General features: G+C 65.2%; 79 protein-coding genes, 2 tRNA genes and 1 pseudogene (1 of these 82 running past the window's edge). 42 read left to right on the forward strand and 40 right to left on the reverse strand.

Annotation, left to right across the window (positions count from 1 at the left end; all coding sequences use genetic code 11):
- Positions 1-46: the beginning of a DUF1993 domain-containing protein gene (locus CEK29_RS03180; protein WP_094857273.1), read on the reverse strand. Its footprint begins 473 nt before the window's first position; 46 of the gene's 519 nt are visible here — the first part of the coding sequence; it begins with the start codon at positions 44-46; its stop codon lies beyond the left edge, outside the window.
- Between the two features lie 240 nt (positions 47-286).
- Here CEK29_RS03180 and CEK29_RS03185 point away from each other — a divergent pair, with 240 nt between their 5' ends.
- Positions 287-1,018, forward strand: coding sequence for a GntR family transcriptional regulator (locus CEK29_RS03185; RefSeq protein WP_094857274.1), 732 nt, complete (start codon positions 287-289; stop codon positions 1,016-1,018).
- 62 nt (positions 1,019-1,080) lie between these two features.
- Entirely contained in the window at positions 1,081-2,001 is a 921-nt protein-coding gene (locus CEK29_RS03190) for a tripartite tricarboxylate transporter substrate binding protein (protein ID WP_170948553.1), read from the forward strand.
- A 75-nt stretch (positions 2,002-2,076) separates the two neighbouring features.
- On the opposite strand, the gene CEK29_RS03195 is transcribed toward CEK29_RS03190, so the two are convergent.
- Positions 2,077-2,613 carry a cysteine dioxygenase family protein gene (locus CEK29_RS03195; protein ID WP_255176050.1) on the reverse strand — a complete coding sequence of 179 codons (537 nt, stop codon included), beginning with the start codon at positions 2,611-2,613 and terminating at the stop codon, positions 2,077-2,079.
- 141 nt (positions 2,614-2,754) lie between these two features.
- Here CEK29_RS03195 and CEK29_RS03200 point away from each other — a divergent pair, with 141 nt between their 5' ends.
- From CEK29_RS03200 to CEK29_RS03215, 4 genes are all read left to right on the forward strand, one after another.
- Positions 2,755-3,534 carry an SDR family oxidoreductase gene (locus CEK29_RS03200; protein WP_094803177.1) on the forward strand — a complete coding sequence of 260 codons (780 nt, stop codon included), beginning with the start codon at positions 2,755-2,757 and terminating at the stop codon, positions 3,532-3,534.
- Positions 3,535-3,548: 14 nt separating this feature from the next.
- The gene (locus tag CEK29_RS03205) at positions 3,549-4,817 is read left to right on the forward strand and encodes a D-amino acid dehydrogenase (protein WP_094857276.1); all 1,269 of its coding nucleotides are present in this window, start codon (positions 3,549-3,551) and stop codon (positions 4,815-4,817) included.
- Between the two features lie 39 nt (positions 4,818-4,856).
- Entirely contained in the window at positions 4,857-5,315 is a 459-nt protein-coding gene (locus CEK29_RS03210) for an Lrp/AsnC family transcriptional regulator (RefSeq protein WP_094803173.1), read from the forward strand.
- A 182-nt stretch (positions 5,316-5,497) separates the two neighbouring features.
- Positions 5,498-6,196, forward strand: a complete 699-nt coding sequence (locus CEK29_RS03215; RefSeq protein WP_094857277.1) for a gamma-glutamylcyclotransferase — start codon at positions 5,498-5,500, stop codon at positions 6,194-6,196.
- Positions 6,197-6,273: 77 nt separating this feature from the next.
- Here the strand turns inward: CEK29_RS03215 and pagP (CEK29_RS03220) are convergent, their stop codons facing one another.
- The 5 genes from pagP (CEK29_RS03220) to CEK29_RS03240 form a co-directional block, all read right to left on the reverse strand.
- Positions 6,274-6,816 (reverse strand): lipid IV(A) palmitoyltransferase PagP, encoded by a 543-nt coding sequence (gene pagP, locus CEK29_RS03220; RefSeq protein ID WP_094803169.1) that lies wholly within the window; start codon positions 6,814-6,816, stop codon positions 6,274-6,276.
- A 258-nt stretch (positions 6,817-7,074) separates the two neighbouring features.
- Positions 7,075-7,605 (reverse strand): lipid IV(A) palmitoyltransferase PagP, encoded by a 531-nt coding sequence (gene pagP, locus CEK29_RS03225; protein ID WP_094803330.1) that lies wholly within the window; start codon positions 7,603-7,605, stop codon positions 7,075-7,077.
- Positions 7,606-7,993: 388 nt separating this feature from the next.
- Positions 7,994-9,466 carry a magnesium transporter gene (gene mgtE, locus CEK29_RS03230; protein ID WP_094857278.1) on the reverse strand — a complete coding sequence of 491 codons (1,473 nt, stop codon included), beginning with the start codon at positions 9,464-9,466 and terminating at the stop codon, positions 7,994-7,996.
- A gap of 8 nt (positions 9,467-9,474) precedes the next feature.
- Positions 9,475-9,882: an acyl-CoA thioesterase gene (locus CEK29_RS03235; protein ID WP_094857279.1), complete on the reverse strand. Its 408-nt coding sequence runs from the start codon at positions 9,880-9,882 to the stop codon at positions 9,475-9,477.
- An 84-nt stretch (positions 9,883-9,966) separates the two neighbouring features.
- Positions 9,967-11,019 carry a YeiH family protein gene (locus CEK29_RS03240; RefSeq protein WP_094857280.1) on the reverse strand — a complete coding sequence of 351 codons (1,053 nt, stop codon included), beginning with the start codon at positions 11,017-11,019 and terminating at the stop codon, positions 9,967-9,969.
- Positions 11,020-11,128: 109 nt separating this feature from the next.
- On the opposite strand from CEK29_RS03240, the gene CEK29_RS03245 reads away from it, so the two are divergent.
- Complete coding sequence (locus CEK29_RS03245; protein ID WP_094803161.1) at positions 11,129-12,016, forward strand: LysR family transcriptional regulator; 888 nt, start codon at positions 11,129-11,131, stop codon at positions 12,014-12,016.
- Between the two features lie 10 nt (positions 12,017-12,026).
- Here the strand turns inward: CEK29_RS03245 and CEK29_RS03250 are convergent, their stop codons facing one another.
- Positions 12,027-12,812, reverse strand: a complete 786-nt coding sequence (locus CEK29_RS03250; protein ID WP_094857281.1) for an AraC family transcriptional regulator — start codon at positions 12,810-12,812, stop codon at positions 12,027-12,029.
- Positions 12,813-12,940: 128 nt separating this feature from the next.
- On the opposite strand from CEK29_RS03250, the gene CEK29_RS03255 reads away from it, so the two are divergent.
- A complete protein-coding gene (locus CEK29_RS03255; RefSeq protein ID WP_094803157.1) occupies positions 12,941-14,170 on the forward strand; it encodes an MFS transporter in 1,230 nt (409 codons plus the stop codon).
- An 87-nt stretch (positions 14,171-14,257) separates the two neighbouring features.
- Here the strand turns inward: CEK29_RS03255 and CEK29_RS03260 are convergent, their stop codons facing one another.
- On the reverse strand, positions 14,258-15,454 hold the full coding sequence (locus CEK29_RS03260; protein ID WP_094857282.1) for a M20 aminoacylase family protein: 1,197 nt from the start codon (positions 15,452-15,454) through the stop codon (positions 14,258-14,260).
- A gap of 77 nt (positions 15,455-15,531) precedes the next feature.
- Between CEK29_RS03260 and CEK29_RS03265 the strand changes: the two genes are divergently transcribed.
- Entirely contained in the window at positions 15,532-17,253 is a 1,722-nt protein-coding gene (locus CEK29_RS03265; RefSeq protein ID WP_094857283.1) for an AMP-binding protein, read from the forward strand.
- Between the two features lie 95 nt (positions 17,254-17,348).
- Here the strand turns inward: CEK29_RS03265 and CEK29_RS03270 are convergent, their stop codons facing one another.
- Complete coding sequence (locus CEK29_RS03270) at positions 17,349-18,218, reverse strand: inositol monophosphatase family protein (protein WP_094803151.1); 870 nt, start codon at positions 18,216-18,218, stop codon at positions 17,349-17,351.
- A gap of 212 nt (positions 18,219-18,430) precedes the next feature.
- Here CEK29_RS03270 and mnmC point away from each other — a divergent pair, with 212 nt between their 5' ends.
- The 10 genes from mnmC (at position 18,431) to CEK29_RS03320 (ending at position 29,238) form a co-directional block, all read left to right on the forward strand.
- On the forward strand, positions 18,431-20,287 hold the full coding sequence (gene mnmC / locus CEK29_RS03275) for an FAD-dependent 5-carboxymethylaminomethyl-2-thiouridine(34) oxidoreductase MnmC (protein ID WP_094857284.1): 1,857 nt from the start codon (positions 18,431-18,433) through the stop codon (positions 20,285-20,287).
- A 283-nt stretch (positions 20,288-20,570) separates the two neighbouring features.
- Entirely contained in the window at positions 20,571-22,796 is a 2,226-nt protein-coding gene (locus CEK29_RS03280; protein WP_094857285.1) for a glycoside hydrolase family 31 protein, read from the forward strand.
- A 202-nt stretch (positions 22,797-22,998) separates the two neighbouring features.
- The gene (locus tag CEK29_RS03285) at positions 22,999-24,087 is read left to right on the forward strand and encodes a methionine ABC transporter ATP-binding protein (protein WP_094803145.1); all 1,089 of its coding nucleotides are present in this window, start codon (positions 22,999-23,001) and stop codon (positions 24,085-24,087) included.
- The gene (locus CEK29_RS03290; protein WP_094803143.1) at positions 24,044-24,697 is read left to right on the forward strand and encodes a methionine ABC transporter permease; all 654 of its coding nucleotides are present in this window, start codon (positions 24,044-24,046) and stop codon (positions 24,695-24,697) included. Before CEK29_RS03285 ends, CEK29_RS03290 begins: the two co-directional genes overlap by 44 nt.
- Positions 24,698-24,752: 55 nt before the next feature.
- A complete protein-coding gene (locus tag CEK29_RS03295; protein ID WP_094803141.1) occupies positions 24,753-25,550 on the forward strand; it encodes a MetQ/NlpA family ABC transporter substrate-binding protein in 798 nt (265 codons plus the stop codon).
- Between the two features lie 142 nt (positions 25,551-25,692).
- Positions 25,693-25,768: transfer RNA gene (locus CEK29_RS03300), tRNA-Lys, on the forward strand.
- Positions 25,769-26,529: 761 nt separating this feature from the next.
- A complete protein-coding gene (locus tag CEK29_RS03305) occupies positions 26,530-26,769 on the forward strand; it encodes a type II toxin-antitoxin system Phd/YefM family antitoxin (protein WP_094857341.1) in 240 nt (79 codons plus the stop codon).
- Complete coding sequence (locus CEK29_RS03310; RefSeq protein ID WP_094857342.1) at positions 26,766-27,161, forward strand: type II toxin-antitoxin system VapC family toxin; 396 nt, start codon at positions 26,766-26,768, stop codon at positions 27,159-27,161. The genes CEK29_RS03305 and CEK29_RS03310 overlap by 4 nt, the downstream gene beginning before the upstream one ends.
- A 1,005-nt stretch (positions 27,162-28,166) precedes the next feature.
- Positions 28,167-28,460: a hypothetical protein gene (locus CEK29_RS03315; protein WP_094857286.1), complete on the forward strand. Its 294-nt coding sequence runs from the start codon at positions 28,167-28,169 to the stop codon at positions 28,458-28,460.
- A complete protein-coding gene (locus CEK29_RS03320; protein WP_094857287.1) occupies positions 28,450-29,238 on the forward strand; it encodes a hypothetical protein in 789 nt (262 codons plus the stop codon). Before CEK29_RS03315 ends, CEK29_RS03320 begins: the two co-directional genes overlap by 11 nt.
- A gap of 298 nt (positions 29,239-29,536) precedes the next feature.
- On the opposite strand, the gene CEK29_RS23395 is transcribed toward CEK29_RS03320, so the two are convergent.
- The 6 genes and pseudogenes from CEK29_RS23395 to CEK29_RS03340 all read right to left on the reverse strand — a co-directional run bounded on the left by CEK29_RS23395 (position 29,537) and on the right by CEK29_RS03340 (position 36,186).
- The gene (locus tag CEK29_RS23395; protein ID WP_141218292.1) at positions 29,537-30,007 is read right to left on the reverse strand and encodes a hypothetical protein; all 471 of its coding nucleotides are present in this window, start codon (positions 30,005-30,007) and stop codon (positions 29,537-29,539) included.
- Between the two features lie 228 nt (positions 30,008-30,235).
- Entirely contained in the window at positions 30,236-31,474 is a 1,239-nt protein-coding gene (locus CEK29_RS03325; RefSeq protein ID WP_094857288.1) for an NYN domain-containing protein, read from the reverse strand.
- 200 nt (positions 31,475-31,674) lie between these two features.
- On the reverse strand, positions 31,675-32,511 hold the full coding sequence (locus tag CEK29_RS03330) for a ubiquinol-cytochrome C chaperone family protein (protein WP_094857289.1): 837 nt from the start codon (positions 32,509-32,511) through the stop codon (positions 31,675-31,677).
- A 25-nt stretch (positions 32,512-32,536) separates the two neighbouring features.
- The gene (locus CEK29_RS03335) at positions 32,537-33,160 is read right to left on the reverse strand and encodes a helix-turn-helix domain-containing protein (protein WP_094857290.1); all 624 of its coding nucleotides are present in this window, start codon (positions 33,158-33,160) and stop codon (positions 32,537-32,539) included.
- 601 nt (positions 33,161-33,761) lie between these two features.
- Complete coding sequence (locus tag CEK29_RS24170; RefSeq protein ID WP_369597727.1) at positions 33,762-34,121, reverse strand: hypothetical protein; 360 nt, start codon at positions 34,119-34,121, stop codon at positions 33,762-33,764.
- A gap of 731 nt (positions 34,122-34,852) precedes the next feature.
- A pseudogene (locus CEK29_RS03340) lies at positions 34,853-36,186 on the reverse strand (AAA family ATPase).
- 168 nt (positions 36,187-36,354) lie between these two features.
- On the opposite strand from CEK29_RS03340, the gene CEK29_RS03350 reads away from it, so the two are divergent.
- Together CEK29_RS03350 and CEK29_RS03355 are read left to right on the forward strand one after the other, a co-directional pair.
- On the forward strand, positions 36,355-37,365 hold the full coding sequence (locus CEK29_RS03350; protein WP_255176052.1) for a glycosyltransferase family 9 protein: 1,011 nt from the start codon (positions 36,355-36,357) through the stop codon (positions 37,363-37,365).
- A gap of 47 nt (positions 37,366-37,412) precedes the next feature.
- Positions 37,413-38,021 (forward strand): FecR domain-containing protein, encoded by a 609-nt coding sequence (locus CEK29_RS03355; RefSeq protein WP_094803094.1) that lies wholly within the window; start codon positions 37,413-37,415, stop codon positions 38,019-38,021.
- A gap of 507 nt (positions 38,022-38,528) precedes the next feature.
- Here CEK29_RS03355 and CEK29_RS03370 read toward each other — a convergent pair.
- Positions 38,529-38,978 carry a RidA family protein gene (locus tag CEK29_RS03370; protein ID WP_094803092.1) on the reverse strand — a complete coding sequence of 150 codons (450 nt, stop codon included), beginning with the start codon at positions 38,976-38,978 and terminating at the stop codon, positions 38,529-38,531.
- Positions 38,979-39,072: 94 nt separating this feature from the next.
- Here CEK29_RS03370 and soxR point away from each other — a divergent pair, with 94 nt between their 5' ends.
- Positions 39,073-39,606 carry a redox-sensitive transcriptional activator SoxR gene (gene soxR, locus CEK29_RS03375; protein ID WP_094857293.1) on the forward strand — a complete coding sequence of 178 codons (534 nt, stop codon included), beginning with the start codon at positions 39,073-39,075 and terminating at the stop codon, positions 39,604-39,606.
- Here the strand turns inward: soxR and CEK29_RS03380 are convergent.
- A complete protein-coding gene (locus tag CEK29_RS03380) occupies positions 39,588-40,055 on the reverse strand; it encodes a YkgJ family cysteine cluster protein (RefSeq protein WP_094857294.1) in 468 nt (155 codons plus the stop codon). The genes soxR and CEK29_RS03380 overlap by 19 nt on opposite strands.
- A 206-nt stretch (positions 40,056-40,261) precedes the next feature.
- Between CEK29_RS03380 and CEK29_RS03385 the strand changes: the two genes are divergently transcribed.
- From CEK29_RS03385 to CEK29_RS03415, 9 genes are all read left to right on the forward strand, one after another.
- Complete coding sequence (locus tag CEK29_RS03385) at positions 40,262-40,873, forward strand: DNA-3-methyladenine glycosylase I (protein WP_094857295.1); 612 nt, start codon at positions 40,262-40,264, stop codon at positions 40,871-40,873.
- Between the two features lie 256 nt (positions 40,874-41,129).
- Entirely contained in the window at positions 41,130-43,568 is a 2,439-nt protein-coding gene (locus CEK29_RS03390; protein ID WP_094857296.1) for an AsmA family protein, read from the forward strand.
- 431 nt (positions 43,569-43,999) lie between these two features.
- Positions 44,000-44,075, forward strand: a tRNA-Lys gene (locus CEK29_RS03395).
- Between the two features lie 168 nt (positions 44,076-44,243).
- Positions 44,244-44,582: a hypothetical protein gene (locus tag CEK29_RS24035; protein WP_255176053.1), complete on the forward strand. Its 339-nt coding sequence runs from the start codon at positions 44,244-44,246 to the stop codon at positions 44,580-44,582.
- A 91-nt stretch (positions 44,583-44,673) separates the two neighbouring features.
- Entirely contained in the window at positions 44,674-45,072 is a 399-nt protein-coding gene (locus tag CEK29_RS24040; RefSeq protein WP_255176054.1) for a hypothetical protein, read from the forward strand.
- Positions 45,073-45,093: 21 nt separating this feature from the next.
- The gene (locus CEK29_RS24045) at positions 45,094-45,324 is read left to right on the forward strand and encodes a tyrosine-type recombinase/integrase (protein ID WP_255176055.1); all 231 of its coding nucleotides are present in this window, start codon (positions 45,094-45,096) and stop codon (positions 45,322-45,324) included.
- Positions 45,325-45,379: 55 nt separating this feature from the next.
- Positions 45,380-45,673: an antitoxin of toxin-antitoxin stability system gene (locus tag CEK29_RS03405; RefSeq protein ID WP_217903855.1), complete on the forward strand. Its 294-nt coding sequence runs from the start codon at positions 45,380-45,382 to the stop codon at positions 45,671-45,673.
- Positions 45,670-45,963, forward strand: coding sequence for a type II toxin-antitoxin system RelE/ParE family toxin (locus tag CEK29_RS03410; protein WP_094857297.1), 294 nt, complete (start codon positions 45,670-45,672; stop codon positions 45,961-45,963). The genes CEK29_RS03405 and CEK29_RS03410 overlap by 4 nt, the downstream gene beginning before the upstream one ends.
- A 306-nt stretch (positions 45,964-46,269) precedes the next feature.
- Positions 46,270-46,953: a metallophosphoesterase gene (locus tag CEK29_RS03415; RefSeq protein WP_094857298.1), complete on the forward strand. Its 684-nt coding sequence runs from the start codon at positions 46,270-46,272 to the stop codon at positions 46,951-46,953.
- A gap of 42 nt (positions 46,954-46,995) precedes the next feature.
- On the opposite strand, the gene CEK29_RS23405 is transcribed toward CEK29_RS03415, so the two are convergent.
- Entirely contained in the window at positions 46,996-47,451 is a 456-nt protein-coding gene (locus CEK29_RS23405) for a hypothetical protein (RefSeq protein WP_141218293.1), read from the reverse strand.
- 53 nt (positions 47,452-47,504) lie between these two features.
- On the opposite strand from CEK29_RS23405, the gene CEK29_RS23410 reads away from it, so the two are divergent.
- Positions 47,505-47,822: a hypothetical protein gene (locus CEK29_RS23410; protein ID WP_141218294.1), complete on the forward strand. Its 318-nt coding sequence runs from the start codon at positions 47,505-47,507 to the stop codon at positions 47,820-47,822.
- 669 nt (positions 47,823-48,491) lie between these two features.
- Here the strand turns inward: CEK29_RS23410 and CEK29_RS03420 are convergent.
- The 5 genes from CEK29_RS03420 to CEK29_RS03440 all read right to left on the reverse strand — a co-directional run bounded on the left by CEK29_RS03420 (position 48,492) and on the right by CEK29_RS03440 (position 56,535).
- Positions 48,492-49,592 (reverse strand): hypothetical protein, encoded by a 1,101-nt coding sequence (locus tag CEK29_RS03420; protein ID WP_217903856.1) that lies wholly within the window; start codon positions 49,590-49,592, stop codon positions 48,492-48,494.
- A gap of 121 nt (positions 49,593-49,713) precedes the next feature.
- Positions 49,714-51,537 carry an ATP-binding protein gene (locus CEK29_RS03425; RefSeq protein ID WP_094857299.1) on the reverse strand — a complete coding sequence of 608 codons (1,824 nt, stop codon included), beginning with the start codon at positions 51,535-51,537 and terminating at the stop codon, positions 49,714-49,716.
- A gap of 835 nt (positions 51,538-52,372) precedes the next feature.
- Positions 52,373-54,466 (reverse strand): methyl-accepting chemotaxis protein, encoded by a 2,094-nt coding sequence (locus CEK29_RS03430; RefSeq protein ID WP_094857346.1) that lies wholly within the window; start codon positions 54,464-54,466, stop codon positions 52,373-52,375.
- A gap of 528 nt (positions 54,467-54,994) precedes the next feature.
- Entirely contained in the window at positions 54,995-55,348 is a 354-nt protein-coding gene (locus tag CEK29_RS03435) for a VOC family protein (RefSeq protein ID WP_094857300.1), read from the reverse strand.
- A 137-nt stretch (positions 55,349-55,485) separates the two neighbouring features.
- The gene (locus tag CEK29_RS03440) at positions 55,486-56,535 is read right to left on the reverse strand and encodes an NADP(H)-dependent aldo-keto reductase (RefSeq protein WP_094803052.1); all 1,050 of its coding nucleotides are present in this window, start codon (positions 56,533-56,535) and stop codon (positions 55,486-55,488) included.
- Positions 56,536-56,788: 253 nt separating this feature from the next.
- On the opposite strand from CEK29_RS03440, the gene CEK29_RS03445 reads away from it, so the two are divergent.
- The gene (locus CEK29_RS03445; protein ID WP_094803050.1) at positions 56,789-57,448 is read left to right on the forward strand and encodes an OmpA family protein; all 660 of its coding nucleotides are present in this window, start codon (positions 56,789-56,791) and stop codon (positions 57,446-57,448) included.
- Between the two features lie 64 nt (positions 57,449-57,512).
- Positions 57,513-57,839 (forward strand): 4a-hydroxytetrahydrobiopterin dehydratase, encoded by a 327-nt coding sequence (locus tag CEK29_RS03450; protein ID WP_094857301.1) that lies wholly within the window; start codon positions 57,513-57,515, stop codon positions 57,837-57,839.
- A 70-nt stretch (positions 57,840-57,909) separates the two neighbouring features.
- Here CEK29_RS03450 and CEK29_RS03455 read toward each other — a convergent pair whose 3' ends face one another.
- From CEK29_RS03455 to CEK29_RS03465, 3 genes are all read right to left on the reverse strand, one after another.
- Entirely contained in the window at positions 57,910-58,608 is a 699-nt protein-coding gene (locus tag CEK29_RS03455) for a DUF6776 family protein (protein ID WP_170948550.1), read from the reverse strand.
- Positions 58,609-58,822: 214 nt separating this feature from the next.
- Complete coding sequence (gene murU / locus CEK29_RS03460) at positions 58,823-59,515, reverse strand: N-acetylmuramate alpha-1-phosphate uridylyltransferase MurU (RefSeq protein WP_094857302.1); 693 nt, start codon at positions 59,513-59,515, stop codon at positions 58,823-58,825.
- 10 nt (positions 59,516-59,525) lie between these two features.
- A complete protein-coding gene (locus tag CEK29_RS03465; RefSeq protein ID WP_255176056.1) occupies positions 59,526-60,566 on the reverse strand; it encodes an aminoglycoside phosphotransferase family protein in 1,041 nt (346 codons plus the stop codon).
- A 153-nt stretch (positions 60,567-60,719) separates the two neighbouring features.
- Between CEK29_RS03465 and CEK29_RS03470 the strand changes: the two genes are divergently transcribed.
- Genes CEK29_RS03470 through rsmA form a run of 3 tightly spaced genes read left to right on the forward strand, consistent with a single transcriptional unit; the run spans position 60,720 to position 65,478 of the window.
- Entirely contained in the window at positions 60,720-63,101 is a 2,382-nt protein-coding gene (locus CEK29_RS03470; protein ID WP_094803040.1) for an LPS-assembly protein LptD, read from the forward strand.
- Complete coding sequence (locus CEK29_RS03475) at positions 63,098-64,675, forward strand: peptidylprolyl isomerase (RefSeq protein WP_094803038.1); 1,578 nt, start codon at positions 63,098-63,100, stop codon at positions 64,673-64,675. Before CEK29_RS03470 ends, CEK29_RS03475 begins: the two co-directional genes overlap by 4 nt.
- A 14-nt stretch (positions 64,676-64,689) precedes the next feature.
- Positions 64,690-65,478 (forward strand): 16S rRNA (adenine(1518)-N(6)/adenine(1519)-N(6))-dimethyltransferase RsmA, encoded by a 789-nt coding sequence (gene rsmA, locus CEK29_RS03480; protein ID WP_094803036.1) that lies wholly within the window; start codon positions 64,690-64,692, stop codon positions 65,476-65,478.
- A 64-nt stretch (positions 65,479-65,542) separates the two neighbouring features.
- Here rsmA and CEK29_RS03485 read toward each other — a convergent pair whose 3' ends face one another.
- Positions 65,543-66,685 (reverse strand): glycerate kinase, encoded by a 1,143-nt coding sequence (locus tag CEK29_RS03485; RefSeq protein ID WP_094803034.1) that lies wholly within the window; start codon positions 66,683-66,685, stop codon positions 65,543-65,545.
- Positions 66,686-66,798: 113 nt separating this feature from the next.
- Between CEK29_RS03485 and pyk the strand changes: the two genes are divergently transcribed.
- The gene (gene pyk / locus CEK29_RS03490) at positions 66,799-68,241 is read left to right on the forward strand and encodes a pyruvate kinase (RefSeq protein ID WP_094803032.1); all 1,443 of its coding nucleotides are present in this window, start codon (positions 66,799-66,801) and stop codon (positions 68,239-68,241) included.
- A 64-nt stretch (positions 68,242-68,305) separates the two neighbouring features.
- On the opposite strand, the gene CEK29_RS03495 is transcribed toward pyk, so the two are convergent.
- A complete protein-coding gene (locus CEK29_RS03495; RefSeq protein WP_094857304.1) occupies positions 68,306-69,535 on the reverse strand; it encodes a nucleoside recognition domain-containing protein in 1,230 nt (409 codons plus the stop codon).
- 153 nt (positions 69,536-69,688) lie between these two features.
- Between CEK29_RS03495 and CEK29_RS03500 the strand changes: the two genes are divergently transcribed.
- Entirely contained in the window at positions 69,689-71,953 is a 2,265-nt protein-coding gene (locus tag CEK29_RS03500; protein WP_094857305.1) for an acyl-CoA dehydrogenase, read from the forward strand.
- On the opposite strand, the gene def is transcribed toward CEK29_RS03500, so the two are convergent.
- The 11 genes from def to glyQ all read right to left on the reverse strand — a co-directional run bounded on the left by def (position 71,907) and on the right by glyQ (position 82,964).
- Positions 71,907-72,440 (reverse strand): peptide deformylase, encoded by a 534-nt coding sequence (def, locus tag CEK29_RS03505; protein WP_094803026.1) that lies wholly within the window; start codon positions 72,438-72,440, stop codon positions 71,907-71,909. The two genes, CEK29_RS03500 and def, sit on opposite strands and share 47 nt — an antisense overlap.
- 15 nt (positions 72,441-72,455) lie before the next feature.
- Positions 72,456-72,851, reverse strand: coding sequence for a lactoylglutathione lyase (gene gloA, locus CEK29_RS03510; protein WP_094803024.1), 396 nt, complete (start codon positions 72,849-72,851; stop codon positions 72,456-72,458).
- An 89-nt stretch (positions 72,852-72,940) separates the two neighbouring features.
- On the reverse strand, positions 72,941-73,936 hold the full coding sequence (locus tag CEK29_RS03515) for a Bug family tripartite tricarboxylate transporter substrate binding protein (protein ID WP_255176057.1): 996 nt from the start codon (positions 73,934-73,936) through the stop codon (positions 72,941-72,943).
- Positions 73,937-74,010: 74 nt separating this feature from the next.
- Complete coding sequence (gene tcuB / locus CEK29_RS03520) at positions 74,011-75,222, reverse strand: tricarballylate utilization 4Fe-4S protein TcuB (RefSeq protein WP_094857307.1); 1,212 nt, start codon at positions 75,220-75,222, stop codon at positions 74,011-74,013.
- Positions 75,209-76,624 (reverse strand): FAD-dependent tricarballylate dehydrogenase TcuA, encoded by a 1,416-nt coding sequence (gene tcuA, locus CEK29_RS03525; RefSeq protein WP_094857347.1) that lies wholly within the window; start codon positions 76,622-76,624, stop codon positions 75,209-75,211. Before tcuA ends, tcuB begins: the two co-directional genes overlap by 14 nt.
- Before the next feature lie 76 nt (positions 76,625-76,700).
- A complete protein-coding gene (locus tag CEK29_RS03530; protein WP_094857308.1) occupies positions 76,701-77,627 on the reverse strand; it encodes a LysR family transcriptional regulator in 927 nt (308 codons plus the stop codon).
- Positions 77,628-77,640: 13 nt separating this feature from the next.
- The gene (locus CEK29_RS03535) at positions 77,641-78,657 is read right to left on the reverse strand and encodes a M48 family metallopeptidase (protein ID WP_255176058.1); all 1,017 of its coding nucleotides are present in this window, start codon (positions 78,655-78,657) and stop codon (positions 77,641-77,643) included.
- Complete coding sequence (locus CEK29_RS03540; RefSeq protein WP_094803016.1) at positions 78,644-79,372, reverse strand: lysophospholipid acyltransferase family protein; 729 nt, start codon at positions 79,370-79,372, stop codon at positions 78,644-78,646. The genes CEK29_RS03535 and CEK29_RS03540 overlap by 14 nt, the downstream gene beginning before the upstream one ends.
- Positions 79,373-79,376: 4 nt before the next feature.
- The gene (gene gmhB, locus CEK29_RS03545; protein WP_094803014.1) at positions 79,377-79,916 is read right to left on the reverse strand and encodes a D-glycero-beta-D-manno-heptose 1,7-bisphosphate 7-phosphatase; all 540 of its coding nucleotides are present in this window, start codon (positions 79,914-79,916) and stop codon (positions 79,377-79,379) included.
- A complete protein-coding gene (gene glyS / locus CEK29_RS03550) occupies positions 79,913-82,051 on the reverse strand; it encodes a glycine--tRNA ligase subunit beta (protein ID WP_094857309.1) in 2,139 nt (712 codons plus the stop codon). The genes gmhB and glyS overlap by 4 nt, the downstream gene beginning before the upstream one ends.
- 1 nt (position 82,052) lies before the next feature.
- Positions 82,053-82,964 (reverse strand): glycine--tRNA ligase subunit alpha, encoded by a 912-nt coding sequence (gene glyQ, locus CEK29_RS03555; RefSeq protein ID WP_094803010.1) that lies wholly within the window; start codon positions 82,962-82,964, stop codon positions 82,053-82,055.
- A 395-nt stretch (positions 82,965-83,359) separates the two neighbouring features.
- Here glyQ and CEK29_RS03560 point away from each other — a divergent pair, with 395 nt between their 5' ends.
- The 3 genes from CEK29_RS03560 (at position 83,360) to CEK29_RS03570 (ending at position 87,306) form a co-directional block, all read left to right on the forward strand.
- Entirely contained in the window at positions 83,360-84,127 is a 768-nt protein-coding gene (locus CEK29_RS03560) for a crotonase/enoyl-CoA hydratase family protein (RefSeq protein ID WP_094857310.1), read from the forward strand.
- A gap of 229 nt (positions 84,128-84,356) precedes the next feature.
- Complete coding sequence (locus CEK29_RS03565; protein WP_094803006.1) at positions 84,357-85,880, forward strand: fumarate hydratase; 1,524 nt, start codon at positions 84,357-84,359, stop codon at positions 85,878-85,880.
- Positions 85,881-85,960: 80 nt separating this feature from the next.
- Positions 85,961-87,306, forward strand: a protein-coding gene (locus tag CEK29_RS03570; RefSeq protein ID WP_255176043.1) for an IS3 family transposase whose coding sequence is annotated in 2 segments (ribosomal slippage) — positions 85,961-86,405 and positions 86,405-87,306 — 1,347 coding nt in all. Because the reading frame shifts where the segments join, the coding sequence is not laid out codon by codon here.
- The last annotated feature ends 33 nt before the right edge of the window (positions 87,307-87,339 follow it).

The following is an 87,339-nucleotide window of genomic DNA, read 5'->3' on the forward strand; positions in this document are numbered from 1 at the left end:
CGCGCACGAATACGGGGATGGAAGCTTGTTCGATGGAAATCGGCATGGGCGGGCTCCGAAGCGAGGCGGGCCGGCGCGCCCTATGCGGCGGGCCCGTACGCCATGTTAGGGGCGCTCGGCCCACGAATCGCTGACAACCCTCTCGCGGACGCGGTCGATCAGGCTACGTATCGAGCTAATCTGTTACGATTCGTATAAACCCGGGTTGTCCCGTAAATGCATGCACTTTAGTATGCATTCCCCCGCACCCCGCTCTGTCCCTCTCGACGTCCTCGCTCCCGCTCTCATGGCCCTGATCCGACCCGCCGCCCGTACCGCCGCCGGGATGAACGACCTCTACGACACCGTCAAGGCGATGGCGGTGCGTTTCGATTTCAAGCCGGGCGAGCGCCTGAACGAGCTGGATCTCGCGCGGCAGTTGGGCGTGAGCCGCACGCCGTTGCGAGAGGTGCTCAATCAGTTGATGGTCGAGGGCTTCCTGACCCGGGCCGTCAACCGCGGCTTTATCGCGCGCCCGCTCGATGCCCAGCAGGTGCATGCGCTGTACGAGTACCGTTCGGTGCTCGAAGCCGGCATCGCCCGGATCGCGTGCGACCGCGCCACGGACGATGAATTGCAGACGCTGCGGGAGTTTGTGGAACGGTCGCGCGATCAGCCCGACGATGCCGACGCGGCGCGCCTGCTGGCATTGGACGAGGCCTTTCATCTGCGGCTGGCGCGCCTGACCCGCAACGAGGAGTTCGTGCGCAGCCTCGAGGGCGTGAACGCGCGCATCCATTTCGTGCGCTGGATCGACATGCAGCAGGGTCGCCGCGTGCATACGCAGGGCGAGCATCTGCGTATTGTCGACGCCATGCAGCGTCGTGACCAGAATGCTCTGGCAGAATTAACGAGTCTGCATATCGGGCGCAGGCTGGATCAGATCGTGGAAGTCATACGAACCGGCTTTTCCACCATTTATATGCGCGAGCAGTTAGCCTGTACGCATGAACCCGACTCTTTGAAGGAAACCGCATGAAATCCCGGATGTTCAAACACGTTCTTGGCAGTGTGCTGACCGTGACCGCCCTTGCGGGCGGCATGATCGCGCCGGTCCAGGCCGCCCAGGATCGCCCGCTGGTCCTCGTCGTGCCTTACCCGCCCGGCGGCAGCACCGACATCCTGGCGCGCATCATGCAGCCGAAGCTGTCCGCCGAGCTCGGCGGCCGTCCGGTGGTGGTGGAAAACCGCGCTGGCGCCGCCAGCCAGATCGCGTCGGCCCACGTGGCCCGCGCTGAACCCGATGGCAACACCCTGCTGGTGAGCTTCGATAATCACGCCATCAACCCGGCCGTGAAGCCCAAGCTGCCCTACGACACGTTCAAGGATTTCGTGTCGATCAGCCAGACCGTGCGCTTCCCGCTCGTGATCGGCGCGAATCCGAAGGTGCCCGGCAAGAATCTCGCCGAGTTCCTGGCGGTTGCGGCGAAAGAGCCCGCCAACAAGTTCAACTACGCGTCCACCGGTGTCGGTTCGCTCAACCATCTTGCGCCTGAAGAGCTCAAGCAACGCTCCAAGGTCGAGCTGCTGCACGTGCCCTACGGCGGCGGTGGTCCGGCCATTCAGGCCGTGGTGGGCGGGCAGGCCGACATGACCTGGCTCAGCTACGCCGCGCTGCGTGGCCAGATCCAGGCCGGCAAGATCAAGCCGCTGGCGGTCGCCGGCGAAAAGCGTCTGGCCGAGATGCCCGACGTGCCCACGGTGGCCGAATCCGGCTTCCCCGGTCTCGAGGCGTATTCGTGGAGCGGCATGTTCGCACCCGCCGGTACGCCGCCCGAGGTCGTCAAGAAACTGACCGCGGCCTTCCAGGCCACGCTCAAGGACCCGGAAGTGGCCCGCAAGATCACCGAAGCCGGCTTCGAGATCGTCGCGTCCGACGGCCCCGCGCTCGATGCCTACGTGCAGAAGGAATTCAAGCGCTGGGACAGCTTCGTGAAGACCAACAACATTCCGCTGGAATGATGTGAGCTTGCGACGCCTGAGATGACGATGGGCCGCGACGATGTCGCGGCCCATTTTTGTTGCGTGACCCGGCGCTCAGTGGGCGGTGTGGGCTTCGCGCACGAGCAGATTGACGCCGGTCGCGATGTCGGCGCGCGCCACGCCATAGATGTGCAGCGATATCGCGGGAGCATCGCCGGCATTGCCGAGGCGGTGGATCTGGCCCAGCCCCGGCGTGGCGGTGATGATGTCGCCCGCGCGGCGCAGCACGCGGCCATGCTCGTGCGCGTGCTCGTGGCTGGCGTCGTAGCGATAGTGCGTTTCGGTGAGCTCGCCTTGCAGCACCCGATAGGCGCACCAGGTCTTGTGGCCATGGATCGGGCTGTACTGGCCGGGACGCCACACCAGGTAGGCCACCGTGTAGCGGCCGTGAGGGTCGGCATAGGCGATGTGACGCGTGTAGGTGTCCGCATTGCCGCTGCGCGCGGCCTCGGGCAGGTCGGCCAGCGGATCGCCCGCGCGGGCCACGCCCTGCGCCAGCTCGCGCAGCAGGCCGTGCAAGGCGTCGTGCTGTGCGCGATCGACGGCATGACAGATGTCTTGAAGACCGGGGCTTTGGAGTTCGAGGTGCATGGGCATGGACGGGAAAGCAGAGTCTCCCTATCCTATGGAACCCATGCCGGAATGACTTTGCCAAATCGGGCGACGCCGGCGCGTGTTTTGAAAATTTATTCCCGTTCCGGCATGCCGGGGGGCGATTCGGAGAGGTTCCGCATGGATCTGGGTATCGAGGGCAAGTCGGCGCTGGTGTTCGGCGGCAGCCGCGGCATGGGGCGCGCCTGCGCCCGTCAACTGGCGCTGGAAGGCGTCAAGGTCACGCTGGCCGCCCGCACGCCGGCCACGCTCGAACAGGCGGCCGACGAGATCGCGCGCGAAGCGGGCATCGGCGTGGGCTGGGTCGCCGCCGACCTGACGCGCGAGGAGGGCCGCGTGGCGGCACTGGCCGCCTGCCCCGCGCCCGATATCCTCATCAACAACGCCGACGGTCCGCTGCCTGGCGACTTCCACGACTGGAGCCGCCAGGACTGGATCGACGCACTCGACTCGATGATGCTGGGGCCGATCGACATGATCCGCCGCACGATCGACGGCATGATCGAGCGCCGCTTCGGCCGCATCGTCAACATCGTGTCGCGCAGCGTCAAGGCGCCGCACGCCGAGCTCGGTCTGTCCAACGGCGCGCGCGCCGGTCTGGTGGGTTTCGTGGCCGGCCTCGCGCGCCAGTCCGTCAAACACAACGTCACGATCAACAACCTGCTGCCGGGCGCGTTCGCGACCGATGCACAGATCCGTCATATCCAGGGCATGGTCGAGCAGAGCGGTAAATCGTTCGACACGCTCTGGGACGAGCGCGGCCGTGCCAGTCCGGCGGGCCGCTACGGCCAGCCCGAGGAGCTGGGTGCGCTGTGCGCCTATGTGTGTTCGGCGCATGCGGGCTACATGACCGGCCAGAGCCTGCTGCTGGATGGCGGCGGCTATCCCGGCACCTTCTAAGGCGCGGAGGCGGCATGAAAGTCGTGGTGTTGGGGGCGGGCGTGGCCGGGGTGACGGCGGCGTATTACCTGCATCGGGATGGGCACGAGGTCACCGTGATCGAGCGCGAGGCCGGCGCGGCTGCGGCCACCAGCTTCGGCAACGCGGGTGGCCTGTGCCCCAGCTTTGCCGGGCCCTGGGCGGCGCCCGGCATGATCGCCAAGGTGCTGAAGATGTCGTTGCAGCGCCAGGCGGCGATCCGCTTTTCGCTGGCGCCGTCGCCGCGCCGCCTGGCGTGGCTGGCGCGCTGGATCGGGCAATGCAATGCCGAGCGGTTTCGCGTCAACAAGTTGCGGATGCAACGGGTGGCGCACTACAGCCATGCCTGCCTGAAAGACATCATCGCCAGCAGCATACCGGTGTCGTTCGACTACCACCAGGACGGCACGCTGCAGCTCTTCCAGCACGAGACGGACCTCAAGGCCGTGCCCAACATCACGCGGGCGCTGGACGCGTTCGAGGTGCCGTGGCGCTTCCTCGAGGGCGATGCGATCGTGCGTCAGGAGCCTTCGCTGGCCGGCTCTCGTGCGCCCATGGCCGGGGCGCTCTTTCTGCCGGCCGATGCCTCGGGGGATTGCCATGCCTTCACGACCGGCCTGGCCGCGCATCTGGCGGGGCAGGGCGTGGTGTTCAGGTATGGCGCGCGCGTGCAGGCCCTGCGGACCGAGGCGGGCGCCGTGTCGGGCGTGCAGCTCGACGACGGCCTGGTGCGGGCGGATGCGTATGTCGTGGCGCTGGGCAACCAGGCGCCCGCGCTGTTGCGGCCGTTGGGCATTGCGCTGCCGGTCTATCCGGTCAAGGGCTATTCGATCACCGCCACGATCACGGAGCCCGAGCGGGCGCCGCGCGCGGCGCTGATGGACGAATACAACAAGGTCATGATTTCGCGGCTCGGCGACCGCATTCGCGCGGCCGGCATGGCGGAGCTCAAAGGCTATGCGCTCGATGTCGATCCGGGCCGTGTGGCGTTCATCAAGCAGGTGGTGTCGCAGTGGCTGCCGCAAGGCGTGGACGTGGCGGGGGCGCGGGCCTGGGCCGGGCTGCGGCCCATGACGCCTGACGGTCCCGCCGTGCTGGGGCCGACGCGCTACGGCAACCTGTACCTGAACTGCGGGCACGGCTCGAATGGATGGACGCAGGCCTGCGGAACGGGCAAGATTGTGGCCGATGTCGTGGCGGGCCGCCGCCCCGACATCGATCTCGAAGGGTTGACCGCCGAGCGCTTCCAGGGCGCACGCAAATAAGAACAGGGCCAGGGGCCCAAAGCGCACAAGGGGCGATGCGTGGACCACACCGATCTGAAGATTCTCAGCCTGCTGCAACAGGACGCCACGCGTTCGGTGGCGGACATCGCCGAACAGGTCAACCTGTCGGTCACGCCCTGTTGGCGCCGCATCCAGAAGCTCAAGGACGACGGCGTGATCGCCCGCACGGCGGTGCTGCTCGATCCCAAGGCGCTGGGCCTGAACCTCACCGTGTTCGTCACCATCAAGACCAGCCAGCACAATGCCAAGTGGACGCAGGCGCTGATCGGCGCCGTGACGGCCCTGCCCAACGTGGTGGAGTTTCATCGCATGGCGGGCGACATCGATTACCTGCTGAAAGTCGTGGTCGAAGACATGGCCGCCTACGACCGCTTCTACCGCCGGCTGATCGAGGCGGTCGATCTGCTGGACGTGAGCGCGAGCTTCTCGATGGAAGTGATCAAGAGCACCACCGAGCTGCCGCTCGGCGGGGCCTGAAACCCCGCGCCACCGCCCCCGGCATCGCGCCGGAGAAAAAAATTTCCGCGGCGGCGCGCGCGCGAGTCGCGATTTGCCAACACTGCCCGGCGTCAGCCCTCAACGCGCAATGCTTTTGCTCGGGGGCAGGCGTAGCATGAACGCCATTCTGCATTCCGCATTTGCGCGCGTTCGGACACCCCATGACGTTCAGTGTAGGCGGCCCTGCCCAGGCGCAGCGGCCGAAGTTACGCCAGCCCAAATCGATCGATTGCCTGCTGCAAGGCTGGAACGGCACCGATGATCTCTGGGTCTTCGCGTACGGATCGCTGATCTGGCGGCCCGGCTTCACCTGGCAGGAACGCCGTCTCGCCACGGTGCGGGGATATCACCGTTCGCTCTGCCTGTGGTCGCGCGATCATCGGGGCTCGCCCGAGGCGCCGGGCCTGGTGTTCGGCCTGGACCGCGGCGGTTGCTGCCGCGGCGTGGCCTATCGCGTGGCCGGGCGGGATGTGCGCGACACCTTCCAGATGCTCTGGCAGCGCGAGATGACCTACGCGGCCTACACCCCGCGCTGGCTCTCCTGCCACACCGAGTCCGGCGGACGGGACGCGTGCGCCGACTCGGCGGCGCATGCCGCCCCGGATGCGGTCCGCGCAGGCGGGTCCGCACCGGTGCGCAGCCTGGTGTTTCTGCTCAATCGTGGTTGCGGCGACTACGCCGGCGCCCTGGCCGAAGAACGGCTGCTGGCCACCGTGCGCGGCGCGCGCGGCCAATCGGGGCTTTGCCTGGATTACGTGGTCGAGACCGAGCGCGCCCTGCGTACGCACGGGATTCACGACTGCCGGCTGGCCGACCTGGTGAAGCGCCTGTCGGGCCCGGCGGAGACCTGCGCGGGCTGATGGCGCGCCTGGCCGGCCGCGTCTTGCCGACCGCGCCTAGCCGGCCGCGTCTCGCCGACCGCGCGCGCGCCTGGCGCTCAGAACTGCCAGCGGCCGAACATGAACAGCACGTTGCCGGCGCCGCGTCCGCCCGGGATGTAGGTGGCGTAAAGCATGGCGTCCTTGTAGCCGGCGCCCACGAGCGGAAGCACGCCGGGAAACGGCACATAGCTCATGATGTCGTGGCGCGCGGTCAGGAACACCGTGTAGCCCGCGCCCAGCCGGAAGTCCGGGCTCACCCGCGCGATCTTCAGGAACCCATAGCCTGCGATCGGCTCGACCTTGCGGTGCGAGTCGAGAAACGCCATGGCGTAGAGGCCCTGCCAGTCGCCGTCCTCGTCGTACAGGCTGCGACCCAGACCGCCACCCCAGGCCAGCTCGTTGAAGCTGCGGATCTTGCTGGCGCTGTACATGGCGCGGTTGTGCCAGGCATAGCCCGACACGTACACGTCGTTGTTGCCCTCGCTCCAGATCTGGTCGAGCCGCTGGCAGGCGGACTGCGCCCAGGACGGCACGTTGTCACAGGCCTGAGCGGCCAGCGGCGCGGCCGCGAGCAGACAGGCGGCCGCGAGGCGGCGCATCAGGGGAGCAGGACGAACGGTGGGATGACAGGGCGCGGACGAGAGAAGAGGGCGGAGCACGGGCAGAGACCAGGACCGTACAAACGCGGTATCGGCGAAGCGAGCCCGAAACGGTCCTGCAAAAAAGTGGATTGCTCTCCAGCATAACGGCGCAAGCTGTCAAAGACTTGTCAATCGTCTGAAACGTGGCCGCAGGTGGACCGTATCGCGGCTGGCGCGCGATTGGGGCTGACGGCCCCGACCGCGCTCCGGCCATCGTCAGAACTGCCAGCGGCCGAAGACGAATGCCACGTTGCCTTCGTCGCGCACGCGCGGCACGTAGGTCGCGTAGAGCATGGCGTTCTTGTAGCCCGCGCCGACCAGCGGCAGCACGCCCGGGAACGGCATGTAGTTGCGGAACTCGCTGCGGGCGGTGATGAAGGCGGTGTAACCCGCGCCCACGCGCACGTTGTCGCTGAGCTTGGCGATCTTGAGGAAGGCGTAGCCCGCGACGGGCTGGAACTTGCGGTAGGAGTCCTTCCAGCCCATGGCGTACAGCCCCTGCCAGTCGCCGTCCTCGTCGTAGATGCTCTTGCCGAGGCCGCCGCCCCAGGTGATCTCGTTGAACTTGTCGATGCGCTCGGCGCTGTACTTCGAGCGGTTGTGCCAGGCGTAGCCTGTGACATAGAGGTCGGTGCCGCCTTCGGTCCAGATCTGGCCGAGACGATTGCACGCGGATTGGGCAAGAGAGAACAGGCTATCGCAGGCCTGGGCGGAGAAGGTGGCGGACGTCAGCAGGGCGGCGATCAGGGTGCGACGGGCGTGGCAACGCCAGGCATGGCCGCGACGGCGGGCATGCGAAACAGCGGAAAGAATGGGCACGGGACAGAGAGGCGCGCCGCAGGCTCTAGAAGATGCGTGTTGGCTTGCGACGTGGGATGAACAGCCGGATGGTTGATTGAAGGAGGCCGCAGCTTACCGTGCGAGCGTGGCGATTCCGTTGCAAACATCTGCAAACTTGTGGCTAACTTCTTTTAAAACCGCGAATATGGCCAAGTATTTTTAGTAACATTGCTGCGATTGCGGTTTGTTTCCGGATATTCGGCGCGGCGCGAATGTTGTGCGGGGGTAGTGTTGCCTGTCAGCCACGGTGCGCCCGGGCGGTCCCCCGAGCGGGTGACCTGTAGCCGGGCGCCGGTCAGACCAGGAACAGCGTGGCCAGGCCGAGGAAGATGAAGAACCCGAGCGAGTCGGTGGCGAAGGTGAGCAGCACCGACGATCCCATGGCGGGATCCTTGCCGAAGCGGGCGCGCAGCATGGGCACCATCACACCGAAGGACGCGCCCACGAGCATGTTGCACACCATGGCGGCCATCATGACCAGCGCGATCGAGATCGAGTCGGAGATGCCCCAGGCGAACAAGGCCGCCACCACGCTGCCGCACAGGCCGACCATCAGCGTCACCAGCATCTCGCGTTTGACCAGCTGCCAGATGTTGCGGCCCGTGATGCGGCCGACGGCGAGCGCGCGGATGATCATGGTCATGGTCTGGTTGCCGGAGTTGCCGCCGATACCGGCCACGATCGACATCAGGAACGCCAGGATCACGATGTGGCTCACCGTGTCTTCGAAGCGCGAGGCGACGAACGACGCGGTGGCCGCCGTACAGAGATTGAACAGCAGCCAGGGCGCGCGGTTGCGCAAGGCGGAGGCCACCGGCGCGAAGATGTCTTCTTCCTGGAGACCGGCGCGCGACAGCGCCTGCTCTTGCGAGTCTTCGCGGATCACGTCCACCACATCGGCGATGGTGACGCGGCCGATCAGCCGGCCCTGATCGTCGGTGACCGGCGCCGACACCAGGTCGTAGCGTTCGAAGGCGCTCGCCGCGTCGGCATCGGAGTCGAGCGGATTGAGCGCGAGGTAATCGGTGTTCATCACCGGCCGCACTTCGGATTCGGGCTCGCTCACCAGCAAGGTCGAGATGGGCAGCACGCCCTGGAGCTTGTCCTGCCGATCGACGACGAAGATCTGATCGGTGTGGTCGGGCAGCTCGTGCAGGCGGCGCAGGTAGCGCAGCACGACTTCGAGCGTGACGTCTTCGCGCACCCGGACCATCTCGAAGTCCATGATGGCGCCTACGCTGTCTTCGGGGTAGCCCATCGCCTCGAGCAACTGCGCGCGCTCTTCGTCGGTCAGGCCCTTCTGCACTTCGGCCACCACGTCGGGCGGCAGGTCGGGCGCGAGATCCGCGATCTCGTCGGCATCCATGTTGCCGGTGGCCGCGACCAGATCCTGGCGGTCCATCGCCTCGATCAGCGATTCGCGCACCCAGTCTTCGACCTCGAGCAGCACATCGGCGTCGTGGGTCGGGTCGACCAGGCGCCACACGGTCTGGCGCTGGGCCTTCGGCAGCGACTCGAGAATGAACGCGATGTCGGCCGGATGCAGGTTGTTGACCAGCGTGGTGAGCTCGACCTCGTGCTGACGATGCACGAGGTCTTCGACCAGGCGGCCTTTGGTGTCGCTCTGCTCCTGGCGATGCACCAGGTCTTCGACCAGCTGCTGGCGGCGCAGACACTCCTGCACCTCTTCGAGGGCGCGCTGGGCGTCTTCGGGATCGAGGCGGCGGGGCGTGGGCAGGACTTTTTCGGGTGCGTCGGACTGCGTCATGCCAGCACTCAGAGCGTGGGAAGCGGGCGGCTGCGACGGGCCTCGTCGGTGGCGACGTAGGTGAGCGTGGCCTCGGTCACCTTGACCACCTCGGCATCGAGGCGCTGGCGCTCGGCATAGACCTCGACATCGACCGTGACCGACGTGGCGCCGGTTTTGGTGATGCGGGCGTACAGGCTCAGCAGGTCGCCGACGAAGACCGGCTGTTTGAACTGGAAGGCGTTGACGGCCACGGTGGCCACGCGGCCGGCGGCCCGGCGCGCCGCGGGGATCGATCCGGCGATATCCACCTGCGACATGATCCAGCCGCCAAACACATCGCCATGGATGTTGGCGTCGGCCGGCATGGGCATCACACGCAGTACGGGTTCGCGGCCAGCGGGCAGTTGAGTGAAGGTATTCTTGGGCGCTGTCATGGCCGGCTCCTGGTATCGAACCGACCGATTATGCAGGAAAAATGCGACACCGGCGCGCGACCGCGCCGGCACTCACGCAAGGGTTCAGGCCACCGCCATGACCAGGCCGTAGCCGCCCAGCAGCAGCCACACATACAGCACCAGACCCAGCGCCAGCACGCGCGGTCCGGCCTTGCGGATCTGGGCGAAGCGGGTTTCGATGCCGAGGGCCGTCATGGCCATCGTGAGCGCGAACACATCGAGGCGGCGGATGGCGTTCACGAGATCGGCCGGCAGCACCTGCAGAGAGTTGATGATGGCGAAGACCAGGAAGCCCACGGCGAACCACGGCACGGGCAGACGGTTCGCGCCCTGATCGGTTTCGCCCGAGCGGCGCGCCGCGCTGCGCAGCCACAGGCCCAACACCAGCAGGACCGGCACCAGCAGGGCCACGCGCGTCATCTTCACGATGGTGGCGACCTCGGTGGTGGCGGGGTCGATGTTGCTGGCCGCGCCCACGACCTGCGCCACCTCGTGGATGGTGCCGCCGATGTAGATGCCGAGCGCCTGCGTGTCGAAGGGCAGCCAGCCCGCGTGATACAGAACCGGGTAGAGGAACATCGACACGGTGCCGAACAGCACGACCGTGGCCACCGCGACCGCGCTCTTGTGAGGCGCCGCGCGCAGGGTGGGCTCGAACGCGAGCACCGCGGCCGCGCCGCAGATCGCGCTGCCGGCCGAGGTGAGCAAGGCGGTGTCGCGATCCAGCCCGAGCAGACGCTGGCCGATGACGGCGCCGATCACCAGGGTGCCGACCACCACGGCGACGGACACGGCCAGGCCGGGCAGCCCGACGGCCACGATCTGCTGGATGCTGATATTCAAGCCATAGAAAGCGACGGCGATGCGCAGCAAGCGGCGCGCGGTGAAGTTCACGCCGGCACCCCAGTCGGCCGGCATGGTGCCGCGCAGGAAGTTGCCGTAGAGCATGCCGCACACGATGCCGACCACCAGCGGGGAGAGGCCCATGGAACGGATGGCGGGCAGATCGGCGAGCTGCACGACCGCGCCGGCCATGAGCGCCACGAAGAGTACGCCGTTGAGTTTGTCGCGCCAGGGAGTGGGGGCGGGAAGGGCGGCGGCGGGTACGGAGCTCATGCTTAAAAGGGATATTTAAATAACTGGGAGAAATATTAAAACCGGCTCCGTTATATGAAAAATCTTTATTTACAATAATGACCATCAGGATTTCCGATATCGACGGCCCATGACGCCCGATCAACTGCTCAGCTTCGCCACCGTGGCCGACACGGGCAACATCAGCCGCGCCGCTGCGCTGCTGCACCTGTCGCAGCCGGCGCTGTCCGGCCAACTGCGGGCCCTGCAGACCTGGTTCGGCGAGCCGCTCTACCGGCGCAGCGGTCATGGCATCGTGCTCACCGACGCCGGCGAGCGCCTGGCGATGCAGGCGCGCGCGCTGCGGCAGGTGTATGCGCAGGCCCGCGCGGTGCGCGACGCCGCCCGCGGCCTGGAAACGGGCTCGTTGCGGCTGGGGGCGAGCACCACGCCCGCCAGCTACTTGCTGCCCGCGCTCGTGGCCGACTTTCGCAAGCGTCATCCGGCGATCGCGCTGCATCTTTCCGACGGCAATACCCGCGAGATCGTCGACCGCCTGTCGGGCCTGGATCTGGCGTTCATCGAGGGCGAAGTGCCCGGTGGCCTGCCCACGGACACGGCGGTGCACGATTGGCGCCACGATGAGGTGGTGGCCATCGTGCGCGCCGACCATGCGCTCGCGGGCCGGCGTTCGGCCGCGCTGCCCGAGTTGTCGCAGTGGCCGCTGGTCATGCGCGAGCCCGGCTCTGGCGTGCGCCGCCTGGTGGAACGGGCCTACGACCAGGCGGGCCTGACGCCCGCGATCGGGCTGGAGCTGGCCGGCGTGGAGGGCGTGAAGCAGGCGGTGCGCGCGGGGTTGGGCGTGGGATTCGTCTCGATCATGTCGATGCAGCACGAAGACGGCACGCTGGCGGTCTTGCGCCTGCTGCCCGAACCGCTCACCCGCACGCTCAGCATCCTGGTCCCGCATGCGCAGGCCAGCACGCGCGCGGCGCAGCGCTTTCTCGAGGCCTGCCTGGCCTTGCCCGAGCCGGACTGAGGCGCGACGCTCAACGCCATTGGCGGGGCGCGCTGCCCAGCTGCCGATGAAACATCGCCGAGAACGCGCTGGGGCTCTGATAGCCCAGGTCGAGCGCCACGGTGGTGACCGGCACGCCTTCGGCGAGCCGCCGTACCGCTTCGAGCAGACGCGCCTGCTGCGCCCAGCGGGTGTAGCTAAGACCGGTCTCGTCCAGAAAGCGGCGGTAGAGCGTGCGCGCGCTTACGCCCAGCCGGGCCGCGGCCTGCCGGGGCGCATCGGCCAGGCTCAGATCCTGCAGCAGCGATTCGCAGAGCGCGCGCAGATCGGCGCTGCGCGGCAGCGGCAGGTCGAAGGCGCGCGCCTCCAGACGGCCGAGCTCGGCCACCAGCAGCGCGCTCAGCAGCTCGTGGTCGGCGTTGGCCAGGTGCGGCGGGTCGCCCTGCGCCAGCGTGGTCGTGATGCGCACGACGAGTTCGCGCATCAACGGGGTTACCTCGAGCACCGCGCAGTCGGCCGGCATGGCCTGTACCAGCGCCGCGTCGATGTAGAGCGAGCGCATATCGACCGCGCTGGTCATGCGGATCTCGTGCACCACCTGCGCCGGGATCCAGAGCGCTCGCGTGGGCGGCACGATCCACAGCCGCCGCGGCGTCGTCACGCGCATGACGCCGTGCGAGCAACACAGCAGCTGCGCGCGTTCATGCCAATGCGGTTCGACGTGAAAGTCGGCTGCCAGCTGGCGCCGGCGCGTGACCACGCCCGGGGCGTCCGGGTAGGTGACGCTCACGATCGGGGCGGTGGGCTGCGTGTCCATATCTCGATAGTTTTGTACAAAAGCTCGAAGGACAGAATAACCGGTCGACGGCAAACTGCGCCTTCCCGCATCGCATCCGGCCACGGCGTGGCAAACGGATCGGTGAGTTTTTCCTTTACGTGCGCACCATGACTTCTTCTTCCGACCCTGCTTCCGTTCAGCCGTTTGCCCGCCCGGTCACGCTGCTGCTCAACATCGCTCATGCCATCGACCACATGTTCCTGCTGATCTTCGCAGCGGCAGTGGGCACGATCGCGGCCGATTTCGGTTTCGCGCACTGGGAAGATCTGATGCCGTATGGCGTGGCGGCGTTCTTTCTATTCGGCATCGGTTCGTGGCCGGCGGGACGCCTGGGCGATCTGTGGGGGCGGCGGCGCATGATGCTGCTGTTCTTCTTCGGCATCGGTGCGGCGGCCATGCTGTGCGCGCTGGCTCAGAACGCCTGGCAACTGGCCGGTGCGCTGGCACTGGTGGGGCTGTTCGCCGCGATCTATCACCCCGTGGGGATTCCGATGATCGTGCAGCACGCGCCCAATCCGGGCGCGGTGATCGGCATCAACGGCCTGGCCGGCAATCTCGGCGTGGCGGTGGCCGCGCTCGTGACGGGCCTGCTGGTGCAGGCGCTGGGCTGGCGCGCCGCCTTCGCGGTGCCCGGGGCCTTCGCGCTGCTGTGCGGTGTCGTGTTCATGCGCATCTGCCCGCACGAAGCCGAGCCGCCGTCGCGGCGCAAGAGCCGCGCCGCGGTGACGCTGGCACCGCGCGCGCTGGCGCGGGCCTTCGCCGTGATGACGGCGGCCGCCGTGACCGGCAGCCTGCTTTTCAACTTCACCACCAATGGCAACGCCCAGCTGCTCGACGAACGGCTGAGCGGTGTCGTGCAGGATCCGGTGCTGTTGGGCGCGCTGCTGGCGGGTATCTATGTGGTGTCGTCGCTCACGCAGGTGATCGTGGGCCGGCTGCTCGACCGCGTCGCGCTCAAGCCCTTGTACCTGAGCATCGCGGTGGCGCAGATTCCCCTGCTGCTTTGGGCGGCCTGGGCTCAGGGCTGGGCACTCTATGTCGCGCTGCTGGGGGCGATGATCTTCATCTTCGGCGCCATTCCGTTCACCGACGCCATGATCGTGCGGTATGTGGACGACCGCAGCCGCTCGCGCGTGGCCGGCATGCGCCTGACCGTGTCGTTCGGGGTGAGCTCGCTGGCGGTGTGGCTGCTGGGGCCGATGGTCAAGCAGGCCGGGTTCACGACGCTGCTGCTGGTGATGACCGTGATCGCCGCGTGCACCGCGGCCATGGTGACCCTGCTGCCCAGCGAACACGCCGCCGACGCCGCGCCGGCGCTGGAGCCGGACGCGTCCTGACGCGTTCGATGAGTCAAACGCTCGATGTATGAATCGTGCGCTGAATGAAAGCGGGCCCGTTTTTACGGGCCCGTGTGCTTGATGGGATTACGGCCGCGCCAGCCACTTGAGCGCGAGCTGGACCCAGTAGGTGGCGCCCAGCGGCAGCAGATCGTCGTTGAAGTCGTAGCTGCCGTTGTGCAGCGTGCAGGGACCCGCGCCGTGACCGATGTCGCGGTGGTCGCCGGTGCCATTGCCGATCCAGACGTAGGCGCCGGGCTTCTCTTGCAGCATGAACGCGAAGTCTTCGGCGCCCATCGTGGGCTGCACGTGGTCGTTGACGTTGTCGGGTCCGACGATGTCACGCATCACGTCGGCGCAGAAGGCGGCTTCGGCGGAGTGGTTGATCGTGGGCGGATAGTTGCGCTGGAACGCGACCTCGACCTTGCAGTCGAGCGCTTCGCACGTGTGCCGCGCGATGTCGTTCATGCGGCGCTCGATCAGATCGAGGGTCTCGAGCGTGAAGGTGCGCACGGTGCCACGCATGATGGCTTCGTTGGGTACGACGTTGTCGGCGCTGCCGGTGTGGATCTGCGTGATGCTCAGCACGGCGGCGTCGAGCGGGTTGCGGTTGCGCGTGATGATGGTCTGCAGGCTCTGCGCGAGCTGCACGGCGGTCATGACGGGGTCGACGCCCAGATGCGGCATGCCGGCGTGCGTGCCCTTGCCGCGGATCGTGATCGCGAATTCGTTGGACGAGGCCATGATCGGCCCGGCCGTCAGGCCGAACTGGCCGACTTTCATGCCAGGCCAGTTGTGCATGCCGAACACTGCATCCATCGGGAAGCGCGTGAACAGGCCATCGTCGATCATGCGCTTGGCGCCGCCACCGCCTTCTTCGGCGGGCTGGAAGATCACGTAGACGGTGCCGGCGAAGTCCCGATGCTGCGAGAGATAGCGCGCCGCGCCGAGCAGCATGGCGGTGTGGCCATCGTGGCCGCACGCGTGCATCTTGCCCTCGTGCTTGCTGGCATGCGGGAAGGTGTTGACCTCCTGCATCGGCAGCGCGTCGAGGTCGGCGCGCAGGCCCAGCGTGCGGGCGCTCTCGCGCGAACCGCGGATGATGCCCACGACGCCGGTGCCGCCCAGGCCGCGGTCGATCTCGATGCCCCAATCCTGCAGCTGCTTCGCGACGAGGTCCGCAGTGCGGAACTCTTCGAAGGCGAGTTCGGGATGGGCATGGATGTCGCGGCGCAATGCGGCGATTTCTTCGCGCCAGGTCACGATAGGTTCGAGCAGATTCATACGAGGTTTGAAGTGCTTTGGAAACAATAGATCAAGGGTATCATCAAACAAAATACGAAATAAGGGAGACAAACACCATGCTTCGTCCCTGGCTCGCGAGCTATCCCCAAGGTGTACCGGCCGAGATCTCCACCGCCGATTACACCTCGCTCACCGATCTGCTCGACCGTGCGGTCAAGCGCCATGCCGATCGTATCGCCTGCACCTCGCTGGGCTCCGACATCACCTACGCCACGCTCGATGCGCACGCCCGCGCCTTTGCCGCCTATCTGCAAAGCACCGGCCTGCCCAAGGGCGCGCGCGTGGCGCTGATGATGCCCAACGTGCCGGCCTATCTGGTGGCGCTGCTGGGCACCTTCCGCGCGGGCATGGTGGTAGTCAACGTCAATCCCCTTTACAAGAGCGAAGAGCTCGAGCGCCAGCTGCTCGACAGCGGCGCCCAGGTGATCGTGATCCTGGAAAATTTCGCCAAGACCCTGCAAGACGTGCGCGACAAGGGCGATCTGCGTCATGTGGTCGTGGTGGCGCCCGGCGATCTGCTCGGCGGGCTCAAAGCGCCGATCGTCAATTTCGTGGCGCGTCACATCAAGAAGCTCGTGCCCGACTGGCAGATCGACGAGGCCCGCCTGCTTCCCGAGGTGCTCAAGGCGGGCGCGAGCGCGCCGTTCACGCCCCCCGCGCTCGCGATGAACGACCTCGCGGTGTTGCAGTACACCGGCGGCACGACCGGCACGCCCAAGGGCGCCATGCTGTCGCACGGCAATCTCGTGGCCAACGTGCTCCAGACCGAAGCCGTGGCGCAGCCCGCGGTCGAGGGGCATCAGGGTCAGCTCACCATCATCAGCGCGCTCCCGCTCTATCACGTGTTCGCGCTCACGACCTGCGGCCTGTTCGGCATGCATGCCGGCATGCGCAACCTGATGATCATCAATCCGCGCGATCAGCCCGCGCTGATCGCCGCCTGGAAAAAAACACCGGTCAATCTGTTCCCCGGCGTCAACACCCTGTTCAACGCGCTGGCCAACAACGCCGAATTCGCGAAGCTCGATTTCTCGGCGCTGCGCCTCACGCTCGGCGGCGGCATGGCCGTGCAGCAGGTGGTGGCCGAGCGCTGGCTCAAGCTCACGGGCAAGCCGCTGATCGAAGGCTACGGGCTGTCCGAGACCTCGCCGGTCGCCACGGTCAATCCCACCAACGCCACCGAATACTCGGGCGCGATCGGCCTGCCGCTGCCGTCCACCGACGTGGCCATCCTCGATGATGCCGGCCACGAAGTCCCGTACGGCGAGCGCGGCGAAGTCTCGATCCGCGGTCCGCAGGTGATGCTGGGCTACTGGAACAAGCCCGACGAAACGCGCCAGGTAATGACCGCCGACGGCTTCTTCCGGTCGGGTGACATCGGCATCATGGACGAGCGCGGCTATGTGCGCATCGTCGATCGCAAGAAAGACATGATCGCGGTGTCGGGGTTCAAGGTCTATCCGAACGAGGTCGAGGGCATCATCGCCGCGCATCCCAAGATTCTGGAGTGTGCCGTGGTGGGCGTGACCGACCCGCACTCGGGCGAGGCGGTGCGCGCCTACGTCGTGCCCAAGGACCCCAGCCTCACGGTGGCCGAGGTCGAGGCCTGGTGCCGCGAGAAGCTCACCGGCTACAAGCGGCCGCGCCAGATCGAGCTGCGCCAGGAATTGCCCAAGAGCAACGTCGGCAAGATCCTGCGTCGCGAACTGCGCGACGAGGCGCAGGCCGAGGCCGACAGCGAAGGAGCCGGGGCGGCGCAACGCCCCACCGGCACCTGACAATCATCGGCGCGCCCCCCGACGGCGCACCGGGGCATGCTCAAAAAAAAAGCGGGCGCGGCCATGAGGCCGCGCTCGCTTTCTTGTTGGCGTGTTCAGCCGCGTGCCTTCAGATGCGGCGCGATCATGCGGGCCAGCGCTTCGGCCACTTGCGGGTTGCCGGACACCACGCGGCCGCCCACCGGCCAGGGCTCGTCGCCGTGCATGTCGTGGCACACGCCGCCGGCTTCGCGCAGGATCAGGGTGCCCGCGGCCACGTCCCAGGGGGCCAGGCCCATTTCCCAATAGCCGTCGTAGCGGCCGGCGGCCGTCCACGCCAGATCGAGCGCGGCCGCGCCCATGCGGCGCACACCGCGCGCGGTGCAGATCGCGTCGCGCAGCATCGGCATGTATTGGTCGGCGAACGAGAAGTCGCGGAACGGGAAGCCGGTGGCCAGCACCGACTCTTCGAGGGTGGCGGTGCGCGAGCAGGTGATGCGGCGGCCGTTGAGCCAGGCGCCCACGCCGTGCACGCCGGTGAAGAGTTCTTCGCGGTTGGGGTCGTACACGACACCGATCACCGGCGTGTCGATGTCGAGCGGCGCGCCCGGGCCCACTTGCGTGCCGGCCTTGGCGACCAGCGCGATCGACACGCAGTAGTGCGGGATGCCGTGCAGGAAGTTGGTCGTGCCATCCAGCGGATCGATGTACCAGGTGGCGGCGCCTTGCGCCTCGCCACCGGTTTCTTCGGCCACGATGCCGTACTGCGGCGTGCGTTCGCGCAGCACCTCGAGCACGGCGGCCTCGGCTTCGCGGTCGGCCTGCGAGACCAGGTCGTTGTGCGCCTTGTGGTCGATCACGAGATCGTCGCGACGGTGCGCATAGGATTGCAGGATCGCGGCGCCCGCGTGAGCGGCCGACACGGCGGTGTCGATGGCGGCGCCGAGATCCAGCGCGGCCTTGGGGGAGGAGGAGGGCGTTTGCATGACTCCAGTGTAAGCCTGCGTGTGCGACGTTTTGACGAAACCCCGGCCACGCGTGCCTGCCGGGCCGGTTTGGCGTGGCGCAAGGCCAACGAAGACGGGGCGTCGCTCGCGGGCGGTGCGCACCAGCGCGCGCTGGTCTTGTCATCGCGCAGGGGCGCCGCGCGGTCTTGGCGTTAGACTCGCGGCGCAATGTCTTTAGGCACAATAACCCCATGTCCTCGTCCTATCTCCCTCTCACGCCGGCCGCGGTAGCGCTCGATGCCCAGGGCCGGCTCGTGAGCCCGCTCTATGGCGACGTCTATAACTCGCCGGCGGATGCCTACGGACAGACGCAAACGGTCTTCCTGCAGGGCAATGGCCTGCCGGGGCGCTGGCAGGGCAGGGCCCGCTTCACGGTGTGCGAAACGGGCTTCGGCCTCGGCACCAACTTTCTGGCGTTGTGGCAGGCGTGGCGCGCCGATCCGGCGCGTTGCGCGCGCTTGCACATGGTGTCGATCGAGGGTCATCCGTTCGATCGCGAGACCCTGCAGGCGCTACGCGATACGCACGTGCCCGAGCCTTTGCGCGAACTGGCCGATGCGCTCATCGCGCAATGGCCGCCGCTGTTGCCGGGATTGCATCGGCTCGAGTTCGACGACGGGGCCGTGACGCTCACGCTCGCATTCGGACCCGCCGATCGCATGGCGGCGCAGCTGCGTGCACGCGTCGACGCCTATTTTCTGGATGGCTTCTCGCCCCGGCTCAATCCGCAGATGTGGGATGAAGGGGTGCTGCGGCGTCTGGGCCGGCTCGCGGCGCCGGATGCCACGCTGGCCACCTGGAGTGCCGCGGCCTCTGTGCGTGACGCGCTGCGGCGGGCGGGCTTCGACGTCGCCCGTCAGCCCGGCGAGGCGGGTAAATGGCATATCACCGTGGGTCGACGTACGGCGTGGGCCGCCGCGCAGACGCCCGTGGTGCCCGAGGCTGTGGCGTTGCGGCAGGCCGTGCTGGTCGTGGGGGCCGGGCTGGCCGGCGCCGGCGTGGCGCACGCGCTTGCGCGCCGCGGGTGCGATGTCGTGGTGCTCGCCCCGGAGTCTGCTGCGCATGGCGATCACCTCGCCGCCGCGCTGACGCCGGTGATCGCCCGCGACGACAACGCGCGGGCTCGCCTGTCGCGCGCTGGAAGCCGCATGGCGCAACTGCGCTGGGCGCACCTCTCCGCCGATATCGTGCGGCGTACCGGCACCTTGCAACTCGAGCGCGACGACACGCGGCCCCTCCTGCAAGACGCCCTCGCCGCGCTCGCTTTCCCCGACTCGTGGGCGCGCCCCGTCACGCGCGAGGAGGCCAGTGCGCTGGCCGGCATGGCGCTCGCGCGCGGTGGCGTGTTCCTGGCCGATGGCATGCAGGTGCGGCCGCAAGCCCTCATCGACGCCTTGCTCGATCACCCGCGGATCACGCGCCGGGTGGGGCGGGTGGAGCGGCTGACATCCGAGGGCGAGGCCTGGGCCGCCGTCGCCGCCGACGGGGGCGTGCTCGCCCGCGCGGACGTCGTGGTGCTGGCCAATGCCGTGGGCGCGCGCGCGGTGCTGGCGCAGAGCGGCTTGCTCGAGGCGTTGCCGCGCCTGGCGCAGATGCACGCGCTGGCGGGCGAGGTCACGCAGATTCCGGCATCCGCCCTGGGCGGCGGGCCGCGCTGCGTGGTCGCCGGCGAGGGCTATCTCCTGCCCGAAGTCGACGGCTGGTGCGTGGCGGGCGGCACCTATGTGCACGGCGCCGAGCATTCGGCGGTGTCCGAGGCCGGGCAGCTGACGAACCTCGGCAAGGCCGCGGGCCTGCTGGCGGCCGCGGAATCCTCACTGCCGGCCGCCGGCACCCTGCCGGGCTGGGCCGGCTGGCGGGCGGTGCAGCCGGGGCGGCTGCCGGCCGTGGGCGCGCTGGCGCATGGGCCCGGCGTATGGCTGGCCACCGGCTACGCGTCGCGGGGCCTGTCCTGGTCGGCACTGATGGGCGAGGTGATCGCGGCTGCGCTGCATGCCGAGCCGGCGCCCCTGGAAGCGGACCTGCTCTCAGCCGTCGCGCCGCGCTGAGGCTGGGGCGTGCCTGGCCGCCTCGAACGGCAGGGTTACCCTAGGGCTGCGTTCTATACGTGCGATGTTGCCGATTTACTGCCAGAATGGGCGAAATTCGGACCTTTATTGCGGGGCTGGCGCCACTTTCTGCCGGGCCGGCCGGCGCGTGCGCGGAGCCCCCGCCATGCCCCCTGGCGGCGGCGGTTGGCCCCTAAAACAGGGACCGAGTTTATTTCAAGGGCCAAATCCGTCAAAATAACGACTTTTATTGGTTTTTTTGGCTAAAGCCGGGGGATGCTCTGTGCCGCCGAAGTACGACTTTGATCATACTAATCAGCTCGATACCGTCGAGCTGCTGACCTCGCGTCCCAGTCGCAATGATTTCGACGCGGGTGATGGCCTGCGGCTGGTCATCGAGGCGCACGCGCCCGGCGTTTTTCGCCTGCGTTGTGCGCTGACACCGCATTTCAACGAAGACAAGCCCAGTGCCCGCGCGCGTGCACTGAGCGAGATGCTGCTCGCCCGCGAAGAAGCCGTGGGAGAGGCAACGCTTGCCCCGCGCGACGACGCGAGCGGCTGGCGCATCACCCAGGGCGATGTGTCGCTCGAGATCCTCACCAACCCGGTTCGTGTCGTGCTCTGGCGCGGCGAGACCCAGGTCCTGACCTCGGAAGTGTCGGCGCATACGCCGGCCTTCGGCCATAACGCGCTCGACGAAGACGCGCACGCCGCCTGGCATGTGGGCTTCGCCCTCACCACGGGCGAGCGCGTCTACGGCCTGGGCGAAACCCCGGGCGATCTCAATCGCCGCGACGAGTCCGTCGTGTCCGACGATCCCGAGCACCGGGCCCTGCCGCTGGCCTGGAGCCCCAAGGGCTGGGGGGTCTATGCCAACACCTTGCGCCGCGTCGAGCACGCGGTGGGTGTGGCGCCGGCCGACACCGCCTATATCCTGGCCGTCGACGACCCCGTACTGGATCTGTTCCTGTTCGCGGGTGAGCCTGCCGAGATCCTCAATCAGTACAGCGCCCTCACCGGCCGGGCCGGTCAGCCCGTGCTGTGGGCACTGGGCGCCTGGCTGACCCAGGCCGAAGGCGAGATGCCGACCCAGACCGTGGCCCTGGTGGAGCAGTTCCGCGCCAACCAGATCCCGCTCGACGTCGTCTCGCTGGCCACGCCGGCCGCCTGGCATTTCGCCGCGGACAAGTCGGTCTTCGAGTGGGACGCCCAGCGTTTCCCGGATGCGAAGCAGGTGCTGGCGCTGTTCCACAAGTTCAACGTTCATGTCTCGGGTACCGGCTTTCCTGGCGTGCTCAAGCAAAGCCCGCTCTTCGAAGAACTCGAAGATCGCGGCTGGCTGCTCACGAAGGACGACGGCAGCGCGCAGGTGTTCGATGGCGTGCCCGCCACGCAGGGCCAGCCTTACGGCCTGCTCGACCTGACGTACCGCGACGCCTACGCCTTGTGGGTGGAACGGCATCGCCAGCTGGTGGACGACGGTCTGGATGCGCCGGCCTGCGACGCGCAGATCGCGATTCCCGATGGCGTGTCCGCCCGCAATGGCGAATCGGGTCCGTCGCTGCGCACGCTCTATCCGCTGCTGGCGCGCCGTGCCCTGTTCGACGCCGTGGCCGGCCACAAGGTGCCGCCCGAAGGCGTGGTCCCGAGCACCGATTTGTTTCCGGCCGCGCAACGCCTGCCCTGGCAGGCCGGCCCGAAGGTCAGCAACGACTGGGACGGCCTGCAGCACACGCTGCGCACCGCGCTATCGATCGGCGCGAGCGGTCTGCCCGTCCAGGTGCATGCGCTCGGATCGGCGCAGTCCAGCCTTGCGGGCATGAGCCCCGAGCTGTACCTGCGCTGGCTGCAGGCGGCCGTGTTCTCGGCCAACTTCAGCTTCCAGGGCGTGGGCGGGCTGCTGCCGTGGGCGTTCGGCGACGACACGCTCAATCAGGCTCGCACCTGGCTGCAGTGGCGCTATCGCCTGATTCCGTACGTGCTGGGCGCCATCGAAGATGCCGCGCGCACCGGTTTGCCGGTGCAGCGTTCGATGGCCATGTCGTTCCCGAACGACCCCGATGCGCACGACCACGATCTGCAATACCTGCTGGGCCCGGCCCTGCTGGTGGCGCCCGTCGTGGCCCCGGGCAATTCGGTGCGTGTCTATCTGCCCAAGGGCGAAGCCTGGTGGGATCTGAACACCGGTCACCGTTACGAGGGCGGCACCACCTGGACGCTCGAGTGCGGCACGGATCAGTTCCCGGTGTTCGGCCGCGAAGGGCACATGCTCTGTCTCGGGCCGGTGGCACAGCACACGGGCGAGTTCAACTCGGCGCGCATCCTCGACGAAGTCTGGATGTTCGGCATGCCCGTGCATAACCCGGTGGTGATGCGCAATAAAATCCGGGTGATGCAGATGCAGGGCTCGAGCTACATCAAGGGCCTCGAAGGCTTGCGCATCCTGCCCTCCGAAGGCCTGGAAGTGAAGCGCCGCGGCGCCGAAGTCCGCATTTCGCGGGCGCGCTGACGCGGTACGGTCCGGTGCCTTGGCGCCGGACCGCTCCCGGACCGGCCCGCAGCCGTCTCCGTCTCGCCTATTCCATTGACCCGTTCGTGCATGCCGTGCGCATGCGTGGCCGGGTCATAGCCGTTTTATATTACTCCTAGTTATTAAAAGAGGATAAATCAGTCGTTCTCTTTAGAAAGCTGGCAATAGAAAATTACATGCCATGATTCATATTCAAAACCTATCCAAGACGTACGCCACGCCGCGCGGCCGTTTCGAGGCCTTGCGGGGGATCAATCTGCGCATCGAGCAGGGCGAGATCTTCGGCATCATCGGTCCCAGCGGGGCCGGTAAAAGTACGCTGGTTCAGTGCATCAACCTGCTCGAACGGCCCGATCAGGGCACGATCACCATCGGCGATCAGGTGCTCACCGGTTTGTCCGAGGCGCAGCTGCGCGCCCAGCGCCGCCGCATCGGCATGGTGTTCCAGGGTTTCAATCTGCTCGCGCGCCGCACGGTGTACGGCAACGTCGCGCTCCCGCTGGAGATCGCGGGCGTGCCCAAGGCCGAGATCCCGGCTCGCGTCGAACGTCTGCTCGCCCTCGTGGGGCTGGAGCACCTGCGCGACCGTTATCCCAGCCAGATCAGCGGCGGCCAGAAGCAACGCGTAGGGATCGCGCGCGCCCTGGCCAACGACCCCGACGTGCTGCTGAGCGACGAGGCGACCTCGGCGCTCGATCCCGAAACCACCCACAACATCCTGGCCCTACTGCGCGACATCAATCGCAAGACCGGCGTCACCGTGGTCATGATCACGCACCAGATGGAAGTGGTGCGCGAAGTGTGCGATCGCGTGGCGGTGCTGTCGCAGGGCGAAGTCATCGAAGTGGGCCGCACGCAGGACGTCTTTGCCCAGCCGCGCCACGACGTGACGCGCGGCATGGTGTCGGCCGCCACCGCGTCCGACCTGACCGACGGCACGCTGACGGCGGTGCAGGCCCGCATCGCCGATCTCGCCGCCGCGCGTCCGGACCAGGCCGTGCGTTTGTGGCGCCTGAAGCTGTCGGGCAGCGATGCCACCGGCGCGGTGCTTTCCGACCTGTCGCGTCAGTACGCGCTCGACGTCAGCCTGGTGCAGGCCCGCATCGAAGACATCAAAGGCGTTGCCGTAGGCACGCTGTTCGTATTGGCGCAAGGCGCGCCGCAGGCGGTCAAGGACGCGCATGCCGCGCTGACCGCCCGAGATATCACCGTGGAAGAAATTGCTCATGAGCCCGCAACTGATCGACCTGCTTATCACGTCGCTGCTTGAAACCCTGCTGATGGTCGGCGTGGCCGGCGGGGTCGCGGTGCTGGTGGGTATTCCGCTGGGCGTGATCCTGATCGTGACCGCGCGCGGCGCGATGCTCGAGAACCTGGCCGTCAATAGCGTGCTCGGCGTGATCGTCAACGCCACCCGCTCGGTGCCGTTCGTGATCCTGATGGTCGCCATCATTCCGTTCACGCGCTGGATCGCGCAGACCTCGATCGGCACCACGGCCGCGATCGTGCCGCTGGCGGTGGCCGCGATTCCGTTCATGGCGCGCATCGCCGAGAACGCGATGCGCGAGATCGACCCCGGCCTCATCACCGCCGCCCGCGCCATGGGCGCCTCGCCGATGCAGATCATCGCCAAGGTGCTGTTGCCCGAAGCGCTGCCCGGTCTGGTGGCCGCCACCATCGTCACCATCGTGAGCTTGATCGGCTACTCGGCCATGGCCGGCGCGATCGGCGGCGGCGGTCTGGGCGACCTGGGCATCCGCTACGGCTATCAGCGCTTCCTGCCCGAAGTGATGCTGGCCGTGGTGGTCGTGCTGATCGCGCTGGTCCAGGCCGTGCAGAGTTTTGGCGACTGGCTCGTGCGCCGCATGTCGCATCGTTGATACCCGAATTTTTTACCGCAACACCCCTTCCTCCTTTGTCGGAACACACCGCATCATGAGCACCAAGTTTCTGAAGTCGCTGGCCGCGTTCGCCCTGGGCGCCGCCGTTTTCGCCCAGCCGGCCCTGGCGCAGGACAAGCCGCTGAAGATCGGCGTGACGGCCGGCCCGCACGCCCAAATCTTCGAAGTGGTCAAGCAGGAAGCAGCCAAGCAGGGCCTGAACCTGCAGGTCATCGAGTTCTCCGACTACGTTCAGCCCAACGTGGCGCTGGCCGCCGGCGACCTCGACCTGAACAGCTACCAGCACCAGCCCTACCTCGACAACGCCAACGCCGACCGCGGCTACAAGCTGGTCAGCGTGGGCAAGACCGTGATCTTCCCGATCGGCATCTACAGCAAGAAGGTCAAGAGCCTGGACGACCTGAAGAGCGGTGCGCGCATCGGTATCCCCAATGACCCGACCAACGGCGGCCGCGCGCTACTGCTGCTGCAAAGCAAGGGCCTGATCAAGCTGCGTCCGGAAGCCGGCCTGAAGGCGACGCCGATCGACGTGGTCGAGAACCCCAAGAAGCTGCGCTTCATCGAGCTGGACGCCGCCCAACTGCCGCGTTCGCTGGACGACACCGACGCATCGGCCGTGAACACCAACTTCGCGCTCGAAGCGGGCCTCGATCCCAAGAAGGACGCCATCACCCAGGAAGCGCCGGATTCGCCCTACGCGAACGTGCTGGTCGTGCGCGCCAAGGACAAGGATCGTGCCGACATCCAGAAGCTCGTGTCGGTCTATCACAGCGCGCCGGTGAAGGAATTCATCGCCACGAAGTACAAGGGCGCCGTGCTCGCCGCCTGGTAATCCAGCGCGACTGCGTTTTGCCTGAAGCTGAGGCCGTCCTTCGGGACGGCCTTTTTCTTGGCCGGTTCGGTGTCGCGAACCGGATGCGTGCCGGTCGCCTTGACCCGACCGGCATATTGAGCCATAATGTTTGGCTTAGGTTGGGTTGTTAGCTCAGTCGGTAGAGCAGCGGACTTTTAATCCGTTGGTCGCGAGTTCGAGTCTCGCACAACCCACCAAATCGAATGCGAAAAATCGCCGCTCCTTGTGAGCGGCGATTTTTTTTGCGCTGGCGTAGCAGGCGCGCCTCACAGGTAACGTCCGCGCGTCACGCGTAACGTCCACGCGTCACGCGTCACGCGTCACGCGTAACACGCGCGCGTCACGCGTAGCGTTCGCCCGCCACGATTTTTTCACGGCTCGGCCCCTTTCATCGCTGCTCGATGGAGCAGGGCGGGATGCTGGATTCGCTTGAACCGACATGCTCCCGATTCGTGCTTGTCGTCCAGGGAATCTATGTGCTGGACCATATCAATGGTCTCCCACCCGCTGCGAAGGCAATAGAGAGAACTACTCACTCTCACGCATTCCTGTTGCCGCCGCGCCGACAGTTGCGTCGCGCATCCACTCCAAGCGCATTGCCCATGTCAGTCCCATGATCGCGCCCGGAGGCTCCCGTCGCACGCGGACATCCGGCTCGACGGAGGCAGTCGATGCCGAGAAGGGCAAACCGCTTCTGGCGATGAAGAAGGGCCAGGCGGCCAGCGCAGCCTAGCAACTGCTGGAGGGTTCGGGGTGGGTGCGGGATTTGATGCGCGGCCGTCCCCTGCCACCAGCGCCCCGGGTCAACAGTGACGGCGAAGGGGGCAATAGTTCGAGGATGCCAGCCGGGTGCCCAACCCTTGGACAGGGGCGGTCTAGCAGGAAAGGAAAATGACCATTTTATATGGTCATTTTTTATGATAGAGTGACTATACGAATGACCAGTGAAGGGGCAGCGATGCAGAGCCGGCACGTTTCGAAAACCGAGTTCAAGGCGCGCGCGCTTGAGCTATTCCGCCAGGTCGAAGCAACGGGGGAGTCCATTGTGGTGACCGACCATGGCAAGCCTGCGCTCGAAATCCGGCCCTATCGGGAGGCGGCGAAGCGTAATCCGCTCGATGTGCTGCGCGGCTCTGTCCTCCGCTTCGATGATCCCCTGTCGCCGGTGGGCGACGATGCATGGGAGGCAGCGCAGTGATCGCGTTGGACACGCATGTGCTGGTGTGGTGGGCGGCAGGTGACGAGCAATTGAGTCGTGCCGCGCGCGAAGCCATCGAGGCTGAGCTGCACGATGGAGAAATTCTGGTTTCGGCCATCAGCGCCTGGGAGATTGCCATGCTGGCCAAAACTGGCCGCTTGGCGTTGACAATGGATGCCCAAGCCTGGTTGGACACCGTTGCCGAAGTCCCGGCGATTCGCTTTGTGCCGGTAGATGTGCGCACCTCCGTCCATTCTGTTGACCTGCCTGGAGAGTTTCACAAGGACCCGGCTGATCGCCTCATCGTGGCCGTGGCACGGCATCATTCGGTGCCGTTAGTCTCTGCCGACATGAAGATTCGCGATTACCCCCACGTACAGACCATCTGGTGATGTGACCCATCCTGCCAAAGCAAAGGGCCACCCTGTCGGGTGGCCTTTGCTTTAGTGTCGGCGGCGGCCTAATGCGGCGGGCGAATCGCGCCGGCTGCGCCGGCGGGGCCGTCGTTTGGACGTTGTGAGCGTCCGCCCGGACGCTCACCGGGTGCCCTCAAGCCCCGGCCGCGTACCCGCGCCCGTTCCGTTGAAGCCCCCACACGGGACGCATCCTTTGGGTGCGGTCATCTCCCTGATTTTTTGGTTTTTCCTTGCGGAGGGCGGTTTTCTTTTGTCTGACAACGAAAAGCGCTCCAAAACAGAAGCTCGCGTAAGTGCGGGCTTGTGCTGGCATCCTCGCTGTATACAAACGTCGGATTTTACGGACATTTGCGCTGCGACTGCCCGGCTTGTGACGGCTGGCTTACCCGTTGTGACGCCTGGTCTACACGTTGTCTATGCAACGTGACAGCTCGTCGACAAGCATATGGACTTCGCTCGTACATGAACTCTCGTCGCACCAGGATACGTGACATTTCAGGCAGCCGTCCGGTCGAGCCAAATGTGTAGCCGCGACCTCATCCGCAGTAGCGGCGGTGCCCCCCATCCGCGTGAGAAATTTCTCGCCGTCCTACGCCCGACGGCAAACTTCAGAGGCAAGGGCTTGTGTGGTAGACGAAGGCTGCTCATTAGTCCGTGCTCGAACCAACCGCCAGCAGCTTGGCACTGACGCGCCTCCACGTGTCGCGTCTCGTGAAAAAGCGGGTGTCTTATCCTGGCCGAGCCGCGACTTCGTGCGGCAGATTTCGACCCAATGCAGTCGTTCGAGCAGCTCCTAGCAGTTTCTGCTGTGAAGTGACTGCTCCATCGCTTTTGCAAGCCGAGGTCACACTAACTCGCTCGGTGCGGTATTTTGGTTTCGCTATTCTTATGATGGTATAAACGGTGCACTTCATCGGCTCAGGGTGTGTCTGCTGTGTCGCAATTTACCTGCGCCCGTACGGACCAATGGGAGGATTCGCTATGACATTTATGAAAGGCCTGGACGATCTGCAGAGAACTTTAGCGGATGCGCAGAAAGCGCTTGAGACAGTAAGCGGCGAGCTCGGAACTTTGTCCTTTAACCCAGAGGATCCAGAGAGCGTCGAGGCGGCGATTGCTAAGTCCGAACGGTTGGTTGATGAACGACTGGGCGAATACGCGAACAACTCGATCGTCGGTCCGCTGATAGTTCAGATGAAGGATTCGTTCAGGACTGCCGTGATCGAGAAGGCAGCCGAGGCGCGGCTGAAGGGAGAAGCGTCAGATGGCGAATAGAGAGGTCCTGTTTAAACGGATCAACAATGCCCTGTTCGATATGCAAGCGGCGACGTCGCAGACCTTTGGACAGCATTTCCTGACCTTTGCCCGACTTCTTGCGGATTCGTCACTACAGGACTTCAATCAAAAGCTGACAGTCAATCTGGATGTGGAACGTTTCTTGGAAGCCAGTTCTAGGTCACAAGGCAGCATGGTGGGTTCCGCTCGTCTCGCATGGCCTGAAAGCGCGGACGATGTGCTGGGGCTGCAGTGGCTACTGGTTCAAAAGTTCGCGCGTGAACCGGGAGGGTTGTTAGATTTTGCGCACACATACTACACTGTGGGGCGCAACCTCACTGGTGAGCTGCATAGCCTCACACGTCAGTTACTTATCCCGTTTGCCCGCGACTACAAGGACTACGTGATGGCCATGGAGCAATCGCATGTGGCAGCTTCCGTGAGCAGCACCGGAGACAGCATCGGAAGCGCCCCAGCACAAATCACTTACCACATCAATGGAAATAACGTTCGCGTCAACAATCACTCAGTCGACAAATCGACGAATATCATAAACGTCGGCGCTGACTTTCGCGAATACATCGACGGCCTACGCCAAGTCATTCAGAGCCTGACTGATGCCCAACAAAAGCAGGGAGCGATGGAAATTGTCAATGCTGTAGAAGCGCAGCTTGCATCGCCGAAGCCCAGCAAGACGGTGGTATCAACTTTGTTGAATGCATTGCCTCACGTGGCAAGCATTGCCACGCTAGCATCCGCGATTATCTCAGGACTCTAATCGATGTCCAGAACAATGGTGCCAGACTACCTTTTCGCTGTTCGCTGAGCCTCCCACGCAGCCGCATAGCACAGGAAAGGCAGTCTGACACCAATTCTTCCACAGTATGCCAGGCGCAACTTACCCGGGTCGTCGAGTACGATTGCGACGCTCGGTTGTGCCCGCGTACCAGTCGGCTTTCTCCTGACGCTGCCGCCACTTAGGTGTTACGCTCGTTTCCTGCTTAAGGGACACGCCACAAGTAAGTTTGCTCGCCACCTAGTAGCACCGGCTGTGTTTAATCGCGAAACTGCAGCGCTTAGACTTCACACTCTGCCCGGGTATGGAGAACTTCTTGTCTTGATTCATCGGAGGGCGGCTGCAGTAGTTTCCAATTGTCTTCATGAGACCGTACCCGCGAGTTCATGGCCTTCTGACTCATCGTTAGAGTTCGCTTGCCGCCGGACCTCTTCTCATTTGAAGCGGAAAGGAGCGCATCAAGCTCCGCGTGCTCGAAGACAAAAAATCGGCTTCGCGGATTTTTCCTATCGAGCAGCACGACAATAAGGTAGTCGAAGCCCCCTGAGAAATTCCCGTTAACTGCTTGTTGTTTCGGCCAATCGATGGTTTTGACTTGAACACGCCTTGTGCTTTCGTTCGTGACGATCACCACATCCCAGCCCTTCTGCGTTTCGCCGTGCGCTAAATAAGCTTCAATGTTCCTTTTCAGAAGTTCGCCAAGAACGAGGTGTTCACCAATGGCGGCGGAGATCGAGCGGTTACTATTCATTGGGCTAAGAGGTTAAGGCAGAAATGCGCTGCGTCATGAAGATCAGTCAACAACTTCGCAGCGTCTGGGTGGACGGCCGCTCCTAGGAGCTCTGTTTGACGAGGCGACGGACCGCTGTCGACCCAGAGCGGACGCTGGGCGCCACTCGCAAAAGCGGTTATTGAGCGGAAGAGGCATTAACAAGTGATGCTTCCGGCCTATAGCTGTCGTTCGTGCCGAGCGGCTGCTTCAGGCCGCAGCTGTATCCGCTCCCAGTTCGATTGGCGCCGCTATGCGCAGATCGTAGATGCGCACCATTTTTCCGACAATTTCGTGCCGCAACACTCGTTCTTCCTTGATCGCAGACTTTTCAGGAAACTCTGCAAACCGATCATTGCTGAGAATAAACGTGGAAGGATCCTCACCAGCAACGTCCAAGATAAGTTCATCGGCTTTGCGCTTGCTTGCAACGGTGTGCACCCGGGTAGCCTCCGGAAAGGCAGCAACAATATCTTTGTCGTTTAACTTCAGCTTGCGGCGGATGCTGGCATCAAAAATGAGCGTCACCGTGTAATCTTCGGCGAGAATGGGGATGATCGCTTTTAGCGGGGCCAGACCAACGAGCTCCTTCCCCTCGTAGCACAGGTTGCTGCCGTCGATGACGATGTTCCGAACATCTCGGCTGGCGATTTTGACAAGTTCGGCTATCCGAGCGCGAAGCTTCTCAATGTTGGCATCAACACGACGTAGGGCTTTGCGGCTCTCCTGCATGACTGCCCCTGGACTCTCGTCTCCCAATGAACTGCCGCATTCTAAATGTATCTGCCGCTTTTCATAGCCGTTCGAGGCTTTGTTGAGTTTTCTATCGAAGATCTCCGCGAGATCGATCCGGGTCAGCAGCCGGGCGCGCTGCGCGTCTTCGTCGTACAACCTTAGCTGTGGCTCCTTTAGTGTCTTGTCCAATTTTTCGCTGCGATGACGTAAGGCGGTCAACTGAGGGGCAATCCGATCCAAGGTTGCTTGAAGCGCGGCGATTGCCGACTGCGCAAGCAAGGGGTCGAAGATGCGCGCCCTTTCAATCTCATCTTGGATCGCGCGGCCGTCTTCGACTGCCTGCGAGATGACCGTTTCCAAACGCGCAGCCGACTTCTGCCCTTCGGCCAGCTTTTGTTGCATGGAGGCGAGTTGCCTCTTTGCGACGGCACGTTGCGATGAGAACCAGTGGCGCGGGTCGATTCCCATGCCTGCCTCTGCCTCCAGGCGGTGCACCGATGTCTCCAGGTCGCCAATGTCTTGGCGCATGAGTCCGAGGCGCGCTTGGCTTTCTTCTTTCATTCGTTGGGCGCGCATAAGCTCGCTACTGGCACATTCGAGGTCGACGCCCGTGAACCAAGAGAGCTCTGTCTTCCAGCGACCCAATTCGTCCCTGGCTGCCTCATAGTTACGCTCTAGCGCTACGATTTCTGCGATAAATGGATTGCTATTCATTATTTTCTAAAGATTCTAGTGGGGAATGTGCCGCCGTATATCGGTACTTCAGGCTGAGACGTCCGCGTCGTTAGTTACTGACGTTCTGATCTTCAAAACTCTGGTGTGCCAGCAAAGCACCTATTGCCATTGCAATCGCGTAGGAAGCAAAAACGCGCAGAGGTGTAGAGACGATGATCAACATGATGTGCGTTCCTGTCTCAGTTTTCTTGAGTGAGGGCCAGGTGCTGTTGGGTGAGGGGGCTGCCACATTCGCCGCAGAACTTCTTGCCGATTTGGACAGTTGCCGAGCAGGTCGGACAACTGCGATATGCGTCCTTTTGGCGCATGTAGGCGATTTGAACAACGCAGGGCACCGTCACGCGGTAAGCCGGGCTGCCAAGATCGAACAAGGTCCAGATCGCGGTGATCGCCCAGCCGATCGGCCCGGCGAATACGCTGATACCGCGCATTAACCCGGCTGTGGCACCGAAGGCTAACCCTCGTCCTAGAATGGCCTTGGCAATGGCGTTGGCCACCACTGCTGCAAGCTTGAAGGCGCCGAAGCCGGAGGCCTTGATCGCAGCCTGTAGTGCCGCCATCACTGCTGGGCCGGCGCCTGGGACGTAGGTGCCACCGAATTCGGCGAACAGACGCTCTTTGTCCTGTTCGCTCATTTTGTCCAGCGACTGCTCCAGTATTGCCTCCAGGATGGCGATTTCAATCTGTGCGCAATCACTCTTGGACGAGTACCGGGCCCCGACATGACTCGCCACGTCGCAGAGCACTTCCTTGTAAGGTACGCCAGCGCCGCCTCGCATCAGATTAAAAAGCGAGTTGCCGCCAAAACGCTGTAGTTCTTCAGCTATTAAGGCTCGGCAAGCGTCGTCCACGTGTCCTGCCGATTTCGCGTCGACGAGCTTCTTGCTCGCTGCCGATGACAGCGAGATACGTCCTTCACCCTTGTCTGTAATGTGATCAATCAGTACGGCGAGGTCGTCGACGTCGGCGCCGTCCAGCACCTGCGCGAGATCTGGATCGGATATTAGGGAAGTCATAAGAGAGGTCCGAATTGTCTAGGAGTTAAGTTGACTCGCTGGGATTGAACGGCGTCATTTCGTTGGCCAGAGCTGCCGACAGCGCAGTCAGGTCAGCAAACTGTCGACGATCTCCTCGCGCTGCCGGCTGGGCGAGCGCGGCCATCACAAGGCCGGTTCTGCGCCGCCGCTCGTTGCGGGCGTCGAGGCGCTGAATTTCCTGGGCGTCATAGGCCGCGCCAAGAGGAGGGTATTCAGGATGGACCTTGCAGCGTTTCAGAACCGATTCCGCCAACGCCGGCCCGCCGAGAGAGTCGGTTACTAGGCCGTGCGCAGCGGTCCGGTAGTCCGACAGGGCAGCAATGGCCTTTATCAGATCGCGCCAATCGTCAGGTGTCATCAGAAGGAACGCCAGTGGCACTCCCATCGTCTCTGCCAGCTTTTGGAGAGTCGACAGGTCCGGGTTACGTTGGATCGAATCGGTCATATCAAGGAGCGGTTTGAGTGTGGTCCGTGACATACCCGTGCGACGCATGACATCGATCTGACGAAGCTTGCTCGGCTTGCCATCACGATCAGGCCCGGCGACGCGGAGCGCCGCCGTAACGCTGAGAGCGAGTTGTTGCTTCGGTGTGTATTTCAGACCATCGAATGGCGGAGGTGCGGTCATATTGGTTGGTTACGTAATGTGACCGGCACAGATTATCGTCATTCGGGGGGCGCAGAGCGGATAAAACGATCGTGAACAGTCGCTTATTTGAAGAATTGGATCGTCTTCGATATGTTTCTGAGGAGTGCGCGCGAGCCTCGTACGGAAGGGTGCTAACTTTTAGGACAATCACCTACGCGCCAGAATGGGCCCACTCTCATGGAGAGTACGAACGAGTGCTTCTGGCCGCACTCCTACCGATGAGATGGTAATACCCCCAACCTCGGCACGCGGCTTACGTCATTTCGCGGGCACATTTACTTCATAGCTTTAAGCTAGCAAACTGTTGCGCCAACGTGCGTCGCCGGAACCCATCCGCCTATCGCACGCTTGATAGAACCGGAGAATCCGACCGTATCTGCGATCGAAGGCACTGTTGGTGCACCCCATTTGATATTGGAATAGCACGTTCGAGTAATTTCGAGTTTTCTTTATCGCCCTCGATCACCACCAGCTTGTCCTCACGTTGCACGCGACGAAAGCGGGCATTGTTCAGGTGCGATGAGATGGCTGGTGGCCACGGAAGGTCTGCGCTCATTGCATGAACAGCATCGACTGCGAACTAGTCGATTACACAGCATATACCTGTTGCGATGCCATCCCCCTGGAATCCCGCATAGAAAACAAGATAGTCGCCACGATTCAGGGTTAATAGTTGGGAGCGCTTTGGATGACTAGGCTCCCCATAGCTGTAGGTGACAAACTCCGGATCATGGTGAGCCGGCGCATCCAGGCCAATGGCTTGCGGGAGGAGGCCTCCCCGGCGCGATGGAATGTCGCCGAATCTAAGGGCATTGTGTACTGGCGCCCTTTCTGGAATGTGTACGTACTCAAAGCTGAGATCGCTTTCAAGGGGCGATAGCCGACCGCCGCATCCACGGTCGATTCCTACGCGCAGGAAGAGAATTTTCGCTTCTGGCATTTTGTTGAGAGGCGCTTTGGAGCACAATTAAACTGCTTCGTCTCGATTTTTCCTTTACCAAGCGCCGGCGAAGGGGGCGCGTCATGCGCAAGATGCAGGATAGCCATTAGTTCCGCATACAAATCTTCGAACACGCTGTCAGATGTGATGATGCGTCGATGTTTCAAGCATATGCCTATACAGCAAAGGGTAGTTCAACTGAAGCAAGGGGCCGCGCTCGTTGAGCAGAATGAAATGCTCAAAAGCCCATATCGCGTGACCATTGCGAATGGCGCCGTACGCTTTCCTGCCTATCCCAATCCAATTCACTTTCTTCGCTATTCCTTCGTCGCCAGGCAAAGTGCTTGCTCCTCCAATACCAATTACGTGGTTGAAGTTCCAGTCTCGTACCGATCCCATGCAGTTATTGCATCCAAAGAGGCCACTTTCGTTGGGATCACCCGTATGGGTTCTTTTGTAAATGAGAATTCTTGGTCTACTCTCGGGCATCGCTTTGTCTCAATAGAGTGTCGCAGCGGCCATCACGTAAATCGCCGCAATCGTGGAAATCAGGGTACGTGCCAGATTGTCGCCAATCGGGGCTTGTCGGTCCAACGACCACTTCTGGCCGGAAGCGGTAGCCCATCGCTGGCCTAGGTCGCCTACGGACTAGCCTGCAATGGCCGAGCCAGCGAACATCCTCCTCGATGGCCTTTGTGAACCGGATTTCCACTAACTCCGACTCGTGCGTCCTACGTTGTGGAGATTTCCATGGCAGCTGGCGCCTTTTGAGAACGCCACGGGCGGCTGGCTTCCAATCCGATGTCCAAGGCCGCAGTTTTTTCTTCGAGCCGATCTACAACGCCCGCCAACTCAGTGGCGTCGTTCGTGAAGATCTCCGTCTGGTGACGGGCGCGAGAGATCGCCACGTAGTAGACGTCCCGCTGCGTGGTCCGGCTGAAGCTCTCCGCGTTGATGAGTGCGCGATCGCACGTGAGCCCTTGGGCGCTATGACTGGTCGTGGCATATGCGCGATCCAGGTGTAGCGGGCCAGTGGCAGCGTCCAGCGTGAGCCGGCGGCCGCCGCCACCGATGGTGACGGTCGTGGGGGCTACCTCCAGCACCTCGAATCGGCCACCGTTGACCAGGTCCAGCTTGGCGTTGTTCCGGGTCACTCGCACCCAGTCGCCTGCAGACAGCTCCGCCGGGACTGGCTCGTATACGGAAAGCTTGGCAGCACGTGCAGGATTGAACTGTGTGCGTTCCCCGGTTACGACGTGTTCCACGACCAGATCATTGGGCTTATCGGGCGCTGTGCCGATGACGCGGTACATCTCGGTCTGGCGTAGTTTGCCGGTCTTGTAGTCGCGCTCGGGTTGGAGGATGTCGCCGGCGCTGTAGTACTTCGCGACCCGCCGTTCCGCCTGTGTCGTGTCGCGACGGGTAAGCAGACTGAAGTCGAATCCACGGCCGGACAGGCCCAGCGCCTGGTGCGTTGCTTCGTTCAGTGCCTTGCGCGAATCGTTCGTGCCGGTGACGTTCAGCGTTTCACGCCTCTCATCCGCTTCGAGGTTGGCGTACTTGGAAGCGATGGCGTCGTAGCGGGCGCCGTTGTCGTCGATGGAGTGGACGGCCTTGAGCTTTCCATCCAGCAAGGCGAGAAATGCGGATGCGTGGCCCGCCGCGGCAAGTTCTACGGCAGCTTTCAGTTCTGGCGACTTCTGACGGATGATGTCTCCCATAAGCGAGGTCTCCATGCCGGCTGCCTGCAACTGGTGAAAGGTTCGGCCCGCTTCAATCGCCTTGGTCTGGCCCCTGTCGCCGAGCACCACACGGGCACCGTCCACCTCGGCCATTTTCATCAGGCGTTCCATGATCCGGGCAGGGACCACGCCGCCTCGTCGATGACGAGAACCGTCTTCTCGTCCAACTTGAAGCGGTTCTTCTGGCGCGCTTCGAGGACGGAGGGCGCTGCACGAGCCTCCATGTTCAGCTCTCGTAGCGCCTCGATCTGCTTGCCATACGACGCGACCGCCTGAACGCGATAACCGGCCGCCTCTGCCGCCTCCTTGACCTGCGCCAGCATGTGAGACTTCCCACTGCAGGCCAATCTCTGGACGCCGACAAAGCGATGCGCGCGTCACGATTTTTTCACGGCTTGGTCCCTATCATCGCTGCTCGATGGAGCAGGGCGGAATAGTGGATTCGCTTGAACCGACATGCTCCGGATTCGTGCGTGTCGTCCAGGGAGTCTATGTCGAAGTCCATCACCGGCGGGTTCGTGGCCCGCAATCCGGCCATTTACCTATCCGGCGGCATCGGGGATGGCGTGCTCAATATGGTGTTTGCCCGGGCGCTGGCCGAGCAGGCCGGGGCGCCCGTCACGCTGCTCATGACGCAGGGCGAATCGGCCCTGGATCTGTTTCGATCGCAGCCTTACGTGAAGCGCGTGGTTTCGCTGCAGGAACTCGAACGCACGCGCGGCTGGCAGCGCATCAGGCGTCTGCGTGATGCGCTGCGCGCCGAGGCTTTCGACGCGCTGTTTCTTTTTACCTTCCGACCTTATGTGGCGCTGGCCGCAAGCCTGGCGGGCATTCCGTGCCGGGCGGGTTTCGTGCGCCAGCATCAGCCGCACTTCGCGCCGCTCTTCACACATCGAGCCTGGGTGCGGCGCAAGGGCACGCCGCATCCGGACACGCACGCGTGGCTTCCGCGCGTGCTTGACGAGGCGGGTTGCCGGTTCGAGCCGCGCTACCCGTCCATGGAGATATCCGCCCCGGCCCGCGCGGCCGCGGCCGACCTGAGCGCCGCGTTGCCGCGCATGGTCGGGTTCGGTCTGAACGCGTCGGCGCCCCGGCGCCGTTACAGCGCGCAGGCCTACGCGGAGGTGGCGCGGCAATTGCATGCGCGCGATCCAGGGCTGGGGTTTCTGCTTTGCGGCGGGGCCGATGTGCGGCACATCGGGCAGGAGATCCGCGCGACATTGCCCGCCGGGATTCCGGTGCTGGATACGACCGAGCTGGACACCGCCATCTGCGTCAGCCAGGCACTGATCGCGCGTTGCCTGGCCTTCGCCTCCAACGACAGCATGGGGCTGCACATCGCGGTGGCCCACGGTGTGCCCACCATCGGGCTGTTCGGCAGCAGCCCGCCCATGCATTACGCGCCGTGCCTGCACGCGCTGGCGCCGGCGCAGGGGGCGGGGATGGACGCCATCGCGCCGGCCGATGTGGCGAACGCGGTATGGAGCCGCCTGCCGGGATAGGGCTCCTATAGAATGGGGTACATCCCGACGCACTGGCTGATGCCCCCATGCCGCCCACCGAACCGGACCGTTCCAATGTCGTGAACCTCGACCGCCGCGCGCGCAAGAAGCGGCGACCGGTGCCGGCGATCGTGGTGGCCGGGGTGGTGCTGGTGGTCATCGTGCTGACCTTCCTGGTGGTCGACACCCTGCGCGAGACCACGCCGCAATGGCGCGAGCGCGTCAGCACGGCGTCGAATCAGCACAGCACGGTGTACCTGCCCGATGGATCGTTCATGGCTGTCAATGGCAACACGGAGCTGCTGGCCGAGGTGTTTCCGCGCAGACGCGAGATCGCGCTCACGCGCGGCGAGGTCTGGCTGCAGGTGAGCTACCAGTATTTGTCCACGTTCAGCGTCAAGACCGGCACTGAAGGCGTCGACATCGTGCCCGCCTCGGATTCCACGCCGGACCTCGCCTTCAACGTGCGCTACGTGCCGGGCACCGAGCTCGCCGTGCAGGTCGAGCGTGGGCCGGTGCGCGTGCGCACCCGCACCGCCGGCACGCGCGACTTCATCGAACTCAAGACCGGCGAGGCCATCAAGGTCGATCTCGAGATGCGCCGCCACAGCATCGGGCCCGTCGATCCCGACCACGTCGGAGCGTGGCGCGGCTAGGGTGATGCGCGGTCGCGATGGTGAAGACGACCAGGCGGACGAGTAAGCGCAGACGCGCACAATCGACCGGCGGCCGAGCGACCGGCGACCAGCGACCAGCGGCCAGCGACCAGCGGCCAGCGACCATCGACCAGCGACCAGCGACCGCCGACCGGCGACCATCGACCATCGACCATCGACCGGCGACCAGCGACCATCGACCAGCGACCAGCGACCAGCGACCATCGACCGGCGACCGGCGACCGGCGACCGGCGTCCGGCGACCGGCGACCAGCGACCAGCGATCAGCGACCGGCGACCATCGACCGGCGACCGGCGACCATCGACCGGCGACCGGCGACCATCGACCGGCGACCGGCGATCAGCGACCGGCGACCAGCGATCAGCGACCGGCGACCATCGACCATCGACCAGCGACCAGCGACTAGCGACTAGCGACTAGCGGCCAGCGACCAGCGACCGAGGGACCAGCGACCGAGCGATCGAACGCCCTAGACGGCCGCTGTCTCAGCGCGGCAGCGGCAGCACTGCCGTGGCTTCGATCTCGACCAGCATGCCATCGAGCGCGAGGCGCGGCACCGGGATCAGCGTGCAGGCCGGGGCCAGGCGCTTCTCGCCCCAGCGCCGTGCGATCTCCGCGCTGTAGTGCGCCAGCTTGGTTTCGTCGTGGTCGACGATGAGTAGTTGCAGCCGCACGATGTCGCCCAGCCCCGCATGCACGCCGCGCAGGGCCGTCTCGACGTTGTCGAGCGCCTGCCGCAACTGGCTGGGGAAGTCGCCGGCGAGTTCGCCGCGCTCGTTTTCGCCGCCCTGACCCGAGGCCAGCACGAGCCGTGCGGGCGTGTCGGCCACCGCCACGTGGGAATAGCCGTTGGCGCGCGGGTCGTACAGGCCCGGAGGATTGAAGAACACCGGGCCGGGATGGCTGGCGGGCAAGGGGAGGGAAGTGACGGCCATGAAGCGTCTCCGTGCGGCGAGCATGCAGGATCTCCGACATGCGAGGTTCTGAGGAGCTGCTAGTATCAGACCTCAACTTAACTTGAGGTCAAGCATGCCGGCCGGAAAATCTCGAGCACCCGCGAAGATCACGCGCGACCGCCCGCTGTCGGTGGGCGAGCTGGCCGAACGCACCGGGGTCGCCGTCTCGGCGCTGCACTTCTACGAATCGCGCGGGCTGATCGCGAGCGAGCGCAGCGACGGCAATCAGCGGCGCTATGCCCGGGCCACGCTACGGCGCGTGGCGGTCATCAAGGTGGCGCAGCGCATGGGCCTGCCGCTGGCCGCGATTGCCGATGCGCTGGCGCGCCTGCCGCAGGGCCGCACGCCCACGGTGGCCGATTGGCGCAAGATGTCGGCGGGCTGGCGCGGCGAGCTCGACGAGCGCATCCGCACGCTGACGCAGCTGCGCGATCAACTCGACGGCTGTATAGGCTGCGGCTGCCTGTCGCTCAAGCAATGTCCGCTGCGCAATCCGCAGGACATGATGGCGAGCCACGGCCCGGGGGCGCACTTTCCGCCCGATGCGCCGGGTGCGGCGCCATCGGCCGTGCGTGCGCCCCGCAAGCGTCAGGCGGCGCGCGGCTGATCGGGATGCAAGGGGTCGGCCGGTCCGACGGGATCGTTGCCGGCGTCGGGGCGGGGGGCGAGCGGGCGCAGGCCGCGCGCCAGGCGCAGCCGCTGGCAATCCGGATTGACCTGGCCGTCGGCTTGCCACACGTCGAACTCGCGGCAGGGCGTGGGGCGCTGTTCGTAGATCGCGCAGTGGATGCCCGGCTGGCCGAGCTCGCCGCGCAAGGCCACGCAACGGCCGCCGCCCTGTTCGGTGCCCTGCATGCAGGCGCGCAGCGGACCGATCTGGGTCACGAGGTCGGCGGGCACGAGACCGCCGTCGGGGCCGGCAATCTCGCCGCAGTAAAAGGACACCCGGAAATGCGAGCAACAGGCCCCGCAGGACAGGCAGGGATTGGGGTCGAACGACACGCCTTCGAGCGTGGCGAGAGGGGTGGGCTGCGCAAACGGAGGGAGCTGCGACATGGACGTGTCCTGGAAGCCCGGCGCATGAGGTGGCCGGGCGCTGATATTAGCAGGGCGCACGGTTCGTGAGGAGCCCGCAAGTCTCTGAAATCATGAGGAAAAGCCCGGATTGTGGGCGGCGTGCAACGTCGCGTTTTCGGCACGCACCGGGCCTGCGTCGCGCCCCCGCGGGTTAGCATGGCGCCGCTACGCACAAGGAGAATGGCATGCAGGCTCGTACGGACTTCGAAGACGGCAAACCGCGCTGTGGCTGGGTCGACGGATCGCCCGAATACACGGCCTATCACGACGACGAATGGGGCTGGCCGCAGGCCGATGAGCGGGCTCTCTTCGAACAACTGTGCCTCGAGGGCTTTCAGGCCGGGCTGAGCTGGCGCACGATTCTCAACAAGCGCGAAGCGTTTCGCCGTGGCTTCGCCGGATTCGACTACGCCAAGGTGGCGCGATATACCGAGAAGGACGTGACGCGCCTGCTCGGCGATGCGGGCATCGTGCGGCACCGCGGCAAGATCGAGGCCGTGATCAATAACGCCAAGCGCTTGCTCGAGATGCACCAGCGTGGCGAGTCCTTGGCAACGCTGGCATGGTCGCATGCCCATGCGCCGCGGGATCCCAAGGCCGCGTTCGAGGTGCGAGCCACCTCGCCCCAGGCCACGGCGCTGTCCAAGGCGCTCAAGAAGCTGGGATGGGGCTTCGTGGGGCCGACTACGGTCTATGCGTTCATGCAATCGGTGGGCATGGTCAACGACCATCATCCCGATTGCTTCGCCTGCAAGCCCTGCGACCGCGCACGGGCGGGCTTCGAGCCCCCGCGCTGACCCCGGCCGGGATGCCGTCGGGCACGCCAGTTGCTCGACTGCCATCCCCTGATGCTCCGGGTCGGGCATGACCGGTCGTTGCTTTTTGTGTCGATGCGTCCTGGCCGGCTGTGCCGGGGACAGGTCTGCGCTACCCTGATTTGAGCGGCATTCGGTGACGGATCGCAGCCCAGCTGCGCCCGGGATGCGCTGGCCGCTGCGGCATCGAGGGTGCTTCGCGCAGCGGAGCCTGGCTAAGAAAAAAGGCGGACAGACAATGACGCGTACACGCAAAACCCTGATTGGCATCCTGGTGATCCTGCTGTTGATCCCGGTTGTCCTGGTCGTGGTGATCGCCACCTTGGACTGGAACCGTTTCAAGCCCACGATCAACGAGAAAGTGTCCGCCGCTATCGGCCGTCCCTTTGCCATCAATGGCGACCTCAGCGTGAAGTGGGCGCGCGATCCCGAGGAGGGCGGCTGGCGTGGCCTCGTGCCGTGGCCGCACGTGCGTGCACAGGATCTGACCGTCGGCAACGCGCCCTGGGCCGAGGCGCCCACCTTCGCCAAGCTGAATGAGGCGTCGTTCCGCCTGTCGCCGCTGCCGCTCATCGTGCGTACCGTGCGCATCCGCAGCATCCAACTGACGGGCGCGGAGGTCGACCTGCAGCGCCGTGAGGATGGCGAGGCGAACTGGGTGTTCAAGATGCCCGAGAGCGGCGAGCCGTCGCCCTGGACCATGGACATCGATGCGATCGGCTTCGACCAGGGGCGTATCACCTACAAGGACGTGCCGCTCAAGGCCGACCTCGAGGTGCTGATCGATCCACTGGGCAAGCCGATTCCGTTCGCCGAGATCGCGGGCGGGCCGACGGCGGTGCCGGGCGAGAAGAACGGCGACGGCAAGAACGCGAAAGATGCGAAGGACGCGAAGGAAAGCAAGGACGCCAAGGACGCCAAGCGCGTCGAGAATGCCGCCGACAAGCCCGCCGGCAAGGCACCCGAAAAGGCCGCGGACAAGACCGCTGCCGCGTCCGACAAGGCGGCGGGCAAGGCCGGGGCCGAAGCCCCCGCGAAGGCCAACGGCGCGAAGCCCGCGGACGCCCGGACGGCGGACAAGACCGCCGCCACCTCGGCCGCGAAGCCCGGCGACAAGCCGGCGGACGGCGCGCCGGGCAACTCAGCGGACGCCGCCGGCCAGCCCGGCGATGCCAAGACCACCGATGCCGTCGCCGAGGCGCGCAAGGAGCAGCCGCCCCCGGACTACCTGTTCGGCTGGAAGGTCAAGGGCACGTACAAGGACCTCGCCGTGCAAGGCGAGGGCAAGATCGGCGGTCTGCTGGCCCTGCGTGACGGCAATGTGCCGTTCCCCGTGCAGGCGGACGTCAGCGCCGGCTCGACCAAGGCGGCCATCGTCGGCACCGTGACCGATCCGCTGAGCCTGGGCGCGCTGGACCTGCGCCTGAAGCTCGCGGGCAATTCCATGGCCAATCTGTATCCGCTCACCGGCGTGACGCTGCCGGACACACCGCCGTATTCCACCGACGGCCACCTCACGGCCAATCTGCAGGATCCGCAGGGCCCGGTGTTCGATTACCGCAACTTCAACGGCAAGGTGGGTGCCAGCGACCTGCACGGCGATCTGCGCTTCGCGCTGCAGGCGCCCCGGCCCAAACTGACGGGCAAGCTCACGTCCCGCCAGCTGCGCATGGAAGACCTCGGGCCGCTGATCGGCGTGCAATCGGGCGCGGGCACGACGGCCAAGACCGTGCGTGCCGAAGGCGAGAAGGCGTCCAAGCAGCCCGCCGACAAGGCCCTGCCGGTGCAGGAGTTCCGCACCGATCGCTGGCGCGACATGGACGCCAACGTCGCGCTCGCGGCGGGCCGGATCATCCACAGCAGCAAGCTGCCGTTGTCGGACCTCGACACGCGCGTGGTGCTGCAGGACGGCGTGCTGAACGTCGATCCGCTCAATTTCGGCATGGCGGGCGGGCGGCTGACCTCGTCGGTGCGCCTCGATGGCTCCAAGGCGCCGATGGACGGCCGCGCCCGCATTTCGGTGCGACGACTGCAGCTCAAGCAACTCTTCCCCGAGGTGGAGTCGATGCAGAAGACGCTGGGCCAGTTGCAGGGCGACGCCAACCTGGCCGGCACCGGCAACTCGATCGCGGCGCTGCTGGGCACCGCCAACGGCGACGTGCAACTGCTCGTCAACGATGGCGTGATCAGCCGCTCGCTGATGGAGATCGCCGGCCTCAACGTGGGCAACTACGTGGTCAACAAGCTGTTCGGCGACGACGAGGTCAAGATCAACTGCGGCGCGGCCGACCTGAGCATGAAGTCCGGTCTCATGAAGACCAATCTGTTCGTGTTCGACACCGAGAACGCGCTAGTGACGGTCGACGGCACCATCAACTTCAAGAACGAGCAGATGGATCTGGACATCACGCCGGACAGCAAGGGCTTTCGCATCTTCTCGCTGCGCTCGCCGCTGTATGTGCGCGGTACGTTCAAGGATCCCAAGCCCGGCGTGCACGCGCTCCCGCTGGCCGCGCGCGGCGCGGGCGCCGTGGCGCTGGGCGTGGTGCTCACCCCGGCCGCCGGCCTGTTGGCGCTGATCGCGCCCAGCAACAACGACGAGGGCAACCAATGCGCCGAGCTGTTCGCGCGCATGAAGCAGACGCCGGCCAAGAAGCCCGCGCCGGCGAAGAAGTGAGGGCAGGCTGACGAGCTGAGGGGCGCGGGGCGCGAGCCAGAGCCCCGAGCCCCCGGCTCCGGGCTCCGGGCTCGGAGCTCCGCGCCCCGAGCTCCGCGCTCCGCGCCCCACGTCACCAGCCAAGAGCCGCGAGCACGGACGACTGGCGTCCGTGGCTCCGCTCGCCGATGCGTGGATCGCGACATGCCAGCCGCGCGCTTGCCGTTTGTGCGTCGAGCCTGGTTGCGGGCACGTCGCAGCTTGCGCATCGGAGCCTCGGATGCGGGCTCGGCACTGAACCGACGGGTGCCACGAATTTGTAAAAATCCGGGGTGAGTTGGACAAGATCGAAAAATCATGTATGATTCGGCCTCTCGCAATTGCAGCAGTTCTGCGGCGGGGCTGACAGGCAAGTCTTGTTGGTCGCGAAGTTGGATAACACTGCATGCGTCGGGCTGTTAGCTCAGTTGGTAGAGCAGCGGACTCTTAATCCGTAGGTCGAGTGTTCGAGCCACTCACAGCCCACCAGAATTCATTGTGGTTGAAAATCAAGCACTTGCGCATAGGCGCCAGTGCTTTTTTTTCGTCCATTTCCGGGGCTGGTAGTGTCAAAAACTGGCCTTTGCCGGGATTTTGCCGGAACGGAAGAATGCCAACCTATGCGATCGCTAAACCTATCGCATGGAGTCTTCTGGCATGGCATACATCAGTCAGCGTGGCGAGTACTGGCGCGCAGAGGTCCGCAAGCGCGGATACAAACCCGTCTATCACACCTTCGACACCAAACAGCAGGCCCAGCAGTGGGCGCGCCGCATCGAGGTCGAGATGGATGCGGGATCGTTCATAGACCGCACGGAAGCCGAGCGTACGACCTTGGCGGAGGCGCTGCGGCGCTATCAGAAAGAAATCGTCCCAGAGAAGCGACACCCCTATCAAGAGGGGCGGCGCATCGCGCGGTGGTTGGATAACGACTTGTCTTGTCGCACGCTGGCCACGCTGAGGGGGGGGGGCGGACTTTGCTCGCTATCGGGATGACCGCCGGGCCGCTGGCCGGGCGGAAAACACGATACGCCTTGAGCTGCAGGTCATCCGTCATCTCTACGAGATAGCACGCAAGGAGTGGGGCATGGAAGGCTTGTTGAACCCGCTCGACAATATCCGCAAACCTTCGGGCAGTAAGGCGCGGGACCGGCGTTTGCGGCCTGGGGAGTTTGAGACGTTGAAGGCTTTGCTCATGGCAAGCCGCAATCCTTGGGCAGCACCCGCTTTTGAGTTGGCTATCGAAACCAGTCTGCGCCAAGGTGCGCTTTTCAGCCTTCGATGGGAATGGGTAGACCTGAAAAGCCGGGTCGTTCGTTTTCCTGTGGAGGCGCGAGGCGCTGACAACAAGGGCGTCCCGGCTGTGCTGCCGTTATCACTGCGAGCGGTAGACGTGCTTCGTCATCTGGCGGCAATTTTTGAGGGTGGGGATGCGCGGCTAGACCGCGCAGGGAATGGTCCGCCAGATGTGCTGTACGACCTGTAAGGTCCAGTGCTTGCCACGAGTGTGAATGCTGAGATTTGTGTTTGGAAGCGGACCCTCCAGGCTGCTGGGAAAAATGATCTGGCTTTCCTGACGCTTCGATGGCATGACCTTCGTCATGAAGCAGCGTCACGACTCTTTGAGAAGGGCCTGCATCCCATGGGGGTGGCTGCCATTACCGGGCATCGAAGCATGCAGATGCTGAAACGCTATACGCACCTGAACCCCGAAAATTTGCTGGCCAAGCTCGGCTAAGGAGAGGGTAATGCCTGGGTATATACTAAAGATAGGAAAACTCAGAGAGACTGCTATGTCAACGAAAGCCGTTTTCACGATGAAGCTGGAGCCAGAGCTGCGCGATATGTTCATGGCCGAAGCTGCCGCCGATGACCGGCCCGCTGCGCAGGTGGTGAGGGAACTGATGCGCGACTACATCAGCCGCCGCCGTCAGGCGCGGGAATACGATGAGTTCGTGCAGCGTAAGGTTGATCGCGCCCGCGCTTCCATGAATGCGGGCGTGGGGCTTCCCCAAGCAGAGGTCGAGGCTGATGCCGCAGCGCGGCGGGCGGAATTGCTACGCCGTGCCGATGAGGCTGGTCTGTGAAGGTAGTCTGGACCCCGGAGGCCAACCAAGACCGGCTAGACATTCAGGACCATATCGCAATCGACAACCCTCGGGCGGCGGTAAGGGTAGATCAACTATTTCTGGACGCTGCCGCCAAGCTGGGAGATTTTCCAATGCTAGGGCGCATTGGGAAAATTCCTGGAACGCGAGAACTGATCCCGCATGAAAACTATCTGCTTATCTACGAGTTAGATGGTGCTGGCGATACGGTGTGGGTGTTGGCGCTGGTTCATACAGCCCGCCAATGGCCCCCTGTGCAAGAGGGATAGGGCAACCGAAGTTTGCTAGGCCGGATTTACGCGGTAATTGTGTGCGCGGCTGTTGCGCGCACATTGTTCCGGTGGTTTGCCTATCCTGCGCTAGCTCTCACTCTCTACAGACTCTTGGTCATGACCAAGGCTGACTATTGCGGGCGATGGAGGTATGTGGTCGCGTAGTGTGATACGCTTTTCCGGCAACTGCCTATCCTGCAATAGTCCTCGCACTCTCCAATTTCTTCGTCATGACTAAGGCTTTTAGGATGCGCAGCGAACTATGCCGGATGGGTGCTTGGGATCGTTCATGGAAACCAAGGAATGAGGTCTGATAATTCCCGAGTCCAACACTTCCGGTTAAACACTCAGGGCCGTGATTTTGCCGTAGGAGATATCCACGGCCATTTCGGCAGGCTCAGCTATGCACTGGCTGCTATCAAGTTTTCACCCGAGCGCGACAGGTTGTTCTCGGTAGGGGATTTGGTGGACCGTGGGCCAGAGTCTCGTGATGCGCTGTCATGGCTGGAGCAGCCATGGTTCCATGCCATATGCGGGAATCATGATCTGATGACCTGGCGTCGGGCCATGCGTAACCCCATCCCGGATATTGACCATCTCGCGCACGGTGGCCAATGGTTGGACGCTTGTGATGGTGATGCACAGGTACGTATCGCCGCTTCCTTGCAAAACTTGCCGCTGGCTATCGAGGTGGAAACGCCGAGCGGCATTGTCGGTCTGGTGCATGCCGACTTTCCCTACGATGACTGGCAAGCCATCCATAGCGCTACGTTCAGCCCTGAGGATGAGGATGCCTGCCTGTGGTCAATAGACCGCTATCGAATGCAATATGCCCAACCAGTCCGAAACGTGCGTGCGCTTGTCCATGGACATATGACGCTGCACAAGCCGACGCAGCTTGGCAATGTTTACTACATTGATACTGGCGGATGGCAGGATGGCGGGAGGTTTACGTTGCTGGATCTGCATACGCTCAAGCCTTGGTGATATTGCACAACATCTGCTCGATGAGTCTGCCTGTCAGACGGGTCAAGAGGTAGCCGTCGACGTTCTGCTGACCTTTCTTGGTTGTGCATGAGAGTTTTCAAAGCATGCTCTGATGCGTGCCTTGAAAGAAGACATTGTCTCGCCGGGCCTGGCATTGAGGTTGAGTGCTTTTCCCGCTGCGACGACGCCTTCATCACTTTCCCACCATCCAGGTGGTAGTGACGCATTTGTTTCCTTCGTAGAAGGAAACACCACCCCCATCTCCACCCCCACCCCCTTCCCAGGTCTTGGCTTTGATTTATAAGCATTTTTTAATTCAGTGGATAACTTTTGGTTTTTTATGCGGTCGATGGATGACCAGAGCGCTCCACGAGATCTGACTGTCTCAAACCTCAGCCAGCGTGGCCAATCAAGAACAAAAATTTCTCCAGTGTCATGATCCAGGGCAACCAACTTGCGACGCGCAAATTCGCGCAGTGCTTCTTCCAGAGCTTCCACCGATAGCGAAAGATCGGCGGCTGCACGAGGTCTTGGCAAGAAGTAGCAGCCACATGCATTGGCATCTGGTGAAAAGAATAGGTACGCAAAAATCAGTTTCTGCTCTGGCAGGAGGTTTGATCAGAGGAGATATGGCGAATATCGGGCCAAACAAAGGGCGACGACTGAGAGCCGCGTTGTCCCGTTTTTCTGCGATGCTGATCGAAGAGGCGCGTTCGGTTTCTGGGTTGAGCTATGCTCAGCTTGATGAGGCTTTAGGTTTGTCAGAAGGGCAGGCGTACCGCTATTCGCTTTACCCGATGGAAGCGAAGACTCGTGCGCCGCAAGCCGGTTCGATTCAGCGACTAGAGAATCGAGTCGCTGCGTTCTGAAGCGACCCGCACATAAAGTGGTCGCCGAAAATAATCGGTGGGTTCATCAGAGAAATGCTTTCGCTGCTTCGGGGTCGGTCATGGGCAATCCCGATGAGTTCCTTGACTTGGATGATGCTGAGGCAACAGATCTGCAGCTGGGCTGTGAGGATGACTGGCCTACCTTCCGTAGGTTGAAGGCCCCGGGCAGGGGAGCTGCTAGCGAACCGATTAGCTCATTGGCAGCACGCTGTGCCAGCTTTGAAGAGTGGCCGGAGATGTTTGCGCTATGTGCGTGGCAATGGGGCTTTTGGTGGGGCAGAGGAGTTCCGTGGCTATCCAGGGGCGCCTATGATCTTCCTGCCAATTTGCCTGCCGAAATGGTGGTGGCGCACATCTACGAATCAGCGAAATGGTTGCGTAGCATTAGGCCCGTACAACAAAAATCAGATACGGCTCAGCAACAATAAGCAAACTTGGTGCGAGTCAGTTAACGGTTAAAAGGCCCGAGAAAGTTTCCTACAAGGAGCTAGGCGATGCTCAGTGCTGTCTGCTCCAAAGGGCATCTATCGGTCAAACAGCCAATGATGGCTAGTGAAAACAGACTCTCAACACCGGCGCTAAGCTGCGCCTCAGCGAAGCGAAGGGAACCAACAGGCAGAGCCTGTTGGTGGCAGCTTGAACCACCAGTTAGGCCTCGTCGTCATCGAACGCAAGTTCGAACTCCTGTGCGTGAACAAGCAGATTGCCAGGCTCTGCAATTATGCTGAGGCGTTGGTACAACTGCTCAAGTTCTTCGTACGGAACAGGCCGGGAGCCTACCTTGTTGTAGGTAAACATGTATTCGAACGCAGTTCCCGACAAGGACGTCCGACGAATTCCTTCAAAATCGAGCACGGGGGTATTAAAGCGATTCGTCTTTGCGCATTCTTCAATGCGGCAGATCGGAAGATGCTCTCCGCTGCTGATCAATTTTTGATCTGGATTCTGAAGTTTGTCAGTGGGTCGCAAGAATGCAGCACAGTGGGGAAATCGGTACGGAGTGTTCACATTGCCGATGGAGCACAGGCCGCCGTCACAGACTACGGATTTGAGCTTCACCAGCTGTGCCTGCATGCGAGGATCATTAAGGCTGAGACTCTGCTTCTCCCAAATTTTGTATTGCACAAACACTAGCGTTGCGCTATCGGTAGATGGATCATGTCGTTCATATAGGACGTCTGCTCCAGACACGTGTTCAGGTTTGTCGGGATGGAAGACATGCACGCGAAGCGCATTGCCATCAGGGAGTTCGAAGGCTTTATAACCTTTACCATTTCCGAGTGTAGGAAGCCCAGCCGGAAACGCGCTTGTATCCCGCGCAATCAGTTGGGTTTCGGTGTGACCAGGAGGAGCAATCTCGTCTCTCGCGCGGCGGAGCGTCTTGAGCCGATTCTTCAATTGATCGACTCGCCCTTTCTCTTTTGATTTTTTGGCCAAATCAAGCAGTTGCACCAGCTCCGAAATATCGGCGTCAAGCAGGCCAAGTGGATGAATCGGACTGCCTGCTGCTTCGCTCTTCAATCGCGCCCGCTGCCGATATTCACGTGCAGTGTTTGATTCATTTGCCTGACGAAGAATGCTTGATTCGATACCCAGGAGTGCTGGGTATAGAACGGAACCGAACTCAAACGCTTCCGCGTAAGTAGACTTCGACATGCTGCCTTTGGTCGAAATCTTCAGAAGCTCGCGGAATGCGCTGAGTGCTATCCATTCCGCATCTATACGAAGGTCGGGTTGCAGTTTATTCACTCTTCGGATCCTGTTTTTCGCTGAATGACGTGGATCACTGCCACAGTGCAGTTCGTGGTTGGCATCATGTGGCTACTCCGCGCCAATCCCGCCGCTAGCTCGCAGCTCGCATCTTTGCCGCCTATAGCATTGCCCCAATCCTGCGGAACCATTCCTTAACCTCTCCTGCAGGATCCCTCTCGGCCAGCCGCTGTGCAGTCATCCTGGGGAATGCCTTGTCCGCAAGACGTAGCTTTGCCTTGTCATCGCCAAGAACCCCATCGTAATGCTGCTGTGCCGAGAAGGCTTCAGCAAACATCCTTGGGACAGACTTCCCGTCGGCTCCGGGCTGATCGACAACAACAATCTCGACATCAAAGGCATCCTTGATCGCGTCTGCATGCAGATAGCATTCAATCTCGTGCTTGTTCGTTTGTACGGCCCAGGAGCCATCCGTACGCAGGTTTACCTCAGCAACAGATTCCCCATACTTGGCCACGTCGCTGTCGTAGATATGTACCTCAGGGCGATTAAGCGACCTGAGATAGTGTTGTGTAACCCAGTGCTTAAGCGTCGAACCGCCGAGCAAGACGAAGGCAACTCTGTCATCTAAAGCTAGGTTTGGCAGCGTTTGGTCTATCGAATGCAACGCTTGGCTGAGCGATTTAAATGCAGCTACGTCCGTGGGTCCTTCGACGCAGAGCAGGACCTTGACACGACTATCCGGCACGACGCCAAGCGTTTCAGCTACCTGTCCAAATACGTCAGCGCCCTCCTGGATAAGGGGCTGAAGATCTGCGTCGCGCGTTATAAACCTGATACTGGCGGTAGGTAGATCCGACGCGAAGCCAGGACTGTGCGTCGTGAGCAAGACCTGACATCCTGGCTCCAAAGCTAGTGTCTTGAATGACTCGATAAGGATGCGTTGGTTATTCGGGTGCTGCGCCGTCTCCGGCTCCTCGATCGCGTAAATGATGCTCCGGCTAGTCCCAGTCTTTAACCGGCGCTCAGCTTCCGCCTTGAAAAAGGCGACCAAGACAAGGCGACGGACGCCACTCCCACGCTTGTTCAGCGGAATACCGTCGTCGGTGTCCATGCCAACCGAAAACAACCCCGTCCATTTAGCTGCAGTCGGCGGCACAAATTGTGGTGTCAGCTCTTTGGCGAGATTAGGATCGATAGTTTTCAAAGCCTCGTGAGTAATCTGCGCGATCAACTCAGCTTTCTCTCGCACCTTTTCCTGAATCCGATTGATATCGTCCTGCACTTCGGCAATGGCGGCCGCCACGGCGGCCTTCATTGGATTTTGTACCTCCCCGTCAGAATCGCGGCTGCTCCGGTCGCTCTGAAACAGTGCATACATCGGCAAATAGTTTTCGAGCTGATCCCAGATCCGTTTGCTATCTTCCTTCGGCTTGGTGATTGGAAGAGCCACTTCCTTGAGTTCCAGGTCTTTCGCCGCCGCCCACAAGGCCTGCCGCATGCCTGGATTCCCTTTAAGCGCGATGTCGATTTTTTGGTCTTTTACAAGTTTTTGAAGATCTTTTTCCTTCAGATCAAGAAGGTCTGCAACACCGGCTGCCGTCGGATGGTTCGCAAGAATATACACTTCGGAGGACGGCGTTCTCTTGCCGCAATCGAATACTTTCTGAATCTTCAGGGTGCCTTTGGCCGAGAGAAGAAACTCCTCTGCGAGAGTCGTCTCTGCCCCGGCGTCAAGACTCAACTTGGGCGGTAGATCAGAAAATTCGCACGTGATGGAAACTAGGGTGGAGCCGCTGTAGATGTTGGCGTCTCCTTGTTCGATCTTGACGGTTTCGTTGTTGAAGAATATTTCCAGCGCCTCGAGAACCGACGACTTTCCGATGTCATTTTTTCCAACAAAAGTCGTCAAGTCCGCCATCGACACCGTGGTTTCTTCGCGGTAGCAGCGGAAATTTTTTATCGAAACAGATTCCAGTCTCATGCCGCCCTCGCTAGTTGTAGCGGATTATGGGTGAACGCCCAATGGTTACATTCTATGTGACATTAATACATGATGATATTTTTTGCAAAAGGAAGCGGCAGCAAATGATTGTTCTGTGGCGTTTATCTGAAGGACGGAGGGGTCGACAACAGTCGACGGGATGGAGACTGCAATATCAATTCCCGCAGGGGATACCTCCGAACGAGATCTGGCTTTGAGTGCAGCAAGACATCGTTTCCCGCCGGAATTTGCCGGAATCGGCAGGAAATCCACAGGCGTTCTGAGAGATGGTGAGTGACGAACTTCCTTGAGAAATCAAGTGATTGCCTGTAATCTACAGGCCGCTTGATTTGGCTCTTAATCCGTAGGTCGAGTGTTCGAGCCACTCACAGCCCGCCAGAATTCTCGAGGTCACCCTCGATCAAAAAGCCCACCGGCAACGGTGGGCTTTTTGCATTGGTCTCGTCGATGGGGTTCTGCTTGGGTCTTGCTGCGTGGAGGATCGCAAATGTGCGTGGGCGTCGCCACTGAAGCGCATTGCCAGCGTCACCAGGGGCGCGCATTGCCAGCGTCTTCAGGGATGCGCGTTTCCCGCGCCATCATGCACGCGCATGCCAGCGTCTTCAGGGGTGCGTCTTTCCTGCGCCTTCATGCATGCGCATGCCAGCCGCAAAAAAATAAGCCTCCCGCGTGCGGGAGGCTTATTGCTATTGGCGTGTCGGCGCAGGTTGGGGCGACCATCACGCGCTGAACGCGGCGCAAGGCCGTGAGAGGGCGTTCTCGCCAACTTGCCGATGGAGGCGGGCTGCGCGGCCTCCATCGCGCGCACGATGCGTCAGAAGCTTTCCCAATCGTCTTCGGCCGGCTTGCCGCGCGGGGCGGGGGGAGGCGGCGCGCTGACGGAGGGGCGCGGACGGCGCGGCGTGCGGGCGTCGGTGGCGCTGGCGGCGCGGCCGGCGGCGGTCTTCGGCGTGGCCGGGCGCGCCGTGGCGCGTGCGGGGGCGGCCACGCGAGGCACGGCCTGTGCCGATGCGGTCGGTGCGGCGGGAGTCGATGTTGCTGTGGGCGATGTTGCGGCGGCCGACGCCCCGCCCGATTGCGATGCGCCTGCCGAAGCGGTGCCTGCCAAAGGTGCGGCGGCGGAAGCTGGGCCGGCCGGCCCAGCCGACCCAGCCGATGCCGCGGCGGCCGATGCCGCGGCGGCCGATGCCCCGGCGGTCGGTACCGCGGCGGCCGGTGCCGACGCGGAGACGCGTGCGGGGGCCTGAGCGGGCGCGTGAGCGGGGGAAGTGGCCGCGGGGCGGGCGTGGGCCTGCCGCGGTGCGTGCACGGCGCCAGGCGTCGTTGCGGGCGCGGCATGCGACGCCGCGCTTTCTTCGCTGCCCAGCTGGAACACGCTGACCAGCTTCACCAGCGTGGCGGCCTGTTCGTTGAGGCTGGCGGCGGCCGCGGCGGATTCCTCGACGAGGGCGGCGTTCTGCTGCGTGGTCTGGTCGAGCTGGTTGATGGCGTCGCTGACCTGCGAGATGCCCTGGCCCTGTTCCTGGGCCGCGGCGCCGATTTCGCCGATCAGGTCCGCCACGCGGCGCACCTGGGTCACGATGTCGGTCATGGTGCTGCCGGCTTCGGACACGAGCTGCGAGCCGGTCTGGACGTTGCCCACGCTGTCGCCGATCAGCTGCTTGATCTCCTTGGCGGCGCCGGCGCTGCGCTGGGCCAGCGCGCGCACTTCGCTCGCCACCACGGCAAAGCCGCGGCCCTGTTCGCCGGCGCGCGCGGCTTCGACCGCGGCGTTGAGCGCCAGGATGTTGGTCTGGAACGCGATCGAGTCGATCACCGCGATGATGTCGACGATCTTGCGCGAGCTGGCCGAGATCTGATCCATCGTGCTCACGACATTGCCGACCACCTCGCCGCCGCGCGCGGCGGCCTGGCTGGCGGAGCCGGCCAGCTGGGTCGCGGTCTGGACCGAGTCGAGATTCTGTTTGATGGTGGCGTTCATCTGCTCCATCGAGGCGGCCGTCTCTTCGACGTTGGCTGCCTGCTCTTCGGTGCGCTGGCTCAGGTCGCTGTTGCCGGTGGAGATCTGCGTGGCGCCGGTGGCGATCGATTCGCTGGTCTGGCGCACCTGGCTCACGAGGCGGGCCAGGTTGGCGCGCATGGTCTCCATGTTTGCCAGAACGCTGGTGTCGTCGCCGTCGCGGCGTTGGACGCGCACGCCCAGGTTGCCCTTGGCCACTTCCTGCGCGATCCGCGCGGCGTAGGCGGGCTCGCCGCCGAGGCGGCGCATGACGGAGCGCACCAGCGACAGGCCGAGAATCATGCCGATCAGCGCGCACAGCACGATGAGGGCGGTGAGCGTCCAGAACGTGCGCTCGACGGCGGCGGCCGCGTCTTCGGTGTCGAGATGCGCCAGCTCTTCCTGGCGCTTGGCCGCTTCCATCAGGATGTTGCGCGCGGCCACATGCAGTTCGGCCGAGTCCTTGTGCAGCACGGTCATGGCGGTCGGGTCGTTGCGATCCGCGAGACTCTTCACGTTGTTCACGGCGGCCTTGTAGCGCGTCCAGGTGTCGGCGAGTCTGCCGCCCAGCGCGCGCAGCGCGGGATCCTGTTCCTGCAGGAGGCGGTCGCGCGCCTGCAGCACCGACTTTTCCGAATCCTCGTTCAGCCGGAGCTCGTTCTGCCGCGCCTGTGGGTCCGTGTTCCAGATATAGACATACATGCGGCGGAAGTGCGTGGCGCCCTGGCGGGCGGCGTCGACCACCACGCGCAACGGCATCACGGTCTCGGTGTACATGGCGCGCTGCTTCTGGCTGATGCTCCAGAGCTGCTGCATGGCGATGGCGCCGACGGCCAACAGCGTCACGATGAAGAACAGCACCAGGGCAATCAGGCTGCTCCGGAGCGAGAGATTTTTGAGTTTGGACATGATGGACATGCGACGGGGGCGCGGAATGCGCCCGCTACCCGAGCACTAGAGCACAGGATGTCGCAATGCAATATGCGGAACTCCGGGCGAAAAAGCCGTATCGGATGCCTTTGCATTGGCGTCGTCCCGATATTCGGGATTACCCTAGTCCAAAGCGGCTAAGCCCCTGATATCAAGCGACTCTGCGGTCGGCAAAGACCCGGGGAGGACAAGCGACCAAAGGCGCGGAACCAGACCGGCGCCGGCATGGAATTGCTGCGTTGCAGCATCGGGGGCGCAGACCGCTTGGAGCCGGACGATGGGCGTTCGCGGCTCCGCCAAATGCAGCGCTACGCAATGGCGACGCGCGAGCAGGCTTTCGGCAGGCGTTCGTGGCTCCAACGCCGCGCCCCGCGCAGGCGCGCCCGCGAGCCGCGCGAGCGGAAGCTTTCGGCAGGCGTTCGCGGCTCCAACGCCGCGCCCCGCGCAGGCACGCCCGAAAGCCGCGCGAGCAAAATCTTTCGGCGGCCGCCTCGGCGGCGGAGGACCCTAAGCCGCCGTCCAGACGGCCAGTTCGTAGCCGTCGGGATCGATGAAATGGAAGCGGCGGCCACCCGGGAATGCGAAGACCGCGCGGCTGATCGTGGCGCCGGCGGCTACCAGGCGCTGCTGCGTCGCGTCCAAATCGTCGGCGTACAGAATGACCAGCGGGCCACCCGGGCGCACCGGTTCACCGGTGGTGAAGCCGCCCTTGAGACGGCCGTCGTTGAACTCGGTGTAGGTCGGCCCGAAGTCGATGAAGCTCCAGCCGAACGCCGCGCCATAGAACGCCTTGCTGCGCGCGATATCGGAGACGTTGAATTCGATGTTGTCGATCTGACGGTCGGGGCCGGCCTGGCTCATGGTGTGTCCTGGTGATAGGAAAGGACGCCATTGAAGCACGACAGGCCCGGGCCTGGCCGCGGCGCGGCCCGGCCCGGAAACGCGGGTCGGCGAAACGCGGCGCGATGAGCTATCCGGCCGCGTTTCGGAGACCCGTCTCAGGGCGCCGGGTTGGGGTGGCGCGTGTGGATCTCGTCGATGGCCTTCCAGAGGTCTTCGTCGATGCCGACATCGACGCTGTCGATGTTTTCCTTGAGCTGTTCCAGGTTCGTGGCGCCGATCAGGTTGCTCGTGACGAACGGGCGCTCGTTCACGAAGGCCAGCGCCAGGTGCGTGGGCGACAGGCCGCGCGCACGGGCCAGTTCGACGTAGTCGCGCGTGGCGGCTTCGCTCTCCGGGTTGCTGTAGCGGGTAAAGCGCGTGAACAGCGTGAGGCGCGCGCCCGCCGGCTTGGCGCCGTCGAGGTACTTGCCGCAGAGCATGCCCATGGCCAGCGGCGAGTAGGCCAGCAGGCCCACGTCTTCGTGATGGCTGAACTCGGACAGGCCCAGCTCATAGGTGCGGTTGAGCAGGCTGTAGGGATTCTGGATCGAGGCGATGCGCGGGAGCTTGTCCACCTCGGCGTGCTTGAGGAACTGCGCCACGCCCCACGGCGTTTCGTTGGAGACGCCGATGTGGCGCACCTTGCCCTGGCGCACGAAGTCCTGCAGGACCTCGAGCGTTTCGGCGATCGGCACGGTGTGCTCGTCGTCGACGTAGGGGTAGTAGGGGCGGCCGAAGGTGGTGGTGGTGCGATCGGGCCAGTGCAGCTGGTACAGATCGAGGTAGTCCGTCTGCAGGCGCTTGAGACTGGCATCGAGTGCTTCGGTCAGGTTCTTGCGGTCGAGGTAGGTCTTGCCGTCGCGGATATGGCCGGGGCGCTTGGGGTCGCGGACCGGGCCGGCGACTTTGCTCGCCAGCACGATGTCCTTGCGGCGGCCGGTCTTGGCCAGCCAGGTGCCGATGTAGGCCTCGGTGCGGCCCTGGGTCTCGGGCTTGGGCGGCACCGGATACATCTCGGCGGTATCCACCAGGTTCACGCCGCGCGACAGGGCGTAATCGAGCTGTTCGTGCGCTTCTGCCTCGGTGTTCTGTTCGCCCCAGGTCATGGTGCCCAGGCCGATGAGGCTCACCTCGAGGTCGGTGCGGCCGAGTTTGCGGTATTTCAAGTCGATGCTCCGTAATGCGAAGAAGGGGAGGCGAGGCCCGCCGGGCCCCGTCGCGTGGACCCGATCTTACTCGCCATGAGGCGTCGTTCCGGTCCTTGCGCCACGCGGCGCAGGGGTTTAAGCGTGCCGACAGTTCGCCATGGATGCTCGCAAGTCTGCGATGGTGCGGCTACAAATTGTCGCTGGCCAGACACACGCCGCTTGCTAGGATGATCCGGCCGGCATATGCCGGTTATTACCCGAGGAGGTCGTCATGCGAGCAAAAACAATACTTGGACGCGTCGCCGTCATCGGCGTGGCAGGCGCGCTGCTGGCGGGTTGCGCCACTCCGCAACAGACCAACACCGCCGTCGGCACGGGCGCGGGCGCCGCCGTGGGCGCGGGCATCGGTGCGTTGATCGGTCAGGGCAAGGGCGCGGCGATCGGCGCCGGCATCGGCGCGGTGGCGGGCGGCCTCGTCGGCTACAACTGGAAGGCGGTGCGAGACGACGTTCAGCAGTCGGCCCAGCAGTCCGGCGCGGCCTCGCTCGGCGTGGATGTGGTCGAGATGCCGGACGGCACGCTCAAGGTCAATCTGCCGGGCAATGCGTCGTTCGACACCGACAAGTACGTGCTCAAGCCCGTGATGCTGCCGGTGCTCGACAGCGTGGCACGGGCCCTGGCCCAGCATCCGGAACTGCGCACCAAGGTCGTCGGCCACACCGACAGCACCGGCGCGCTGGCGCATAACCAGACGCTGTCGGTCAATCGCGCACGCGCCGTGACCGATTACCTGGGTCAGAAGGGCGTGGCGCAAAACCGCATGAACGTCGAGGGCCGCGGTCCGAACGACGCCATCGGCGACAACAACACGCCCGAGGGCCGTGCGCTCAATCGCCGCGTCGAAGTCTACCTGTACGCGGTCAAGCAATAACGCGGCGGGATCGTGGCGGCCGATGGCGTAACATGAAGTTCGAATCACCACGCCAGGAGCCGCCATGAGCATGCTGCCTCCCGCGCCGATCGGCGCCGCCTACGCGCTGCCCGCCCTGACGGGCTGGCAGGCGCATTCCACCCGCGACGCGCTGCAGAAGCGTTACCGCTTCGAGAGCTTCAACCAGGCTTTCGGCTTCATGACCCATGTGGCGCTGTTCGCCGAGCGCCTCGATCACCATCCCGAATGGCGCAACGTCTACAACCGCGTCGACGTGCTGCTGACCACGCACGAAGCCGGCGGCGTGACCGAGCTCGACGTGCGCATGGCGCAGTTCATGGATGAGGCCGCCGCGCGCCTGGGCGGCGTGGGCCTGGCGGTACCCGACTAAGCCCGGCGCGCCCCTCGCCTGAAAAGCAAAAAGCCCGGCGAGCCGGGCTTTTTGCCGTGGGGACCGGAGGTCAGCCGCGCACGTTGTAGATGCGGATGGCGACCTGCTTGTCCTGCGCATCGAGCACGCGGATCGTGACGGTGCGCGCGTTGTAGTTGTCGGGCAGCGGCATCACGCCTTGCGCGTGATCGTAGCGGGACAGGTTGAGCGGCATCGGATCGGATTTGACGCGATCACGCCGGCCGTTGGAATACGTGCCGTCGATGTCGAGCTCGACCTTGCCCTTGAACGTGTTGTCGGTGACGTTCTCGCGCATCACGAGGATCTGGTAGGCGAGCCCGCCCGGCTGTTTGCGGAACGACGCGGCGCGTACGCCGATGTCGCCGCCGCGCGGATCCGGCGGCATGGCGTCCTGGAACAGCACGAGCTCCTGGTTCAGCTCTTCGATGCGGCTCTTGGCCTTGCCCAGGTCCGTGGTCAGCGTTTCGTGGGTGCTTTTGTTGTTGTCACGCTGGGTGATGGCCTCGTCGAGCTGCGCCTGCAGGCGCTGGCGCTCGACGTTCGACGCGCTCAGCTCGGTGTGCAACTGCTCGGATTGCTCGACGGTCAGGCGTTGCGGACCGTAGTTGGTCTGCAGGAACAGCACGCCGCCCGCACCGAGGCCGATGCCCACCAGCAGCAGCACCAGCCAGCGCGGCATGCGGCGCTGACGCTTGCCAGGTTGATAGACCGATGGCTTGAAAACCGATCGTTGCGAGCGTCCGAACATCCCCATGCGAGCAAACTTCCTTCAATGCGTGTCCGCCGTGGCCGCGAGGTTCGCGGTGCCGGCGATTTCGATAAAGTGCCAGAGGATACCGCGAGGCGGGGCCCGGGTCTTCATCTGACAATTCTGGTTTCTTACGTAGATACCGTGAAATACGGGACGTACGTAGCCGATCTGGGACAAAAAGCAGCCCAGTGCGTCACGACACACCGGCCGATCAAGGCGCCGTGCGCAGTGCGCTGTCGAGTTGGGCGAGACGCTCCGGGGTGCCGACGTCGGTCCAGCGGCCCGGATGACGGGCGCCGCCCACCTGCCCGCGACCCATGGCTGCGCGCATCAGCGGCGCCAGCGGCGCGGCGACGCCCGCCTCGAGTCCGGCAAACATGGCCGGATCGTAGATGCCGATGCCGGCATAGGTCAAACGGGGCTCGGTCGCGGGCGCGTCGGCGACGCGTCCGTCCGCCAGGGCGAAATCCCCGTGCGGATGCTGCGGCGGGTTGTCGACCAGCAGCAGCCAGGCCTGATCGCCCCGGGCGCGCAGGGCCTGCGCACGCGGCGCGGCCTCCGCCGGATCCCAGTCGCACCAGACGTCGCCGTTGATCACCAGGAACGGCTCCGTTCCGAGCAGCGGCAGCGCCTGGACGATGCCACCGGCGGTCTCGAGCGCTGTCGCTTCGGCCGAGTAGCGGATGCGCACGCCCCAGGGCGTGCCGTCGCCCAGGCGGGCTTCGATCTGGGCGCCCAGCCAGGCGTGATTGATCACGACATCGCGCAATCCCGCCGCCGCCAGCCGCTCGAGATGCCAGACGATCAGCGGCTTGCCGGCGACCTCGAGCAGGGGTTTGGGGGTGTGGTCGGTGAGGGGGCGCATGCGCTCCCCGCGCCCGGCCGCAAGAATCATCGCGCGCATCCGGGATCCCTCAGAAGGTGTAGCCGACCTTGACCTCGCGGTCATCGAGCTTGTCGAGCAGGCGCAGCAGCGGCGTGAAGACGCCATAACGCTGCGCGACCTGACGCACATAGGCGTTCATGCGCGGCATGTGGGCCAGGTAGTGCGCCTTGCCATCGCGGTGGTTGAGCCGCGCGAACACGCCCATGATGCGCAGGTTGCGCTGCAGGCTCATCCATTCGTAGGCGCGATGGAACTCGGCGAAATCCGGGTCGACGGGCAGGCCGGCGGCGCGCGCCAGCTCCCAGTAGCGGATCGCCCAGTCGAGCTGTTGCGGCTCTTCCCAGGTGGTGCGGGCGTCGGTCACGAGCGAGGCCAGGTCGTAGGTGATCGGGCCGGCCAGCGCGTCCTGGAAGTCGAGGACTCCCGGATTGGGACCGTAGGCCGCCTCGTCGCAGACCATCAGGTTGGGCGAGTGATAGTCGCGATGCACCAGTACCGTGGGCTGGCTGCCGTTGGTCTGCGACAGCAGCGTGAAGATCTGCTCGAGCGCGGCCGTGGTGCGTTCGTCGAGCGTGACGCCGTGGTGCACGCCCACGTACCACTGCGGAAACAGCGTGAGCTCGTCGCGCAGGCGCGCCGTGTCGTAGGTGGCCAGGCCGGTGGTGGCGGCCTGCTGCAGCTTGACCAGCGCGGCCAGGGCGTCGCGGTAGAGCGCTTGTAACTGGCGATCGTCGATGCCGGCCTGGATGCGGTGGTAGTAGGTGTCGCGGCCGAGGTCGGTCAGGAGCAGGAAGCCCTGGCCGGCATCCTGCGCCAGGATGCGCGGCACGTTCAGGCCGGCCTCGAGCAGCAATCCGTCGACGTGCACGAACGGCCGCACGTCTTCGTGGGGCGGGGGCGCGTCCATCACCACGAGGGTGCCGGCGGCGGCCTGCAGGCGGAAGTAGCGGCGGAAACTGGCGTCGGCGGAAGCGGGCGCCAGGGTGTCGAGGTGCAGGCCGAGGTCGGCGGGCAGGCTTTGCAACCAGGCGCGCAACAGCGCCTGGCGGGGATCGTCGGGGGTGTTCAAGGAGCCGTCTCTAGAGGGAGCAGGGGGCAATTTCGGGACGCGCGAAATCCCGTAGGCCGGGGGTCGCGCGGCTTCTCTATAATACCGGGTCATTCCAGCCCCGGTGGCCGCCTTGTGGCGGGCGGGTATTCTCTGTCACAAGGTTTTCGACTCGTGCAAATGGTCAGGTGGTTGATCCTCTCTGCTCTCGGCGTTGCCGGGGCCGTCCACGCCCAGGGCACTCAGGACAACGTCAAGCCGGCAACCGCCGCCGAACCCCGTCTCACGGCCAGCCCACGCATCGAATCCGGATTGCGCCAGGACAGCCGGCTGCGCGAACGCCGCATGACCGACGACGCGGTGCCGGCCTTCATGGAAGCCGACGACATCCAGGGGGATCCCTCCTCCGAAGTCACCATGACGGGCAACGCCCAGGTCCGCCGCATCGATGGCGTGATCAAGGGCGATCGCATCAATTATCAGCACGAGACCGGCGACATCGATATCCAGGGCAGCGCGCGCATGATGCGCGACGGCACCCTGATCACGGGCCCCTCGGCCCGGATGAACGTCAATACCTATAGCGGCGAGATCGAGAAGCCCAATTTCTGGATCGGCGCCAATGGCGGCAAGGCCGTGGCCGAGCACGCCGACCTGTTCAGCAGTTCGCAGATGCGCCTGACCACGGTGACCTACAGCGGTTGCCCGTGCGAGAAGCCGTCGTGGTACATCAAGGCCAACACGGTCGACATCGACTTCGACGAGAACGAAGGCGTGGCGCGCAACGGCGTGCTGTACTTCAAGGACGTGCCGATCCTGGCCTCGCCCTACCTGACCTTCCCGGTCCGCAAGGAGCGCAAGTCGGGCTTCCTGATGCCGACCTACGGCACCTCGAGCAAGAGCGGCCTGGACATCGCGCTGCCGTACTATTTCAACCTCGCGCCCAACTATGACCTGACGCTGACGCCCCGCTATCTGGGCAAGCGCGGCATGCAGCTGGGCGGCGAAGCCCGCTACCTCGGCAACACGTACTCGGGGTTCCTGCAGGGCACCTATCTGTCGAACGACAAGGACGCCGGCTTCGACCGCTGGATGTACCGGTCGGTGCATTACCAGTTGCTCGGCAATGGCTTCTACGCCGACTGGGATATAGCCAACGTCTCCGACGACAACTATTTCCGCGACATGTCGACGCTCGGCCTGAATCAGGCCTCGACGACCTACCTGACCCGGCGCGGCCGGGTGGGCTGGAGCTCCACGTACTGGGACACCTACGCCCAGGTGCTGAAGTACCGCACCCTGCAGGATCCGGGCGCGCCGCTCGCGCCGCCGTACGACAAAGAGCCCGAACTGGTCCTGAACGGCGCGCGCTACAACTGGCTGGGCGGCTTCGACACCGAATGGAACACGCAGGCCGTGCGATTCCGCCGTCCGCTGTTCCAGGGCGGCCGCATCGGGCCCGAGGGCGACCGACTGGTGTCGGTACCGACGATTTCCTTCCCGGTCGTGCGGCCGGGCTGGTACGTCACGCCCAAGGCGGCGCTGAACTACGCCAAGTACCAGACCGACTGGTACAACCGTGACTGGTTCGGCCTGGGCAACCTGTCCGAGTACCGCCGCGGCGCGTCGCGCACCGTGCCGATCTTCTCGGTCGATGCCGGCATGACCTTCGAGCGCGACACCACGCTGTTCGGCAAGGATTCCACCCAGACGCTCGAACCGCGCCTGTTCTATCTGCGCGTGCCGTACCGCAACCAGGACGCGCTGCCGGTCTACGACACCTCGCTGGCCGACTTCAGCTTCGAGCAGGCCTTCCAGGACAACATCTATACCGGCTACGACCGCATCGCCAACGCCAATCAGCTCACGATGGCGCTGACCACGCGCTGGCTCGATGCCAACAGCGGCTTCCAGCGCGCGTCGCTGGGCGTGGCCCAACGCCTGTATTTCGAAGACCAGCGCGTGACGCTGCCGCGCGAAACGCCGCGCGAGAACGTGCGCTCCGATTTCCTGGTGGGCGCCAGCGCCGCACTGACCGACACGCTGTCCACCGACGTGGCGGCGCAGTACAACCCCTACGACAACCGCTGGTCGCGTGGCCTGGTGAGCGCACGGTGGTCGCCGCAGCGCCTGACCACCATCGCGCTGGCCTATCGCTACCAGCGCGATCCGCAGCTCGATCAGATCTATTCGCCGCAAGGTCAGAACCAGGTCAGTCTGGGCGTGCAGTGGCCGTTCACCAACCGCTGGTATGGTGTGGGTCGCGTCGATTACTCCATGCGCCGTGACGAAAGCCAGGACGAAGGCCCCCGTATCACCCAGGCCATCGCCGGTCTGGAGTACAAAGGCGATTGCTGCTGGGTCGGACGCGTGGTTTACCAACGTTATGCCGTCGCCGCCAACGACACCAATAGCGCGATCTTTTTCCAGCTCGAGCTGACCGGCCTCGGTTCGCTCGGTACGGATCCGATCAAACTGCTTGACCGGAGCATTCCGGGTTATCAATCGGTCACGCCGCCCACTCAGGCGGGTACGACTTTTGAAAGGTATGAATGATGCGTAGGTTGCATACGTCGCGCCGTTTCTGCGGCAGCCTGCTGGCGCTCGCCCTGGGCGCCGCCCTGCCTGGCGCCGCCTCGGCCCAGTCGGGCTCGCGCCCGGCCGCGCCCGCCGCCGCGCCCGCTGCCCCGTCCAATGTGCCCGCGCCGTCGGAGCGCTTTGTCGACGGCATTGCCGCGGTGGTCAACAAAGACGTCATCACGATGCGCGAAGTGCGTGAAGCGTCCGCACAGGCCAGTGCCGACCTCAAGAAGCGCGGCATCCAGGTGCCGCCCACCGCCGACCTCGAGCGTCAGGTGCTGCAGCGTCTGATCTATGAGCGTCTCGAGCGCGGCGAAGCCGATCGACTCGGCATCCGCGTCGACAACGCGCAGGTCGATCAGGCCATCAATATGGTGGCCGCCCGCAACAAGATGACGCCGGTGCAACTGCGCGGCGAAGTCGAGAAGAGCGGCATCCCCTGGGATCAATACCGCAAGTCGCTGCAGGACGAGATCCGCATGGACCGCCTGCGCCAGCGCACGATCGATTCCAACATCGTCATCTCCGATGCCGAGGTCGATGCCTTCCTGCGCGATCAGGAGCACAACCCGGCTTCGATGATGAACGCCCCGGCCCAGGCCCAGCAGGCCCCGCAGGCGCCCCAGCCGGCGCCGCAGGCCCAGACCCAGGCGGGTCCGGTGCAGATCGCGCTGGCTCAGATTCTGGTGCGCGTGCCCGAAGGCGCGAGCTCCGACGAAGTCGCGACCCTGCGCAAGAAGGCCGAAGGCCTGCTGGCGCGCGTGAAGCGCGGCGACGATTTCGCCAGCGTGGCCGCCGCCTCGTCGGATGGCCCCGAAGCGCTGCAAGGCGGCGTCATGGGTGCGCGTCCGCTCGACGGCTGGCCCGATCTGTTCGTGAAGGCCGTGGCGTCGGTGCCGGCGGGCCAGGTCTCGGGCCTGGTCCAGAGCGGCAACGGCTTCCATATCCTCAAGGTGCTGCAACGCGCCGGTGGGGGCGCACCCGCGCCGGCACCGCAGCAGCAGGCCCAGCAGCCCGCGCCGCAGCAGGCGCCGCAAGCGCCGCGTGACGCCGGCCTGGCCAAGCAGGGCCCGGTGCAGGTCACGCAGACCCATGCGCGCCACATTCTCATCAAGACCTCCACCGTGATGTCGGATGAGCAGGCTCGCCAGCGCCTCGAGCAGATCTATCAGCGCCTGGTGAACGGCAGCGTCAAGTTCGAAGACATGGCGCGCCAGTACTCGCAGGACGCCACCGCGCCGCAGGGCGGCGATCTCGGCTGGGTCAATCCCGGCGAGATGGTGCCCGCCTTCGAGGCCGGCATGAACGCGCTCAAGGACGGCCAGATCAGCCATCCGGTGATGTCGCCGTTCGGCTGGCACTTGATCCAGGTGGTCGAGCGCCGTCAGCACGACGTGGCCGACGAAATGCAGCGCATGCGTGCCCGCCAGATCCTGTACGAGCGCCGCGCGGGGCCGGCCTTCGAAGACTGGATGGAACAGCTGCGCAGCCAGGCCTACATCGACAACCGGCTCGAGAAGCGTGAGCGTCTCGAGCAGAACAACCGCTAGTTCGAGAGCTCTTCATGTCCCAGCACCAGGCGCGCAAGCGCTTTGGTCAGCATTTCCTGACCGACGAGAGCGTGGTCGAATCCATCGTGCGGGCAATCGCGCCCGCACGAGACGATCACGTCGTCGAGATCGGCCCTGGCCTGTCGGCGCTGACCGCGCCGCTTCTGCAACGCCTCGATCGCCTCACCGCGGTCGAGATCGACCGCGATCTCGCCGCGCGGCTGCGCAAGCACTATCCGCCCGAGCGTCTGACCGTGGTCGAGGCCGACGCCCTGACCGTCGACTTTGCTCAGTTCGGCGGCGCGCTGCGCGTGGTCGGCAATCTGCCCTACAACATCTCCAGCCCGCTACTGTTCCATCTGATGGCGGCGGCCGATCAGGTGCGCGACCAGCATTTCATGCTTCAGCGCGAAGTGATCGATCGCATGGTGGCCGCACCGTCCGAGGCCGACTACGGCCGCCTGTCGGTGATGCTGCAGTCGCGCTATCGCATGGAGAAGCTGTTCGACGTGCCGCCCGAGGCCTTCGATCCGCCGCCGCGCGTCGTGTCGGCGGTGGTGCGCATGGTGCCGCTGCCGGCCGATCGGCCGCAGCCCGTCAGCGCGGCCGCGTTCGAAACCGTGGTGGCGCGCTCGTTCTCGCAACGGCGCAAGATGCTGCGCCGCGTGCTGGGCGATTGGGCGGGTCTGGTGCCCTGGGACGAGATCGGCATCGCGCCTACCGCGCGCGCCGAAGAAGTCGGCGTGCGTCAGTTCATCGCGCTCGCGGACGCGCTCGTCGCGGCCAAGGCGATCGGCGCCTGAATCGGCTTGTCTGCATGCACAAGGCGCCCCGCGGGGCGCCTTGTTTTTTGGGCCGTGGCCGGGTTCAGAGCCTGCGTTTGCCGGCCGCCAGCCAGAGTTGCGTGACGTCGCGTGCGCGGTCGGCCAGATAGCTGTCGGCATGCGCCAGCGCGTCGGCCAGCGTGACGGGGCCGGGGGCCAGGCTGAAGGCCGCCGTGATGCCGTGCGCATGCAGCTCCTGGTAGCCCGCGCCGAGGGAGCCGGCGAGCGCGACCACCGGCACGCCGCGCGCGTGCGCGACACGGGCCACGCCGGCGGGCGTCTTGCCACGCAGCGTTTGCGCGTCCATGCGGCCTTCGCCGGTGAACACCAACGCGGCGCCTTCGATCGCGCTGTCGAGCGCGTTGAGCTCGGCCACCACCTCGACGCCGGGTCGGAAGCGCGCATCCAGAAAGGCGCGCGCGGCGAAGCCCAGACCGCCCGCGGCGCCCGCGCCGGGATGATCGCGCGCGTCGTGGTCGAGGGTGTCGCGGGCGATGTCCGCGAGCCGGGCGAGGGCGGCGTCGAGCTGCTCGACCTGCGCTTCGGTCGCGCCTTTTTGCGGGCCGAACACATGGGCCGCGCCCTGCGGACCGCACAGCGGATTGTCGACGTCGCAGGCCACCTCGACCTGCACCTCGGCCAGGCGCGCATCGAGACCGCTCAGGTCGATCGATGCCAATCGCGCGAGTGCGCCGCCGCCGGGGGGCAACGCCTTGCCGTCGGCATCGAGAAAGCGCGCGCCGAGCGCGCGCAGCATGCCGGTACCGCCATCGGTGGTCGCCGATCCGCCGAGACCCAGGATGAGCCGGCGGGCACCCGCGTCCAGCGCCGCGCGCAGCAGTTCGCCCACGCCATGGGTGTCGGCCGCGAGCGCATCGCGGCGCGCTTCGGGAATCTGGTCCAGGCCCGCCGCGGCGGCCATCTCGATGATGGCGGTGCCTTCGTCGAGTTCGCCCCAATGCGCGGTGATGGATTCGCCCAGGGCGTTGTGCGCCGGGCTGTGACGCAGCTTGCCGCCGGTGGCGGCCAGCACGGCGGAGACGGTGCCTTCACCGCCATCGGCCATCGGGATGCAGACGGTTTGCGCGCCGGGGCACGCGGCCTGTACGCCACGCGCGATCGCGCGGGCCGCGGCTTCGGCGGAAAGGCTTTCCTTGAATGAGTCGGGAGCGATGACGATCTTCACGAGCACGATCCTGATTTGAGGTTTCAATCAACGGCGGTCGAAGGGCGATGATACCCGGGTGCCGCGCTCCGGCGTACCATAGGCGTTCGTCTCAACCCTGTCAGAGAGTATCCATGCCTGTATTGCGCCGCACCAAAATCGTCGCCACGCTCGGCCCCGCCACCTCGACGCCCGACCGCCTGTCGGCATTGATCCAGGCGGGGATGGACGTGGCCCGGTTGAACTTCTCGCATGGCACCGCCGACGACCACCGCGAGCGCGCGCGGCTGGTCCGCAAGCTCGCGGCCGACCAGGGACGTTTCGTGGCGCTGATGGGCGATCTGCAGGGGCCCAAGATCCGTATCGCGCGCTTCACCGAGAAGCAGGTCATTCTGCACGTGGGCCAGCCTTTCGTGCTGTCGCGCGTGCATCCCAAGGATGCCGGCACCGACCAGATCGTGGGCATCGATTATCCCGAGCTCGTCGAAGACTGCCGCGAGGGCGATGAGCTCCTGCTCGACGATGGCCGCGTGGTGCTGGTGGTCGACCGCACCGCCGGCGACGAAGTGCACACCACCGTGACGGTGGGCGGCGTTCTGTCCAACAACAAAGGCATCAATCGCCGCGGCGGGGGTCTGTCGGCGCCCAGCCTCACCGACAAAGACCGCGCCGACATCAAGGTCGCCGCCGAACTCGAGCTCGATTATGTGGCGGTGTCGTTCCCGCGATATGGCCATGACATCGACGAGGCGCGCGCGCTGCTGCAGGCAGCCGGCAGCAACGCCTGGATCATCGCCAAGATCGAACGCGCCGAAGCCGTGGCCGACGACGAGGCGCTCGATGCGCTGATCCGTGCGAGCGACGGCGTGATGGTCGCGCGCGGCGACCTCGGTGTTGAGGTGGGCGATGCCGAACTCGTCGGCATCCAGAAGCGCATCATTCAGCACGCCCGCACGCTCAACAAGGTCGTGATCACCGCCACGCAGATGATGGAGTCGATGATCTCCAGCCCCATGCCCACGCGCGCCGAAGTGTCGGACGTGGCCAATGCGGTGCTCGACTACACCGATGCCGTCATGCTGTCCGCCGAAAGCGCGTCGGGCCAGTATCCGGTCGAGGCGGTGCAGGCCATGGCGCGCATCTGCCTGGGCGCCGAGAAGCACCCGACCACCACGCATTCGCATCATCGCCTGGGCGAAACCTTCACCCGCTGCGACGAGACCATCGCGCTCGCCGCCATGTATGCCGCCAATCATTTCCCCGGCGTGAAGGCCATCATCGCGCTGACCGAGAGCGGCCATACGCCGCTGATCATGTCGCGCATCCGCTCGGGCGTGCCGATCTATTGCTACAGCCCGCACCCGGTCACGCAGCATCGCGTGTCGATGTTCCGCGGCGTGTACACGATCCCGTTCTCGCCGGCGGATCACGATCCGGCGGTGTTGAGCGACGTGGCGATCGAAGAGCTGCGCAAGCGCGGCCGTGTCGAAGCGGGCGACTGGGTGATCCTGACCAAAGGCGATTTCTATCGCGACAGCGGTGGCACCAACGGCATGAAGATCCTGAAGGTCGAATGAGGCCAGGGTCGGGGCCGGCGCCGCTCGCGCCTGCCACGGCGCGGCGCCCCGGTCTGCCCGGGGCTCAGCCGAAGAACCAGTAGCACACGCCGATCGCGGCCAGCACGCCGGCCAGATCGGCCAGCAGCGCGCAGCCCACGGCATGGCGCGCCCGCATGATGCCCACCGCGCCGAAGTACACGGCCAGCACATAGAACGTGGTTTCGGTGCTGCCTTGCATGACGGCCGCCAGCAACGCGGGGAAGCTGTCGACGCCGTGGTGCGTCATGGTCTCGAGCATCATGGCGCGCGCGGCGCTGCCCGAAAAGGGTTTGACGAGTGCGGTCGGCAGCGCGTCGACGAAGCGCGTGTCCCAGCCCGCCCCGCTGGCGATCCAGCGGATGCCGTCGAGCAGGAAGTCCAGCGCGCCCGAGGCACGCAGCACCCCGACCGCGCAGAGCATCGCCACCAGATAGGGCAGCAGATTGCGCGCGATCTCGAAGCCTTCTTTGGCCCCTTCGATGAAGGCCTCGTACACCGGCACCTTGCGCCAGGCGCCCACGATCAAAAAGGCCAGCAGCACCGCGAACAGCGTGAGGTTGCCCAGCAGCGACGACAGCGCCGCGATGGCGCTGGCCGACATGCTCGCCAGCAGCGCCATGAAGCCGCCCAGCAGCAGCGCCGTGCCGCCCAGCCAGGCCAGCACCACGGGATCCCACAGGCGCAGGCGCTGGCAGAACGCGACGGCGAGCAGGCCGGCCAGCGTGCTCATGCTGGTGGCGAGCAGAATGGGCAGGAACACCAGGGTGGGATCGGCGGCGCCTTGTTGGGCGCGGAACATGAAGAGCGTGACCGGCAGCAAGGTCAGCGACGAGGCATTCAGCACCAGAAACAGGATCTGCGCGTTGCTCGCGGTGTCGGGGCGCGGATTGAGCGACTGCAACGCATGCATGGCGCGCAGGCCGATCGGCGTGGCCGCATTGTCGAGCCCGAGGCCGTTGGCCGCGAAGTTGAGCGTGATGAGGCCGATGGCGGGGTGGTTGCGCGGTACCTCCGGCATCAGGCGTGCGAACAGCGGCCCCAGCAGGCGGGCCAGGGCCTCGACCAGACCGGCGCGCTCGGCAATGCGCAGAAAGCCCAGCCACAGCGTGAGCGTGCCGAACAACAGCACCATCACTTCGACCGAAACGCGCGCCATGTCGAACAGGCTCGCGACGATGAGGCGGAACACGTCGGCATCGCCGAGGGCGATCCACCGATAGCCGCCGGCCAGGGCGGCAACCAGAAAAAAGGCCAGCCAGAGCTTGTTGAGCATGAGTGCGGAAAGGAGGTGGGCGTGGTGAGGCGCCGCCCATTGTCGCAGACTCGCCGGCGCAATCCAGCACTTCGCCGTGCGGCGCGCATAGGCCGCCCCGTACATTTCTGGTAAGTTGCCCCCTATCTGTCACCATCTGAAACGAGGACGGGCATGGACTTCAAGGATTGGCGCCGGCGCCGCATTTCCGAACCCGCATTCCGCTGGGCGCGCGCGGCGCTGCCCGGCCTGTCGGACACGGAGCGCGAGGCGATCGAGGCCGGTGATGTCTGGTGGGACGGCGATCTGTTCACGGGCAACCCCGACTGGAATCGACTGCTGGCCGTGCCGCCTGCCACGCTCACCACCGAGGAGCAGGCCTTCATCGACGGGCCGGTGGCCGAGTTGTGCGGCATGCTCGACGAATGGGACATCACCTGGAAGCGGCGCGATCTGCCGCCCGAGGTCTGGGCCTTTCTCCGCGCGCATCGCTTTTTCGGCATGATCATCCCGAAGGAATACGGCGGGCTGGGCTTCTCGCCCTACGCGCATTCCGAGGTGGTGCGGCGCATTTCCGCGTGGTCCATTACGGCCGGCGTGACCGTGATGGTGCCCAACTCGCTCGGACCCGGCGAGCTGCTGATGCAGTTCGGCACCGACGCGCAGCGCGAGTTCTGGCTGCCGCGCCTGGCCGATGGCAGCGAGATCCCGTGCTTCGGCCTCACCAGCCCCGAGGCCGGATCCGACGCCGCGTCCATGACCGACACGGGCGTCGTGTGCCGTCAGGTCGTCGACGGCCAGGAGCTGCTCGGCATCCGCCTCAACTGGCACAAGCGCTACATCACGCTGGGCCCGGTCGCGACCGTGCTCGGCCTTGCCTTCAAATTGCAGGACCCCGACGGCTTGCTGGGCGGCGCCGTGGATATCGGCATCTCGGTGGCGCTCGTGCCGACCGATGCGCCGGGCGTGGAGATCGGGCGGCGTCATCTGCCGTCGATGCAGGTGTTCCAGAACGGGCCCAATCGCGGGCGTGACGTGTTCGTGCCCATCGAAGCGCTCGTCGGCGGGCCGGCCCGCGCCGGTCAGGGCTGGCAGATGCTGATGAGCGCGCTGGCGGCAGGACGCGGCATTTCGCTGCCCTCGCTGTCGGCGGCCGGCGCGGTGATGTCGGCCCACGCCACCGGCATGTACGCGCGGGTGCGGCGTCAGTTCAATATTCCGGTAGGGCAGTTCGAGGGCGTGCAGGAGAAGCTCGCGCGTCTGGCCGGCAACGCCTATTTGGTCGAAGCGGCGCGGCGCCTGACCTGCGCGGCGCTCAATCAAGGCCACAAGCCGGCCGTCGTGTCGGCCATCATGAAATACCACGCCACGGAGCGCCTGCGCGTGTCCGTGAACGACGCGATGGACGTGCACGCCGGCAAGGCGGTGATCGACGGCCCGCACAACTATCTCGGCTCGCTGTATCGCGCGCTGCCGATCGCGATCACGGTGGAGGGCGCCAACATCCTCACGCGCTGCCTGATCGTGTTCGGCCAGGGGGCGATCCGCGCCCATCCGTATCTGATGAAAGAAGTGCTGGCGCTGGGCGATGCCGACGAGCGCGAGGGTCAGCGCGTGTTCGATCAGGTGTTCTGGCAGCACATGCGGCATACGGCCGGCACGGCGTTGCGCGCCTGGGGCCGTGCCTGGACCGGCGGCCTGCTGGCACCCGCGCCCGCGGCGGGCCCGGTCACGCGGCATTACCGTCAGCTCAGCCGCTATGCGGCGGGCTTCGCGCTGCTGGCCGACGCGGCCATGGGGCTGCTGGGCGGCGCGCTCAAGCGGCGCGAAATGATTTCGGCCCGATTGGGCGATGTGTTGTCCGAGCTGTATCTGCTGTCGGCCGTGCTCAAGCGCTGGGACGACGAAGGCCGCCATCATGCCGATCTGCCGCTGGTGGCGTGGTGCATGGAGGAGGGGAAGCTGCGCATCGAACAGGCGCTCGACCAGGTGCTGGCCAATCTGCCGAACCGGCCGGTCGCGGTGCTGTTGCGCACTCTGATCCTGCCGGTGCGCACGGCGCGGGGGCCGTCGGATGCGCTCACGCGCGAATGCGCGGCATTCCTGATCGAACCCTCGCGTACGCGGGACCGGCTGTCGGCCGATCTGGTGCGGGGCGGCGGCAGCGATGCGCTGGGTCAGCTCGAAGAGGCGTTCAGGGATGTGTGCGCCGTGCAGAGTCTGCAAGACCGGCTGCGGCGCGAGGGCGTGCGCAATTGGCGCGATGCCCATCTGGGCGGCGCCATCACCGATGAGCAGGTGGAGGCCTTGATGGCGGCCGAAGCGGCCGTCGCGCGGGTGGTGGCGGTGGACGATTTCGCACCCGACGAGCTCACGCCGCCGGGCGCGGGGTTCAGTCGTCCTGGTTCGGATCCAGATCCGGAAACAGCACCTCGGTAAAGCCGAACTGCGAGTAGTCTTCGATGCGCGAGGGGTAGAGCCGGCCGATCAGATGATCGCACTCGTGCTGTACCACGCGCGCATGGAAGCCTTCGGCTTCGCGCTCGATGGGATTGCCATCGGGATCGAAGCCGCTGTAGCGGATATGGCGCCAGCGCGGCACCAGGCCACGCAGGCCCGGCACCGACAGGCAGCCTTCCCAGCCGCTTTCGCGCTCGTCGGAGAGGGGCGTGATGACCGGGTTGCACAGCACGGTCTGCGGCACCGCAGGAGCGTCCGGGTAGCGCGGGTTGCGCTCGAAACCGAAGATCACCAGTTGCAGGTCCACGCCGATCTGCGGCGCGGCCAGACCCACGCCGTTGGCATGGATCATGGTCTCGAACATGTCGTCGATCAGCGCGCGCAGCTCGGGCGTGCCGAAGCGCTCGACCGGCGGCGCCACGCGCAGCAGGCGCGGGTCGCCCATCTTCAGGATCGGGTGGATCATGACGGCGCGCTCCGATCAGTCGTTGCGATCCTTTTTCTGGATGAACTCGATCTTGTAGCCGTCGGGATCTTCGACGAAGGCGATGACGGTGGTGCCGTGCTTCATGGGGCCCGCTTCGCGCGTGACCTTGCCGCCCTTGGCCTTGACCTTGTCACAGGCTTCGTAGGCGTTGTCGACTTCGAGGGCGATGTGGCCATAGCCCGTGCCGAGGTCGTACTTTTCAGTGTCCCAGTTGTGCGTGAGCTCGATCACGGCACCCTTGGATTCGTCTTCGTAACCCACGAAGGCCAGCGTGAAGCGGCCGTCCGGATAGTCTTTCTGACGCAGCACGCGCATACCCAGCACATGGGTGTAGAAGTCCAGGGACTGTTGCAGGTTGCCGACGCGCAGCATGGTGTGGAGGAGGCGCATGGAGGTGTCCTTTTTTGCACAATTGAAGCCAGGCCTCAATCGTAGCAGTTGCGCCCGCCGCCACGCCACGCCGCCGCGTCAGGGGAACGTCAGTTGAGCGTGGCGCCGGAGTCCTTGATCGCCACCGCCCAGTTCTTGATTTCCTGGTCGATGAAGCCGGCGAAGGCCTGTTGCCGCATGTCGGCGGCCAGGGCGCCTTCTTCGAGCAGGCGCTGCTGCACCTCGGGGCTCTTGAGCGCCGCGGTGAACGCCTGGTCGAGCTTGTCGATCACGGCCGGCGGCGTGCCCGCCGGGGCCACCACGCCGTGCCACGACAGCGCCGAGAAGCCCGGCAGGCCGGCTTCGTTCATGGTGGGCAGGTCGGGCAGCGCCGGCGAACGTTGCGGCGAGGTCACCGCCAGGGCCTGCAGGGTGCCGGCCTTGATGTGCGGCAGGGCGCCGGGGATGGTGGTGAACATGAAGTCCACCTGCCCGCCGATCAGATCAGCCAGCGCCGGGCTGCCGCCCTTGTACGGCACGTGCGTGAACTTGAGCTTGGCCTGGCTGCGATACATCTCGCCGGCCAGGTGGCCCGGCGTGCCCGCGCCCGCCGAGGCCATGTTGAAGCTGTCGGCCTGGGCACCGATTCGTTTGCTCAACGCCGCCACGCTGTCCGCCTCGACGCCCTTGCGCACGACCAGGACGTTGGGCACGGTGGCCAGCAGCGCCACCGGCGCAAAGTCCTTGCGCGCGTCGTAGCTGATGGCGGGATAGAGGGTGGGGTTGATGCCGTGCGTGCTGGCGGTGGCCAGCAGCAGCGTGTAGCCGTCGGGCTTGGCGGTCGCAACCGTCTTGGCCGCGATGCTGCCGTTGGCGCCGCCCTTGTTTTCGACGATCACGCTCTGGCCCAGCGTTTTGGCCACTTCGGCCGCGACCGTGCGCGCCAAAATGTCGGAGGTGCCGCCCGCCGAGTGCGGCACGATCAGCGTGATCGGCCGGGCGGGAAAGTCCTGCGCCAGCGCGCCGCCGGTCATCAGGAGCAGGGGCGCGGCCAGCGCCGCCATACAGAAGCGCCGGCGCGGGGCGCGAGAGGTCCGGGAGGTCATGAGCGTCTTCTCCAATCGTTGTTATGAATACGAGTGCCCGCCGGCGTCGCGCCGGCGTGGCGGATGTGCGGCGATCAGTCGGCGCCGAGCTGCAGCCGGTTGGCCTGACGCTTCTCGATCGCGAACTTCAGCAGCGCGGCGCTGCGGAAGATGCCGTGGGCGAACTTGCCGTAGGGCAGCGTGAGAAAGAGCGCCATCACCACGCCGAGATGGATGGCCAGCATCAGCCCCATCAGCGAGGTCTCGCGCAGCACCAGCAACAGCAGGCCGGTCAGGCTGGTCACGAACAGCAGGGCGATGAAGCCGCGGTCCATGGGCTTCTGCTCGGCGTCGCCGTGCTCGGGATGGCGGCGCAGGTTGAGCCAGAGCAGCCCGGCCGGACCGACGAGCAGCCCGATGCCGCCCACGGTGCCGAGCACGACCGGCGCGCTGAGGTAGGGATAGGGCGCCTGCTGGCCCAGCACGTAGTGATAGAGCGTGGCCACGCAGGTGGCGGCGAAACACAGCATGAAGCCGTAGAAGGTCATGTGATGAAAGCGGCGGCGCCAGAGCGTGAAGGCATCGTCCGACTCATTGCAGCCTTTGCCGTGGCCGCCATCCAGGTACTTGAGCCGCAGCGCCGCGTGCGCGGCTTCGGCGGCGGCCGCGGCGCCCGCGCCTTCGCGGCCCGGGCTCACGTCCCGCCAGAAGCGCCGCACGCCGAGCGCGAGCGCCAGCATGGCGAAGCCGAACACCGCGCCGAACATCAGCGCGAGGGTGTTGTGCGGAAAGATGGCGTAGAAGTTGCCGGCCAGCGGTGCGTGCAGCAGCCCGCCGTTGATGCTGACCACCAGCACCAGGAAGAGCGCCAGCGCGGCCGCGGTGGCCAGCGAGAGCGTCAGGCCGTTGCGGCGGTACAGCAGGCCGGCCGCGCGCGGCCAGGCGTAGTCGCCGTAGGTCTGCATGCGCACCTTGGCCATCGCCTGCGGCACGTTCACCGCGAATTCGTGCGGCGGTGCGTATTGGCACGCGTGCAGACAGGCGCCGCAGTTGTGGCAGAGGTTGGCGAGATAGTTCACGTCGGCCTTGCCGAATTCGAGGCGCCGCGTCATGGCCGGAAACACCGCGCAGAAGCCCTCGCAATAGCGGCAGGCATTACAGATCTGCATGATGCGCGACACCTCGCCTTCCTGAGGACTGAGCGTGGCGCCGGCGCGTGTCGCGTCGCGCACGAACGAAATCGATTGGGCCGCCGGGGCGGCGCCTTCCGCCTCGGCCTGGCGCGCGAGGTCTTCAAGCTGCTTCACGTTGTTCTCCCTGTGCCTGGGCCAGCGCCGCCTGGGCGGCGCGTGTGCCGGCGATGCGTCCGAAGGCGGTGCCGATCGACATGCCCACGCCCGCGGTGTATCCCTTGCCCAGCACATTGCCGGCCATCATTTCGCCCGCCACGAACAGGTTGTCGCTCGGGCGATCGCCGAAGCGCACGGCGGCGGTCTCGTCGACCTTCAGGCCGAGATAGGTGAAGGTGATGCCGGGGCGCAGCGCGTAGCCGAAGTAGGGCGCGGTATCGAGCGGGCGCGCCCAGTGGGTTTTGGGCGGCGTGAGCGATTCGGTGTGGCAGTCGTCGAGCGCCGTGTGGTCGAAGGTGCCGACGCGACAGGCCGCGTTGTAGCGTTCCACGGTGTCCATGAAACGCGCTTCGTCCAGGCCAAGCGCGCGGGCCAGCTCGGGCAGGGTGTCGGCGCGCACGCCCGGAAACACCGGCGGCATGAAGCGGCCGACCGCTTTGGCGTCGATGATGGAGTAGGCGATCTGGCCCGGCTGCATGGCCGTCAGCCGGCCCCAGATGGCGTAGCGCTTGGGCCAGAAATCCTCGCCTTCGTCGTAGAAGCGCTCCGCGTCGCGATTGACCACCACGCCCAGCGACACACAGTCGATGCGGGTGCAGATGCCGCCGTCGTAGAGCGGCGCGCGCGCGTCGATGGCCACGCAGTGCGATTGCGACGGGTCGCCGATGATGTCGGCGCCCGCGTCGATCATGAACTTGAGCAGCACGCCCTGGTTGTAGCGGGTGCCGCGGATCAGGAAGTTGTCGGCGGGCCATTCGCCGCGCTCGTTCTGCCCCCAGGCCTCGCGCAACCACTCGCGGTTCGACTCGAAGCCGCCCGCGGCCAGCACACAGGCGCGCGCCTCGATGCGCTCGCCGTTCACGTAGGCCGCGCGGAACCGGCCCTGCGCGTCGAGGTCGAGCCGGTCGACGGGGGCGTCATAGCGGATCGCCACGCCGAGGGCTTCGGCGCTGCGGTAGTAGGCATTGACCAGCGCCTTGCCGCCGCCCATGAAAAACGCGTTGGTGCGAGCCACATGCAGCGCGCCCGAGAGCGGCGGCTGGAAGTTCACGCCATGGCGGCGCATCCAGTCGCGGCAGGTGGACGACTCGCGAATGACGAGGCGGGCCAGTTTTTCATCGGTCAGGCCGCCCGTGACCTTGAGCAGGTCCTGCCAGTATTCCTCTTCGGGATAGGCCTCCACGAGCACGTCCTGCGGCGCATCGTGCATGCAGCGCAGGTTGCGGGTGTGTTGGGAATTGCCGCCGCGCCATTCGCGCGGCGCGGCTTCGAGCAGCAGCACGCTGGCGCCCGCTTCGCGCGCCATCAGTGCGGCACAGAGGGCCGCGTTGCCGCCGCCGATCACCAGTACGTCTGTCATGTCGCCATCCATCAATGATGCGGCGACTATAGGGAGGCGGGCGCGTGGCCGCCATCACCTCAGAGGCAAGGCGTGTTCACGTTTTGTGAAGACTTGCCCCGGGCCAATGCCCGTCGCGGACGAGTTCGGCGACGGTCTGAGCCAGCAGCACGCGCACGGCGAGGGCCGCCGGCGAGAGCTCGTCGTCGGACAGGCTGGCCAGCAGGTTGGCGCGTTTGAGCTGGCGGTCGGCGATGCGCCACAGGCCCAGCGGCTCGCCGTGCAGGCGCACCGCGGCGGCACCCGGCTGAATCGTGGCGCCGATGCCTTCGCGCACCAGCTCCATCAGCACGGTCAGGCCGTCGACCTCGGCGGCGATCGTGGGCGCGAGGCGCAGGCGGGCGAAGCCGGTGTTCACCAGCGCGCGCAGGCCGTGGCTGCCGCTGGGCAGCAGCAGCGGCACGCCCGCCAGATCGCGCAACCGCGCCAGGTCGCCCGTGGGCAGACCGGGTTGGTCGGGCCGGGCGATCAGGAACAGGCGTTCGTCGAGCAGGGGCAGCACGCTCCAGCGCCGCGCGGTTTCGGTGTGGAAGACGACGGCCAGATCGAGCTGGCGCGCGTTGAGCATGGTGGCGAGGTGGCCCGACAGGCTTTCGACCAGTTGCACGCGCACGTCGGGGTAGCGGGCCTGCATCGCGCGCATGAACGGCACGGCCAGCACCGACGCGGTGGTCGGGGCGAGCCCCACGCTGACGTGGCCGCTCAGGCGCGACTGGCGCGCGGCCTGGGCCGCGTCGTCGGCATGGCGCAGCGCAAGCTGGGCCTGGCGCAGGAACGCCAGCCCGGCGTCGGTCGGCACCACGCCGGTGGAGGTGCGCACCAGCAGGCGCGTGGCGAGCTCGCCTTCGAGACGGCTGATCTGCTGGCTCAGCGCGGAGGTGACGATGCCCAGCTCGGTCGCGGCGCGGCCCATGCTGCCGCACTCGACCAGCTTGGCGAAATATCGGAGTTGCCGCAGTTCCATGGGCGGCGCCGCCTCAGAACTGCGGCAGCATGGCCGGGTCGTGCTGCTTGAGCACGCGCTTGGCCTGCTCGTAGTTGGGCAGGATCTGGCCGACCTCGCTCCAGAAGTTGGGGCTGTGGTTCATCTCGCGCAGATGGGCCAGCTCGTGCGCGATCACGTAATCGATGATGTCGGGGCTGAAGTGGATCAGGCGCCAGTTGAGCATGACGTTGCCGTCGCTCGTGCACGAGCCCCAGCGCGTGGTGGCCGACGACAGGCGCCAGCGGCTGATCTTGAGCCCGGAGATCTGCAGGAAATGCGCCAGGCGGGCGCCGAACCACGCGCTCGCGCGTTGCTGCAGCCAGGCCTGCGCGGCGTCGCGGATGCGCGAGCCGTCGGCATTGGCCGGCAGCGGCAGCCAGAGCGTCTGACCTTCCTCGGGCGCGTCGGCGTCGCCGTCGAAATGCGCCTGGCGGCGATCGGCGCCAAGGTCGAGCCGGATGCGCTTGCCCAGATAAGGCAGTTCGCCGCCGGCCTGCCAGCGCGTCTGCGTGAGCGCCAGTTGTTCGCGGCGGGCATGCCAGTCGCGCAGCTTGGACAGGATCCAGCGGGCCTTTTCGCGGACCGCGTCGTCGATCTGGCCCAGCGTGACCCAGTTGGGGGCCGTGACGCGCAGGCCGTCGTCGGCCACGACGAAGCCGATGCTGCGGCGGCGCGAGCGCAACAGCACGAAGCCGATGGTCTGCTGCGGCGTGGCGACCTCGCGCCAGCGCGCGCCGTGCGGCAGCGAGTCGGGGCAGGGCGTGGGGATCAGGGTGCTGCCCGGCGTGGGCGCGGGCGTGGGGCGCAGCGTGAGCGCGGGGCCGCCGGACGGGGCCGGCGCGCTATCGGAGGCGGCGCCGGTGGGGGCGCCCGGTGTGGCAGGCTTGCCGGCGCGGGGGGCGTCGGGGGCGACCGGGGCGGCCGCACCCGCGCCTGCCGCCGCGCCGTGGGACGCCTCATTGGGCGGCCCGGCGTCGAACAGCAGCTCGAGCTGGTCAGTCCTGGTCATACCTTTCGGGATTGAGTACGCGCATTTCCCCTTCGATCCAGGCCTGTACTTTGGCGTTGAGCTCTTCGGGGGTGATTCCCTGGGATTCTATCGCGGGTCCGATGGACAGGGTGATGAGACCGGGCGTTTTGACGAAAGCGTTGCGGCGCCAGCATTCGCCGGCGTTGTGCGCGATCGGCACCACGCGGGCACCCGTGCGCGAGGCGAGCAGCGCGCCGCCCATCTTGAAGCGGCGGGTCTCGCCGGGCGGCACGCGCGTGCCCTCGGGAAACAGCAGCGGCCAGCGCCCTTCGTTGAGGCGGGCCTGACCCTGGCGCACCACCTGTTCGAACGCATCGCGGCCCTTGGAGCGATCGATGGAGATCATGCGCAGCAGCGCCAGTCCCCAGCCGAAGAAGGGCACGTAGTTGAGCGACTGCTTGTAGACGAAGCAGACCTCGCGCGGCATGTAGCCCGGGAAGAACAGGGTTTCCCAGGCCGACTGGTGCTTGGACAGCAGCACGGCGGGACCGTCGGGCAGGTTTTCCCAGCCCTTGACCTGCCAGCGCAGGCCGCAGATCACCTTGGCGCCCCAGATCGCCAGGCGCGGCCAGCCTACGGTGAGGCGGTAGCGCAGGTGCAGCGGCAGCGGCGCCCACAGAATGCAGGCGAACGCGTAGGGGATGACGGTGACGATGAGGAACAGCAGATAGACGAACGAACGCAACCAGGCCATGGGCTCAGGCATCCTGTAGCAGAGTGTCGACCACGGCGGCCAGATCGGCCGCGACGCGCGTGCCCTCGGGCAGGCCGCCCTTGGCCTGGGTCTTGGGACCGTTGCCGGTCTGGACCAGCCACGGCTGGCAGCCGGCCGCCGAGGCGGCCTGCAGATCGCGCAGCGAGTCGCCGATGGCGGGCGTGGCGGTCAGGTCGACGTCGTAGCGGTGGCCGATGTCGAACAGCATGCCCGGCAGGGGCTTGCGGCAATTGCAGCCGTCGTCGGGGCCGTGCGGGCACATGAAAATGGCGTCGACATGGCCGCCCACCGCGGCCAGCTCGCGCCGCATCTTGCCGTGGATGGCGTTGAGCGTGGCCATGTCGAACAGGCCGCGCGCCACGCCGGACTGGTTGGTGGCGACGACCACGGTCCAGCCGGCCTGATTCAGGCGTGCGATGGCCTGCAGACTGCCAGGCAGCGCGATCCATTCGTCGGGACTTTTGACGAAGGCGTCGCTGTCCTGATTGATGACGCCATCGCGGTCCAGGATGATGAGTTTCACTGTGCCAGCCTGGAAAGATCCGCCACCTGGTTCATCAGGCCGTGCAGTTGGTTGAGCAGCGCCAGACGGTTGGCGCGCAGTGCCGGGTCTTCGGCCATCACCATCACATCGGCGAAGAACGCGTCGACCGGGCCGCGGGCCTGGGCCAGCGTGCGCAGGTTGCCGGCGAAGTCACCGGCGGCGAGCTGGGCCTGGGCCTGCGGCGCGAGCTGCGCCACCGAGGTGGCCAGGGCCTGCTCGGCGGCATCGGTGAGGCGGGTGGGGTCGACCGCGCCGATCTCGCCTTCGGCCTTTTTAAGCAGGTTGCCGATGCGCTTGTTGGCGGCGGCCAGGCTGGCGGCCTCGGGCATCTGCTCGAAGGCGATGACCGCGCGCACGCGCTCGGCCACCTGGTGCAGCGGCGGTGTCAGGGCGATCACGGCCTCGACGGCATTGCGCTCGTATTCGCCGATCAGCTGGTTGCGGTAGCGTTCGAAAATGAAGGCGCGCACCTCGGCGACCGTGGCGGCCTCGATCTTGCCGGCCGGGAAGCTGCGTGCGGCCAGATCGAGCAGCGTGTCGAGCGACAGGGCGCCGGCCTCGCTGATCTTGAGCCAGCCACCCGCGGCGAGTTGCTCGAATGCGCTGATGACGCCCAGCGCGGCACGGCGCAGCGCGAACGGATCGCGCTCGCCCGTGGGGGCCAGGCCGATGCTCCAGATACCGATCAGCGTTTCGGCGCGTTCGGCCAGGAACAGGACGGCGGCGGTCAGGCTTTCGCGCGTGACCGGGGCGTCGTAGCGGTTGCGGTATTGCGTGCGCAGGGCTTCGACGACGCTGTCGGGCTCGCCATCACCGGCGGCATAGTAGGCGCCCATGATGCCTTGCAGCTCGGGGAACTCGCCCACCATGTTCGAGCCCAGGTCGGCCTTGGCCAGCAAGGCCGCGCGGTCGCTGGCGGCGACATCCGCGCCCAGCGCCTCGGCCACGCCGCGCGCGATCGCGCGCACGCGCTCGACGCGCTCGAGCTGCGTGCCGAGTTTGTTGTGATAGACGATGCTGCCCAGCTGCTCGACGCGCGCGGCCAGCGGGACCTTGCGGTCGGTCTGGAAGAAGAACTGTGCATCGGCCAGACGCGGACGCACCACGCGCTGGTTGCCTTCGACGATGTTGACCGGGTTGGCGACCTGCATGTTGCTCACGATCAGGAAGCGGTGCGTGAGCTTGCCGGTGGCCGGATCGAACAGCGGGAAATACTTCTGGTTGAGCCGCATCGTGAGGATCAGGCACTCCTGCGGCACCTGCAGGAACTCCTCTTCGAACTGGCCCACGTAGACGGTCGGGTGTTCGACCAGCGCGGTGACCTCATCGAGCAGCGCGGCCACTTCGGGATCCACGCCCAGCGTGGCGCCCAGGCGCGAGGCCTCGGCCTGCAACTGGCGATCGATCTCGTCGCGGCGTGCCTCGAACGAGGCGATGACGTGGCCGCGTTCGGCCAGCGTGGACACGTAGCTGTCGGCGTCGGCGATTTCGATGTCGCCTTCGCTCATGAAGCGGTGGCCCAGCGTGAGGCGGCCGGCCTGCAGGCCCAGCATGCCGACGGGCACGATGTCGGCGCCGTGCAGGGCGATCAGGCCATGCGCCGGGCGCACGAACTTGACCGTGCTCACGCCGTCGGCCAGCTGATAGCGCATGACCTTGGGGATGGGCAGGGCGTCGGTGGCGGCCTGGATGCCTTCTTGCAGGCCCGTGGCCAGCCGTGCGCCGGCGGCGGTGCCGCGCGCGACGAGGTAGTCCTGCTTGCCGTCGGATTCGCGCTCGAGCTGGTCGGGCGTGAGGTGCTCCAGGCCCTTGGCCGCGAGCTTCTTGGTGAGCGCGGGCGTGGGCTGGCCGTCTTCGGTGAGACCGACCTTGGCCGGCATCAGCTTCTCGGTGTAGGCCTGGTCGGGTGCCTGCGCCAGCACGGCGCTCAGGTGCACGGCGAGGCGGCGCGGCGTGGCGTACGGCGTGACGACGCAGCCGTCGGCCAGCAGGCCGAGGCGGGCCAGCGTGGCGCGCACGCCTTCGGCGTAGGCCTGACCCAGCTTTTGCAGGGCCTTGGGCGGCAGCTCTTCGGTGAGCAGTTCAACCAGCAGGGGGCGGATATCGGTGGTCATGTCAGGCAGCCTCCCCGGCGGCCTTGCGGCCTGCAAGCATCGGGAAGCCCAGTCGTTCGCGGGATTCGAAATAGGCCTGTGCGACGGCGCGCGACAGGTTGCGGATGCGGCCGATGTAGGCCGCGCGTTCGGTCACGCTGATCGCGCCACGCGCGTCCAGCATGTTGAAGGTGTGGGCCGCCTTCAGCGTCGCCTCGTAGGCCGGCAGCGCCAGCGGCACTTCCATCAGGCGCTTGGCCTCGGCTTCGTAGTCGTTGAAGTGCGAGAACAGCATGTCGGCCGACGAGTGTTCGAAGTTGTAGGTGGACTGCTCGACCTCGTTCTGGTGGAACACGTCGCGGTAGAGCACGGGCGTGCCGTCCCAGCCTTCGGTCCAGACCAGGTCGTAGACGCTCTCGACGCCCTGGAGATACATCGCCAGGCGTTCGAGACCGTAGGTGATTTCGCCGGTGGTGGGCGTGCAATCGAGGCCGCCGACCTGCTGGAAGTACGTGAACTGCGTCACTTCCATGCCGTTGAGCCAGACCTCCCAGCCCAGGCCCCAGGCGCCGAGCGTGGGATTTTCCCAGTCGTCTTCGACGAAGCGGATGTCGTGCTGCGTGGGATCGATGCCCAGCGCCTTGAGCGAACCGATGTACAGATCGAGGATCTCGGGCGGCGCGGGCTTGAGCACGACCTGGTATTGGTAGTAGTGCTGCAGGCGGTTGGGGTTTTCGCCGTAGCGGCCATCCTTGGGACGGCGCGACGGTTGCACGTAGGCAGCGCGCCAGGGTTCCGGGCCGATGGCGCGCAGGAACGTGGCGGTGTGCGATGTGCCGGCCCCGACTTCCATGTCGATCGGCTGCAGCAGGGCGCAACCCTGTTTGTCCCAGTATTCCTGGAGCGTGAGGATGATTTGCTGGAAGGTAAGCATAAAGTCCGTGAAAACGGTGCGCCCGGCCGGGGCCGGAGGTGCGGCCGCGCCGGCGTGGCCGCGAGGCCGGTTGGCATGGAAAACCCGGCATTTTAACTGCCCCGGGGCCAGGATGGGCGCGCATGCCGCCCGGGCCACCAAACCGGCGCAAATACAGGCTTTGCCGGCCGCTGTGCGACCCGCGGGACGCGGGGGGCGCGCCAGCGCCGACGGACCGGGCGCGCACCTTCCCGGCGCGCCGGCGCAGGGCCACGCGCCGCCCGCGGCGTGGACCTTCGCGCAGGGGGACATACCGGGCCCCGGCGCAATGGTCGTATGATTCCGTCTTTTCCAGGTCTTATATAAAACCCAGAGCCCGGGGCCACGCCCTGGAGGCCCTCACGGAAGGAGCAGGCATGTCTGAATTGATCAAGGTCGAAGTCAGCGACGGTATCCAGATCATCACGGTGAATCGCCCGGAAGCCAAGAACGCCATCAATCTCGAGACGGCGCAGGCCATGGCGGCCGCCCTGGACGAACTGGACGCGCGCGACGACATCCGCATTGGCATCCTGACCGGCGCCGGCGGCACCTTTTCCTCGGGCATGGACCTCAAGGCGTTCGCGCAAAGCGGCCAGCGTCCGCTGATCCCGGGCCGTGGCTTCGCCGGCCTGAACGAGCGTCCGCCCAAGAAACCGCTGATCGCGGCGGTCGAGGGCTATGCCCTGGCCGGCGGTTGCGAAATGGCGCTGGCGTCCGATCTGATCGTGGCGGCCAACAATGCCAAGTTCGGCCTGCCCGAAGTGAAGCGCGGCCTGGTGGCGGGCGCGGGCGGCATGCTGCGTCTGCCGCGCCGGCTGCCGTATCACGTGGCCATGGAAGTCATCCTGACCGGTGACATGCTGGGCGCCGAGCGCGCCCATGCGCTGGGCCTGGTCAATCGCCTGACCGAGCCGGGCCAGGCGCTGGCCGGCGCGCTCGAGTTGGCCCGTGTGATCGTCGAAAACGGCCCGCTGGCCGTGCAGACGGCCAAGAGCATCGTGTCGCAGGCCACCGACTGGGAGCAGGAAGGCATGTTCGATCGCCAGCGCCCGCTGATCGCCCACATCTTCACGTCCGCCGACGCCAAAGAAGGCGCGACGGCCTTCGCCGAGAAGCGCAAGCCCGTCTGGCAAGGCAAATGACTGTTAGCCCCCACGCTGCGCCTTCGGCTTGCTGCCCCCCGAGGGGGCGTTTTCGCCTAGGGGCGGCCCGTCGGCGAAAATGCCCCCACGCGGCGCCTTCGGCTTGCTGCCCCCCGAGGGGGCGTTTTCGCCTAGGGGCGGCCCGTCGGCGAAAATAAACTCTCTTTTTCCGGCTCGCGCGCCGCGCGGGTCGGCCATTTTTTGTTCGTCACGCACCATCGATATCGCCATGACCGTCATCATCAAAGAAGAGGATCTGATTCAGTCCATCGCGGACGGGATTCAGTTCATCAGCTACTACCACCCCGTTGACTACATCCGCCATCTGGCGCGCGCTTACGAGCGTGAGGAGAGCCCCGCCGCGCGCGACGCGATGGCGCAGATCCTGACCAACTCGCGCATGTGCGCCGAAGGCAAGCGTCCGCTCTGCCAGGACACCGGCATCGTCAACGTGTTCCTGAAGATCGGCATGGACGTGCGTTTCGAGACGAAGCGCACGCTGCAGGAGCTCTGTGACGAGGGTGTGCGTCAGGGTTACCTGAACCCCGACAATCCGCTGCGCGCGTCTGTGCTCGACGATCCGATCTTCGCGCGCAAGAACACGCGCGACAACACGCCCTGTATCCTGCACGTCGACCTGGTGCCTGGAAACACCGTCGACGTGCAGATCGCTTCGAAGGGCGGTGGTTCCGAGAACAAGACCAAGTTCGCGATGCTCAACCCCAGCGATTCGCTGGTCGACTGGGTGCTCAAGACCGTGCCGTCGATGGGCGCCGGCTGGTGCCCGCCGGGCATGCTCGGCATCGGCGTCGGCGGCACCGCCGAGAAGGCCATGCTGATGGCCAAGCAGTCGCTGATGGAAGACATCGACATGTACGAGCTGCTGGCCCGCGGCCCGCAGAACAAGCTCGAAGAGCTGCGCATCGAGCTCTACGAGAAGGTCAACGCGCTGGGCATCGGCGCGCAGGGCCTGGGCGGCCTCACCACCGTGCTCGACGTGAAGATCTCCACCTTCGCGACGCACGCCGCCTCCAAGCCCGTGGCGATGATCCCCAACTGTGCCGCCACCCGTCACGCTCACTTCGTGCTCGATGGTTCCGGTCCGGCCCGTCTGGATCCGCCGTCGCTGTCCGAGTGGCCCGAAGTGCACTGGGCCCCCGACTACAACAAGTCCAAGCAGGTCGACCTCGACACGCTCACGCGTGAAGAAGTGGCGAGCTGGAAGCCGGGTCAGACGCTGCTGCTGTCGGGCAAGATGCTCACCGGCCGCGACGCCGCGCACAAGCGCATCCAGGACATGCTGGCCAAGGGCGAGAAGCTGCCCGTGGACTTCACCAATCGCGTCATCTACTACGTCGGTCCGGTCGATCCGGTCGGCGACGAAGTGGTCGGCCCGGCGGGTCCCACCACCGCGACCCGCATGGACAAGTTCACCGAGATGATGCTGGCGCAGACCGGCCTGATCTCGATGATCGGCAAGTCCGAGCGCGGCCCGGTGGCGATCGAGGCGATCCGCAAGCACGGCTCGGCCTACCTGATGGCCGTGGGCGGCGCCGCCTACCTCGTGTCCAAGGCGATCCGCGAAGCCAAGGTCCTGGCGTTCGAGGACCTGGGCATGGAAGCCATCTACGAGTTCAACGTGAAGGACATGCCCGTCACGGTGGCCGTGGATGCGCAGGGCACCTCGGTGCACACCACCGGCCCGAAGGAATGGCAGGCCCGGATCGGCAAGATCCCCGTCGCCACCGCCTGACCGGCACGGCCCCGAAGAAACCCGCCCCGTGAACTGACCCCCGAAAGTTGGATATTGATCCAACCTTCGGGGGTTTTTACATGGCGAAGTACAACGAGCAGTTCAAGTTAAAGGTGGTTCGGGAGTGTTTGAAGGGCACTGAGAGTGGTCGTTCGGTGGCGGCGCGCCACGAACTGCAACATTCGCTGGTCCGAGGATGGGTCGAGAGCTATCGCGTACATGGCTTAGCAGGTCTACGCCGGCAGTCAGGGGCTTATAGCGCAGCCTTCAAGCAGTCGGTGTTGCGCAAGATCCGCGACCAAGGACTATCGGACATCCAGGCCGCGACACTGCTGGGGATCCGCAGTTCAGGTCATATTGCGAAGTGGCGTACCCAGTATGATGCTGGGGGTATAGAGGCGTTGGCGCGCAAGCGTCCAGGAGCAAGCATGCCCCACAAATACCCCCCAGAGCCCGTGTCCAAGGACATGACCAAGGAAGAGCTTCTCGAAGAAGTTGCGAACCTGCGAGCGGAGTTGGACTACCTAAAAAAGCTCGATGCCTTGATCGAAGCGGAAAAGACCAAAGCGCTCGTTGGAAAGCGCAAGTGGTCCAAGGATTGAGGCATAAGCATCCGCTGGAACGACTGCTGCGTGTGGCCGAGCTGTCACGCAGCACGTTCTATTACCACCTGAAGGTGCTGGACGCCGCAGATCCGTACGCTGAGCTAAAGCAACGTATCGGCGCGATCTTCGCGCGTCATAAAGGCCGCTATGGCTACCGCCGTATCACGGCGGTTTTGCGTCAGGCGGGTGATCTGGTGAACCACAAAACGGTGCAGAAACTAATGCAGGCATTGGGCTTAAAGTCGCTTGTGCGCGCCAAGAAGTACCGGTCATACCGAGGCCAGTCACATCACGTGGCGACCAATGTGTTGGCGCGTGACTTCGAGGCCGCGCGTCCTCACGAGAAATGGGTCACCGACGTGACCGAATTTAACGTGCGCGGAGAGAAGTTGTACCTGTCGCCGGTGATGGACCTGTACAACGGCGAGATCGTGGCTTACGAGACCAGCCGACGACCGGTGTTCACGCTCGTGAGCAACATGCTGAAAAAGGCGCTGGCTCGGCTACGCCCGACGGACCGTCCTGTCCTGCACTCCGACCAAGGTTGGCAGTACCAGCAACCCACCTACCGGCACATGCTCGCAGCCCGGTCAGTAACGCAAAGCATGTCGCGTAAAGGAAACTGCCTGGACAATGCGGCCATGGAGAGCTTCTTCGGTACGTTGAAGGCTGAGTTCTTCCACCTCAACCGCTTCGAAGGTATCGAGCAGTTGCAGGCCGGCATCAGGCAGTACATCCGTTACTACAATCACGACCGCATCAAGCTCAAGCTAAAAGGCCTGAGCCCGGTGCAATACCGAGCTCAGGCCTTCGGGCTTTAGCTTCTGACCATCCAACTTCTGGGGGTCAGTTCA

This window comes from Bordetella genomosp. 5 (genome assembly GCF_002261475.1).
In the GTDB taxonomy this organism is placed as follows: Bacteria; Pseudomonadota; Gammaproteobacteria; order Burkholderiales; family Burkholderiaceae_B; genus Bordetella.

Bases quoted from the DNA above. Each gene is read 5' to 3' on its own strand.
- CEK29_RS03390 (WP_094857296.1), top strand. From the start codon at position 41,130: ATGACGCGTACACGCAAAACCCTGATTGGCATCCTGGTGATCCTGCTG.
- CEK29_RS03265 (WP_094857283.1), top strand. From the start codon at position 15,532: ATGCTTCGTCCCTGGCTCGCGAGCTATCCCCAAGGTGTACCGGCCGAG.
- CEK29_RS03495 (WP_094857304.1), bottom strand. From the start codon at position 69,535: ATGCTCAACAAGCTCTGGCTGGCCTTTTTTCTGGTTGCCGCCCTGGCC.
- CEK29_RS03295 (WP_094803141.1), top strand. From the start codon at position 24,753: ATGAGCACCAAGTTTCTGAAGTCGCTGGCCGCGTTCGCCCTGGGCGCC.
- CEK29_RS03450 (WP_094857301.1), top strand. From the start codon at position 57,513: ATGAGCATGCTGCCTCCCGCGCCGATCGGCGCCGCCTACGCGCTGCCC.
- CEK29_RS03195 (WP_255176050.1), bottom strand. From the start codon at position 2,613: ATGCACCTCGAACTCCAAAGCCCCGGTCTTCAAGACATCTGTCATGCC.
- CEK29_RS03350 (WP_255176052.1), top strand. From the start codon at position 36,355: ATGTCGAAGTCCATCACCGGCGGGTTCGTGGCCCGCAATCCGGCCATT.
- CEK29_RS03500 (WP_094857305.1), top strand. From the start codon at position 69,689: ATGGACTTCAAGGATTGGCGCCGGCGCCGCATTTCCGAACCCGCATTC.
- rsmA (WP_094803036.1), top strand. From the start codon at position 64,690: ATGTCCCAGCACCAGGCGCGCAAGCGCTTTGGTCAGCATTTCCTGACC.
- CEK29_RS03565 (WP_094803006.1), top strand. From the start codon at position 84,357: ATGACCGTCATCATCAAAGAAGAGGATCTGATTCAGTCCATCGCGGAC.
- CEK29_RS03405 (WP_217903855.1), top strand. From the start codon at position 45,380: ATGTCAACGAAAGCCGTTTTCACGATGAAGCTGGAGCCAGAGCTGCGC.
- def (WP_094803026.1), bottom strand. From the start codon at position 72,440: ATGATCCACCCGATCCTGAAGATGGGCGACCCGCGCCTGCTGCGCGTG.
- CEK29_RS03425 (WP_094857299.1), bottom strand. From the start codon at position 51,537: ATGAGACTGGAATCTGTTTCGATAAAAAATTTCCGCTGCTACCGCGAA.
- CEK29_RS03185 (WP_094857274.1), top strand. From the start codon at position 287: ATGGCCCTGATCCGACCCGCCGCCCGTACCGCCGCCGGGATGAACGAC.
- glyS (WP_094857309.1), bottom strand. From the start codon at position 82,051: ATGACCACCGATATCCGCCCCCTGCTGGTTGAACTGCTCACCGAAGAG.
- CEK29_RS03535 (WP_255176058.1), bottom strand. From the start codon at position 78,657: ATGACCAGGACTGACCAGCTCGAGCTGCTGTTCGACGCCGGGCCGCCC.
- CEK29_RS03385 (WP_094857295.1), top strand. From the start codon at position 40,262: ATGCAGGCTCGTACGGACTTCGAAGACGGCAAACCGCGCTGTGGCTGG.
- CEK29_RS24040 (WP_255176054.1), top strand. From the start codon at position 44,674: ATGGAAGGCTTGTTGAACCCGCTCGACAATATCCGCAAACCTTCGGGC.
- pagP (WP_094803169.1), bottom strand. From the start codon at position 6,816: ATGCGCCGCCTCGCGGCCGCCTGTCTGCTCGCGGCCGCGCCGCTGGCC.
- CEK29_RS03320 (WP_094857287.1), top strand. From the start codon at position 28,450: ATGGCGAATAGAGAGGTCCTGTTTAAACGGATCAACAATGCCCTGTTC.
- CEK29_RS03315 (WP_094857286.1), top strand. From the start codon at position 28,167: ATGACATTTATGAAAGGCCTGGACGATCTGCAGAGAACTTTAGCGGAT.
- gloA (WP_094803024.1), bottom strand. From the start codon at position 72,851: ATGCGCCTCCTCCACACCATGCTGCGCGTCGGCAACCTGCAACAGTCC.
- CEK29_RS03475 (WP_094803038.1), top strand. From the start codon at position 63,098: ATGATGCGTAGGTTGCATACGTCGCGCCGTTTCTGCGGCAGCCTGCTG.
- CEK29_RS03250 (WP_094857281.1), bottom strand. From the start codon at position 12,812: ATGGACACGCAGCCCACCGCCCCGATCGTGAGCGTCACCTACCCGGAC.
- CEK29_RS24035 (WP_255176053.1), top strand. From the start codon at position 44,244: ATGGCATACATCAGTCAGCGTGGCGAGTACTGGCGCGCAGAGGTCCGC.
- CEK29_RS03190 (WP_170948553.1), top strand. From the start codon at position 1,081: ATGATCGCGCCGGTCCAGGCCGCCCAGGATCGCCCGCTGGTCCTCGTC.
- CEK29_RS03270 (WP_094803151.1), bottom strand. From the start codon at position 18,218: ATGCAAACGCCCTCCTCCTCCCCCAAGGCCGCGCTGGATCTCGGCGCC.
- CEK29_RS03335 (WP_094857290.1), bottom strand. From the start codon at position 33,160: ATGACCGCACCTCCGCCATTCGATGGTCTGAAATACACACCGAAGCAA.
- CEK29_RS03530 (WP_094857308.1), bottom strand. From the start codon at position 77,627: ATGGAACTGCGGCAACTCCGATATTTCGCCAAGCTGGTCGAGTGCGGC.
- CEK29_RS03415 (WP_094857298.1), top strand. From the start codon at position 46,270: ATGAGGTCTGATAATTCCCGAGTCCAACACTTCCGGTTAAACACTCAG.
- CEK29_RS03200 (WP_094803177.1), top strand. From the start codon at position 2,755: ATGGATCTGGGTATCGAGGGCAAGTCGGCGCTGGTGTTCGGCGGCAGC.
- CEK29_RS03325 (WP_094857288.1), bottom strand. From the start codon at position 31,474: ATGAATAGCAATCCATTTATCGCAGAAATCGTAGCGCTAGAGCGTAAC.
- CEK29_RS23410 (WP_141218294.1), top strand. From the start codon at position 47,505: ATGCATTGGCATCTGGTGAAAAGAATAGGTACGCAAAAATCAGTTTCT.
- tcuA (WP_094857347.1), bottom strand. From the start codon at position 76,624: ATGACAGACGTACTGGTGATCGGCGGCGGCAACGCGGCCCTCTGTGCC.
- CEK29_RS03560 (WP_094857310.1), top strand. From the start codon at position 83,360: ATGTCTGAATTGATCAAGGTCGAAGTCAGCGACGGTATCCAGATCATC.
- CEK29_RS03445 (WP_094803050.1), top strand. From the start codon at position 56,789: ATGCGAGCAAAAACAATACTTGGACGCGTCGCCGTCATCGGCGTGGCA.
- CEK29_RS03260 (WP_094857282.1), bottom strand. From the start codon at position 15,454: ATGAATCTGCTCGAACCTATCGTGACCTGGCGCGAAGAAATCGCCGCA.
- CEK29_RS03435 (WP_094857300.1), bottom strand. From the start codon at position 55,348: ATGAGCCAGGCCGGCCCCGACCGTCAGATCGACAACATCGAATTCAAC.
- glyQ (WP_094803010.1), bottom strand. From the start codon at position 82,964: ATGCTTACCTTCCAGCAAATCATCCTCACGCTCCAGGAATACTGGGAC.
- soxR (WP_094857293.1), top strand. From the start codon at position 39,073: ATGCCGGCCGGAAAATCTCGAGCACCCGCGAAGATCACGCGCGACCGC.
- CEK29_RS03540 (WP_094803016.1), bottom strand. From the start codon at position 79,372: ATGGCCTGGTTGCGTTCGTTCGTCTATCTGCTGTTCCTCATCGTCACC.
- CEK29_RS23395 (WP_141218292.1), bottom strand. From the start codon at position 30,007: ATGAATAGTAACCGCTCGATCTCCGCCGCCATTGGTGAACACCTCGTT.
- mgtE (WP_094857278.1), bottom strand. From the start codon at position 9,466: ATGACGCAGTCCGACGCACCCGAAAAAGTCCTGCCCACGCCCCGCCGC.
- murU (WP_094857302.1), bottom strand. From the start codon at position 59,515: ATGCGCGCGATGATTCTTGCGGCCGGGCGCGGGGAGCGCATGCGCCCC.
- CEK29_RS24170 (WP_369597727.1), bottom strand. From the start codon at position 34,121: ATGCCAGAAGCGAAAATTCTCTTCCTGCGCGTAGGAATCGACCGTGGA.
- CEK29_RS03355 (WP_094803094.1), top strand. From the start codon at position 37,413: ATGCCGCCCACCGAACCGGACCGTTCCAATGTCGTGAACCTCGACCGC.
- CEK29_RS03205 (WP_094857276.1), top strand. From the start codon at position 3,549: ATGAAAGTCGTGGTGTTGGGGGCGGGCGTGGCCGGGGTGACGGCGGCG.
- CEK29_RS03370 (WP_094803092.1), bottom strand. From the start codon at position 38,978: ATGGCCGTCACTTCCCTCCCCTTGCCCGCCAGCCATCCCGGCCCGGTG.
- CEK29_RS03215 (WP_094857277.1), top strand. From the start codon at position 5,498: ATGACGTTCAGTGTAGGCGGCCCTGCCCAGGCGCAGCGGCCGAAGTTA.
- CEK29_RS03430 (WP_094857346.1), bottom strand. From the start codon at position 54,466: ATGTCCAAACTCAAAAATCTCTCGCTCCGGAGCAGCCTGATTGCCCTG.
- CEK29_RS03235 (WP_094857279.1), bottom strand. From the start codon at position 9,882: ATGACAGCGCCCAAGAATACCTTCACTCAACTGCCCGCTGGCCGCGAA.
- CEK29_RS03285 (WP_094803145.1), top strand. From the start codon at position 22,999: ATGATTCATATTCAAAACCTATCCAAGACGTACGCCACGCCGCGCGGC.
- CEK29_RS03515 (WP_255176057.1), bottom strand. From the start codon at position 73,936: ATGACCTCCCGGACCTCTCGCGCCCCGCGCCGGCGCTTCTGTATGGCG.
- CEK29_RS03305 (WP_094857341.1), top strand. From the start codon at position 26,530: ATGCAGAGCCGGCACGTTTCGAAAACCGAGTTCAAGGCGCGCGCGCTT.
- CEK29_RS03255 (WP_094803157.1), top strand. From the start codon at position 12,941: ATGACTTCTTCTTCCGACCCTGCTTCCGTTCAGCCGTTTGCCCGCCCG.
- CEK29_RS03380 (WP_094857294.1), bottom strand. From the start codon at position 40,055: ATGTCGCAGCTCCCTCCGTTTGCGCAGCCCACCCCTCTCGCCACGCTC.
- CEK29_RS03240 (WP_094857280.1), bottom strand. From the start codon at position 11,019: ATGAGCTCCGTACCCGCCGCCGCCCTTCCCGCCCCCACTCCCTGGCGC.
- CEK29_RS03455 (WP_170948550.1), bottom strand. From the start codon at position 58,608: ATGTTCGGACGCTCGCAACGATCGGTTTTCAAGCCATCGGTCTATCAA.
- mnmC (WP_094857284.1), top strand. From the start codon at position 18,431: ATGTCCTCGTCCTATCTCCCTCTCACGCCGGCCGCGGTAGCGCTCGAT.
- CEK29_RS03330 (WP_094857289.1), bottom strand. From the start codon at position 32,511: ATGACTTCCCTAATATCCGATCCAGATCTCGCGCAGGTGCTGGACGGC.
- CEK29_RS03245 (WP_094803161.1), top strand. From the start codon at position 11,129: ATGACGCCCGATCAACTGCTCAGCTTCGCCACCGTGGCCGACACGGGC.
- pyk (WP_094803032.1), top strand. From the start codon at position 66,799: ATGCCTGTATTGCGCCGCACCAAAATCGTCGCCACGCTCGGCCCCGCC.
- CEK29_RS03290 (WP_094803143.1), top strand. From the start codon at position 24,044: ATGAGCCCGCAACTGATCGACCTGCTTATCACGTCGCTGCTTGAAACC.